The organism is Sphingobium sp. JS3065 (assembly GCF_026427355.1).
GTDB lineage: Bacteria > Pseudomonadota > Alphaproteobacteria > Sphingomonadales > Sphingomonadaceae > Sphingobium.
The window spans coordinates 1-114370 of sequence record NZ_CP102664.1 but is presented as its reverse complement, the minus strand read 5'-3'; the positions used below and the strand labels follow the sequence as shown (position 1 = coordinate 114370).

105 protein-coding genes (1 of these 105 cut by a window edge) are annotated in these 114370 nt (G+C 65.7%); 62 read left to right on the top strand and 43 right to left on the bottom strand.

Annotated elements, in window-relative coordinates; genetic code table 11:
- The 5 genes from erpA to NUH86_RS00505 all read right to left on the bottom strand — a co-directional run.
- On the bottom strand, positions 1-92 hold the beginning of the coding sequence (gene erpA / locus NUH86_RS00525) for an iron-sulfur cluster insertion protein ErpA (RefSeq protein WP_267250766.1). It extends 235 nt beyond the left edge of the window; only the first 92 of its 327 coding nucleotides appear in the window; its start codon is at positions 90-92; its stop codon lies beyond the left edge, outside the window.
- Positions 93-171: 79 nt separating this feature from the next.
- On the bottom strand, positions 172-894 hold the full coding sequence (locus NUH86_RS00520) for a M23 family metallopeptidase (RefSeq protein ID WP_416365335.1): 723 nt from the start codon (positions 892-894) through the stop codon (positions 172-174).
- 108 nt (positions 895-1002) lie between these two features.
- On the bottom strand, positions 1003-1812 hold the full coding sequence (locus tag NUH86_RS00515; RefSeq protein WP_267250764.1) for a ferritin-like domain-containing protein: 810 nt from the start codon (positions 1810-1812) through the stop codon (positions 1003-1005).
- Complete coding sequence (bcp, locus tag NUH86_RS00510) at positions 1809-2270, bottom strand: thioredoxin-dependent thiol peroxidase (RefSeq protein ID WP_267252188.1); 462 nt, start codon at positions 2268-2270, stop codon at positions 1809-1811. The genes NUH86_RS00515 and bcp overlap by 4 nt, the downstream gene beginning before the upstream one ends.
- Before the next feature lie 2 nt (positions 2271-2272).
- A complete protein-coding gene (locus tag NUH86_RS00505; protein WP_267252187.1) occupies positions 2273-4927 on the bottom strand; it encodes a bifunctional [glutamine synthetase] adenylyltransferase/[glutamine synthetase]-adenylyl-L-tyrosine phosphorylase in 2655 nt (884 codons plus the stop codon).
- Positions 4928-5042: 115 nt separating this feature from the next.
- Here NUH86_RS00505 and NUH86_RS00500 point away from each other — a divergent pair, with 115 nt between their 5' ends.
- Positions 5043-5234: a hypothetical protein gene (locus NUH86_RS00500; RefSeq protein WP_267250763.1), complete on the top strand. Its 192-nt coding sequence runs from the start codon at positions 5043-5045 to the stop codon at positions 5232-5234.
- 188 nt (positions 5235-5422) lie between these two features.
- Here the strand turns inward: NUH86_RS00500 and NUH86_RS00495 are convergent, their stop codons facing one another.
- Entirely contained in the window at positions 5423-6298 is an 876-nt protein-coding gene (locus NUH86_RS00495) for a neutral zinc metallopeptidase (protein WP_267250762.1), read from the bottom strand.
- A 126-nt stretch (positions 6299-6424) separates the two neighbouring features.
- On the opposite strand from NUH86_RS00495, the gene NUH86_RS00490 reads away from it, so the two are divergent.
- The 4 genes from NUH86_RS00490 (at position 6425) to NUH86_RS00475 (ending at position 10590) form a co-directional block, all read left to right on the top strand.
- Positions 6425-7603, top strand: coding sequence for a patatin-like phospholipase family protein (locus NUH86_RS00490; protein WP_267250761.1), 1179 nt, complete (start codon positions 6425-6427; stop codon positions 7601-7603).
- Positions 7600-8391 carry a 3-hydroxybutyrate dehydrogenase gene (locus NUH86_RS00485; RefSeq protein ID WP_267250760.1) on the top strand — a complete coding sequence of 264 codons (792 nt, stop codon included), beginning with the start codon at positions 7600-7602 and terminating at the stop codon, positions 8389-8391. Before NUH86_RS00490 ends, NUH86_RS00485 begins: the two co-directional genes overlap by 4 nt.
- A gap of 148 nt (positions 8392-8539) precedes the next feature.
- Positions 8540-9094 (top strand): opacity protein, encoded by a 555-nt coding sequence (locus NUH86_RS00480; protein WP_267250759.1) that lies wholly within the window; start codon positions 8540-8542, stop codon positions 9092-9094.
- A 125-nt stretch (positions 9095-9219) separates the two neighbouring features.
- Entirely contained in the window at positions 9220-10590 is a 1371-nt protein-coding gene (locus NUH86_RS00475; protein ID WP_267250758.1) for an amidohydrolase, read from the top strand.
- A 138-nt stretch (positions 10591-10728) separates the two neighbouring features.
- Here NUH86_RS00475 and NUH86_RS00470 read toward each other — a convergent pair whose 3' ends face one another.
- Genes NUH86_RS00470 through NUH86_RS00455 form a run of 4 tightly spaced genes read right to left on the bottom strand, consistent with a single transcriptional unit; the run spans position 10729 to position 13348 of the window.
- Positions 10729-11718, bottom strand: a complete 990-nt coding sequence (locus NUH86_RS00470; protein ID WP_267250757.1) for a nucleotidyltransferase family protein — start codon at positions 11716-11718, stop codon at positions 10729-10731.
- A complete protein-coding gene (locus tag NUH86_RS00465) occupies positions 11715-12578 on the bottom strand; it encodes an HprK-related kinase A (protein ID WP_267250756.1) in 864 nt (287 codons plus the stop codon). The genes NUH86_RS00470 and NUH86_RS00465 overlap by 4 nt, the downstream gene beginning before the upstream one ends.
- Positions 12575-12895 (bottom strand): HPr-rel-A system PqqD family peptide chaperone, encoded by a 321-nt coding sequence (locus NUH86_RS00460; protein ID WP_267250755.1) that lies wholly within the window; start codon positions 12893-12895, stop codon positions 12575-12577. Before NUH86_RS00460 ends, NUH86_RS00465 begins: the two co-directional genes overlap by 4 nt.
- Before the next feature lie 27 nt (positions 12896-12922).
- Entirely contained in the window at positions 12923-13348 is a 426-nt protein-coding gene (locus tag NUH86_RS00455) for a hypothetical protein (RefSeq protein ID WP_267250754.1), read from the bottom strand.
- A 99-nt stretch (positions 13349-13447) separates the two neighbouring features.
- On the opposite strand from NUH86_RS00455, the gene NUH86_RS00450 reads away from it, so the two are divergent.
- From NUH86_RS00450 to phoB, 7 genes are all read left to right on the top strand, one after another.
- A complete protein-coding gene (locus NUH86_RS00450) occupies positions 13448-14704 on the top strand; it encodes an ATP-binding protein (protein WP_267252186.1) in 1257 nt (418 codons plus the stop codon).
- A gap of 153 nt (positions 14705-14857) precedes the next feature.
- Positions 14858-15913 carry a substrate-binding domain-containing protein gene (locus NUH86_RS00445; protein WP_267250753.1) on the top strand — a complete coding sequence of 352 codons (1056 nt, stop codon included), beginning with the start codon at positions 14858-14860 and terminating at the stop codon, positions 15911-15913.
- Positions 15914-15923: 10 nt separating this feature from the next.
- Positions 15924-17318 (top strand): phosphate ABC transporter permease subunit PstC, encoded by a 1395-nt coding sequence (gene pstC / locus NUH86_RS00440; protein ID WP_267250752.1) that lies wholly within the window; start codon positions 15924-15926, stop codon positions 17316-17318.
- A complete protein-coding gene (gene pstA / locus NUH86_RS00435) occupies positions 17315-18559 on the top strand; it encodes a phosphate ABC transporter permease PstA (RefSeq protein ID WP_267250751.1) in 1245 nt (414 codons plus the stop codon). The genes pstC and pstA overlap by 4 nt, the downstream gene beginning before the upstream one ends.
- Positions 18560-18564: 5 nt before the next feature.
- A complete protein-coding gene (gene pstB / locus NUH86_RS00430) occupies positions 18565-19365 on the top strand; it encodes a phosphate ABC transporter ATP-binding protein PstB (protein WP_416365334.1) in 801 nt (266 codons plus the stop codon).
- Between the two features lie 17 nt (positions 19366-19382).
- Positions 19383-20078 (top strand): phosphate signaling complex protein PhoU, encoded by a 696-nt coding sequence (phoU, locus tag NUH86_RS00425; RefSeq protein WP_267250750.1) that lies wholly within the window; start codon positions 19383-19385, stop codon positions 20076-20078.
- A gap of 2 nt (positions 20079-20080) precedes the next feature.
- A complete protein-coding gene (gene phoB / locus NUH86_RS00420) occupies positions 20081-20782 on the top strand; it encodes a phosphate regulon transcriptional regulator PhoB (RefSeq protein WP_267250749.1) in 702 nt (233 codons plus the stop codon).
- Positions 20783-20886: 104 nt separating this feature from the next.
- On the opposite strand, the gene rpsI is transcribed toward phoB, so the two are convergent.
- The 3 genes from rpsI to NUH86_RS00405 form a co-directional block, all read right to left on the bottom strand.
- Positions 20887-21426: a 30S ribosomal protein S9 gene (rpsI, locus tag NUH86_RS00415; protein ID WP_267250748.1), complete on the bottom strand. Its 540-nt coding sequence runs from the start codon at positions 21424-21426 to the stop codon at positions 20887-20889.
- Positions 21426-21905, bottom strand: coding sequence for a 50S ribosomal protein L13 (rplM, locus tag NUH86_RS00410; protein ID WP_267250747.1), 480 nt, complete (start codon positions 21903-21905; stop codon positions 21426-21428). The genes rpsI and rplM overlap by 1 nt, the downstream gene beginning before the upstream one ends.
- A 138-nt stretch (positions 21906-22043) precedes the next feature.
- A complete protein-coding gene (locus tag NUH86_RS00405; protein ID WP_267250746.1) occupies positions 22044-23090 on the bottom strand; it encodes a COX15/CtaA family protein in 1047 nt (348 codons plus the stop codon).
- 172 nt (positions 23091-23262) lie between these two features.
- Between NUH86_RS00405 and NUH86_RS00400 the strand changes: the two genes are divergently transcribed.
- The gene (locus tag NUH86_RS00400) at positions 23263-24018 is read left to right on the top strand and encodes a FadR/GntR family transcriptional regulator (RefSeq protein ID WP_267250745.1); all 756 of its coding nucleotides are present in this window, start codon (positions 23263-23265) and stop codon (positions 24016-24018) included.
- Between the two features lie 28 nt (positions 24019-24046).
- Here the strand turns inward: NUH86_RS00400 and NUH86_RS00395 are convergent, their stop codons facing one another.
- The 3 genes from NUH86_RS00395 to fsa form a co-directional block, all read right to left on the bottom strand.
- Positions 24047-26053, bottom strand: a complete 2007-nt coding sequence (locus NUH86_RS00395; protein WP_267250744.1) for an acyltransferase family protein — start codon at positions 26051-26053, stop codon at positions 24047-24049.
- A gap of 413 nt (positions 26054-26466) precedes the next feature.
- Positions 26467-26802, bottom strand: a complete 336-nt coding sequence (locus NUH86_RS00390; RefSeq protein WP_267252184.1) for an antibiotic biosynthesis monooxygenase family protein — start codon at positions 26800-26802, stop codon at positions 26467-26469.
- 90 nt (positions 26803-26892) lie between these two features.
- Positions 26893-27546: a fructose-6-phosphate aldolase gene (fsa, locus tag NUH86_RS00385; protein ID WP_267250743.1), complete on the bottom strand. Its 654-nt coding sequence runs from the start codon at positions 27544-27546 to the stop codon at positions 26893-26895.
- Positions 27547-27687: 141 nt separating this feature from the next.
- On the opposite strand from fsa, the gene NUH86_RS00380 reads away from it, so the two are divergent.
- The 3 genes from NUH86_RS00380 to NUH86_RS00370 are packed head-to-tail and all read left to right on the top strand — an operon-like array spanning position 27688 to position 30728.
- The gene (locus tag NUH86_RS00380; RefSeq protein ID WP_267250742.1) at positions 27688-28353 is read left to right on the top strand and encodes a DUF2490 domain-containing protein; all 666 of its coding nucleotides are present in this window, start codon (positions 27688-27690) and stop codon (positions 28351-28353) included.
- A gap of 48 nt (positions 28354-28401) precedes the next feature.
- Positions 28402-30573: a primosomal protein N' gene (locus NUH86_RS00375; RefSeq protein ID WP_267250741.1), complete on the top strand. Its 2172-nt coding sequence runs from the start codon at positions 28402-28404 to the stop codon at positions 30571-30573.
- Positions 30573-30728 carry a DUF1289 domain-containing protein gene (locus NUH86_RS00370; RefSeq protein ID WP_267250740.1) on the top strand — a complete coding sequence of 52 codons (156 nt, stop codon included), beginning with the start codon at positions 30573-30575 and terminating at the stop codon, positions 30726-30728. The genes NUH86_RS00375 and NUH86_RS00370 overlap by 1 nt, the downstream gene beginning before the upstream one ends.
- 62 nt (positions 30729-30790) lie before the next feature.
- Here the strand turns inward: NUH86_RS00370 and NUH86_RS00365 are convergent, their stop codons facing one another.
- Both NUH86_RS00365 and ada read right to left on the bottom strand, forming a co-directional pair.
- Complete coding sequence (locus NUH86_RS00365) at positions 30791-32299, bottom strand: hypothetical protein (protein ID WP_323748996.1); 1509 nt, start codon at positions 32297-32299, stop codon at positions 30791-30793.
- 91 nt (positions 32300-32390) lie between these two features.
- Positions 32391-33452, bottom strand: coding sequence for a bifunctional DNA-binding transcriptional regulator/O6-methylguanine-DNA methyltransferase Ada (ada, locus tag NUH86_RS00360; protein ID WP_267250739.1), 1062 nt, complete (start codon positions 33450-33452; stop codon positions 32391-32393).
- 117 nt (positions 33453-33569) lie between these two features.
- Between ada and NUH86_RS00355 the strand changes: the two genes are divergently transcribed.
- The 10 genes from NUH86_RS00355 to NUH86_RS00310 all read left to right on the top strand — a co-directional run bounded on the left by NUH86_RS00355 (position 33570) and on the right by NUH86_RS00310 (position 44675).
- Positions 33570-35126 (top strand): S1C family serine protease, encoded by a 1557-nt coding sequence (locus NUH86_RS00355; RefSeq protein ID WP_267250738.1) that lies wholly within the window; start codon positions 33570-33572, stop codon positions 35124-35126.
- 210 nt (positions 35127-35336) lie between these two features.
- Positions 35337-35891, top strand: coding sequence for a F0F1 ATP synthase subunit delta (locus NUH86_RS00350; RefSeq protein ID WP_267252182.1), 555 nt, complete (start codon positions 35337-35339; stop codon positions 35889-35891).
- Positions 35892-35893: 2 nt separating this feature from the next.
- Positions 35894-37423: a F0F1 ATP synthase subunit alpha gene (gene atpA / locus NUH86_RS00345; protein ID WP_267250737.1), complete on the top strand. Its 1530-nt coding sequence runs from the start codon at positions 35894-35896 to the stop codon at positions 37421-37423.
- 118 nt (positions 37424-37541) lie between these two features.
- Positions 37542-38168: a LysE family translocator gene (locus tag NUH86_RS00340; protein WP_267250736.1), complete on the top strand. Its 627-nt coding sequence runs from the start codon at positions 37542-37544 to the stop codon at positions 38166-38168.
- 3 nt (positions 38169-38171) lie between these two features.
- Positions 38172-39056, top strand: a complete 885-nt coding sequence (locus NUH86_RS00335) for a F0F1 ATP synthase subunit gamma (protein ID WP_267250735.1) — start codon at positions 38172-38174, stop codon at positions 39054-39056.
- A gap of 24 nt (positions 39057-39080) precedes the next feature.
- Positions 39081-40541: a F0F1 ATP synthase subunit beta gene (atpD, locus tag NUH86_RS00330; RefSeq protein ID WP_267250734.1), complete on the top strand. Its 1461-nt coding sequence runs from the start codon at positions 39081-39083 to the stop codon at positions 40539-40541.
- A 155-nt stretch (positions 40542-40696) separates the two neighbouring features.
- The gene (locus NUH86_RS00325; protein WP_267250733.1) at positions 40697-40951 is read left to right on the top strand and encodes an ATP synthase F1 subunit epsilon; all 255 of its coding nucleotides are present in this window, start codon (positions 40697-40699) and stop codon (positions 40949-40951) included.
- A gap of 232 nt (positions 40952-41183) precedes the next feature.
- Positions 41184-42710, top strand: coding sequence for a CpaF family protein (locus NUH86_RS00320; protein WP_267250732.1), 1527 nt, complete (start codon positions 41184-41186; stop codon positions 42708-42710).
- 108 nt (positions 42711-42818) lie between these two features.
- Positions 42819-43625 (top strand): class I SAM-dependent methyltransferase, encoded by an 807-nt coding sequence (locus NUH86_RS00315; RefSeq protein WP_267250731.1) that lies wholly within the window; start codon positions 42819-42821, stop codon positions 43623-43625.
- 147 nt (positions 43626-43772) lie between these two features.
- Positions 43773-44675: a DMT family transporter gene (locus tag NUH86_RS00310; RefSeq protein WP_267250730.1), complete on the top strand. Its 903-nt coding sequence runs from the start codon at positions 43773-43775 to the stop codon at positions 44673-44675.
- Here NUH86_RS00310 and NUH86_RS00305 read toward each other — a convergent pair.
- Positions 44667-45098, bottom strand: coding sequence for an OsmC family protein (locus NUH86_RS00305; protein WP_267250729.1), 432 nt, complete (start codon positions 45096-45098; stop codon positions 44667-44669). The genes NUH86_RS00310 and NUH86_RS00305 overlap by 9 nt on opposite strands.
- Before the next feature lie 221 nt (positions 45099-45319).
- Here NUH86_RS00305 and NUH86_RS00300 point away from each other — a divergent pair, with 221 nt between their 5' ends.
- From NUH86_RS00300 to NUH86_RS00255, 10 genes are all read left to right on the top strand, one after another.
- Complete coding sequence (locus NUH86_RS00300) at positions 45320-45988, top strand: RBBP9/YdeN family alpha/beta hydrolase (RefSeq protein ID WP_267250728.1); 669 nt, start codon at positions 45320-45322, stop codon at positions 45986-45988.
- A 97-nt stretch (positions 45989-46085) separates the two neighbouring features.
- Positions 46086-46277 (top strand): YezD family protein, encoded by a 192-nt coding sequence (locus tag NUH86_RS00295; protein WP_267250727.1) that lies wholly within the window; start codon positions 46086-46088, stop codon positions 46275-46277.
- A 171-nt stretch (positions 46278-46448) separates the two neighbouring features.
- Complete coding sequence (locus NUH86_RS00290; RefSeq protein WP_267250726.1) at positions 46449-48941, top strand: TonB-dependent receptor; 2493 nt, start codon at positions 46449-46451, stop codon at positions 48939-48941.
- A gap of 190 nt (positions 48942-49131) precedes the next feature.
- Positions 49132-50004: a 3-methyl-2-oxobutanoate hydroxymethyltransferase gene (gene panB / locus NUH86_RS00285; protein ID WP_267250725.1), complete on the top strand. Its 873-nt coding sequence runs from the start codon at positions 49132-49134 to the stop codon at positions 50002-50004.
- A gap of 74 nt (positions 50005-50078) precedes the next feature.
- Positions 50079-50777: a tetratricopeptide repeat protein gene (locus NUH86_RS00280; RefSeq protein ID WP_267250724.1), complete on the top strand. Its 699-nt coding sequence runs from the start codon at positions 50079-50081 to the stop codon at positions 50775-50777.
- A 14-nt stretch (positions 50778-50791) separates the two neighbouring features.
- Complete coding sequence (locus tag NUH86_RS00275) at positions 50792-52135, top strand: PQQ-binding-like beta-propeller repeat protein (RefSeq protein ID WP_416365374.1); 1344 nt, start codon at positions 50792-50794, stop codon at positions 52133-52135.
- Between the two features lie 147 nt (positions 52136-52282).
- Complete coding sequence (gene der, locus NUH86_RS00270) at positions 52283-53653, top strand: ribosome biogenesis GTPase Der (RefSeq protein WP_267250723.1); 1371 nt, start codon at positions 52283-52285, stop codon at positions 53651-53653.
- Positions 53640-53864 (top strand): sulfurtransferase TusA family protein, encoded by a 225-nt coding sequence (locus tag NUH86_RS00265; protein ID WP_267250722.1) that lies wholly within the window; start codon positions 53640-53642, stop codon positions 53862-53864. Before der ends, NUH86_RS00265 begins: the two co-directional genes overlap by 14 nt.
- Positions 53865-53929: 65 nt before the next feature.
- Positions 53930-54373 (top strand): Hpt domain-containing protein, encoded by a 444-nt coding sequence (locus NUH86_RS00260; protein ID WP_267250721.1) that lies wholly within the window; start codon positions 53930-53932, stop codon positions 54371-54373.
- 374 nt (positions 54374-54747) lie between these two features.
- Complete coding sequence (locus NUH86_RS00255) at positions 54748-55764, top strand: LLM class flavin-dependent oxidoreductase (protein WP_267250720.1); 1017 nt, start codon at positions 54748-54750, stop codon at positions 55762-55764.
- Here NUH86_RS00255 and NUH86_RS00250 read toward each other — a convergent pair.
- Entirely contained in the window at positions 55732-56814 is a 1083-nt protein-coding gene (locus NUH86_RS00250; RefSeq protein ID WP_267250719.1) for an acyltransferase family protein, read from the bottom strand. The two genes, NUH86_RS00255 and NUH86_RS00250, sit on opposite strands and share 33 nt — an antisense overlap.
- Before the next feature lie 185 nt (positions 56815-56999).
- Here NUH86_RS00250 and NUH86_RS00245 point away from each other — a divergent pair, with 185 nt between their 5' ends.
- Positions 57000-58658, top strand: coding sequence for an ATP-binding protein (locus tag NUH86_RS00245; RefSeq protein ID WP_267250718.1), 1659 nt, complete (start codon positions 57000-57002; stop codon positions 58656-58658).
- A 3-nt stretch (positions 58659-58661) separates the two neighbouring features.
- On the opposite strand, the gene NUH86_RS00240 is transcribed toward NUH86_RS00245, so the two are convergent.
- Complete coding sequence (locus tag NUH86_RS00240) at positions 58662-60125, bottom strand: MATE family efflux transporter (RefSeq protein WP_267250717.1); 1464 nt, start codon at positions 60123-60125, stop codon at positions 58662-58664.
- Positions 60126-60165: 40 nt separating this feature from the next.
- Positions 60166-62865 (bottom strand): valine--tRNA ligase, encoded by a 2700-nt coding sequence (locus NUH86_RS00235; protein ID WP_267250716.1) that lies wholly within the window; start codon positions 62863-62865, stop codon positions 60166-60168.
- A 156-nt stretch (positions 62866-63021) separates the two neighbouring features.
- On the opposite strand from NUH86_RS00235, the gene NUH86_RS00230 reads away from it, so the two are divergent.
- Positions 63022-63756 (top strand): Crp/Fnr family transcriptional regulator, encoded by a 735-nt coding sequence (locus NUH86_RS00230; protein WP_267250715.1) that lies wholly within the window; start codon positions 63022-63024, stop codon positions 63754-63756.
- A 69-nt stretch (positions 63757-63825) separates the two neighbouring features.
- Here the strand turns inward: NUH86_RS00230 and NUH86_RS00225 are convergent, their stop codons facing one another.
- On the bottom strand, positions 63826-64392 hold the full coding sequence (locus NUH86_RS00225; RefSeq protein ID WP_267250714.1) for an HNH endonuclease: 567 nt from the start codon (positions 64390-64392) through the stop codon (positions 63826-63828).
- A gap of 97 nt (positions 64393-64489) precedes the next feature.
- Here NUH86_RS00225 and gluQRS point away from each other — a divergent pair, with 97 nt between their 5' ends.
- From gluQRS to egtD, 6 genes are all read left to right on the top strand, one after another.
- Positions 64490-65395 carry a tRNA glutamyl-Q(34) synthetase GluQRS gene (gene gluQRS, locus NUH86_RS00220; RefSeq protein ID WP_416365333.1) on the top strand — a complete coding sequence of 302 codons (906 nt, stop codon included), beginning with the start codon at positions 64490-64492 and terminating at the stop codon, positions 65393-65395.
- 9 nt (positions 65396-65404) lie between these two features.
- Positions 65405-65638: a twin transmembrane helix small protein gene (locus NUH86_RS00215; protein WP_267250713.1), complete on the top strand. Its 234-nt coding sequence runs from the start codon at positions 65405-65407 to the stop codon at positions 65636-65638.
- Positions 65639-65654: 16 nt separating this feature from the next.
- Positions 65655-66239: a cob(I)yrinic acid a,c-diamide adenosyltransferase gene (locus NUH86_RS00210; protein WP_267250712.1), complete on the top strand. Its 585-nt coding sequence runs from the start codon at positions 65655-65657 to the stop codon at positions 66237-66239.
- A gap of 104 nt (positions 66240-66343) precedes the next feature.
- The gene (locus NUH86_RS00205) at positions 66344-67216 is read left to right on the top strand and encodes a GGDEF domain-containing protein (RefSeq protein ID WP_267250711.1); all 873 of its coding nucleotides are present in this window, start codon (positions 66344-66346) and stop codon (positions 67214-67216) included.
- 88 nt (positions 67217-67304) lie between these two features.
- Positions 67305-68573, top strand: coding sequence for an ergothioneine biosynthesis protein EgtB (gene egtB, locus NUH86_RS00200; protein ID WP_267250710.1), 1269 nt, complete (start codon positions 67305-67307; stop codon positions 68571-68573).
- Positions 68574-68577: 4 nt separating this feature from the next.
- The gene (gene egtD, locus NUH86_RS00195) at positions 68578-69534 is read left to right on the top strand and encodes an L-histidine N(alpha)-methyltransferase (RefSeq protein ID WP_267250709.1); all 957 of its coding nucleotides are present in this window, start codon (positions 68578-68580) and stop codon (positions 69532-69534) included.
- Between the two features lie 6 nt (positions 69535-69540).
- Here the strand turns inward: egtD and NUH86_RS00190 are convergent, their stop codons facing one another.
- The 3 genes from NUH86_RS00190 to typA form a co-directional block, all read right to left on the bottom strand.
- A complete protein-coding gene (locus NUH86_RS00190) occupies positions 69541-70596 on the bottom strand; it encodes a DUF1176 domain-containing protein (RefSeq protein WP_267250708.1) in 1056 nt (351 codons plus the stop codon).
- 61 nt (positions 70597-70657) lie between these two features.
- Positions 70658-71980 carry a NupC/NupG family nucleoside CNT transporter gene (locus NUH86_RS00185; RefSeq protein WP_267250707.1) on the bottom strand — a complete coding sequence of 441 codons (1323 nt, stop codon included), beginning with the start codon at positions 71978-71980 and terminating at the stop codon, positions 70658-70660.
- A gap of 162 nt (positions 71981-72142) precedes the next feature.
- A complete protein-coding gene (typA, locus tag NUH86_RS00180; RefSeq protein WP_267250706.1) occupies positions 72143-73963 on the bottom strand; it encodes a translational GTPase TypA in 1821 nt (606 codons plus the stop codon).
- Between the two features lie 220 nt (positions 73964-74183).
- On the opposite strand from typA, the gene NUH86_RS00175 reads away from it, so the two are divergent.
- Genes NUH86_RS00175 through NUH86_RS00165 form a run of 3 tightly spaced genes read left to right on the top strand, consistent with a single transcriptional unit; the run spans position 74184 to position 76283 of the window.
- The gene (locus NUH86_RS00175; RefSeq protein WP_267250705.1) at positions 74184-75395 is read left to right on the top strand and encodes a toxic anion resistance protein; all 1212 of its coding nucleotides are present in this window, start codon (positions 74184-74186) and stop codon (positions 75393-75395) included.
- A gap of 4 nt (positions 75396-75399) precedes the next feature.
- Complete coding sequence (locus NUH86_RS00170; protein WP_267250704.1) at positions 75400-76113, top strand: hypothetical protein; 714 nt, start codon at positions 75400-75402, stop codon at positions 76111-76113.
- A gap of 14 nt (positions 76114-76127) precedes the next feature.
- Positions 76128-76283: a hypothetical protein gene (locus NUH86_RS00165; protein WP_267250703.1), complete on the top strand. Its 156-nt coding sequence runs from the start codon at positions 76128-76130 to the stop codon at positions 76281-76283.
- 12 nt (positions 76284-76295) lie between these two features.
- On the opposite strand, the gene NUH86_RS00160 is transcribed toward NUH86_RS00165, so the two are convergent.
- The 5 genes from NUH86_RS00160 to NUH86_RS00140 form a co-directional block, all read right to left on the bottom strand.
- The gene (locus NUH86_RS00160) at positions 76296-76595 is read right to left on the bottom strand and encodes a PilZ domain-containing protein (RefSeq protein ID WP_267250702.1); all 300 of its coding nucleotides are present in this window, start codon (positions 76593-76595) and stop codon (positions 76296-76298) included.
- Between the two features lie 90 nt (positions 76596-76685).
- Positions 76686-77411: a class I SAM-dependent methyltransferase gene (locus NUH86_RS00155; RefSeq protein WP_267250701.1), complete on the bottom strand. Its 726-nt coding sequence runs from the start codon at positions 77409-77411 to the stop codon at positions 76686-76688.
- Positions 77411-78538 carry a peptide chain release factor 2 gene (gene prfB / locus NUH86_RS00150; RefSeq protein WP_267250700.1) on the bottom strand — a complete coding sequence of 376 codons (1128 nt, stop codon included), beginning with the start codon at positions 78536-78538 and terminating at the stop codon, positions 77411-77413. Before prfB ends, NUH86_RS00155 begins: the two co-directional genes overlap by 1 nt.
- A 413-nt stretch (positions 78539-78951) precedes the next feature.
- Positions 78952-81489 (bottom strand): penicillin-binding protein 1A, encoded by a 2538-nt coding sequence (locus tag NUH86_RS00145; RefSeq protein ID WP_267250699.1) that lies wholly within the window; start codon positions 81487-81489, stop codon positions 78952-78954.
- Between the two features lie 93 nt (positions 81490-81582).
- A complete protein-coding gene (locus tag NUH86_RS00140; RefSeq protein WP_416365373.1) occupies positions 81583-82581 on the bottom strand; it encodes an N-acetylmuramoyl-L-alanine amidase family protein in 999 nt (332 codons plus the stop codon).
- A gap of 475 nt (positions 82582-83056) precedes the next feature.
- Between NUH86_RS00140 and NUH86_RS00135 the strand changes: the two genes are divergently transcribed.
- Positions 83057-85705, top strand: coding sequence for an Rne/Rng family ribonuclease (locus tag NUH86_RS00135; protein ID WP_267250697.1), 2649 nt, complete (start codon positions 83057-83059; stop codon positions 85703-85705).
- Between the two features lie 123 nt (positions 85706-85828).
- Here the strand turns inward: NUH86_RS00135 and NUH86_RS00130 are convergent, their stop codons facing one another.
- Both NUH86_RS00130 and NUH86_RS00125 read right to left on the bottom strand, forming a co-directional pair.
- Positions 85829-86506 (bottom strand): prolyl hydroxylase family protein, encoded by a 678-nt coding sequence (locus tag NUH86_RS00130; RefSeq protein WP_267250696.1) that lies wholly within the window; start codon positions 86504-86506, stop codon positions 85829-85831.
- A 142-nt stretch (positions 86507-86648) separates the two neighbouring features.
- Positions 86649-87476, bottom strand: a complete 828-nt coding sequence (locus tag NUH86_RS00125; protein WP_267250695.1) for an RcnB family protein — start codon at positions 87474-87476, stop codon at positions 86649-86651.
- 393 nt (positions 87477-87869) lie between these two features.
- Between NUH86_RS00125 and NUH86_RS00120 the strand changes: the two genes are divergently transcribed.
- The 3 genes from NUH86_RS00120 to NUH86_RS00110 are packed head-to-tail and all read left to right on the top strand — an operon-like array spanning position 87870 to position 93650.
- Positions 87870-88712, top strand: coding sequence for an ImuA family protein (locus NUH86_RS00120; protein WP_267250694.1), 843 nt, complete (start codon positions 87870-87872; stop codon positions 88710-88712).
- Positions 88597-90201 (top strand): Y-family DNA polymerase, encoded by a 1605-nt coding sequence (locus tag NUH86_RS00115; protein WP_267252179.1) that lies wholly within the window; start codon positions 88597-88599, stop codon positions 90199-90201. Before NUH86_RS00120 ends, NUH86_RS00115 begins: the two co-directional genes overlap by 116 nt.
- The gene (locus NUH86_RS00110) at positions 90198-93650 is read left to right on the top strand and encodes an error-prone DNA polymerase (RefSeq protein ID WP_267250693.1); all 3453 of its coding nucleotides are present in this window, start codon (positions 90198-90200) and stop codon (positions 93648-93650) included. Before NUH86_RS00115 ends, NUH86_RS00110 begins: the two co-directional genes overlap by 4 nt.
- Before the next feature lie 140 nt (positions 93651-93790).
- Here the strand turns inward: NUH86_RS00110 and NUH86_RS00105 are convergent, their stop codons facing one another.
- Positions 93791-95371 (bottom strand): lysine--tRNA ligase, encoded by a 1581-nt coding sequence (locus NUH86_RS00105; protein WP_267250692.1) that lies wholly within the window; start codon positions 95369-95371, stop codon positions 93791-93793.
- Between the two features lie 242 nt (positions 95372-95613).
- Between NUH86_RS00105 and NUH86_RS00100 the strand changes: the two genes are divergently transcribed.
- Genes NUH86_RS00100 through NUH86_RS00085 form a run of 4 tightly spaced genes read left to right on the top strand, consistent with a single transcriptional unit; the run spans position 95614 to position 99887 of the window.
- Positions 95614-95961: a PilZ domain-containing protein gene (locus NUH86_RS00100; protein ID WP_267250691.1), complete on the top strand. Its 348-nt coding sequence runs from the start codon at positions 95614-95616 to the stop codon at positions 95959-95961.
- Positions 95962-96013: 52 nt separating this feature from the next.
- Complete coding sequence (locus NUH86_RS00095; protein ID WP_267250690.1) at positions 96014-98758, top strand: ATP-dependent DNA helicase; 2745 nt, start codon at positions 96014-96016, stop codon at positions 98756-98758.
- Between the two features lie 57 nt (positions 98759-98815).
- Positions 98816-99358, top strand: a complete 543-nt coding sequence (locus NUH86_RS00090; protein ID WP_267250689.1) for a SixA phosphatase family protein — start codon at positions 98816-98818, stop codon at positions 99356-99358.
- A gap of 7 nt (positions 99359-99365) precedes the next feature.
- On the top strand, positions 99366-99887 hold the full coding sequence (locus NUH86_RS00085) for a GNAT family N-acetyltransferase (RefSeq protein ID WP_267250688.1): 522 nt from the start codon (positions 99366-99368) through the stop codon (positions 99885-99887).
- Positions 99888-99900: 13 nt separating this feature from the next.
- On the opposite strand, the gene NUH86_RS00080 is transcribed toward NUH86_RS00085, so the two are convergent.
- Positions 99901-100257, bottom strand: a complete 357-nt coding sequence (locus NUH86_RS00080) for a MerR family transcriptional regulator (RefSeq protein ID WP_267252178.1) — start codon at positions 100255-100257, stop codon at positions 99901-99903.
- A gap of 74 nt (positions 100258-100331) precedes the next feature.
- Positions 100332-100628, bottom strand: a complete 297-nt coding sequence (ihfA, locus tag NUH86_RS00075; protein WP_013845991.1) for an integration host factor subunit alpha — start codon at positions 100626-100628, stop codon at positions 100332-100334.
- A gap of 280 nt (positions 100629-100908) precedes the next feature.
- Between ihfA and NUH86_RS00070 the strand changes: the two genes are divergently transcribed.
- Complete coding sequence (locus NUH86_RS00070) at positions 100909-101253, top strand: hypothetical protein (protein WP_267250687.1); 345 nt, start codon at positions 100909-100911, stop codon at positions 101251-101253.
- Between the two features lie 15 nt (positions 101254-101268).
- Here the strand turns inward: NUH86_RS00070 and NUH86_RS00065 are convergent, their stop codons facing one another.
- Positions 101269-102276, bottom strand: coding sequence for a S66 peptidase family protein (locus NUH86_RS00065; RefSeq protein ID WP_267252177.1), 1008 nt, complete (start codon positions 102274-102276; stop codon positions 101269-101271).
- Positions 102277-102424: 148 nt separating this feature from the next.
- On the opposite strand from NUH86_RS00065, the gene dapE reads away from it, so the two are divergent.
- Positions 102425-103567 carry a succinyl-diaminopimelate desuccinylase gene (gene dapE / locus NUH86_RS00060; protein WP_267250686.1) on the top strand — a complete coding sequence of 381 codons (1143 nt, stop codon included), beginning with the start codon at positions 102425-102427 and terminating at the stop codon, positions 103565-103567.
- Positions 103568-103588: 21 nt separating this feature from the next.
- Here dapE and NUH86_RS00055 read toward each other — a convergent pair whose 3' ends face one another.
- The 4 genes from NUH86_RS00055 to NUH86_RS00040 form a co-directional block, all read right to left on the bottom strand.
- Positions 103589-105268 carry a putative bifunctional diguanylate cyclase/phosphodiesterase gene (locus NUH86_RS00055; protein WP_267250685.1) on the bottom strand — a complete coding sequence of 560 codons (1680 nt, stop codon included), beginning with the start codon at positions 105266-105268 and terminating at the stop codon, positions 103589-103591.
- 93 nt (positions 105269-105361) lie between these two features.
- Positions 105362-105892 (bottom strand): Smr/MutS family protein, encoded by a 531-nt coding sequence (locus NUH86_RS00050; protein WP_267250684.1) that lies wholly within the window; start codon positions 105890-105892, stop codon positions 105362-105364.
- A 12-nt stretch (positions 105893-105904) separates the two neighbouring features.
- Positions 105905-107161 carry a murein transglycosylase A gene (locus tag NUH86_RS00045; RefSeq protein WP_267250683.1) on the bottom strand — a complete coding sequence of 419 codons (1257 nt, stop codon included), beginning with the start codon at positions 107159-107161 and terminating at the stop codon, positions 105905-105907.
- Positions 107158-107814, bottom strand: coding sequence for a Tim44/TimA family putative adaptor protein (locus tag NUH86_RS00040; RefSeq protein ID WP_267252176.1), 657 nt, complete (start codon positions 107812-107814; stop codon positions 107158-107160). The genes NUH86_RS00045 and NUH86_RS00040 overlap by 4 nt, the downstream gene beginning before the upstream one ends.
- 190 nt (positions 107815-108004) lie before the next feature.
- Here NUH86_RS00040 and secB point away from each other — a divergent pair, with 190 nt between their 5' ends.
- The 5 genes from secB to NUH86_RS00015 all read left to right on the top strand — a co-directional run bounded on the left by secB (position 108005) and on the right by NUH86_RS00015 (position 112084).
- Complete coding sequence (gene secB, locus NUH86_RS00035) at positions 108005-108502, top strand: protein-export chaperone SecB (protein ID WP_267250682.1); 498 nt, start codon at positions 108005-108007, stop codon at positions 108500-108502.
- Between the two features lie 8 nt (positions 108503-108510).
- Positions 108511-108633 carry a hypothetical protein gene (locus NUH86_RS00030; RefSeq protein WP_267250681.1) on the top strand — a complete coding sequence of 41 codons (123 nt, stop codon included), beginning with the start codon at positions 108511-108513 and terminating at the stop codon, positions 108631-108633.
- Positions 108630-110234, top strand: coding sequence for a murein biosynthesis integral membrane protein MurJ (murJ, locus tag NUH86_RS00025; protein WP_267250680.1), 1605 nt, complete (start codon positions 108630-108632; stop codon positions 110232-110234). Before NUH86_RS00030 ends, murJ begins: the two co-directional genes overlap by 4 nt.
- 4 nt (positions 110235-110238) lie before the next feature.
- Entirely contained in the window at positions 110239-111243 is a 1005-nt protein-coding gene (gene trpS / locus NUH86_RS00020) for a tryptophan--tRNA ligase (RefSeq protein ID WP_267250679.1), read from the top strand.
- A gap of 190 nt (positions 111244-111433) precedes the next feature.
- Positions 111434-112084: a DUF4136 domain-containing protein gene (locus NUH86_RS00015; protein ID WP_267250678.1), complete on the top strand. Its 651-nt coding sequence runs from the start codon at positions 111434-111436 to the stop codon at positions 112082-112084.
- A 232-nt stretch (positions 112085-112316) separates the two neighbouring features.
- Here NUH86_RS00015 and NUH86_RS00010 read toward each other — a convergent pair whose 3' ends face one another.
- Together NUH86_RS00010 and dnaA are read right to left on the bottom strand one after the other, a co-directional pair.
- On the bottom strand, positions 112317-112922 hold the full coding sequence (locus NUH86_RS00010) for a peptidylprolyl isomerase (protein WP_267250677.1): 606 nt from the start codon (positions 112920-112922) through the stop codon (positions 112317-112319).
- Between the two features lie 32 nt (positions 112923-112954).
- Entirely contained in the window at positions 112955-114370 is a 1416-nt protein-coding gene (dnaA, locus tag NUH86_RS00005; protein ID WP_267250676.1) for a chromosomal replication initiator protein DnaA, read from the bottom strand.

The window sequence follows — 114370 nt, the reverse complement described above, 5'->3', positions numbered from 1 at the left end:
ACCGCGAGGCGCAGGATGGCGGGCTTGCCCTGCTTGGCGGCGATGGCCGCGACGCGGGCGGCGGCAGAAGAGGTCAGATCGATATCGGTCATGATGCTTAAATAGGGTCGAGCAAAAGGCCCGGCAAGCTTTCGCGCGCCGGGCCTTTGAAAAGGGGTGTGAAAGGCGGGCTTATTCGGCCGCCTTTTCCTGGGCCTTGGTCGGGCCGCCCATGGCGATCGGCGGCCTGGTGTTCATCGCCACCAGATAATCCGGTCCAGCGACGAAGGGGACGGGGTTGATCGCCTGTCCGTCAAGACGCACTTCATAATGAAGGTGGCTGCCGGTCGAGCGGCCGGTCGAGCCCATCAGGCCGATCAACTGCCCGCGGCGCACATAGCTGTTGGAGGCGACCAGCAGCTTCGACATATGGCCGTAGCGCGTTTCCATGCCGCCGCCATGCGAAATCTGGACCAGATTGCCATAGCCGTTGGCCCAGCCCGCGCGATTGACGATGCCATCGGCGGTGGCGTAGATTTTGGTGCCCATCGGGCCGGGAATGTCGATGCCCTTGTGCATCCGGGCGCCGCCGTTGAAGGGGGCGGAGCGGACGCCGAAATTGGAGGTCAGGGAGAGTTTTTCGACCGGACGGCCGGAGGGGATGTAGTTGGCCGACTTGGCCTGACCGTCCAGCCGCTGCAGGCTGGAAAAGAGGTTGGAGAAACCGACATCGGCCGGGCCGAGCGCGCTGGTGTTGATTTCCGACGCATCGCCATAGGGATCGTCATCGTCGCTCCTGGCCTGGGCCGGTACGGCGGCGCAGAGCGCTCCTGCCATGCCCATCGCTCCAGCAATTTTAAGCGCGGAACGGAACCATCGCGCAGCGCGCGCATTCTCAAAATGAAAAACCAACATGCCGACCCCGACTATTGACCGGAGGCTTTGCGCCCCTCGGCCATCCCCACGTTAACCAAAATGCGGCTCATGCCGCCACCCGCTGTCGGCAAGAGGACATGTCCCGTCCTATTGTGCAAGCGAAGTGTAAAATTCCCGCGTTAAACCGGCTTGTCGGCGCGCCGAGTCGTTGAATGGAGGCTTCAACGCCCCTCGAAAGTGCCGTTTCACAAGGATTTGGTAATGATTGGCCGGGTCCAGGCCCAATCGCTTCGTCGCGTGGCCGAACCATGTCGTCCCGGCCGCGACATGCCGAATCTCATCCGTCATGATGCGGCGCAACATACGGGCCGACGCTTCGTCCCCTGCCCATTCGAACCGCTTTATGGTGGCGGGCGTGATATCCAGCGCCCGCGCCTCCAGCACCATCGGCACGATGGCGAGGCGGGCGAGCGCGTCATGCGCCGTCTCGCCCGCCGCCTGCCACAGGCCGTCATGGGCGGGCAGCGCGCCGTAGAAGCTGCCGAGTTGGCGCAGCCTGCGGTCGAGCAGCGCGAAATGCATGGCTTCGTCGGCGCCGACGCGCATCCATTCGTCGGTGAATGCCGGCGGAAATTCCGCGCCGAAACGGCCGATCAGGTCGAAGGCAAGGTCGATCGCGACGAATTCGATATGGGCAAGCGCGTGCAGCATCGCGATCCGCGCCCGGTCGGAGCCGATCTTACCCCGTTTCGGCATCTGGTTGGGCGGCAGGAGTTCGGGCTTTTCTGGGCGGGCCGGGCGATCCGGCATGGCGGCGTCGAACCGATGCGCCAGCCGCCCCAACCGCCAGTTCCGCGCCACCGCCCGCGCCGCCATCAGCTTGGGCACGGGATCGGGCGTCAGCAACACATGGGCGCAGGCCGCGCCCACGCCTTCCAGGGAATCGGGCAGGGTCAAAGCGCCTTCGCGGCCTCCAGCACCTCGGCGGCGTGGCCCTTGACCTTCACCTTGGGCCAGACGCGCAGGATTTTGCCGTCGGCGCCGACCAGGAAGGTCGCCCGCTCTATGCCCATATATTTGCGGCCGTAGAGCGATTTTTCGACCCATGTGCCGAAAGCTTCGCACATGGCGCCCGGTTCGTCGGAGGCGAGCGTGACGGTCAGGCCATATTTGTCGGCGAATTTTTTGAGCTTGGCGGGCTTGTCCTTCGATATGCCGACCACCGGTACGCCCAATGCCGCGAAATCGGCGGCGAGCGCGGTGAAATCCCTGGCTTCGTTGGTGCAGCCGGGCGTGTCCGCCTTGGGATAGAAATAGACGGCCAGCGGCTTGCCCCGGTAGCGCGCCAGGGTGAAATCGGCCCCGTCCGCATCCTTCAGGCCCACATCCGGCACGGCATCGCCCACGTCCAGCATCGTCATTCCTCCTTGAAGGGCGCGGCCAGCGCCGCCCATGCGTCACCGACGCTTTGCCGGGCCTGCGCGTAGCTTTCAAGCAGGGCGTCCCAGCTTTCGACGCCGCAGGCGCGCGCGACCAGAGGCCGGGTGGCTTCGGGCGGCTCGGTCGATTTGGGCGAAACCAGGCGGGAAACGACGAGAAAGCGGGTGATGAGGTCGTGCGCGGCGATCAGTTCGCCCGGCAGATGGCCCGCCGCGACCAATTGTTCCAGCGCGGCGCGCAGGTCCGGGTCGAAGGCCATATTGTGGCGGAACTGGGTGATGTGGATCAGAAACTCCAGGTCGACCAGACCGCCGGGCACCAGCTTCACGTCGAGATCGCTCGCAGGCGGCTTATGTTTGGCGATGTCGCCGCGCATCTTCACCGCATGGCGCGCCAGATCGTCGAAATCGCGGGGACGCTCCAGCGTTTCGGTCAGGATCGCGTTGAGGGCGGCGCGTGCCGCGTCGGAGCCGAAGACCGGGCGGGCGCGGGTCAGCGCCAGATGCTCCCAGGTCCAGGCCTCCTCCCGCTGATAGCGGGCGAAGCTGTCCAGGCTGACGGCCAGCAGGCCCTGCGCGCCCGATGGGCGAAGGCGCGTGTCGACTTCATAGAGCGGCCCCGCCGCCGTGTGCACCGACAGGGCGTTGGTGATGCGCTGGCCCAGCCGGTTGAAATATTGCGTCGCACCCAGCGGCCTGGCGCCGTCGGACTCGGTTTCGAAACTGCCGGTGAAAAGATAGACCAGATCGAGGTCGGACGCATGGGTCAGCACCCCGCCGCCCAGCCTGCCCAGCGCCAGGATCACCATTTCCCCGCCGGGCACTTTCCCGTGGGCGCGCTCGAACTCCGCGACGGTGGCGGCGCCCAGCGCCTCTATGGCGGCTTCGGCCACGCGGGAATAGCCCCGGCCCGCCTCCAGCGGATCGCCGCCCCGGATGATCTGCGCGCCCAGCGCGAAGCGGCGGTCGTTCACCCGCTGGCGCACCCGGTCGAGCAGGGCCTGATAATCCTCACCCTCCTCCAGCCGGGCGAATTGTTCCGCCAATAGCGCGACAGGGGGCGGCGGATCGAAGGCGGAGGTGTCGATCAGGCCGTCCAGCAGTTCCGCCCGCCGTCCCAGCGCATCGGCCAGTGTCGGCGCATGGCTCAGGAATTCCGACAGCATTTCCACAAGGCCGGGACGGGCGGTAAGCAGCTTGAAAAAGTTGATCGCGCTGGGCAACCGCCCGATCAGGTCGTCCAGCCGGTTGAGCGCCCGAGCCGGATCGGGCGCGGCGGCCAGCGTGCGCATCAGGCCCGGCAGCAATTGCTCCAGCGCCTCCCGCGAAGGGCCGCTGCGCAGCGCCCGGATCGTGCCGGAACGCCAGCGGGCGATGCGCGCCAGCGGCGTTTCCGGATCGGCAAAGCCCAGGCCGGAAAGCTGCGCCTTCAACCGGTCCTCATCATGCGCCAGCGATTCATCGGCCCTCGCCGGGGTCAGCCGGTCATAATTGCCGCCGACCCACTGCACCTGCGGGCGCAGCAGGTCCAGCAGCGCTTCGCCGTCCGCCAACCCGTGCAGCCGGGCGACATTGTCCATCGCCTCCGCCGTCTTTGGCAATTCATGGGTCTGGCGGTCCTCGACCATCTGCAGGCGATGTTCGACCGTGCGGAACAGGACATAGGCCTCGTCCAGCTTCGCCGCGACGTCCGGTTCGAACACCCCCGCCGCCGCGAGCGCTTGCAGCGCCTCCCGCGTATTGCCGGATCGCAGCGAAGGATCGCGCCCGCCATGGATGAGCTGATGCACCTGCGCGAAAAATTCGACCTCTCTTATGCCGCCGCGCCCGCGCTTCAGGTCATAGCCCGGCCCGAAGGCCTGTCCCTGCGAATAATGATCGCGGATGCGGCGCGAAATGTCGGTGATCGCGTCGATCGCGCCGAAATCCAGGCTCCGCCGCCAGACGAACGGCCGGATCGCGTGCATGAAATAATCGCCCAGCGCGATGTCGCCCGCCGCCGGACGCGCCCGGATGAACGCTGCCTGCTCCCAGCCGAGGGCCATCGATTCATAATAGCCGATCGCCGCTTCCACCGGCAGGGCGATGGGGGTCGCCTCCGGGGAAGGCCGCAGGCGCAGGTCCACGCGGAACACATAGCCGTCGCCGTCCCGCGCATTCAGCAATTCGCTGACCCGCCGCCCGATCCTGACCGCCGCGTCGGCCGGATCTTCCCGTTCGCCATGGGGCAGCGTTTTGGGATCGTAGAGCAGGATCGGGTCGATATCGGAGGAATAATTCAGTTCCCGGCTGCCATGCTTGCCAAGCGCGAGGACGACGAAACCCCGGTTTTCCGCGTCGGGATAGCGCTCCGCCATGGCGGCGGCCAACGCCTCCTCCAGCGCCTGGTCGGCAAAGTCCGACAGGGTGCGCGTCACCCGGTCCAATCCCCATGCGCCCGCCAGGTCCGCCGCCGCCGTCACCAGCGCGACCGCGCCGCGCCTGCGCCTCAAGGAGCGGGCGATGCCGTCGTCAGGCCCGGCGACTTGCTGCGCGGCGACCCAGGCGGCTTCGAAATCCCCCTTTTCCAGCAGGGCGGCGACATCGGGGAAACGATCCATCTGCCGTGCCAGAAATGGCGAATGCGCCCGCATCCTTGCCGCAGCCGCAGAACCGTCCGTCACCTCAATTCTCCCATAATGGAGCCGATATCGTGCGGGTTTGCGATGAATGCCAGAAACTTTTCCGCGTCCCGACAGTTAATTGGACATGGAAATGCAACGCAAACCCTTTGGCCGATCGGCCCGGATCCAGGATGGCGCGATCCGCCGCGTCCTGGATATCGGCGTGCCGCAGCCCCATGAGGGCATCGGCAATGCGCTGCGTTCCACCTTCCGCGCCGGACGGGATTCGGTGCCGGAGGATATGCTGGATTTGCTGGCGAAGCTGGATCGGCATTAGGTTTTTGAGGTAATTTGATCCTCCTTGCGCGAGGCGTGGGGAGGGGAACCATGCGAAGGCTGGTTGAGGGGAAGGGGCACGACCTGCGTATTTTCCCGTCCACCACCGCTTTCAGCGGCGGTCCCCCTCCCCATCTTTGATGGGGAGGATTTTTAGGGAGGTAGAATTGCGCTTCACAGCGGATTAATTCACGCCCCCTTGAACGTGTCGCATTGGGCGGGATCGCCGCTGTCCAGCCCCTTGCGCAGCCAGATCATCCGCTGTTCGCTGGAGCCGTGGGTGAAGCTTTCCGGCACGGGCCGCCGCCCGGCCGCCTTTTGCAGCGTGTCGTCGCCGATCGCCTGCGCGGCCTTCATTCCTTCTTCCAGATCGCCCGGCTCCATCAGGCCCGTGCGCTTGGCCCACACGCCCGCATAGCAATCCGCCTGCAATTCGACGCGGACTTGCAGGGCATTGCCCTGTTCCTCGCTGACGGTGCGCTGGCGCTGGTTCACCTGACCCAAAGTGCCTTCCAGATCCTGCACATGATGGCCCACCTCATGCGCGATCACATAGGCATTGGCAAAGTCGCCCGGCGCGCCGAAGCGCTGCTGCAGTTCGGTGAAGAAATCCGTGTCGAGATAGACCTTCCGGTCATTGGGGCAGTAGAACGGCCCCATCGCGCTCTGCGCCGCGCCGCAGCCCGACGAGCCGCTCTGCGAATAGAAGGACAGGACCGTCGGCTGATATTGCCGGCCCGCCTCCTGAAAGGCCTGCCCCCAGACGCGCTCGGTCGACCCCAGCACCTTCAGCGACCAGTGCTGGATGTCGGTCAGCTTCGCCGCGTCGCGACTCACCTCCCCGCCCTGGGGCATCTGGCCGCCGCCGCCGCTCATCAGGCTCAGGGGATTGACGCCCATCACCGCCAGGACGATCAGCACCACGACGATCCCGCCGCAACCGAAACGACTGCCGATCAGCGGCAGCAACAGGCCCAGACCACCGCCGAGTCCGCCGCCCAGGCCACCGCCCCGGCCGTCCTGAACCTCGAAATTCGTGCTTTCCCGTTCGTCGTCGAGCCGCATTTCGTTCCTCTCTTTCCCTGCCTTGCCTAATCCATTCGGCTGCCTGTGGGAACGGTTCCCGATGAACAGATTGTAACGCCACATTCAGTTGGAATGCCGCGGGAGAACTCTATATTGCACTGCGACATGGCCGATACCGAACCCCAGCCGCGCCACCGCGCCAACATGCCGCTGCCCCTCCCCCGCGAAGTCGCGCTGTTGCTGCAGGGCGGCGGCGCGCTGGGTTCCTTCCAGGCGGGGGTCTATCAGCGACTCGATGAGTTGGGGGTCGACATAAGCTGGGTCGCGGGGATTTCGATCGGTGCGGTCAATGCCGCCATCATCGCGGGCAATCCCCCGCACAAGCGCCTTGCCCGGCTGAAGAAATTCTGGCTGACCGTGTCGGGCGGCATGCCCAATGTCGTGCTGCCCGAAATCGACCATATCCGCGAAGCCGCCCATCTGATGGCGGCGGGCACGGTCGCGACCTTCGGCGTGCCGGGCATGTTCCGCCCGCGCTTGTGGCCCGCGCCGCTGATGCCCGAAGGGACGCCGGGCGCGATCAGCTTCTACGACAGCGCACCGTTGAAGGAGACGCTGGACGCCTGCATCGACTGGAATCTGCTGAACGACGGGCCGGTGCGGCTGTCGGTGGGCGCGGTGGACGTGGAAAGCGGCAATTTCGCCTATTGGGACACGCGCGGCCCCGGCGGCAACACCCGGATCGACGCGCGGCATATCATGGCGTCGGGCGCCCTGCCCCCCGGCCTGCCGCCTGTGGAGATTGACGGGCGCTGGTATTGGGACGGGGGCATCGTGTCCAACACCCCGCTCGCCCATGTGCTGGACCATCAAAGCGAGGATATGCTGGTGTTCCAGGTCGACCTCTTCCCCGCCGAAGGGCCGATGCCCCGGCAGATGACCGACGTCTATTCCCGCACCAAGGACATTCAATATTCCAGCCGCACCCGCCAGGTGACGGACCAGTATCTGCGGCTGCGCAAGGAGCATAAGGCGATCCGCGCCCTGTTGGACAAGCTGCCCCCCGAATTGCAGGACGATGCCGATGCGCAAAGGCTGCGCCAGTTTCTGGACATGGGGTCTGTCAATATCGTTCACCTGATCTACCGCAGCCGCGCCTGGGAAAGCGGGGCGCGCGACTTCGAATTTTCCCGCTCCACCATGCTGGACCATTGGTCGCAGGGCCGCGATGCGGTGGAGGAAGTGATGCACAAGGGCGACCTGATCGCCCGCAACATCGTCAACGGCAAAAGCTCCACCTTCGACCTCGACGCACCCGACCATCTCAAGGAGAAGCAGGCATGAGCAAGACCCTCTCTGGCAAGACCGCGCTCATCACCGGGTCGACCTCCGGCATCGGCCTTGCCTATGCCAAGGCGCTGGCCGGGGAAGGCGCGAATGTCGTGATCAACGGCTTTGGCGACGCGGACGCGATCGAGAAGGAGCGGGCCGGGCTGGAGGCGCTGAGCGGGGCGAAGGCGCTTTATAGCGGGCATGACCTGACCAAGACCGACCAGATCGAGGCGATGATGCGGGAAGCCGCCGATGCGTTCGCCGGCGTCGACATCCTCATCAACAATGCCGGGATGCAGCATGTCGCCCCGGTCGAGGAATTTCCGGTCGACAAATGGAACCTCATCATCGCGCTGAACCTCAATAGCGCCTTCCACACATCCCGCCTCGCCATTCCTTATATGAAGGAGAAGAAGTGGGGGCGGATCATCCAGACGGCTTCGGCGCATTCGCTGACCGCCTCCCCGTTCAAGAGCGCCTATGTGACGGCGAAGCACGGGCTGGCGGGCCTTACCAAGACGCTGGCGCTGGAGCTGGCGACCTTCGGTGTGACGGCGAACTGCATTTCGCCGGGCTATGTCTGGACGCCGCTGGTGGAGAACCAGATTCCCGACACGATGAAGGCGCGCGGCATGACGCGGGAGCAGGTGATGAACGACGTGCTGCTCGCGGGGCAGCCGACCAAGCAGTTCGTGACGGTGGAGCAGGTAGCGTCGATGGCGCTTTATCTATGCAGCGATGCCGCCGCCAACATCACTGGCGCGAACATGAGCATCGACGGGGGCTGGACGGCGCAATAGCCGCTTCGCGACCGGGCCGGTCCTTAACATGGGTTGTGGCATATAAGGAACAGTAGAAGGATTTGTTTTTATTGAGGAAACCTGACGCAAGCCGCGCAGGTTATGCCCTTCGACAAGCCAATAGGCAAAACTGGAAAGGGACTCCCTCATGAAGAAATATCTTTTCGCGGCCGCACTTGTTGCGGCCCTGCCTTCCGTCGCATCGGCGCAGGACGATACGGCGCCTGACGGCACCAAAGCGTTCGGGGTCGAACCTTATGTCGGCATTCTGGGCGGCTATCATACGTTCGACCGCGGCACCGAATTCGGCAGCGTGCCCGGCGAAACCATCATGAACGGCGCCATCATCAGCGGCGTCGCGGGTGTCAACGTGCCGCTCGGCCCTGTCTTCGTCGGTGTCGAGGGCAACGCGACCAAGGGCTTTAGCGACATCGACTGGGAATATGGCGTCAAGGGCCGCTTCGGCGCGCGTGCCGGGGAAAGCGGCATGCTCTTCGCCTCCGCCGGTTATCAGTGGGTCAACGGCAAGGGCGCCTGGCCCGACCGCAAGGACTGGATGTACGGCCTGGGCGTCGAGGTAGGCCCGAAGGACATCGGCCTGGGCGGCATCACCGGCAATAGCGGCATCCGCCTGCGCTTCCAGACCGAAACCTATGATTTCGACAGCTTCCGGCCGACGGCTGGCGTGATCTTCCACTTCTGATCCCCACCCATGGCATCGGCAGGGCGCCCGTCAGCGATGGCGGGCGCTTTGCTTTTCCCCAAAGCCTCTTAAAAGTGGGGAGAAATCCGCCTATGATCCCTGCTTCCATCAGGGAGATCCATCGAATGCGTCATGCGTTGACGGCCATCATGGCTGCCGCCAGCCTTACGTCCATCGCCGATGCGCAGACCAATCATGCGCAGACCGATGCGGCAACGCCCGTCGCCGCCGCCCCGCCGGCCAACGTCATCGCGACGACCATCGCCAATGACATGGAGGGGTTGATGGCGCTCTACCGCGACCTGCATGCCAATCCCGAACTGTCGGAGCAGGAAAGCTCCACCGCCGCGAAACTCGCCCGCCGCCTGAAAGCCATGAAGTTCGACGTCACTGAGAAGGTCGGCGGCACAGGGGTCGTCGCGGTGTTGAAGAACGGGTCCGGCCCGGTGCTGCTGATCCGCGCCGACATGGACGGCCTGCCCGTCACAGAACAGACCGGACTGGAATTCGCCTCCAGGGTCAGGGCGAAGACCCCCGACGGCGCCGAGACCGGCGTCATGCACGCCTGCGGCCATGACACCCATATGACCGCCTTCATCGAAACGGCGCGGCTGCTTTCGTCGATGAAGGACAGATGGAAGGGCACGCTGGTCATGATCCTGCAGCCCGCCGAGGAAGTGGGGCGCGGCGCGCGGCTGATGCTGGAGGACGGGCTTTATACCCGCTTCCCGCGCCCGACCCACGCCATCGCTTTCCACGACGCGGCCAATCTGGAGGCGGGGAAGATCGGCTATACGCCCGGCTTCGCGCTCGCCAATGTGGACAGCGTCGACCTGCTGGTGCGGGGCACGGGCGGCCATGGCGCCTATCCGCAGACGACCCGCGACCCGATCGTGCTGGGGGCGCGGATCGTGACGGCGCTGCAGACGCTGGTCAGCCGGGAACAGGATCCGTTCGATCCCGCCGTGGTGACGGTGGGCAGCTTCATGGGCGGGACCAAGCATAATGTGATCCCCGACGATGCGAAGCTGCTGCTGACCGTGCGCAGCTATTCGGACGAAACGCGGGAAAGGCTGATCCGGGGCATAGAGCGCATCGCCAGGGGCGAAGCCATGGCCGCCGGGATTGCCGAAGACAGAATGCCGGTGGTTTCGGTGAAGGACGAATTCACGCCCTCCACCTACAATCCGCCCGCCTTCGCCAACCGGATGGCGGATGTGCTGAAGGCGCATTTCCCCGTCGGCACGGTCGGCGAAACCAAGCCATCCATGGCGGGCGAGGATTTTGGCCGCTATTATCGGGCGGACAAGAATATCGAGAGCTTCATCTTCTGGGTGGGCGGCGTGCCTGCGGAGCAGATGGCGAAGGCGGCGAAGGGCGAGATCAGCCTGCCGTCGCTGCATAGTCCCTTTTGGGCGCCTGAGGCCGACAAGGTCATCGCCACGGCGAGCGAAGCCATGACGGTGCTGGCGATGAACATATTGAAGCGGGATTGAGGGGAGGCAGGGATTCGGAACGGGGGAAAGGGGTGGAAGGCGGACGTTCAATTTCCGTTCGCCCTTCGACTTCGCTCAGGGCGAACGGAAATCTAACGTCAGCAACTGGCCAATAACCGACACGGCGATCCGAACCGATCAAGCGGGCCGGTGCCCCTTGCGCCATTTGGCGAACAAATGCCGCGCCAGCATGGCGGGCGGCATTCGCAGCCAGTGCGAGCGTAGGTAAAAGGCGAAGCGGAGCAGCTTGCGCCGTTCCCTGCCCCATCCGTCCCGCGCCAGCAGCCGGGCGGCGACGACCCGGTCCCATGCCGTCAAGCGCGCACCCGCGCCGTAAAGCGCCGCCGCCAGCCGCCTTGCCTGCCGCACATGGGGACCAAGGCCATGCCGCGCAGCCCGATCATCCAGCGCGGCGGCATCCACCCCGTCGAGCAGGCAATATATGTCCCACAGATTGCGCAGCCCGCCCGCCAGGTCGCCGTCCGCCAGCAAATGCGCCGCCGCATGACAAATTCTGTCCTCCGGGGAGAGCATATATAACTCATTGGTGATGGGAACCGCGTCCGCGATCATCGCCGCCGCGTCGGGCCTCTGCCGCGCCGTCAGGGGCAGGACGGTATGATGCACGTCGATCATCCGGTCCCGCCCGGCATGGATCATCGGCGGCAGTTCATGCATCCATTGCCGGTAATAGGCATCGTCATAGGGGTCTTCCTTCACCCACTCCCAACCTGCGCGAAGCAGGGCATGTTCGACCTGCTCCATCGCCTCGCGGGGCACCAATATGTCGAGATCCCCGATGAAGCGCCCCTGCCCGGCCCGCAATCCCGCCGCCGCATAGGCCGTGCCCTTGAGCAATATGACCGGCACAGCCAGGCCCGCCAGCGCTTCGGCGGCGCGATCCGCTTCCCACAGCGCCTGCCGCGCTTCCCGTTCCGCGTCCAGCCGCGCATCGTTCAGGATCGGGCGCACCGCGCGGGGCATTGGCCTTTCCCTGATCCGCAGGGCGAGCGTGCCGATCAACCGCTCCGCCCGCGCCATGGCGATCAGGCTGTTCCAGCCGCGCTTGTCCAGCGCCGCCACGCTATAAGGATCGCGAAGGGCCTGCACGAGCAGCCGGGCGTTCATGCCAGTTCCTTCCATAACCGCTCGACCAGGGCGATGGCTGCGTCCCCCGATGGGAAATCGATGGCCCGCGCCGGTATATTCCGGACGAAGCGGGTCAGGGCGGCAAAGCCCGGTTCCCCCAGGGCGACATAGTTGGTCGACGCCTGGGTCAGCCGCATGAAGACCTCTCCCTGCCCCACGGGCCGGACATCCGCCTCATGGCCAAAACGCGGGAATAGCAGCAGCGCGGGCATGGCCCCCTCCCCCATGCGCCCGATCGCGTCGCCGTTCGGAACGAGGTGGCGGATGTCCCCCTTGGCCGTCCCGGCGAGCAGCGGTCCCATGCGCGACGGCGGCGCCTCCGCCGCCAGCACGTCGATGGCGCCATTCTTCAGCGAAACCAGGCGCGGAAAGGGGAAGACCGCACCCGTCTCCAGGTCCAGCAGCGCGAATTCGTCGCCCATCAGCCGCCATCCCCGCTCACCCAGTTGCGCGGCCAGGGTCGACTTGCCGGAACCGGACTCGCCCGTCATCACCAGCGCCCGCCCGTCCTTCTCCACGCTGGAGGCATGCAGCAGCAGATGCCGACGCCAGCCGAGCGCCATTTGCAGGTTCATGCCCATTTCCGCCGCCAGCAGGCCGTGGGAGAGGCTCATCGGCGCGGCGTCGGCCAGCCCATGGTCGCCTGTGATGAAGATGGAGGGGCGCAGCCAGCGCCGCAAAAGCCCCGCCGGCTCCAGCCGCACGGTGAAATCCGCAACCTCGCCCGAAGGCCTGGGATAATCGGCATAAAGCACGTTCAGCGCCTCGACCGGCCGGCGCCAGGCCGATCCGATGCGGAAGGTCGCCGGACCGATCTTCAAGGACAGGACATGGTTCACGTCAGGCGGACCAGTCCCAAAGCCGTCAACTCGGCAAGATGCGCCTCGACCAGCGGCACCGCATCCTCTGCCGCGCCCAGATCGTAGAGCCGGGCCAGTTCGCCATGAACCTCCTCCGCCGTCAGCGCCGCGCCGTCGTCCAGCGCCGCCAATATCTCCGGCACCGGGCTGATCACCATATGGGTCTGCCCCGAAGGACGGTGATAGAGCAGCACCATATCGTCCAACTCGCAGGATGCGACGGCGTCCGGGCTGTCCTGGCAATAGCGGCGTGGCATGATCGCGAAACGGGCCTTCGGATGGGAATGTCGCACCATCCTTAGGGCCAAGGAGTAGCCAAGTGCCTAACGCGGCATTTGCAGCGATGCGTAGCAGGTGAAGCCGCTGGTGCCCGACTGGAGGCGGCGGATATAGTTCAGATAGGCCTGATTCTGTTCATAACCGGTGCCCGGCAACCGGCCGCCGCGCATGGCCTGGCGCACCTGATCGCCGGTAAAGCCTTGACCCGCGCCGGGAAAGGCGCCCTTCGTGCCCGCCTGCACCACCTGGCCGTTCGCGGCGATATAATTGCCCGAACGGCCCTGATCGGGAACCGGGATCGTGCAGTTGAGGACCGAAGCCGCCGTGTTCGCCAGCGCCGGGCGAATCGAAACGATGGCCGATGCCGCCATCGCCCCGCCCATCAGCAACTGACGGCGCGAGGGCACGGCAAGGTCCGGGCCATCGTCCCGCGACTCGGCGCTGTTCCCAGGGGGCAGTGGCTCGCTCATGTCATCCTGATCCGCTATCGCGCTTGCCAAATTGTAAAAATTGCAGGCTATTGCGACGGTCCTTGCCGCAAAATGCATCAAATTTCCAGCATGGTAACCATGAATCGCCTGACCGCTTCCCAGATCACCGCCTCCCTCGCCGTCCTGCTGCTGGCCGCCGGGGGTGCGCTGATGATCGGTGCGGAGCCGATCGCCATCATCCTGCCGGTACTGGCGGGTCTGGCGGTGCTGGTGATCGCGGCGGGAGGCGGCCAGGAACGGGCGGACGAATCGCCCGCGGCGCCCACGGAAATCGCCGACATCATGGCCCATCCCGGCGCCCGCAACCTGCTGGAGGGCATTTCCGATCCGCTGATGCTGATCGAGCGGGGCCGGATCATCTCCGCCAACCGGGCCGCGCAGCGCCTGCTGGGCGCGCATATAGAGGGGGAGGACGCCCGCATCGCCATCCGCCATCCCGCCGCGGCCGAGCGGCTCGCCAGCCTGGCGCCGATGGCCGAACCGATGATGATCGAACTGGTGGGCCTGGGCACCCGCGACCAGCGCTGGCAGATGCGGATCGCGCCGGTGGGTGAGGATGGCCAGGTGCGGCGGCTGGTCCATCTGGCCGACCATAGCGGCGCCCATGCGGCGGAAAAGATGCGGGTCGATTTCGTCGCCAACGCCAGCCATGAGCTGCGCACGCCGCTGGCCGGGATATTGGGCTTCATCGAGACGTTGGCCGATCCCGATCTGGGCAAGGACGACGAAACGCGGCAGCGCTTCCTGAAGATCATGGATGGCGAGGCGCGGCGGATGCAGCGGCTGATCGACGATCTCATCTCCCTTTCCCGCATAGAGGCGGAGAAATATCGCGCGCCCGACAGCGCGGTCGACCTGTCGGGGCTGGTGGCCGAGGTGGTCGGCGTGTTCCGTACCAGCCATGGCGAGCGGGGCCGGGATGTGGAGATGGACATCGCGCCGGACCTGCCCGATGTGCAGGGCGACCGGGCGCAATTGTCGCAGTTGCTGCACAATCTGATCGGCAATTCGATCAAATATGGCCGGGCGGGCACGCCGATCCGCGTGATCTTGAACGAGGGGCCGAGCGGCATGACGCGGCTCAGCGTCGCGGATGAAGGGGAAGGCATCGGCCCCGACCATCTGCCGCGCCTGACGGAGCGCTTCTACCGCGTCGATTCGGGGCGCAGCCGCGCCGTGGGCGGCACGGGACTGGGCCTGGCCATCGTCAAGCATATCGTCGAACGGCATCGCGGCCGGCTGGACATCGCCAGCGTGCCGGGCAAGGGCACCACAATCTCCATCCTGCTGCCCCGCGTCGCCGGCGAGGAAAAAGCGGCGATGACAAGCGCTTGAACAAAAAAAGACGGCGACAGGCCGGGGTTCCGGCGGCACTGTCATAAAAGTGCAATCAGACTGTCACAAAGGCGCGATGTAGCGAGGTTACGGCGCAGACCCAGAGGGGGACAGCGACGGCGAATCGCGGCCCTTTGTCCAAGGAGATTTCCCGTGAAGCATATCGCCCTGTTTGCCGCGACCGCCGCGGCCGCACTTTCTCTCGCTGGCTGCGGCCAGCAGTCCGGCGGCGCGGCCGGCGGCACCCGCGATCAGATACGCGCGGTCGGCTCCTCGACCGTCTATCCCTTCGCCACGGCGATTGCCGAGATGTTCATTCAGGGCAATCCCGGCATGAAGTCCCCGATCGTCGAATCGACCGGCACCGGCGGCGGCATGAAATTGTTCTGCGCGGGCGTCGGCGCCCAGCATCCGGACATCGAAAACGCCTCCCGCCGGATGAAGAAGTCGGAATTTGAGGATTGCCAGAAGAATGGCGTCAAGGACATCATCGAAATCCAGATCGGCGTCGACGGCCTGGCCTTTGCCGAGGCGAAGAACGGCCCCGGCCTGAAGCTGACGCCGAAGATCGTCTATGAGGCGCTGGCCGCCAACCCCTATGGCAAGGGTCCGAACAAGGCGCAGACGTGGAAGGATGTCGACCCCAGCCTGCCCGCCACCGCCATCTCGGTCTTTGGCCCGCCGTCGACCAGCGGCACCCGCGATTCGCTGGCCGAACTGATCCTGACCAAGGGTTGCGAAACCGATCCGGCGATGAAGGCGCTGAAGGAAAAGGACGAAAAGGAATTCAAGACCACCTGCACCCGCATCCGCGAGGACGGCAAATATGTGGACTCCGGCGAAAACGACAATCTGATCGTCCAGAAGCTGGGCGCCAACCCCAATGCGCTCGGCGTGTTCGGCTACAGCTTCCTGGAGGAAAACAAGGATAGTCTGAAGGATGTCACGATCAACGGCGTCGAGGCGACCTATGAAACCGTGTCGACCGGCACCTATCCGGGCGCCCGCCCCCTCTATATCTACGTCAAGAAGGCGCATATGACCGCCATCCCCGGTCTTCAGGCCTATCTCAACAGCTTCGCCGCCAATTGGGATCCCAACGGCGCGCTGACCAAGCGGGGCATGGTCGCGGCGCCGGAAGATGTCCGCAAGGCGAATGCCGAAACGGTGAAATCGCTGGCGGTCCTCGACGGCTCCAAGCTGCAATAAGACGGGGCATATGACAGGTTTTGCAATCCTCCTGCTGCTGGCCGGCCTGGGCGCTATCGCCTGGGTCAGCGCCCGCGCCCGCGCGCTGCGCCTGCAAAGCGTGGCCCGGGCGTCGGGCCGCCGCGATGCCGTGCACAGCCTGCCGGGCTATCATGGCTGGTATGTCGCGCTCTGGACGCTGGTGCCCGCAGGCATCTTCCTGGCGGTCTGGGCGAATGTCGCGCCCGGCCTGATCACGGAATCGGTGCTGAGCAGCCCGGCGGCGCAAAGCCTGCCCGCCGACGATTTCTCCCGCTCCTCCATTCTGGGCGAGGCGCGGGCGATTGCCACGGGCGCGCAGGCAGGGGCGTTCAACCCGCTCTCGCAGAGCCTGGTCGAACCCTATAAGGACGCCATCGGCAAATATGGCATGGCTGGGGCGGCGCTCGCGATCGTGTTGGCCTTTGCCGGGGGGGCATACGCCTTCACCCGCGTACGCCCCGATTTCCGGGCGCGCACGCGGGTCGAGCGGCTTGTCATGGCGAGCTTGCTGATCGCATCGCTGCTGGCGATCGTCACGACGCTGGGCATCGTCGCATCGCTGCTGTGGGAAAGCTTCCGTTTCTTCTCCATGGTCAACCCCGTCGATTTCCTGTTCGGCGCCAAGTGGAGCCCGCAATCGGCGGCGCTGGGCTACGGCAATGACGATGCCTTTGGAGCCGTGCCGCTGTTCTGGGGCACGATCTTCATCGGCGCGATCATCGCCATGGCGGTGGCGATCCCGCTCGGCCTGATGAGCGCCATCTACCTCACCCAATATGCCAGCCTGACCGTCCGCAAATGGATGAAGCCGACGCTGGAGATGCTCGCGGGCGTTCCGACGGTGGTCTATGGCTATTTCGCGGCACTCACCATCGCCCCGGCGCTCCGCGATTTCGCGGTGATGATCGGCATTCACGGCGCCTCTTCGGAAAGCGCGCTGGCCGCAGGGCTGGTGATGGGCGTGATGATCATTCCCTTCGTCTCCTCCATGGCCGACGACAGCATCGCCGCCGTACCGCAGTCGATGCGCGACGGCAGCCTGGCCATGGGCGCCACCACCAGCGAGACGATCCGCCGCGTGCTGATCCCCGCCGCGCTGCCCGGCGTGGTCGGCGGCGTGCTGCTGGCCGTCAGCCGCGCCATCGGCGAGACGATGATCGTGGTGATGGCGGCGGGTCTGGCCGCCAACCTCACCCTGAACCCCTTTGCCAGCGTGACGACGGTGACGACGCAGATCGTCCAGTTGCTGACCGGCGACCAGGAATTCGACAGCGCCAAGACGCTGGCGGCCTTCGCTTTGGGCCTGGTGCTGTTCATCGTGACGCTGTTGCTCAACATCGTGGCCCTGCGGGTCGTGAAGAAATATCGCGAGGCTTACGAATGAGTGCCACTCGCAACCCCACCGACTGGAAGTCGGACGCGATGCGCAAGCGGATCGCCCGGCGCTATGCCGCCGAGCGCCGCTTCAAGGCCGCAGGGCTGTTCGCCGTGCTGCTGTCCGCCGCTTTCCTCGCCTTCCTGCTGTTCACCATGATGGGCAACGGCCTGCGCGGCTTCACCCGGACCGAAATCGCGGTGACGGTGGATTTTCCCGCCTCCCCGCTGCTGCTGGACCCCAATGCGATCACCGATCAGGCGCTCGCCAACGCCAACCTGCCGATGGTGACGGGCGAGGTCGTGAAGAAGGCGCTGGGCGCGGATGCGGAGGAATGGGTGTCGCCCACCGCCTGGGCCGCGCTGCGCGATGCGATCAAGGCCGACCCCAGGATCCTCTCGCAGACGGTGACGATCCAGCTACCGGCCGCGACCGCCGTCGACCTCGCCGCCAAGAGCGAGGGGTCGCCGGAAGCCGAAGCGGCGGTGGATCGGCTCAACAAGGCGAAGCTGCTGACGACCGGCATCAATTGGGCCTTTCTGAGCGCCAGCGACGGCACCGATCCGACGCAGGTCGGCATCTGGGGCGCGTTCAAGGGATCGCTGCTGACCATGCTGGTGACTCTGGCGCTGAGCTTTCCGGTGGGCGTGGCGACGGCGGTTTACCTGGAGGAATATGCGCGCAAGAACTGGATGACCGACATCATCGAAGTGTCGATCAACAATCTGGCCGCCGTTCCCTCCATCATCTTCGGCCTGCTGGGGCTGTCGATCTTCCTCAATTTCCTGGCGCTGCCGCGCTCGGCCGCTCTGGTCGGCGGCATGACGCTGGCGCTGATGACCATGCCGGTCATCGTCATCGCGGGGCGCAACGCCATCAAGTCGGTGCCGCCCAGCATCCGCGACGCCGCGCTGGGCATCGGGGCAAGCCCTGTGCAGGTGGTGTTCCACCATGTGCTGCCGCTCGCCCTGCCCGGCATATTGACCGGCACCATCATCGGCATGGCCCGCGCCCTGGGCGAGACCGCGCCGCTGCTGATGATCGGCATGCGCGCCTTCATCGCCACGCCGCCGGGCGGGGTCACCGATCCGGCGACCGTGCTGCCGGTGCAGATCTTCCTCTGGTCCGACGAAGTCTCCAAGGGCTTCGTCGAAAAGACCTCCGCCGCCATCATCGTGCTGCTGGTGTTCCTGCTCGCGATGAACGGCCTCGCCATCTACCTGCGCAACAAGTTCGAAAGGCGGTGGTGACCGCGATGACAGCCATGATCCATGAACAGCAAAGCATGACGCCCGCCGTCGAAACCAAGATGACGGCGCGTGACGTCAAGGTCTTCTACGGCGAGAAACAGGCGATCAAGGGCGTGTCGATCGATGTCGACATGGACAATGTCACCGCCTTCATCGGCCCGTCGGGCTGCGGCAAGTCGACCTTCCTGCGGACGCTGAACCGCATGAACGACACTGTCGCCAGCGCCCGCGTCGAAGGCACGATCACGCTGGACGGCGAGGATATCTACGCCGCCAGCATGGACGTGGTGCAACTGCGCGCCCGTGTCGGCATGGTGTTCCAGAAGCCCAATCCCTTCCCCAAGTCGATCTACGAGAATATCGCCTATGGCCCACGCATCCATGGCCTGGCCCATGCGAAGGCGGACCTGGACGTGATCGTCGAAAAATCGCTGCGCCGGGCGGGGCTGTGGGACGAGGTGAAGGACAGGCTGCACGACAGCGGCACCGCATTGTCGGGCGGTCAGCAGCAGCGCCTCTGCATCGGCCGCGCCATAGCGGTGGAACCGGAAGTGATCCTGATGGACGAGCCGTGCTCCGCGCTGGACCCCATCGCCACCGCCAAGATCGAGGAACTGATCCACGAACTGCGCGGCCGCTACGCCATCGTGATCGTGACGCACAACATGCAGCAGGCAGCCCGCGTGTCGCAGCGGACCGCCTTTTTCCATCTGGGCGAGCTGGTCGAATATGGCGTGACGTCGGACATCTTCACCAATCCGAAGCAGGAACGGACCAAGGATTACATCACCGGGCGCTACGGCTGATCGGGAGGAGAGAGCATATGGCAGAACATACGATCAAGGCCTTCGATCAGGAAATGGACAAGCTGCGCGGCCTGATCGCGGAAATGGGCGGTCGCGCGGAATCGGCCATCGAGAAGGCGATGCTGGCGCTGCAACGCCATGACGAGGTGATGGCAGCCGATGTCGTGGCCGAGGACAAGCGCATCGACGCGATCGAGGCGGAAGTCGAAAAGCTGGCGATCGAGATCATCGCCCTCCGCGCGCCCATGGCGAACGACCTGCGCGACGTGATCGCCGCGCTCAAGATCGTCGGCGTGGTCGAGCGCATCGGGGATTATGCGAAGAATATCGCCAAGCGCGTTCCCCTGATCGCCGCCAACCAGCGCACGCAGGAACCCATCGCGCTTCTTCCTTCCATGGGCCAGGTCGCCGCCGAGATGGTGCAGGACGCCCTCAACGCCTTTGCCGCGCGTGACGCGGACCTGGCCGTGGCGGTGGTCGAGCGCGATACGGTGGTGGACGATTTCTACAACAGCGTGTTCCGCACGCTCGTCACCTTCATGGTCGAAAATCCCAAGACGATCAGCGAATGCGCGCATCTGCTGTTCATCGCCAAGAATATCGAGCGGATCGGCGACCATGCCACCAATGTCGCGGAGATGGTCTATTACGCCGCGACCGGCCAGACCCTGCCCGACCGCGAACGCGGCGGCGCGCAAAGCCAGGAGGACTGAGCATGGCACGGGCCAAGATGCTGCTGGTGGAGGATGACGCGGCGCTGGCCGAATTGCTCATCTGGCACTTCAAGCGCGAGGATTTCGAGGTCGCGCACACCGTCGACGGCGAGGAAGCGCTGTTGCTGGCGCAGGAGAATGTGCCCGATATCGTGCTGCTCGACTGGATGGTCGAAAGCCTGTCGGGGATAGAGGTGTGCCGCCGCCTGCGGCGCATGAACGGCACGGCGAACGTGCCGATCATCATGCTGACGGCGCGGGGCGAGGAAGAAGACCGGGTGCGCGGGCTGGAGACGGGCGCGGACGATTATGTGACCAAGCCCTTCTCGCCCCGCGAACTGGTGGCGCGGGTCGGGGCGGTGCTGCGGCGGGTGCGTCCGGCGCTGGCCGGGGAAACGCTGACCTTCTCCGACGTGGAGATGGACACGGTGGGGCACAAGGTCCGCCGCGGCGGACAGGTGATCCCGCTGGGGCCGACCGAATTCCGCCTGCTCAAGCATTTCCTGGAGCATCCCGGCTGGGTCTTCTCCCGCGAGCGGCTGCTCGACAGCGTGTGGGGGCAGGACAGCGATATCGAACTGCGCACGGTGGACGTGCATATCCGCCGCCTGCGCAAGGCGATCAACGGGGATGGCCGCTATCACGACATCATCCGTACCGTGCGTTCGGCGGGCTATGCGCTGGATACGGACGGAGTGGCGTAGGGCGACGAATCTGGCAGGTCCGCTTCGGGCCGATACTGAACCGCTTGCACAAAAAAGGGCCGGAAAATCCGGCCCTTTTCCCCATTTCGTATCGGTCGAACCGATCAGCGCTTCGAGAACTGGAAGCTGCGGCGGGCCTTGGCCTTGCCGTACTTCTTACGCTCGACCGTACGGCTGTCGCGGGTCAGGAAGCCTTCGGCCTTGACCGCGCCGCGCAGCGCGGGTTCGTACTTCGACAGGGCCTGGGCGATGCCGTGCTTGACCGCGCCGGCCTGGCCCGACAGGCCGCCGCCCTTGACGGTGGCGATCACGTCATACTGGCCTTCGCGGTCAGTGACGCCGAAGGGCTGGTTGATCACCAGACGCAGGGTCGGGCGAGCGAAGTAGATTTCCTGATCGCGGCCGTTGACCGTGATCTTGCCGGTGCCGGGCTTCACCCAGACGCGGGCGACGGCGTCCTTGCGGCGGCCGGTCGCATAGGCGCGGCCGAGGCTGTCGATTTCCTGGGCGCGCAGCGGAGTCGAAGGCTGGACCGGAACGATCGGCGCGTCGGCGGCGACGGTTTCAGCGGCAGCGACGACCGGAGCCGGAGCGTTGGAGGTCAGCGAGGCGAGGTCGGACAGAGACTGGCGGTTATCGGTCATTATGCACCCACCTTGTTCTTGCGGTTGCGCGACGCGAAGTCGAGCACTTCGGGGTTCTGCGCTTCGTGGGGATGCTCGGCGCCACCGAAGATGCGCAGGTTGCGCATCTGCTGGCGGCCCAGCGGGCCACGGGGAATCATGCGTTCGACGGCCTTTTCCAGGACGCGCTCGGGGAAACGGCCTTCCAGTATCTTGGCGGGCGTGGTTTCCTTGATGCCGCCGGCATAGCCGGTGTGCTTGTAGTAGACCTTGTCGGTCAGCTTGCGGCCAGTGAACTTCACCTTGCCGGCGTTGATGATGATGACATTGTCACCGCAATCGACGTGGGGGGTGAAGCTGGTCTTGTGCTTGCCGCGAAGGATGTTCGCGACGGTCGAGGCGAGGCGGCCGACGACGAGGCCTTCCGCGTCGATCAGAATCCACTTCTTTTCGACCGTGGCCGGGGTTGCCGGCTTGGTGGTCTTCATCAGCGCCTTCATGGTGCCAATACTCCAAGAATGAAACAGTGAACTGAAAGCCGTTCTGGCATTCAGAGGATGCGCGCTAATGACGGGTGGGGAGCGCGAAGTCAAGAGATTCGGCGGCTTTGCTGACGGGTAAAATAATACCCGTCTCTTTTACCCCCGCCGTTCGCCCAGGCTGTGCGCCGCCCAGGCCGCCGATGCGACCACCAGCGCGCCGACCGCCTGGTGCAGCACGGCCAGCCACAGCGCGATGCCGCTGACGACGGTGGCGATGCCGAGCGCGATCTGCGCGCCGACCGCCGCGTTGAGCGCGATGGAGGGGCCGCGCTGCCCCGCCTGTTTCGCCATGCGCGCGAGCATGATGAGCAGGATCGCGGCGACCCAGGCCCACCAGCGATGGATGAAATGGACCAGATAGGGATCGCTGGAGAGGGTCGCCCAGAGCGAGCCGAGCCACTCTATCCCCTGCGGCACCAGATGGTCGTTCATCAGCGGCCATGTGCTGGAGACATAGCCCGCGTCCAGCCCGGCGGTGAAGGCGCCGAACATCAACTGCACCAGCAGCGCCAGCAGCGCGACCACGGCGAAGGGGTGCAGCATGGCCGGTTTGGCGAAGGGCGTCCTGGACCGGGTCAGCAGGTCCAGCGCGGTCCAGATCAGCCCGCCCATGATGAACAGCGCCGTCAGCAGGTGCACCGCCAGCCGGTAATGGCTGACGTCGGTGCGCACCGACAGGCCCGATTCCACCATCCACCAGCCGATGGCGCCCTGCAATCCGCCGAGCGCCAGCAGCGCGACGAGGCGGAAACCATAGCCCCGCGGGATCGCCCGTTTCCACGCGAACCAGAGCAGCGGCAGCGCGAAGGCCAGGCCGATCAGCCGCCCCAGCAGCCGGTGCACCCATTCCCAGAAGAAGATGAACTGGAAATCGCCCAGCGTCATGCCCTGCCGCAACTGCTGATATTCGGGTATCCGCTGATAGTCGCGAAACGCCTCCATCCACTGGCCGTGGGTCAGCGGCGGGATGGCGCCGGCGATCGGTTTCCATTGGGTGATGGACAGGCCGGATTCGGTCAGGCGGGTGATGCCGCCGACGACCACCATGCAGAAGACGAGGACGGCGACCGTCAGAAGCCAGCGCGCAATCGGCGCCGGGCGGGGGACGGCGTTGGCGGGGCGGCTAAGGGTCAGCGCGGTCATGGGGCCGGTTCATGCGCGCTTGTCGGGCCGGTTGCAAGAATAACCCTGTGGGACAAAAGGTCATACGGGTTGGGCGCAAGGGGAGGATCCGGGTGCGTGGCGGACGCCTTTTCTTGTGGACGGCATTGCCCTACGGCGGTGTTCGGGGAACGATAGAGGGGGAGCCGGAACGTTGGGGAGGGAGCGCAAGGAGGTGACGGGGTGCAGATTTGCGGCGGAAGACGGCGCGCTGCGTATTCACCAGGCCATCGCCCGGCGGTTGGGCACGGCGATCCTGACCGGCGTCCACAAGCCCGGCGACCTGTTCGAGGGGGAGATAGAGGCGTCGGAACGGCTGCGCGTATCACGCACCGCCTATCGCGAGGCGGTGCGCATCCTGGTCGCCAAGGGGATGCTGGAAAGCCGGCCCAAGGCCGGAACCCGCGTACTGCCGCGCGCCCGGTGGAACGTGCTGGACCCGGAGATGCTGGCCTGGATGTTCGCGGGGGAACCTGAGCGGGATTTCATCCGCGACCTGTTCGAACTGCGCGGCGTGATCGAGCCGGCGGCGGCGGAATTCGCGGCGCGGCGGCGGACCGACGAACAATTGGCCGTCATGACGCAGGCGCTGGAGGAGATGGAGGAAAAGGGCCTGTCCACCCCCGAAGGCCGGGCGGCGGACCAGCGTTTCCACCACGCGATCCTCGTCGCGACCCATAATGACGCATTGGTCGCGCTGGCCAGTTCGGTCGGGGCGGCGGTGGGTTGGACCACGACCTTCAAGCACCGCCAGAATCTGTGCCCGCGTGACCCCCTGCCCGATCACAAGGCGGTGCATCAGGCCATCGCCAGCCGCGACACCGCCGCCGCGCGCAACGGCATGATGGAATTGCTGCGGCTGGCCATGGCCGACATGGACATCGCCCCGCCGGAACCGTGCAGGAACTGACGACGGCCCTTCGCGCCGGAAAGGGACTTCAGCCGGGCGAAGCGCCGACGGGCCGCATCGCCCGATAGACCATGCCGCTCAGCAACAGGCTGCCCTGGCGGGACAGATGGTCGTCGTCGGAATAAAGCGGCACGCCATGCGCTATCGTCGCGCACTGGCCGGTACGGCAGAGAAAATGATCGGGATAGAGGATGTCGGCCGCGAAACGCCGCCGCATCTCGTCGAAAGCGGTCAGCACGTCCCGCTGCCTGCGCAGATAGTCCGCCCGCGACAGCGCCAGCCCCGCCGGTTCGCTGTACAGTTCCGCCCGCGCCAGGCTTTCGGGCACGTTGCGGCGGAATTCCGGAACGGGCGCGACCAATATGACCCGCTTGCCCATGCCGGTCAGCGTGCCCACCGTTTCCTTGAGGCCCAGACGGAACAGCCAGGCGTCCCGGCGGATGCTCCTGTCGTCATTCTCGTCCCGGCCGAGATAGCAGGGCATCCCCCCTTCGGGACGGCGGCCATTCGCGCACAGGCCCCATCGGGACACGAGGAAGACGGTGTGGATGGTCGGGCTGTCGCGCAGCATCGCCAGCACCTGGGCGTTGAAGGCGCTGCAATCATGGCTGGGCGGCTGGTCCAGCCGGTCGAGGCCGAGCAGCGTCGGGCAGGCGGGGTAGGAAGCGATCCGGCCCGAAAGCCCCAGCGCATCGCCCGCCTGGTCGAAGGCGGGTTTCAGCGCATGGGCATGGGAATCGCCCCATAGCAGGAAGCTGGGCGCCGTGCCGTTATGCGCGCCGACCGCGCACAGCGCCCGATGCCGTACCGCCGCCATGCCCGAACAACGCTCCGGCAGATAGGCCATGCTGCGGCTGGCCGCGTCGAGCGCGGCGACCGCGGGCGTCACGCGCATCGGCAGGCCGCCGGAGAAATAGAGCAAGGCCCCTGCCCCGCATCCGGCGACTGCCATCGCCCCGGCGAAGGCGAAGGCGCGGGTGGTCGTGAAGTGGCGCGCCCTGCGAAACGGTTCTTCGATGAAGCGCCAGGAGAAGGCGGCTGCGAGGAGCGAGAGGAATATGACCAGCAATTGTTCCCGCAAGCGCCATTGGCCGTCGGTGCGATAGGCCCAGAAAACGACGATGGGCCAATGCCAGAGATAAAGCGAATAGGAGATGCGGCCGATGGCCACCGGAACCGCGCCGCCCAGCATCCGGCCGACCGCCGAACCGCCCTGCCCCGCATGCAGGATCAGCAGCGCGCCCAGCACGGGGAAGAGCGCGTTCAGGCCGGGAAAGACGGTCGCGCTGGAAAAGCCGAACACCGCCCAGCCGATCGAGGCGATGCCGCCCAGCGCGCAAAGCTGCGTCGCCCATCCGCTCCGCAACGGGGGCAGCCGACCGGTCGCCAGCAACGCCCCGGCCAGGAACTCCCAGGCGCGGGGGAAGGGCATGTAGAAGGCCAGGACCGGGGCGCGGCCGGCCAGCAGCAACGCGGCGCAGAAGGACAGGAGCGCCATCGCCCCCAGCAGGAGGCGGGTCCGTCCGCCCAGCCGGAACGCGCAGAGCATCAGGATGGGGAAGAGGATGTAGAATTGCTCCTCCACCGCCAGCGACCATGTATGGAGCAGCGGCGCTTCCTCCGCCGCGCCGCCGAAATAGCCGCTCTGCCCCGCAAAATAGAGGTTGCTGGCGAACAGGACCGTCGCGGCGGCGCTGAGGCCCAGGGCGCGATAGTCGAGCGGCAGGAGGATCTGGCTGCCCACCGCGATGGTGACGGCGATGGTCGCGAACAGGGCCGGGAATATCCGGCGGATGCGCCGCGCATAGAAGGCGGTCAGGCTGAACCGGCCCTCCGCCAGTTCGCGGGCGACGATGGAGGCGATCAGATAGCCGGAGATGACGAAGAAGATGTCGACGCCGACGAAACCCCCGGAAAAGGGCCAGAGATGGACATGATAGAAGAGCACCGGCAGGACCGCCAATGCGCGCAGGCCGTCAATGTCGCGCCGATAGGCGGCGGACGGGCGGGCTTCGACGACCGGCGGAGCGGGCAAGGCGGCACAGGATGCGCTGGCGGCGATGCTCTTTCCCTCCTTTTTTCCAGAGACTTGGGTGAGCTTTACATGGTGATAGAGCCTGTGGCGCCGGGCGCATCGGCGCATCGGGACAGGTGCGAGGGTCAAAGGTGTTAGGGGATGGCCGGAAGGCGCAAGGGAGGGAAGGAAGGCGGGCTTAGGCCATGTGGGCATTTGGGAGGTGGGAGGTGAAACCAGGCGGAGTTGGATGAGGGGGAGCGGGCCTGCGGCCCGCGCGATCCTGTGGATCGAGCGAACAGGTAAGGGCTGCCCCGCAGCCCTTACCTGTTCGCTCCCTCACCCAGCTACGACTAAGGCAGCAAGCTGCCAAGTCTGCGCAACCTCGGCCAGAGTCACGTGCCTCTGGCCGACCCTCCAGGGAGAGGGTTTAGCTAGGTCCGCCCTCCCGCCGACCGCAGGAGCAGGTCGTCGGTCACGGTCATGGTGAAGATGGGATCGGCGTCGGGCGGAACCTCCGCTATGGCGTCGACGAAGGCGGCGCGGGTTTCCGGATCGTCATAGACCATCTTGCGGTCGAAGGCCGCGCGCCAGGTCGCCTCGTCCGGCCATTCGGCATAGCCGACGAAACGCCCGTCCGCGTCCCGGTGCAGGCGGGAGCCGTAGCTGCCATATCTCTCGCGGATGAGGTCGGTGCCCCGGCGCCAGGCCTTGCGAAACTGTTCTTCCTTGCCGGGGTGGACGCGCCACCAATAGACCGCGACGAACATCATCTCTCTCCTTTTCAGGAGAGAATGATGCGCCGGGCGAGAGGTTGCAATCGCCCTATCCCCTGCCCTTGCAGGGGATAGGTCAGTCGATCAGAGAACCGACTGGCCGGTCTTTTCCCAATCGGCCAGGAAACCGGCAATGCCCTTTTCGGTCAGCACATGGTTGAACAGCGCCTTGATGACCGAGGGCGGCGCGGTCATCACGTCCGCGCCGATCTTCGCAGCTTCCAGCACATGGATCGGGTGGCGCACGCTGGCGACCAGGATTTCGGTGGCGAAGGCATAATTATCGTAGATCAGGCGGATATCCTCGATCAGCTTCATGCCGTCGAAGCCATTGTCGTCATGCCGCCCGACGAAGGGCGAGATGAAGCTCGCGCCCGCCTTGGCCGCCAGCAGCGCCTGGTTGGCCGAGAAGCAGAGGGTGACGTTCACCATCACGCCATCGCCGGTCAGCGCCTTGCAGGTTTTCAGGCCGTCGATGGTCAGCGGCACCTTGATGCAGACATTGTCGGCGATCTTCCGCAGGACGGCGGCTTCCTTCATCATCGTCTCATGGTCGAGGGCGACGACCTCCGCCGAGACGGGGCCTTCCACGATGCCGCAGATTTCCTCGACCACTTCCAGGAATTTGCGGCCCGACTTGTGGATCAGCGAAGGATTGGTGGTGACGCCGTCCAGCAGGCCGGTGGCGGCAAGTTCGCGGATTTCATGGGTGTCGGCGGTGTCGACGAAGAATTTCATGGGTCTGCTCCGAAGGCGGGTGAGCGAATCGCGCTTGCTTTAGCGGCTGATGGCGGAATTAGCCATTATTGCCAACGGCCAAAGCTTTACCGCGGCGTCCGGCTGATATTATGACGGCGGCACTTTTCCAAAGGACCGATCATGCCCCGCCTTCAGCGTCCGCGCCATATATGGGACGCGCCCCTCCTCATCGCAATGAGCGCCGCTGCTCCCGCGGCAGCCGCGACCGGCGAAAGCCAGGCATGGACCACCGAATCGCTGATCGTCCGGGCGAGCGACGCCGATACGATCCACCTTGACACCAGCCAGCGCTTCCGCCGCGATTCGTCCGGCGGCGGGCAGCAGACGTTGCGCATCCTGATCGACCATCGCGTGGCCAGGGGCGTGCAGATCGGCGGCGGCATTGGCTATTTCCGTTCCAGCCCGGAACAGGAAATGCGGCTGTTCCAGCAGGTGACCTTGTCCAGCGGAGCCTGGGCGGCCCGCAGCCGGATCGAACAGCGTTTCTTCGATACGGCGGACAAGGCAAGCTGGCGGCTGCGGCAGCGGGTGCAGGGATCGCTGCCGCTGGGCGCGGCCACGCAATGGACCCTGGTCGCCGCGACCGAACTGATGTTCCACCTGAACCGGGCGCGGCCCGGCGACAAGCTGGGCCTGGCCGTCATGCGCAACCAGATCGGCCTGCGCCGCCCGGTCGGCAAGGCGCTGAATGTGCAAATTCTCTATATGCGGCAACAGAGCTTCCGCGATGGCCGCCCCGATGCGGTGGCGCATATCCCCTGGCTGACATTGAGCTGGGAAATCTGACGCTTCTTGGCCTTGCCTCCCCCGCCCCTGCCATTAGGGAGGAAGACCATGAGTTCGCGCGCCCGTGTCATCCTGCTGAACGCCGCCCTGGGGCCGCTGGACTATCGCGTGCCGCACGGGATGAGCGCCCGGCCCGGCAGCATCGTTGTCGCGCCGCTGGGACCGCGCCAGATCGTGGGCGTGGTGTGGGAGGAGGACAGCTTCCCCGATGTCGAGACGGTGGGCGACAATCGGCTGCGCAATATCGTGGGGCCGGTCGACGCGCCGCCGGTGCCCGAAACGCTGCGGCGGCTGATCGAATGGACGGCGGACTATTATCTGGCGCCCATCGCCGCCGTGCTGCGCATGACGCTGGCGTCGATGGCCGCGCTGGAAGGGGCGCGGACGGTCATCGAATATCGGGCGACCGGCGACCTGCCGGAGCGGATGACGGAGCAGCGGGCGCAGGCGATGGAGCGCATCGGCGAGCGGCAGGGGCTGATCCGCGAGCTGGCGCTGATCGGCGGGGTCAGCGACGCGGTGATCCGCGGGCTGGTGAAGGCGGGCGCGTTCGAAGCGGTGGAGGTGAGCGTCGACACGCCCTTCCCCATGCCCGATGCCGATCATGCGCCGCCCCTGCTGTCGGACAAGCAGGGCGCGGCGGCCGACCAGTTCATCGAAGCGGTCAGGGAGCGGGCCTTCGCGCCCTTCCTGCTCGACGGGGTGACAGGGTCCGGCAAGACGGAGGTCTATTTCGAGGCCATCGCCGCCGCCATCAGGGAGGGGCGGCAGGTGCTGGTGCTGCTGCCCGAAATCGCGCTGACCGAGCCGTTTCTGGAGCGGTTCGAGAAGCGCTTCGGCACGGCGCCGGTCAACTGGCATAGCGGCCTGCGCCAGAGCGAGCGGCGGCGGGCATGGCGGGCGATTGCGGCGGGCGAGGCGGCGGTGGTGGTCGGGGCGCGGTCCGCGCTGTTCCTGCCCTATCCCAATCTGGGGCTGATCGTCGTCGATGAAGCGCATGAGGCCAGTTTCAAGCAGGAGGACGGGGTTCATTATCATGCCCGCGACGTGGCGGTGATGCGCGGGTTGATCGAGAAATTTCCGGTCATCCTCGCCTCCGCCACGCCCGCCATCGAGACGCGGCATCAGGTGGAACTGGGGCGTTATCGGGAGATCAAGCTGCCTTCCCGTTTCGGCGGGGCGGCGATGCCTGCCGTCGAGCAGGTCAATCTGCTGACCGATCCGCCGGAGCGGGGGCGCTGGATCGCGCCGCCGCTGGTCGCGGCCATGGACGAGACCATGGCGAAGGGGGAGCAGAGCCTGCTGTTCCTCAATCGCCGGGGCTATGCGCCGCTGACGCTTTGCCGTCATTGCGGATATCGTTTCCAGTGCCCCAATTGCACCGCCTGGATGGTCGAGCATCGGCTGACCCATCGGCTCGCCTGCCATCATTGCGGCCATGTCATTCCCGCGCCGCGTTTCTGCCCGGAGTGCAAGGAGGAGGATTCGCTGGTCGCCTGCGGCCCCGGCGTGGAGCGGATCGCGGATGAGGTGAAGGCATTGTGGCCGCAGGCGCGGACCGCCATCGTCACGTCGGACACGCTCTGGTCGCCCGCCAAGGTCGCGGAGTTCGTGAAATCGGTGGAGGCGGGCGCGGTCGACATCATCGTCGGCACGCAGCTCGTCACCAAGGGCTATCATTTCCCCAATCTGACGCTGGTGGGGGTGATCGACGCCGATCTGGGGCTGGAGGGCGGCGACCTGCGCGCCTCCGAACGCACATTCCAGCAGATCGTGCAGGTCGCGGGCCGCGCCGGACGGGGGCAGAAGCCGGGCCGGGTCTTCGTCCAGACCCGCATGCCGGAAGCGGAGGTGATCAAGGCGCTGATCGCGGGCGATTCGGAGCGTTTCTACGCGGTGGAGACGGCCAATCGCCGCCACGCCAACGCCCCGCCCTTCGGCCGCTTCGCCGCGATCATCGTGTCCAGCGAGGATGCCGACGAAGCCGCCGGGGTCGCCCGGCTGATCGGCAAATCCGCCCCGCAGATCGATGGGATGCGCGTCTATGGCCCGGCCCCGGCCCCGCTTTCGGTGCTGCGCGGGCGGCATCGCCACCGCCTGCTGATCCACGCCACGCGGCAGGTCGACGTGCAGGGCGCGATCCGCGAGTGGCTGGGCAATCTCACCTGGAAATCGGGCACGCGGGTCGCGGTGGATGTCGACCCCTACAGCTTCATGTGATGGAAAGCCCGTGCGTCAACATCTGCAGGCTGGACAAGGCCGGGCGCATCTGCACCGGCTGCGGGCGGACGACCGATGAAATCAGGCGCTGGACCGGCATGAGCAAGGCCCAGCGGCGGGCGGTCATGGAGCGGTTGAAGGGCTTTTCTTTCTAGAGCGGTTTTCGATCTGATTGAATCAGATCGACCGCTCTATTACTTTGTTTTAACGCGATTTCTTAAATGCCAGATGATCCCATCTGACTGGAAATCGCTCTAGCCGCCTCCGCATCGAAACGCCTCTTCATGTCCAGCGCGGCGTCGCGCATTTCGGACGGGTGCGGCGAATAGGCCAGCGGATCGAGCAGGCGGGAGGCGGCGGCATATTCGCCCCGGAATGCAAGGGCCTGCACATAGGCCATGCGATATTCCGGACGCTGCGGCAGCAGCATATAGGCCTTGGCCAGGCCGTCATAGCCGATCTCCGGCACCGGCCCGCCCTTCATCGCATGATAGCGGTAGAAAAGCGCCAGCGGCACCGGGTCTTCGGTATCGGCCCGATTCGCCTTGACGATGGCGGTCCGCGCCGCCTTCCAATCCTCCTCCCGGTCATCGTCATGCGCCCGTTCCAGCAGCACGCGCGCCCGCACGCTATGGGCGCGCGACAATCCGGGATCGAGCGCGATGGCCCGGTCGGCGTCGGCCAGCGCCGCGGGTTTTTCCTCCGCCTCCCATTCCGCCTCCGCCAGCAGCGTCGCCGCATAGGCGCTGGACGGGAATTTGGCGGCGGTAGCGCGGATATCGCTGACGATCCGAGGCAAATCCTCCGTGCGGGGATGGTGCATCAGCCGCAATTCATCCTCGACCAGCGCGCCGCGCGCCGCATCGACCGGGCCGATCGCGATCTCGCCGACCGTCACCGCCTGGGGGATGAGTTTCGATGCCGCCAGCGGACGGCGCATATAGGCCTTCAGATCCTTTTCCAGCCCGTCGATGCCGCCGGCGAAATAGCCGTCCAGCTTCATGTCCGGCACGCCGTCCGTCAAATCCTTCAGATAATGGCTGATTTCGGCCCGGCGGTCGGCCTTATACTGGTAATAATGGGTGAGCAGCCAGGCCGTGCCATAATAGCGGTCCCCATCCCGCAGCCCCAGCCCGTCCGTGTCGCGGGCGAACAGATCCTTCAACGGATAGGGCGAATCCAGAACCAGCGTGGGCGCCCGCGCCATCGGTATCAGGCCGAACTGGACCGATCCGTCCCTGGGGAATTTCACGACGGAGAAGAATTCGGCGAAACCCTCGACATACCAGGACGGATAGGCCGCCGGGAAATGATGCAGCATGAAATGATGGGTATATTCGTGGAACAATATGTCCTGCGCGCCTATGTCATATTCGCTGGTCTTCATGCCCCGCGCCAGCACGGCGTAGGCGAAGCGATCCGACGTCGTGTAGAAGCCGCCGATATTGGAATTGCGCGTCAGCGCCTTCACCTTGGCGTCGTTGGACAGCAGATAGACATGGACAGGACTGCCCGCCTCCGGATCGGTGATGCCGGTCACGTGGCGGAGCAGGCCGTCGAATTTTTCCAGCTTCTCGGCAAATTCGCGCAGCCTGGCTTCGCTGCCGTCGCTCATGATGGTGAAATGCCGGGTCTTCGCCTGCAACCATGCCGCCTGCGCCGTCTCCGGAAGCAGCGCCAGCGCGCCCGCCAGCATCAGCAGCCCGCCATACCCCCAAATCTTCACGCTAACCCCCTGCAACGGTCCCTGCAACGCCCCCGAACCAGGGCGCATTCATGGCGGATAGCCTGCTGTAAGAAAAGCGAAAAGCGTGGGTTCAGCCCCGTCTTTCCCGCTCCAGCAGGGCCTGTTTGCGCTCTGCGCCATAGGCATAGCCGCCCAGGCTCCCGTCGCTGCGCAAGACCCGGTGGCAGGGAATCAGCACGGCCAGATTGTTGCCGCCGCACGCCGTCCCCGCCGCCCGCACCGCCCCCGGCCTGCCGATCGCCGCCGCGATTTCGCCATAGGTCCGCGTCTCCCCCGGCGGTATGGCCCGCAGCGCGGCCCAGACCGCCTGCTGGAAGGCCGTTCCGCGCACATCCATCGGCAAGTCCAGCGGTTTGGCCGGATCGTCGATCAACCGGGCAACCTGCGCCGCCAGGGCCGCGAGCGCCGTGTCGGCGGGCAGGATTTCCGCCTTGGGGAAGCGCCGGCGCAGTTCCGCTTCATCCTCGTCGAAGCTGATCCGGCACAGGCCCCGCTCCGTGCCCGCGACCAGCACCGGACCCAGGCCGGTCGGCACCACCGCATGGCGAATCGCCACGCCCCGCCCGCCATCCTTCCAGGCGCTGGGCGTCATGCCCAGATGCCGTTCCGCATCGGCATAGGCGCGGCTGGGCGCATTATAGCCCGCTTCATAGATGGCGCCGGTGACGCTGCCCCCTTCCTCCAGCGCGTTTTTCAGCCGCTCCGTGCGCAGCGACCGGGCATAGGCGGCGGGCGTCATGCCCGTTTCCCGCTTGAACAGCCGGTGGAAATGATGCGGCGCATAGCCCGCATGACCGGCGACCTGTTCCAGCGAAGGCGGCGTCTCGGCGGCGGCGATGAAGGCGATGGCCGCCTCCACCGCCAGCCGGTCCCGCCCCACCTCATCGGGGCGGCAGCGCAGGCAGGCGCGGAAACCCGCCGCCCGCGCCGCATCCGGATCGGGCAGGAAGATCATATTCTCCCGCCGGGGGTGGCGCGCCGCGCAGCTTGGCTTGCAATAGATGCCGGTGGTCAGCACCGCGCCCACGAACCGCCCGTCGAAGCTGCGGTCCCGGCGCAGAAAGGCGTCCCAGCAGGCATCGGCGTCCGGCATGGGATGTGGGGGGGCTTGGGTTCGCGTCATCTCGTTCATGCATAGGGGATAGCCGCGTGGAAGGCAGCAGACTTCCCGCCGCTTGCGGTCAAAAAGCGGCGTCGCGCTTTTTGCGCATTGCCTCTGTCCCGCCATCGCATATGAATGCCGCCAACCATGGTCGTTCACCTCCTTCGCCTCGCCCGCGTTCTGGCCGCGCTCCTTACCCTCGCCGTGCCGATGAGCGCGCATGGGGAGCAGCAGGACATCGCCGCCGCCGCCCGCGGCGTGGTGCGCGTCGTGCTGGTCGCGACCAACGGTTCCGACGCCTATTTCGTGGGGCATGGCAGCGGCTTCGCCGTCGCGCCGGACAAGATCGTCACCAACGCCCATGTGGTCGAACTGGCGCGGGAGGAGAAGAATCTCGTCATCGGCGTCATCCCTTCGGAGGGGACGAAGACCTATGGCGGCAGGATCATCGCCTTTTCGCCCGGCAACGACCTGGCGCTGATCCAGTTGGAGGAAGGCCTTCTGCCGGTCAGCACCTTTTACGCCGGGGCGGTGAGCGACGGTCAGCATGTCACCGCCATCGGCTATCCCGGCACGGTCGACCGTGCGCAGGGGCTGGGCCTGAAGCAACTGGTCGAGCCGCTGGGCACGGTGAAGACCAGCGGCAACGTGTCGTCCGGACGGTCCAGCCAGAGCTTCGACACGGTGCTGCACACCGCGCCGCTGGCGGCGGGAAACAGCGGCGGGCCGCTGGTGGACGATTGCGGCCGGGTGCTGGGGGTCAACAGTTTCGGGTCGGTGTCTGACGGCAATGACGCGGAGTTCGGATTCGCCGTTTCCTGGCGCGAGGTCGCCTCTTTCCTGCGGCAGGCGGGGGTTTCGTCGCTGCATACCGTCGTCCCCTGCCGGTCCATGGCCGAAGCCGACGCCGCCGAGGCCGCGCTGACCCAGCGGGAGGAAGCGCGGAGCGAACAGTCCGAGCGCGCCCGCGCCGACGCCCGCGAAGCCGCGATGGACAAGGCCCGCGACACGGCGGAGCGCGACGTCATCTCCGCCCGCGAAAATGCCATGGCGGGCGCCGCCGTGCTGCTGGCGCTGGCGGTGCTGGGGCTGGGCGCGGGCGGGATGTTCTACAGCCAGGGGCGGGAAAGGCGCGCGACCTGGTGGCTGGCGGGCGGCGGGCTGTTGCTGTTCGGGGCCATCGGGCTGTTCTTCCTGAAACCCAGCTTTTCCAGCATCGATGAGCGCATCGCCCTGCCCGATGACCAGAGCGTCACCGGCAACGGCGCCTATGCCTGGGCGGGCGACAATATCTGTCGGGTCGACGTGAATCGCAGCCGGCTCACCGTGTCGGAACCCAATGACATCGGGTTCCATTGGGCCGAGGGGGGCTGTGTCAACGGCAATGTCCAATATGTCTCATCCGGCACCGGATGGCAGCGCGCCAGCGTGCCGGGCGACCATAATTTCGTGACCGTCAGCCGCTTCGACCCCGCGACGGGCACGCTGCGGGTCCAGCGCTGGCTGCCCGATATCGACACCATGGCCAAGGCCCGCGCCCTTGGAAACGGGCCGATCAAGGGGTGCAGCGGCGATTCCGCGCTGCGGGGGAAAATCGCGGCCCTGCACAACGATCTGGCCGCCATGTTGCCCGCCCAGCCCAATGAGCGGATCGTCTATCATTGCCAGAAGGGTCGGCTGGCCCCGCCGGACGCCGGAAAATAACCGTTGGCATATCCGATTTCGGCGTCATAAAAACTCAGGCAAATCGCGATGATTTCATCCTGACGATGGAATCGCGTTCCATGGCTTGCATAGTCACAATCCCACTGCTAACCGGCCCCCCAACAGGGGACCGGGACGGACAGACCGCGCCCCCTTTTTTGCATGACCGGCAAATCAAGTGCCGGGAATCGAGTGGAGGACGGTAAGCGCGTGGAGACGACCGGCGGTATTCAGGCCAGCCTCAGCGGCCGCTATGCGGTGGCGCTGTTCGATCTGGCCCGTGACGGCAAGACGCTCGACACCGTCGCGGCGAGCCTTGCGGCGCTGAAGGCGGCTATTGCCGAATCGGCTGATTTCAAGGGGCTGATCAACAGCCCCGTGCTCAGCCGGGACGCAGCGGGCAAGACGATCGCGGCGGTCGCATCCGCCATGGGGATCGACGCGCTGACGACGAATTTCCTGGGCGTGCTCGCCCAGAACCGTCGCCTGCCGCAGCTTCCCGCGGTCATCCGCGCTTATGAGACGCTGCTGTCGAATCACAAGGGCGAGGCCCGCGCCGAAGTGACGAGCGCGCATCCGCTCAGCAAAACCCAGATCACCGCTCTGCAAAAGAGCCTGAAGGCCCGTGTCGGCCGCGATGTCGCGGTCAATGCCAAGGTCGATCCCGCGATCCTGGGCGGGCTGGTCGTCAAGATCGGCAGCCAGATGATCGATTCCTCCATCCGCACCCGTTTGAATAGTCTCGCTTTGGCGATGAAAGGCTGAACATGGATATCAACGCCGCAGAAATTTCGAAGGTCATCAAGGACCAGATCGCCAATTTCGGCACCGAAGCGCAGGTGAGCGAAGTCGGTTCCGTGCTGACCGTGGGTGACGGCATCGCCCGCGTCCATGGCCTCGACAACGTCCAGGCGGGCGAAATGGTCGAGTTCGCCAATGGCGTGCAGGGCATGGCTCTGAACCTGGAAGCCGACAATGTCGGCGTCGTGATCTTCGGTTCCGACGCCGAGATCAAGGAAGGCGACACCGTCAAGCGCACCGGCACCATCGTCGACGTTCCGGTCGGCAAGGGCCTGCTGGGCCGCGTGGTCGACGGTCTGGGCAACCCCATCGACGGCAAGGGTCCGATCCAATATGCGGAGCGCAAGCGCGTCGAAGTGAAGGCGCCGGGCATCATCCCCCGCAAGTCGGTGCACGAGCCCGTGCAGACCGGCCTGAAGGCCATCGACGCCCTGGTTCCCGTCGGCCGCGGCCAGCGCGAGCTGATCATCGGCGACCGCCAGACCGGCAAGACCGCCGTCGCCATCGACACCTTCATTAACCAGAAGGGCATCAACGCGGGCGATGACGAGAGCAAGAAGCTCTACTGCATCTACGTCGCCGTCGGCCAGAAGCGCTCGACCGTCGCGCAGATCGTCAAGCAGCTCGAGGAAAATGGCGCGATGGAATATTCCATCGTCGTCGCCGCGACCGCTTCGGAGCCCGCTCCGCTCCAGTATCTGGCGCCCTATACCGGCGTCACCATGGGCGAATTCTTCCGCGACAACGGCATGCATGCCGTGATCGTTTATGACGACCTTTCCAAGCAGGCCGTCGCCTATCGCCAGATGTCGCTGCTGCTGCGCCGTCCTCCGGGCCGCGAAGCCTATCCGGGCGACGTTTTCTACCTGCACAGCCGTCTGCTGGAGCGCGCCGCCAAGATGAACGACGCCAATGGCGCCGGTTCGCTGACCGCGCTGCCGATCATCGAAACGCAGGCGGGCGACGTGTCGGCCTATATCCCGACCAACGTGATCTCGATCACCGACGGCCAGATCTTCCTGGAAACCAACCTCTTCTACCAGGGCATCCGTCCGGCCATCAACGTCGGCCTGTCGGTGTCGCGCGTCGGTTCCGCCGCTCAGACCAAGGCGATGAAGAAGGTGTCCGGCTCGATCAAGCTGGAGCTGGCCCAGTATCGCGAAATGGCGGCCTTCGCCCAGTTCGGTTCGGACCTGGACGCGTCGACCCAGAAGCTGCTGAACCGCGGTGCGCGCCTGACGGAACTGCTGAAGCAGGCCCAGTTCTCGCCCCTGCCCTTCGAGGAGCAGACGGCATCGATCTTCGCGGGCACCAACGGCTATCTCGACTCGATCCCGGTCAAGGACGTGACCCGCTATGAGGAGCTGATGCTCGCCTATCTGCGTCACGACCATGCCGACGTGCTGACCGCGATCCGCGACAGCAAGGATCTGGGCGATGACGCCAAGGCGAAGCTGAAGGCCGCGCTGGACTCGTTCGGCAAGACCTTCGCCTGATCTGGCCCGTCACCCCGGCGCAAGCTGGGGTCTCAGGCGATAAGGCATGGCCTGGCCGCACGAGATCCCAGCTTTCGCCGGGATGACGAATGAGGAAGTAGAGAGTCGTTTGATTTAGATGCTGACCGCCCATTCCCTTCTTGCCTGGACCGTGATGTCGATCGGTCTGGTGCTGCTGCCGGGACCGGACACCATGCTGGTGGCCGGGCACGCGGCGCGCCGTGGGCTGAAGGCGGGGATGGCGGCGATCGGCGGCATCCAGCTTGGCGGGCTGTTCTACATGGCGCTGTGCGGCTTCGGTTTCCTGAGCGTGCTGAACGCGGTGCCGGGGCTGTTCATGACGGTGAAGATCGCGGGCGCGATCTACCTTGCATGGCTGGGTCTTTCGATGCTGCGCGGCGCGATCAGGCCGTCGCCCGCTTCGGAAGCGCCCAGGATGCGGATCGGCGGATCGCCCTTCGCCCAGGGGTTCATCAGCACCGTGCTGAACCCGAAGGTCGCGATCTTCTTCCTCGCCGCGCTGCCGCAGTTCGTCGGCACCGGCCCAGACGCGCCGTGGCAGGGCATGCTGCTGATCGCGATCGTCTATGTGCTGGGCTTCCTCTGGTGCGCCCTTCTGGCGGCCCTCGCCACCAGGGCGGGGCGCAGGGTCGGGCAGAGCAGCGCGATGCGCTGGTTCGAAGGCGCCATGGGCGTCGGTTTCTTTGGTCTCGCGGGCCGTCTGGCCCTTGCTCGGAATGTTTGAACTATGGCTAGCCTCAAGGAACTGAAGCTGCGCATCGGGTCGGTGAAGTCGACCCAGAAGATCACCAAGGCCAAGCAGATGGTGGCCGCCGCGAAGCTGCGCAAGGCGCAGGCCGCCGCCGAAGCCGCCCGCCCCTATAGCAGCCGTCTGGAAGCGGTCGTCGCCAGCCTCGCTTCGAAGATCGCGGGCGGTTCGGGCGAAGGCGCTTCCCCGCTGCTGGCCGGCACCGGCAAGGACGACGTCCATCTGCTGGTCGTCGCCAATTCCGACCGTGGCCTGGCAGGCGCGTTCAACGCCAACATCGTCAAGGCCGCCCGCGCCAAGGCCGACGAGCTGATCCAGCAGGGCAAGACCGTCCGCTTCTACCTCATCGGCCGCAAGGGCCGTCCGGTCATCAACCGCACCTTTCCCGGCATGATCGTCGCCCAGTTCGACACTACCGGCGTCAAGGAACCGGGTTACGATCAGGCCGAGCGGGTCGCGCATGAACTGACGGACATGTATCTGAACGGCAAGTTCGACGTCGCACACCTCTTCTTCTCGCGCTTCAAGTCGGCGCTCGCCCAGATTCCGACCGAACAGCAGATCATCCCGGTCAAGATTCCGGAGGACGCCGACAGCAACGCCATCGGCGCGACGGTGGAATATGAGCCGAGCGAGGAAGCGATCCTGGACGACCTGCTGCCGCGCAACATCACGGTGCAGATTTTCAAGGCGCTGCTGGAAAACAACGCATCCGAACAGGGCGCGTCGATGACCGCCATGGACAATGCGACCCGCAATGCCGGCGACCTCATCAACAAGCTGACCATTCAGTATAACCGCAGCCGCCAGGCCGCGATCACCACCGAACTGGTCGAAATCATCTCGGGCGCCGAAGCCCTCTAAGATCACGCACGCAAGGAAGCAGTCATGGCAACAATTTCAGGTGCTGGCACCAACAACGTAGGCCGCATTTCGCAGGTCATCGGCGCTGTCGTCGACGTGACCTTCCCCGATGCTGTGCCGTTCATTCTCTCGGCGCTGGAAACCAGCAACAACGGCCAGCGCCTGGTGCTGGAAGTCGCCCAGCATCTGGGCGAGAACACCGTCCGCACCATCGCGATGGACTCGACCGACGGTCTGACCCGCGGTCAGGAAGTGACCGACACCGGCGCGCAGATCCGCGTGCCCGTCGGCCCGGCCACGCTTGGCCGCATCCTGAACGTCGTCGGTGAGCCGATCGACGAGCGCGGTCCGGTGGAAACCACCCTCTCCGCCCCGATCCACGCCAAGGCGCCGGAGTTCGTCGACCAGTCGACCGACGCCAGCGTCCTGGTCACCGGCATCAAGGTCATCGACCTTCTCGCCCCCTATGCGAAGGGCGGCAAGATCGGCCTGTTCGGCGGCGCGGGCGTGGGCAAGACCGTGCTGATCCAGGAACTGATCAACAACATCGCCAAGGGCCATGGCGGCACCTCCGTCTTCGCGGGCGTCGGTGAACGCACCCGCGAGGGCAACGACCTTTATCACGAATTCCTCGACGCCGGCGTCATCGCCAAGGACGCCGACGGCAACGCGATTTCCGAAGGCTCCAAGGTGGCGCTGGTCTACGGCCAGATGAACGAGCCGCCGGGCGCCCGCGCGCGCGTCGCCCTGTCGGGCCTGACCATCGCGGAATATTTCCGCGACCAGGAAGGCCAGGACGTGCTGTTCTTCGTCGACAACATCTTCCGCTTCACCCAGGCGGGCGCGGAAGTGTCGGCTCTGCTGGGCCGTATTCCTTCGGCGGTGGGCTATCAGCCGACGCTGGCCACCGACATGGGCGCCCTTCAGGAGCGCATCACATCGACCAACAAGGGTTCGATCACCTCGGTGCAGGCCGTCTACGTCCCCGCGGACGACTTGACCGACCCGGCGCCCGCGACCAGCTTCGCGCACTTGGACGCCACCACTGTTCTCAACCGCGCCATTTCGGAACTGGGCATCTATCCGGCGGTCGACCCGCTGGATTCGACCAGCCGCGTTCTGGAACCCCGCGTCGTGGGTCAGGAACATTATGAAACCGCCCGCGCTGTCCAGGCGATCCTGCAGAAGTACAAGTCGCTGCAGGACATCATCGCGATCCTGGGCATGGACGAGCTGTCCGAAGAGGACAAGGTGACCGTTGCCCGCGCGCGCAAGATCCAGAAGTTCCTGTCGCAGCCGTTCCACGTCGCGGAGGTCTTCACCGGCATTTCGGGCAAGTTCGTCCAGATCGAGGACACGGTGAAGTCGTTCAAGGCCGTGGTCGAAGGCGAATATGACCATCTGCCCGAAAACGCCTTCTACATGGTCGGCGGCATCGACGAAGCCATCGAAAAGGCGAAGAAGCTGGCTGCGGAAGCGGCGTAAGCAACCAAAGTCTCCCCTCTCTTCCAGGGAGGGGATCAAGGGGTGGGTAGCGAGCGGAAGCGAGCTTCCTGCCTTTCGGCTAGGGCGCAGGCCATCGCTCTGCGATGGCACCCACCCCCGGCCCCTCCCTGGAAGGGAGGGGGGAGAAGAATAGAATGGCACTGCATTTCGAACTCGTGACCCCGGAAAAGCTCGTCCGCTCGGAAGAGGTCTATCAGGTGGTCGTCCCCGGCACCGATGGCGACTTCGGCGTGCTGGAGGGCCACGCGCCCTTCATGTCCACCGTCCGCGACGGCGCGTTGCAGATCTTCGCCAGCGCGGGCGCGGCGCCGGAAGTCATCCCGGTCCGCGGCGGCTTTGCCGAGGTCAATGAAAAGGGCCTGACCGTCCTTGCGGAGCATGCTGGCTGATAGGCCGCACGGCCTGACCGTCCAATAACCAAAAAGGCCGCGCTCCGATGAGGAGCGCGGCCTTTTTTGTTGTCGGCCAGTCTGGGCCAACGCTCTGACACAAGATTACGCCTGGCATCAAAGACATGGCCGGGCGTGGCCGCCGTTCCCGGCGCATTAGCCATTTATCAAAGTTTCCATTCTATTCACCTTTAACGATCAGATCAGACCCAGAGCATTTCGGCGGAGAATCATGAGCGCGTTTGGACGGAAAAATGGACCTGCCGGCATCAAGCCCGGCTTCGGCCTGGCCCGCCCCATGCAGGGCGGCGCGCCCAGGGAAGAGATCAAGGGCGGCGAGCAATTCCCCCCGCTGGACATGACGGCGATCTCCCCGGAAGCGCCGCTCGATCCGCTTTCCGCACCGACCGGCCAGATGCTGCGCAACGCCGACGCGATGCAGCGCCTGTCGGACCGCGCCAATGCCGAACATTCAGCCGATACCGGGCCGCAGGGTTTTGAAGCGTCGGTCCACACGATCAAGGAGCAGGTTCTCCCCCGCCTGCTGGAGCGCGTCGATCCCGAAGCCGCCGCCACGCTGACCAAGGATGAACTGGCCGAGGAATTCCGGCCGATCATCATGGAGGTGCTGGCCGAACTCAAGCTCAACCTCAACCGGCGCGAGCAGTTCGCGCTGGAAAAGGTGCTGGTCGACGAGTTGCTGGGCCTGGGCCCGTTGGAGGAATTGCTGTCCGACCCGGACGTCACCGACATCATGGTCAACGGCCCGGACCAGACCTATATCGAAAAAAAGGGCAAGCTGCAGATCGCGCCGATCAAGTTCCGCGACGAGGAGCATCTGTTCCAGATCGCTCAGCGCATCGTCAACAAGGTCGGCCGCCGCGTGGACCAAACCACGCCCCTGGCCGACGCCCGCCTGCCCGACGGCAGCCGCGTCAACGTGATCGTGCCGCCGCTCAGCCTGCGCGGCACGGCCATCTCCATCCGTAAATTTTCCGCCAAGCCGATCACGCTGGACATGCTGGCCCAATGGGGCGCGATGAGCCAGAAAATGTGCACCGCGCTGAAGATCGCGGGCGCGTGCCGTTTCAACATCGTGATTTCGGGCGGCACGGGGTCGGGCAAGACCACCATGCTGAACGCCCTGTCGAAGATGATCGATCCGGGCGAGCGCGTGCTGACCATCGAGGACGCGGCGGAACTGCGGTTGCAGCAGCCGCATTGGCTGCCGCTGGAAACCCGTCCGCCGAACCTGGAGGGCCAGGGCGCGATCAGCATCGGCGACCTTGTGAAGAACGCCCTGCGTATGCGTCCCGACCGCATCATCCTGGGCGAAATTCGTGGCGCGGAATGTTTCGACCTGCTGGCCGCGATGAACACGGGCCATGACGGCTCCATGTGTACGCTCCACTCCAACTCCCCACGCGAATGCCTGGGCCGTATGGAGAATATGATCCTGATGGGCGACATCAAGATCCCCAAGGAAGCCATTTCCAAGCAGATCGCCGACTCGGTCGATCTGATCGTGCAGGTGAAGCGCCTGCGCGACGGGTCGCGCCGCGTGACCAACGTGACCGAGGTGATCGGCATGGAAGGCGACGTCATCGTCACCCAGGAACTGTTCAAGTTCGAATATCATGACGAGGATGACAGCGGGAAGATCATCGGCGAATATCGCTCCATGGGCCTGCGTCCCTATACGCTGGACAAGGCGCGGCAGTTCGGGTTCGACCAGCCCTTTCTGGAAGCCTGCCTGTAGGCTGCATCGTAACGATCTGTTGCGGGCAGGAAATTTCCCGACGATCCGCTTGCGCTGGCCTTGCATCACCGGCACATCATCGGCTTCCCCATGAAGAGAGGATTGCCGATGACCCGTCTCGCCCGCGCCGCCCTGCTGCTGGCTGGCCTCTCCCTGCCACTGCTTCCGCTCGCCGCCCAGCATGCGGGGCATCATCAGGCGGCCGATCCGATCGCCGCCGCGGTCGCCGCGCCCAGCCGCACGCCCGCCAACATCGCCCGCGACACATATCGCCACCCGGCTGAAACGCTTGCCTTTTTCGGGGTGAAGCCGGACCAGACCGTGGTTGAATATGCGCCCAGCGGCGGTTGGTACACGGAAATCCTGGCGCCCCTGCTGCATCATAAGGGCAGCTTCTACGCGCTCCAGCCGACCGGGCGCGGTCTGGACGGTTACAAGGCGTTCCTGGCCGCGAAGCCGGAGGTTTACGGCAAGGTGAAGCTGGTTGCCTTTCCCGACCAGAGCGGCCTGATCCCGGCAGGCAGCGTCGACACGCTGCTTACCTTTCGCAATGTCCACAATATGGTGATGGGCGGCACCGAAGCTGCGACCTTCAAGAGCTTTTACGATCTGCTGAAGCCGGGCGGGACATTGGGCATCGTCGATCATCGCCTGCCCGAAGGGCGCGACGCGGCGCTGGAAAAGAGCAGCGGTTATTTGAAGGTTTCGACCATCCGCCGGATCGCGGAGGCAGCAGGCTTCGAATATGCGGGGTCGTCGGAGATCAACGCCAATCCCAGGGACACCGCCGATTGGGAAAAGGGCGTGTGGACGCTTCCCCCCACGCTGCGCAATGGAGAGGTCGACAAGGCGAAATATCTGGCCGTCGGGGAAAGCGACCGGATGACGCTGCGCTTTCGCAAGCCGGTGAAATAGCGGGGATTGGGCACTCCGGGACATTCCCCTCCCGCAGGCGGGAGGGGGGCGACGGAAATCCACCCTTCCCTGCCGTTCGGCCTAAGGGGCCAGGCGAAACCGCGCTTAAGCTGTTGCGTCCTCCGACGGCGGGGCTAAGGCGGTCGCGTGCCGTCTGTTTCCTCCAGCCGTCCGCATCGTCCGCTCACCGCCATCGGCCTGCGGCTGGTTGCGGTGATCTGTCTGTCGATCATGTTCGTGACGGTCAGGCTGGCCGACGCGCGCGGCGTGCATGTGGTCGAATCCTTGTTCTACCGGCAGGCGCTAGCCCTGCCGGTGGTCATCGCCTGGATCGCCTCCACCACCGGCATCGCATCAGTCCGGACCCGGCGCATCGGCGTCCACGCCACGCGCATGGTCATCGGCATGACCGGCATGGTGCTCAATTTCCTGTCCTATATCCTGCTGCTCCCGGCGGAGGCGGTGACCATCGGTTTCACCATGCCGATCTTCGGCACCATATTGTCCGCGCTGATCCTGCGCGAGGCGACCGGCATCCACCGGTGGAGCGCGGTGCTGGTCGGTTTTCTGGGCGTGATCGTGATGGTCCGGCCCGATGCGGGGCATTTCCCCGCGGTCGGCGTGGCGGTCGCCCTGTCCGCCGCGTTCGTCACCGCCAGCGTCAGCCTGATCCTGCGTGAACTGGGGCGGACGGAAAATGCCGGGGTCATCGTCTTCTGGTTCACCATGCTGTCCCTGCCGCCGCTGGGCGCGGCCATGGTCTTCTATGGGCAGACCCATGACGCCGCGACATGGGCGCTGCTGCTGCTGATCGGCGTGACGGGCGGCATCGCGCAAATCTGCATGACCGCCGCCCTGCGCTGGGCGCCCGTGTCGGTGGTGCTGCCCATGGACTATAGTTCGATCATCTGGACGACGCTGCTCGGCTGGGCGATCTGGGGCAATTGGCCGATGGCGACGACCTGGATCGGCGCCGCGCTGATCATCGCGAGCGGCCTGTACATCGCCTGGCGGGAGCATATCCGCGCCAGGCGATTCCGGTCAGCCTAGCAGTTCGGCGTCCAGGCTGATCTCCGCATTCAGCAGCTTCGAAACCGGGCAATTGGCCTTCGCCTTGGCCGCCAGTTCCTGGAACCGGGCATCGTCCGCGCCGGGGATGGCCGCCTTCAGACTGAGCTTGCTGGCGGTGATGACGAAGCCGCCCTCCTGCTGCTCCAGCGTGACGACGGCGTTCGTCTCCATCTTCTCCGCCGTCAGCCCCGCTTCGCCCAATATCAGCGACAGCGCCATGGTGAAGCAGGAGGCGTGGGCAGCGGCGATCAATTCTTCGGGATTGGTACCCGGCACCCCTTCGAAACGCATCGCAAAACCATAGGGATGCGCGTCGAGCGCGCCGCTCTGGGTCGAAATCGCACCCTTGCCGTCCTTCAGGCCGCCGCTCCATACCGCCGATCCGCTGCGATTGATCTTCATGGCGATCCTCCCTGTACGCCCATGGAAAACCCCTTCGGCCCCCCTTGGTTTCATCCCCATGACCCGATTATTTCCCAGGAGACGGGAAAATCGGAGCGCGGTTTCAACATGAACGCCAGATGAATCGGGCTGCCCATTTTTCGACACATTTTGTCGCTTGACCATTGTCTACCAGAAAAATAGAATTATCTCTCCCTCGACAATAGGACGAGGATCTGACCATGGAGCGATTCGGACATTCGGGTGACGCCCGCCAACCGGTCGTGCTGACCATACCGGGTCTCAACAATAGCGGACCCGGCCATTGGCAGACGCTGTGGGAAAAAACCCGCGGGGATTGCGAACGGGTCGACCTGGGTAGCTGGGCCAGCCCCAGCCGCAATAGCTGGGTCACGCGGCTGGACGCGGCGATCCGGGCGGCGGACGGGCCGATCATCCTGGCCGCGCACAGCCTGGGCTGTCTGGCGGTCGCCTGGTGGGGCGCGTTGCAGAGCCAGGCCTATGGCTGGCCGGTGACGGGCGCGCTGCTGGTGGCGCCGCCCGATTGCGACCGGATGGAAACGCCGGAGACGATCGGCGGCTTCGGCCCCACGCCCCGCGCGCAACTGCCCTTCCCGTCGATCGTCGTGGCGAGCCGCAACGATCCCTATATCTTCTTCGAACGCGCCCACAGCATCGGCAAGAATTGGGGCAGCAGCTTCGTCGATGCGGGTTTTTGCGGCCATATCAACGCGGAATCGGGCCTGGGCGAATGGCGGTTCGGTCAGGCGCTGCTCGAAAGGCTGATCGACAATGCGCATGAGCAGGCCTCTGCGATGCGCCAATTACGGCCCGCCATCCCGCTGGCGCATCAGGAGCGGCGATTGGCCGCGCTGCGGGTGAACGGTTAAATCATAACGGGGCGCGACAAGAGAAACTTGAGCGCCCTTTATATTTGCTTTTTTGTCTATCAAAATAGTTGAGATAAAGAGTGTTCAAGAGGTGTTTATGAGTGAAAACCGATCGATTGAATTTGCCCGCAACGGCCGCGGCGACGGGCAGCGCCACGACATCGCCGTCAGCATCGAAAAGATACGCAGCGTGCTCGAATCGCTCCGTTTCGGGTCGGTCACGCTGACCGTTCACGATGCGCGGGTGGTGCAGATCGACGTGACGGAAAAGACGCGCCTGACCGCCTGAGACAATCGCGGGGGCGCAAGATGCAGGGTTGCTGAAAAAGGCCCGGAAAAAGGGCCGAATAACAGGTGGCAAGGGGTGGGCCACATTTTCCATTCCCATATCTTCGGCTTTGAGCGGATCACCGCAGAGGCCGCGATCAATATTCACCGGACATCCGGAAGGGGAATCATCATGATTGCGCGTTTTCTGTTGCTCGCCGGCGTGGCGGGCGCATCCATCATCGCGTCCAGCGCACAAGCGCAGGATGCATCTCAAACCGCTCCGCAATCCGCGGCGGACCATAGCGAACAGGCATCCAGCGCCCGCGGCGAGGTGATCATCGTCACCGCCCGCCGCCGCGCCGAAACCGCGCAGGAAGTGCCGCTGGCAATTTCCGTCATCCGGGGCGACAGCATAGAAGCGACCGGCAATTTCAACGTCGTGAAGCTGCAACAGCTTGCGCCGACGCTACAGGTCTACACCACCAATCCGCGCAACACGTCGGTCAACATCCGTGGCCTGGGCGTGCCGTTCGGCCTGACCAGCGACGGCTTCGAGCAGGGCGTCGGCATCTATGTCGACGATGTGTACAACAGCCGCGTCGCCGCCGCGACCTTCGACTTCCTGGACGTCGCCCAGGTCGAGGTGCTGCGCGGGCCGCAGGGCACCCTCTATGGCAAGAACACCACGGCGGGCGCGATCAACATCACGACCAACCAGCCGACCTTCGATTTCGAGGGCCGCGCCGAACTGACCGTCGGCAACCTCAATTACAAGCAGGCCAAGGCGGCCATTTCCGGCCCGTTGTCGGACACGATCGCCGCCCGCATCGCCGTGGCCGCGACCAGCCGCCGGGGCACGCTCTACAACACGGCCACCGACCGCTGGATCAACGAGCAGGACAATCTGGGCCTTCGCGGCCAGTTGCTGTTCAAGCCCAAAGATGATTTCAGCATCACCCTGTCAGGCGATTACAGCAAGCAGGATCCGGAATGCTGCGGCACCGTGTTCGTGCGCGTCGGCCGCACCCAAAGGCCGCTCACCCGCCAGTATGATGCCCTGGTCGCCGCGATCAACACCGCCAATCCCGGCCGCAATTATGTTGTCCCCAGCCGCAATCCCTATGACCGGCTGACCGATCTCGACTCCAGCCTCAACGCAGGCAACAAGATCGGCGGCGTGTCGGCCAAGATAAAGTGGGATGTCGGCCCGGGCACGCTGACATCCGTCACCGCCTGGCGCTTCTGGGACTGGAAGCCGGAGAATGACCGCGACTTCACCGGCCTGTCGGTCGTGTCGAAATCGCAAAACCCCTCGCAGCAGGACCAGTATAGCCAGGAATTCCGCTATAATTACGAAAGCCAGAAGATCGACTTCGTGGTCGGCCTGTTCGGCTTCAAGCAGCGGATCGATACCCAGGGCACCGAGCAGCAGGGGGTCGATGCCGTAAAATGGAGCCTGGCGCCCTCAGCCAGCTTGACCAACCCCTATAACAGGCCTGAAGTTCTGGCCGGGTTGACCGCCAGCAATACGCAATGGCTCAAGTCCACCAGCGCGGCGCTGTTCGGCCAGTTGAGCTGGAAGGTGACCGACGCCCTGACCATCCAGCCTGGCGCGCGCCTGAACTACGACAGGAAGTCGGGCTTTTACCAGAGGGTCGTAACCAACGGCCAGGGCCAGGTTATTTCGTGCCTGACGACGCCGGGCAATCCGCTTCCCACGGACCTGGCGGCCCAGTGCGGCGTGTATCAGCCGCAGGTCAGCGCCCCTTCGGACAGCGCCTGGAACTTCACCTACGACTTCAACGTCAATTACAGGATCGCGCAGGACGTTCTGGCCTATGTGACCTATGCCAAGAGCTTCAAGACGCTGGGCATCAACCAGAACGGCTTGCCGCTCAATTCCGACAATACGGTGAACTACGACGCGGGCACGGTGAAGCCGGAACGGGTCAATCATTATGAAATCGGCCTGAAGACCCAGTTCTGGGATCGCCGGGCGACCTTCAACATCACCGCCTTCCGCACGGAGATCAAGAATTTCCAGGCGACCGTGAACGGCGGCCAGTTCGGCACCGTGCGCGGCTATCTGGCCAATGCAGACAAGGTCCGGTCGCAGGGCATAGAGGCGGATTTCAAGGTCGTCGCCAGCGATCGCTTCACCGCCTATGCGAACGGCGCCTTTACCGACGCCAAGTACAAGAAGTTCACCAACGCGCCCTGCCCGCCCGAACTGTCCGGCGGCACGTCGCAGCCCGCCAATCAGCCCGCAGACTATTCGAATGCAGGCGTTCCCAACACCCTCAGCCCGCGGGCATGCGACATTTCCGGCTTCGATCTGCCGGGCGTGTCGAAATGGGCCTTCTCCTACGGCGCGGAATATAACATTCCGGTCACGCTGCTGGCGAAGGAAGGCCAGGTCTATCTGGGCGTCGACGGCAATTACCGGTCGCACTGGAATTCCAACGCCTCGCCGTCAATCTATACGGAGGTGAAGGGCTATGCGCTGACCAACTTCCGCGCCGGTTTCCGCGGCGATGGGTTCGACATCTTCGGTTGGGTCCGCAACGCCTTCGACGTGAACTATATCGAAAATCTCCAGGTCGCGCCGGGCAATACCGGCCTGATCGCCGGTCAGCCGGGCGATCCGCGGACCTGGGGCGGGACGATCAAATTCTCCTTCTGACCCTTTAACAAGGTTCATCCCCCGCGGGGAGCGGCACAGCCCTGCCGCTCCCCGTATTTTTTCATCCCAGCGAAGGCTGGGATCTCGTGAGCCTACTCCGTGCCCTATCGCGCGGAATCCCTGCCTCCGCCAGGATGACGAACTTAACCCCGATTTGCGCCCTGCGCCGCGCTGGGGTAGAGCGCATCCCATGTCCACGACCTTCACGCTCGATACGTCGACCAGCCGCGCCAATCCCACGCCCGCGCCGATTAAGCGCCTGACCGTGCCCGCCATCCAGAGCCGCAAGGCCGGGGGCAGGACGGAACAGCCGCTGGTGATGCTGACCGCCTATACGGCGCGGCAGGCGCAGTTGCTCGACCCGCATTGCGACATGCTGCTGGTGGGCGATTCGCTGGGGCAGGTGATCTACGGCCTGCCCTCCACCCTGGCCGTCACGCTGGACATGATGATCGCCCATGGCGCCGCCGTGGTGCGGGGCAGCTATCACAGCGTCGTGCTGGTCGACATGCCCTTCGGCAGTTACGAAGCATCGCCACAACAGGCCTTCGCCAGCGCCAGCCGGGTCATGGCGGAGACCGGCTGCGCGGGCGTGAAGCTGGAGGGCGGGGCCGCCATGGCCGAGACCATCGCCTTCCTCAGCCAACGGGGCATTCCGGTGATGGCGCATATCGGGCTGACGCCGCAGGCGGTGAACGCGCTGGGCGGCTATGGCGCGCGGGGCAAGAGCCGGGAGGAGCATGAGAAGATCGTCTCCGACGCCCGCGCCGTGGCGCAGGCGGGCGCCTTCGCCATGGTGCTGGAAGGGGTGATGGAGGAGATCGCCGTCACCGTCACCGACAGCGTGGACGTGCCGGTGATCGGCATCGGCGCGTCGGCCCATTGCGACGGGCAGGTTTTGGTGGCGGAAGATATGCTGGGCATGTTCGAGCGCGTGCCCCGCTTCGTGAAACGCTATGAAAATATCGCGGAAACGATCGGCCATGCCGCCGCCCAATATGCGGCGGATGTCCGAAACCGGCACTTTCCGACCGAAGATCAGGTCTATCGGCCCAAAAAGTGATTTGCGCGAGCGCGGTGCGCCGCTAATGATCGCGCCTTCCGCATGCCTTTTCTGACGAATTTCTGGAGACCCAAGTGGCCCTGACGCCGCAAAACAGCGAAGCCTTCATGCGCGAGGTGGACGAGGCCGTACGGCAGGACCAGTTGCTGACCTTCTGGCAGCGCTTCGGCCGATGGATCGTCGCGCTGGTGGTCGTCGGCCTCGCGGTCTTCGGCGGCTGGCTCTACTGGCAGCATCATACGAAAACCCAGTCGCAGGCCGTGTCGGAGGAAATGGACAAGGTGATCGCCACGGCGGTCGGCGGCGGCGCGCCCGATGCGAAGGAACTGGACAAGCTGACCCAGGCGAGCCAGCCGGGCTTCCGCGCATCCGCCCTGCTGGTGAAGGCCGGCGCGGCGGCGCGCAAGGGCGACAGCAAGGCCGCGATCGCCGCCTATCGGGCGATGGCGGGCGACAGCTCGCTCGACCAGCCCTATCGCGACCTGGCGCTGATCCGCCAGACCACGCTGGAATATGAGAGCCTGGCCCCGCAGCAGGTGGTCGACCGGTTGAAGCCGCTCGCCGTCGAGGGTGCGCCCTGGTTCGGCAGCGCCGGGGAACTGGTCGCCATCGCCTATATGAAGATGCGCAAGCCCGACCTGGCCGGGCCGCTGTTCGCCGCCATGGCGAAGGACAAGGGCGTGCCCCAGTCGATCCGTTCACGCGCGCGACAGATGGCGGGCTTATTGGGTGTGGATGCAGTCGAAACGCCGACAGGGGCGGGACAGGAATGATTGGGCGCATGGGAATGCACAGCATGACGAAATTTTCGGGCGCCGGCCGCGCCGTGACCGTTGCCGTGATGATCGCGATGCTGGCGGGCTGCGGCATCGTGGGCGGCAAGAAGGGCGGCCCCAAGACCCCGGTGGTCGGCAAGCGCACCTCTATCCTGAGCAACGAGCAGGGCGTGGAGGTCGATCCGACGCTGGCCGACGTGCCGGTGGCGCTGCCCGAACCCTATGCCAACGACCAATGGTCGCAGCCGGGCGGCAGCCCCGCCAAGACGATGGGCAATCTGGCGCTGGGCGCTTCGCCATCGCGGGCGTGGACCGTATCCATCGCGGGCAGCACGCCGCAGGCGCGGCTTGGCTCCGCTCCGGTCGTCGTGGGCGGCAAGCTCTATGTCATCGACGCCGATGCGCGGGTGATCGCGTTCGACGCGACGAGCGGCGCGAAGCTATGGCAGACCCCCCTGCCCGCCCAGGGCAGCGGCCGCGCCCTGTTCGGCGGCGGCGTCAGCGTGATCGACGGCAAGCTCTATGCCAGCACCGGCGTCGGCGACGTCGCGGCGATGGACGCGAATACGGGCGCGATCCTGTGGAAGAAGCGCCCCGGCGGCCCGCTGCGCGGCGCGCCGACGCTGGCCAACGGCCATGTCTATGTGATGGGGCAGGACAATCAGATCTTCGCCCTGAACCAGAGCGACGGCGAAGTGCAATGGACCGACAGCGGCACGTTGCAGGTCACCGGCATTTTCGGCGTGGCCGCTCCCGCCGCCGCGCAGGGCACGGTGATCGCGGGCTATAGTTCGGGCGAACTGACCGCCTATCGTTATGAGAATGGCCGGACATTGTGGGGCGACGCGCTGTCGCGGACCAGCATCTCGACCGCCGTGGCATCGCTAACCGATATCGACGCCGATCCGGTGATCGATCGCGGGCGCGTCTTCGCTATCGGACAGGGCGGTCGCATGGCGAGCTATGAACTGGTGAGCGGCCAGCGGCTGTGGGAAATCAACATTGCGGGCATCTCCACCCCCTCGGTGGTGGGCGAATGGGTGTTCGCGGTGACCAGCGACGCGAAGCTGCTCTGCGTTGCCCGCGCCACCGGCAAGATACGCTGGATCAGCCAGTTGCGTCGTTGGGAGAAGGAAAAGAAGAAGGACAAGGCGATCCGCTGGACCGGACCGGTTCTGGCGGGCGGACGGCTGGTCCTGGTGTCGACCCATGGCGACCTTAATTATGTCGATCCGACGACCGGCAAGATACAGGCGCAAATCGATCTGGACCGGTCGATGTCGCTGTCGCCGATCGTGGCGAACAATACGCTCTATATCCTGGCGGACGACGGCAAGCTGACGGCGTTTCGCTGACGCCAGGGACGAGACAAGATAAGCGTGCTCCTGCGAAGGCGGGAGTCCAGTCCAAGCGTTGGAACTGGGCTCCTGCCTTCGCAGGAGCACTCATGTTTTTACGCCTGATGTGCTAACAGGCGACGCAAGAAAGGATACGGGCCTCTTATGCTGCCCACCGTTGCCATTGTCGGGCGGCCCAACGTGGGCAAGTCCACCCTTTTCAACCGGCTGGTCGGCAAGAAGCTGGCGCTGGTCGACGACCAGCCCGGCGTGACCCGCGACCGGCGGGAGGGGCAGGCCAATCTGCTCGGCGTCGAATTCACCATCATCGACACCGCCGGTTACGAGGATGAAGACCCGCAGACCCTGCCCGGTCGCATGCGCATGCAGACGCAGGCGGCGGTGGAGAATGCCGACGTCGCGCTGTTCGTCGTCGATGCGCGCGCCGGGATCACCCCGCTGGACGAGGAAATCGCCCGCTGGCTGCGGGAGGGCGACGCGCCGGTCGTGCTGATGGCCAACAAGGCCGAGGGCAGGGCGGGCGACGACGGCGTGATGGAGGCGTTCAGCCTGGGCCTGGGCGAACCCGTCCCCTTTTCCGCCGAACATGGCCAGGGGATGGCCGATCTGTTCCAGGCGCTGCTCCCCTATATCGACCGTGAGGAGGAGGAAGAGGAGGAAGGCGAGCCGGACGAGGCCGATTTCGAATCCGCGCCGCTGAAGCTGGCCATCGTGGGCCGTCCCAATGCGGGCAAGTCGACGCTCATCAACCGCCTGCTGGGCGAAAACCGGCTGCTGACCGGGCCGGAAGCGGGCATCACCCGCGACAGCATCGCGGTGGATTGGCAATGGACCAGCCCGGATGGGGAAGAGCGCCCCGTCCGCCTGATCGACACGGCGGGCATGCGCAAGCGGGCCAAGGTGCAGGACAAGCTGGAAAAGCTGGCGGTGTCCGACGGCCTGAACGCGGTCAATTTCGCGGAGGTCGTGGTGCTGCTGCTCGATTCCACCCGCGGGCTGGAGGCGCAGGACCTGCGCATCGCGGACAAGGTGCTGGAGGAAGGCCGCGCCCTAGTCGTCGCGCTCAACAAATGGGACACGGTGGAGCACGGATCGGCGCTGTATCAGGGCATCAAGCAGGCGCTGTCCGACGGCCTTGCGCAGATACGCGGCGTGCCGATCATGACCGTTTCCGGCGCGACGGGCAAAGGGCTGGACGACCTGATCCGCGTCGCCTTCGAAACCCGCACCGCCTGGTCTCAGCGCGTGTCGACCGGCATCCTCAACCGCTGGTTCGAACGCGCGCTGGAGGCCAATCCGCCGCCCGCGCCCGGCGGCAAGCGGATCAAGCTGCGCTACATCACCCAGAACAAGACCCGCCCGCCGACCTTCGTGCTGTTCGGCACGCGGCTGGACGAGTTGCCGGAAAGCTATCGCCGCTATCTGGTGAACGGCATCCGCAAGGAACTGGGTTTTGGCGCGGTGCCGGTGCGGCTGACGCTGCGCAGCGCCAAAAACCCCTATGCCAACAAGTGACGGGGCGCATATCGACGCCAGGGGCCTGAAATGCCCTTGGCCCGCGCTGCGCGTGGCGCGCGCGATGCGATCCGCCGATGCGGTGACGATCGAGGCGGACGATCCTGTCGCGCCTACGGAACTGGAAGCGCTGGCGCGGCAGCAAAGCTGGACCTTCGTGGCGAAGGGCGCGCATCTCTTCGCCATTTTCCGGGCGCCTGAGGACGTCTGAGCCGCTTAACCCCATGTTTACGCCCCTCTTCTATACTCCCACGGCAGAACAGGGAGTGTCGACAGGTGCCATATCAAGAGGCCGAACTGGTCAACCGGACCGATTTCGCCAAGTCCCGTTCGGAGCTTGGCACCGCCTTCCTGCGCATATTGGGCTATTTCCGCGAGGATGGCGAAAAGGCGATCGGCGCCATCGAGGAGGCCTTTCGCGCCCGCAACGCCGCCGCGCTCGTCGCCCCGGCCCATAAGCTGAAGGGGGAGTCCGTGCAGTTCGGCGCCTATCGCCTGAGCGCCATGGCCGAAAAGATCGAGATGGTCGCGCGCCGCTGCGTCGAAAGCCGCGAAGGCCCGGACGAGCTGATCGAGGATGTGGTCGCGCTGAGGCCGTGCTTCACCGAGACGATGGCCCTGCTGGATCGCGACGCCAATCCGCTGGTCGCCCGCCGGCCCCAGGGTTTCGGCCGCCGCGTCGACGGCCCCGTGCAGGGATTCGGCCGCGCCGCCGGTTGATTTGGCGGTTTTTGGCCAACCCATACGGAGCCTTGCTGAGCGAAGCGAGGCTAGGCGCAGTTGGATGAGGGGGCGGGCCTGCGGCCCGCGCGATCCGTTGGATCGAGCGAACAGGTAAGGGCTGCCCCGCAGCCCTTAGATCATGCCGGGGGCATGATCGACCTGTTCGCTCCCCTCACCCAGCTACGACTAGGCAGCAAGCTGCCAAGTCTGCGCAGCCTCGGCCAGAGTCACGTGCCTCTGGCCGACCCTCAAGGGAGAGGGGTAAAAAGAACGTCCGCCCTCCACCCCTTCCGGCCACCCAGGCGCCGGGCAAAGCATGGCTTCGAAATCCCGTATTGAAATAAAACGGGCCATCCCCCCATATGCAGAGCATGACCCGTTTTTCCGTCCTGGACCTTGTCCCCGTCAACGAAGGCATCACCCCCGGTGAAGCGCTCCGCCGCGCCGCCGCCTTTGCCGCGCATGCCGAAAGCCTTGGCTTCCACCGCTATTGGGTGGCGGAACATCATGGCATGCCGGGGATCGCGTCCGCCGCGACCGCCGTGGTGCTGGCCCATATCGGACAGGCGACCAGCCGCATCCGCATCGGCGCGGGCGGCATCATGCTGCCCAATCATGCGCCGCTGCTGATCGCGGAGCAGTTCGGCACGCTGGCGGCGCTGTTTCCCGGCCGTGTCGACCTGGGGCTGGGCCGCGCGCCCGGTTCGGACCAGCGCGTGGCGCAGGCGATGCGCCGCACCCTGACCGGCGGGCCGGATGAATTCCCCCGCGACGTGATGGAGTTGCAGGCCTATTTCGCGGGCGATATGCGGCTCGGTTTCCAGGCGACGCCCGGCGCGGGAGAGGATGTGCCGCTGTGGATCCTCGGCTCCAGCCTCTATGGCGCGCAACTGGCCGCCGCGCTTGGCCTGCCCTATGCCTTCGCGTCCCATTTCGCGCCGGGGGCGCTGGACGAGGCGATCGCCATCTACCGCCGCGATTTCCGGCCATCGGCGCAACTCAAATATCCCTATGTAATGGCGGGCTTCAATGTCTTCGCCGCCGACACGATGGAGGAAGCGCGGCTGGTCGCCACTTCCATGCAGCAGGCCTTCGTCCGGCTGCGCACCGGCCAGCCGGGCAAGCTGCAACCCCCTGTCCCCGGCTATTATGAAGACCTGCCGCCCCAGGCGCAGGCCATGCTGGCCGATGTGCTGAGCGTGTCGAGCATCGGCACCCAGGCCGATGTCGAGCGCGACCTGGCGGCCTTCATTCGCCGCACCCAGGTCGATGAGATCATCCTGGTCGGCCAGATCCACGATTTCGAGGCGCGCAAGCGCAGCCTGGAAATCGCCATGGCGGCGGGGCGGGCCGTGTCAGCCGGCCATGAGGCGGCCGCCGCTCAATAGCTTCGCCAGTCCGGGCGCGGCGCGGCTGAGCAGCGATCCGAGCAGCAGGACCGTGAGCAGCACCAGCAAGGGCTGCACCAGCAGATAGGCGGGGTAGAAAGGCGAGCCGAGCTTTCCGAACAATATGCCCAGCGCGGGGCCGCCCAGCCAGATCAGGATGAGGTGAGAGCAGAAGAGGAAGAAGGCGAAGGGTTCGATCCGCAGCAGCATCCCCCGCGCCGCGCCGCCCGCCAGGGTCCAGGCCAGCCGCCAGAAGAAGACCGCCGCCGCGACCCGCACCGCCATGTCCAGCACCGCGATCCCGCCGCCCGGCTGGACGAACCCGGGATGCAGCGAAGCATAGAGTTGAACGGTCATCAGCAGCGCGAAGGGCGGCGCGGCGACCGTCCAGGGCAGCACGGCCACCCTGTCGGCCAGCCCTTCGCGCCGCGCGATGATGCCCATGATGAAAAAGAACAGGATCGACGCCCGCATCAATATGGGCGGACCCCAGCCCATGATCTGGCAAAGCGCAGCCAGCGCCGCGACCCCCGCCAGCGCCCATCCGGGCAGGCGGACGAACAGCGGCGCGGCGATCATGCACAGGAACAGGTCGCGCAGGAACGGCATCTGCACGTTGATGTCGGGATTGCGGCTGACGATGAACAGTTCCTGGAACATCCAGTCGGTGGACGAGGGCACCGGCGCGGACAGGCCCAGCGCCCAGGCGGCGCCCGACACGAACAGGATCGCCAGCGCGTTCCACAGGATCATCGGCAGCAGGATCGTCCGCACCTTCCGCCCGACATGGCGCAGCCAGTGGTGCGTCCGCGAAGACCCCTCCACCAGCCAGCCGGAAATCAGGCCCAGCAGCGGCACGGCGCTGCGCCCGAAAATCTCCATCAATCCCCAGCGCAGGCTGTCCTGCGGCGTGCCCCGCAGGCTTTCCAGATCATGGCCGCTCAGGCCCGTCCAGGCGTGGACATAGACCACCCCCAAGATGCAGATGACGCGGGCGATGGAGATCGCGTCGGAACGGCGCGCCGCGTTGGTCGTCAACGTTCGCGCCACAGGATTTTCCCCATTTCCGGCAAATGTTTCAACTGTCCGGCCCGACACGCATTTCCTCTGACGATCGCGGCGCAGCCATGGCCGCGCCGTTGAGATGGGTGAGGCGATAAGCAGATTCTTTACCAGTGGCGCGTTAAATCGATCCGACGTGCCGGAATCCCGTCCGGTCGAGGGGGAAGAGGTTCATGAACCAGATGCACGGCGCAGACCATTTCGAGGGCGCGCAGGCGCATGTCTTCCCGGCGCCCGCCGACGCCATGGGCATGGTTTTCCAGATTGCCGGGTCCAGTTCGCAATTGATCATCGACGCCACGCGGATCGCCGCGCTGGCCCATCATCCCGACCCCTGCATCGCCATGGCGGGGCAGGTCGGCGCGCAGGTGAAGATGCGGGTCGGCCAGGTCTGGCTGATCGCCAGCGTCCGCGCCATGGCCATGGACCGGGGCGACAGCAACATCATCGTCGCCGATATCGACTTTCTGGGCGAAGGCGATGAGGAAAAGCTGACCGGGCGCATCCATCGCTTCCGCCGGGGCGTCACCCGCTATCCGACGCCGGGGACGGAGGTTTATCCCGTGTCCAGCCAGGACATGCAGCAGATTTATTCCGCCGAAGACCGCCCGCATGTGCAGATCGGCACCGTCTATCCCACCGCCGACACCCGCGCCGCGCTCTATGTCGATTCGATGTTGGGCAAGCATTTCGCCCTGCTGGGTTCGACCGGCACCGGCAAGTCGACCAGCGCCGCGCTGATCCTGCACCGCATCTGCGACCTGTCGCCGCAGGGGCATATCGTGATGATCGACCCCCATGGCGAATATGGCGCCGCCTTCCAGACCAATGGCGCGGTCTATGACATCAACAACCTCGCCCTGCCCTATTGGCTGATGAATTTCGAGGAGCATTGCGAGGTGTTCGTCACCTCCGAAGGTTCCGAGCGGACGGTCGATTGCGACATCCTGGCCAAATGCCTGCTCGCCGCGCGGTCGAAGAACCGGCTGGCGGAGAGCATCGGGCGGCTGACGGTGGATTCGCCGGTTCCCTATCTGCTGTCGGACCTGACCAACATCCTCCAGAATGAGATGGGCAAGCTGGACAAGGGCACCGGATCGCTGCCCTATATGCGGCTGAAGACCAAGATCGACGAGATCAAGAGCGATCCGCGCTACAGCTTCATGTTTTCCGGCATGCTGGTCGCGGATTCGATGCAGGAATTCATCGCGAAAATCTTTCGCCTGCCTTCGGGCGGCAAGCCGATCTCCATCATCGACGTGTCTTCCATGCCGTCCGACATCACGTCCGTCGTGGTTTCAGTGCTGTCGCGGCTGGTGTTCGACTATGCGCTGTGGGCACGGGACGAGCCGCAACGGCCGATCCTGCTCGTCTGCGAGGAGGCGCATCGCTACATCCCGTCCACCACCACGGGATCGGGCCAGGCGGTGCGCCGCATCCTGGAGCGCATCGCCAAGGAAGGGCGTAAATATGGCGTGTCGCTGGGCCTGATCACCCAGCGTCCGTCGGATCTGGCGGAAGGCGTGCTGTCGCAGTGCGGCACCATCATATCGATGCGCCTCAACAACGATCGCGACCAGGCCTTTGTCAAAGCCGCCATGCCGGAAGGGGCGCGCGGCTTCCTGGATTCCATTCCCGCGCTGCGCAACCGGGAGGCGATCATCTGCGGCGAAGGCGTCGCCGTGCCGATCCGCGTGGCGCTCGACAATCTGGAGGAGGAACGGCGGCCCGCTTCCAGCGATCCGAGCTTCACCGACCTGTGGCGCCAATCGGGGGGAGAGGCCGAAATCCTCGACCGGACCATCACCCGCTGGCGCAGCCAGGGGCGTTGAGGTTCATCCCGTCGGCGCGATGCGCCCGGCAGGCTCCCCCTCCGCATTGATGGCTTCGCGGCATTCCTCCTCATTGGGCTGCGCCAGAAGCTTCGCCTTCTTCCAGCCGCCCTGCATATAATAAGCGACGGCCAGCAGCAGCGTCGCGCCTGAACCGACCGGGAAACTCAGCCACAGCGCGTCCGCCCCCAGCGGCCCATAGCCGATCTTGTAGAAGCCCAGCCGCACCACGAACAAGGCGAAGATCAGGATGAGAAGCGGCCCCACCACCACGCCGTTCGCCCGCATGACGCCGAAGAAGATCATCGCGCAGCCGAACAGGACGAAGCTCCAGCTCGCCAGCAATTGCATGTGCCAGGCAACCGGGACGGCGGGACTGCCGGAACCCAGGAACAACGCCAGCAAGGCTTCATGGAACAGCAGCATCACCGCGATCATCGCCCCGGTGACGAGCAGCAGGTAGGCAAGGCCATAGGAGGTTATCCGCCCCACCCGGTCCCATTGGCCCGCGCCGATATTCTGCGCCGCCATGGCGCTGACCGCCCCGCCCAGCGCCATGGCGGGCATCTGGAGATAGGTCCAGAGCTGCTGCGCCGCGCCGTACGCTGCCGTCACCACCAGTCCTTCCCGGTTGACGAGGCCGATCATCACCAGGCCGGATGCCGACATGACGATCATCTGCAATCCCATGGGCAGCCCCTTGCCCAGCAGCAGCCGGACCTGCGCGGCGGTGGGGCGCAGATAGGCCAGTTCCTCCCCCCGCAGGCGCAGCGGCAGGTCTTTGCGGTAGATATAGGCGATGACGCCGATCAGGCTGACGAAGCCCGCCACGGCGGTCGCGGTGGCCGATCCCGCTATGCCCATTTCCGGGAAGGGGCCGATGCCGCGGATCAGCACGGGGTTCAGCACCATGTCGACGCCCACGCTGACGAACATGAAGATCAGCGGCGTGCGCGCATCCCCCGTGCCGCGCAGCCCCATCATGATCATGACGCCCAGCAGGGTCGCGGGCATGGCGACGAAGATCACGCGCAGATAGACGAGCGCCGGATCGAAGGCTTCGGCGGGCGTCGCCAGCAATCGCAGCAGGGCGGGCGCGCCCAGCCATCCGGCCAGCGCGACGGCCAGCGCCAGCATGGTGCAGAAGCCGACCGCCGACCCGAAGGCCCGCCGCGCCGAAACCATGTCGCGCGCGCCGTAGGATTGCGCGATCACCACCGTCGCCGCCATGCCGAAGCCGAAGACGATGGAGAACATCAGGAACATGATGATGTTGGCGTTGGCCGTGGCCGCCAGCGCCCGCTCCCCCAGGAAGCGTCCGACCCAGATCGCGTTGATCGATCCGTTGAGCGACTGAAGTATGTTGGAACCCAGCGTCGGCAGCGCGAACAGCAGCAACGCCGGGCCGATCGGTCCCTGGGTCAAATCCCTTCGCGCCCGATCCTTTCCTTGCGCCCCTCTGTTCATCGTCCCTCTTCTTTTCGTGATGCCGACGAACCGAGGCGGTTCAGGCCAGCCGTTCCAGCGCCGCTTTCAACCGTTCCGCTTCGGCTGCCTTTTCGGCATGATCCTCCCGCGCCTTGGCGACGGCTTCGGGCTTGGCCTTCTCCACGAAGCTGGGATTGGAAAGGCGGCCGGACAGGGAATCCCGTTCCTTCTCCGCCGCCGCCAGAGCCTTGGCGAGGCGCGCCTTTTCCGCTTCGATGTCGATCACGCCTTCCAGCGGCAGGATGAAGGTCGCCTCGTCCACGACGATCTGCGCCGCGCCGCCCTCTACATCGTCGCCGAAGGACAGGCTCTCCACCCGGCCCAGCCGTGCCAGCGCGGCGCCCTGACGGTCCAGGCGACGGCGGGTTTCCTCCACCTCGTCGCGGACGACCAGCTTGAGCTTCGCGCCCGGCGGCACGTTGAGTTCGGTGCGTGCCGTGCGCATCGCGCCGATCAGGCGGATAAGCCAGTCGATTTCCGCCTGCGCGTCGCTGTCGACGGCGTAGAGCGCCTGCGGCCAGCGGGCGACGATCAGTTCATTCGCGCGTGTGCCGGTCAGGTTCCACAATTCTTCGGTGATGAAGGGCATGAAGGGGTGGAGCATCACCAATATCTGGTCGAACGCCCAGCCCGCGACCGCCTTCGTCTCTTCGTCCATCGCCCCCTTGGTGAGTTCGATATACCAGTCGCAAAACTGGTCCCAGACGAAATGGTAGATGGCGTTGGCCGCCGCGTCGAAGCGCAGTTCGGTCATGGCCGTGTCGATCGCCTGCACGGTCGCGACCGTCTCCGCGATGATCCAGCGGTTGACGGGAGCCTCCGCATGGGGGGCTTCATGACCGGTCGAAGCGGTGACGCCGTTGGATTGCAGGAAACGCGCCGCGTTCCACAGCTTGGTCGCGAAGTTGCGATAGCCCTCGACGCGCTTTTCGTCCATCTTCACGTCGCGGCCCTGGCTTTCCATGGCGGCCATGAAGAAACGCAGCGCGTCCGCGCCGAACCGGTCGATCAGGCCCAGCGGGTCGACGACATTGCCCTTGGACTTGGACATTTTCTGCCCGTCGGCGGCGCGCACCAGGCCGTGCAGGTAGAGCTTGCGCCAGGGAACGTCGCCCATGAACTCCATGCCCTGCATCGCCATGCGCGCATCCCAGAAGAACAGGATGTCGAAGCCGGAGATCAGCAGGTCATTGGGATAATGGCGGCTGAGCGTCTCGGTCTGCTCCGGCCAGCCCAGCGTGCCGAAGGGCCAGAGGGCGGAGGAGAACCAGGTGTCGAGCACGTCGGGATCGCGGGCCAGCCGCTTGTTGCCCGCAAGAGCCTGCGCTTCCTCTTCGCTCTCCGCGACATAGGGATTGCCATCCTCGTCATACCAGGCGGGGATTTGATGCCCCCACCAAAGCTGGCGGGAGACGCACCAGGGCTGGATATTTTCCATCCAGTTGAAGAAGGTCTTTTCCCACGTCTTGGGGACGATTTCGATCCGCCCGTCGCGCACCGCCTGCATCGGGGCGACGGCCAGCTTTTCGGCGTCGACATACCATTGGTCGGTCAGCCAGGGTTCGATCACCACGCCCGACCGGTCGCCAAAGGGCGTCTGGATGGTGCGCGGTTCGGCGTCGGCTTCGACTTCCTCGCCTTCCTTGGTCTTGGTCACGTGCGGGACCAGCAGGCCCAGCGCCTTCATCTCCGCCACGACCAACTCGCGCGCGCCGTCCACGCCGTCGCGGCGGAAGCGGTGCAGGCCCAGGAAGCGTTCGGGGATCAGGCCGTCGGCGGTCTGGACCACATTGGCGTCGGCGTCGAACATGTTGAGCATGTCGGCGGCCTTGAAACCCGCCCGCTTGCCGACCTCGAAATCGTTGAAATCATGGCCCGGCGTGATCTTCACCGCGCCGGACCCCAGTTCCGGATCGGCATGGTCGTCGCCCACCACCTTGAACCGGCGGCCGGTGATCGGCTGGAGGATATCCTTGCCGATCACGTCCTTGTAGCGCGGGTCTTCCGGGTGCACGGCGACCGCCATGTCCGCAAGCATGGTTTCGGGCCGGGTGGTGGCGACGACGATATGGTCCGCGCCATTGGCCAGCTTCACCCCGTCCGCCAGCGGATAGCGGAAGTGCCAGAAACCGCCCTTCACTTCCTGCGTCTCCACCTCCAGGTCGGAGATGGCCGAGCGGAAATGCGGATCCCAGTTCACCAGGCGCTTGTCGCGATAGAGCAGGCCGCGCTTGTGCAGTTCCACGAACGTCTTGACGACGGCCTTCGAAAAACCCTCGTCCATGGTGAAGCGTTCATTGGCCCAGTCCATGGAGCAGCCCAGGCGGCGAAGCTGGCGCGTGATCGCGCCGCCGCTTTCCGCCTTCCATTCCCAGACCTTTTCGATGAACTGGTCGCGGGTGTAGTTGGTGCGCTTGTCCTGCCGCGCCTCCATCTGCCGCTCCACCACCATCTGGGTCGCGATGCCCGCATGGTCGGTGCCCACCACCCATAGCGCATCCTTGCCGCGCAGCCGTTCGTACCGGATCACGATGTCCTGCAACGTATTGTCCAGAGCATGGCCGATATGCAGGCTGCCCGTGACGTTCGGCGGCGGGTTGACGATGGTGAAGGGTACCGCGTCGGGGCGTTCCGGGCGGAACAGGCCATTCCGCTCCCAATGGGCGTACCAGCGGGACTCGATTTCGGCGGGGTCGAAGGTCTTGGGCAATTCGGTCATAGGCTGGCCTTTACGCAAGGCGGCGGCGGCGTCAACTTTCCGCCGCCTGGGAGACGAAAAAGCCGCGCCTGCGCGCAGCGGAACCCGCAATGCAGCCAAACGACGCATCAGGCGTTCTACCACCGTAACGACAAGAGAAGCGAAAAGGTGTGTTTAGTGGCGACAAGTTGTTTCGCGGACAGGCTGGCGAAGCATATTCCCCTGTCCGATACGGAGAAGATGGCGCTTGCAAGGCTGGAGGAAAATCCCCGCAAGGTCAGGCGCGGCGCGACGATCCAGCGGGTCAACGACCTGGTGACCGAACTGTTCGTGCTGCGCGAAGGACGGGTGATGAGTTTCGTCATCCTGCCCGACGGCAGCCGGCAGATATTGCGCGTCTATTTCCCCGGTGACTTCATCGGATCGGCCAGCACGATCTACAACCGGGCGCCGGAATCGCTGGTGGCGCTGTCGGACGCGGTCGTCTGTCCGTTCGACAAGCATGCTTTGCGGCGGCTGCTGGAGGAATATCCGCGGGTCGCGGCGCTGCTGTTCCTGCTGTCCAATGAGGAGCGGGTCGCGCTGACCGACCGGCTCGCCTCTTTGGGGCGGACGTCGGCCAGGGCGCGGGTCGCGTCCTTCCTGCTGGATATTTTCGATCGGCTGCGGGTGACGGACGACAGGATCACCGACAGTTTCGACCTGAAGCTGACGCAGGAGGAGATTGGCGACGCGCTGGGCCTGACATCCGTCCATGTGAACCGCATGATCCGGCAGATGGAGCAGGAAGGGCTGATCAGCCGGACCAACGGGCGGATCACGCTGCTGGACATGGCGCGGCTGGAGGAAATCGGCCATTATACCAACCGGCACAAGGATCTGGATCTGGAATGGCTACCGGGGATGGCGTGACCCATCCTGAACGACATGCGCCTGCAAAGGGTGGGGGCATGTCGTTTTCCAGGCGATGCCGCGCCCCTGTCAGGCCAGCAGCTCCACATCCCAATAGAGCCAGTCGTGCCAGCTTTCGTGCAGATAGTTGGGCGGGAAGGCGCGGCCATGTTCCTGCAACTGCCAGCTTGTCGGGCGGATCGGCGTCAGGTGAAGCTGCATATGCGCTTCCTTGGGCGTGCGGCCGCCTTTCTTGAGGTTGCAGGGCGAGCAGGCGGTGGCGACATTTTCCCAGGTGGTGCGGCCGCCGGCGCGGCGCGGAACGACATGATCGAAGGTCAGGTCGCTCTGCGAACCGCAATATTGGCAGGCGAACTTGTCGCGCAGGAACAGGTTGAACCGGGTGAAGGCGGGATGTTCGGACGGCTTCACATATTGCTTCAGCGCGATCACCGATGGAATCTGCATCTGGATGCTGGGGCTGTGCACCTGCCGCTCATAGCTGGCGACGATGTCCACCCGTTCCAAAAAAACCGCCTTTATGGCGGTTTGCCAGGGCCAAAGGCTGAGCGGATAATAGCTTAACGGCGTATAGTCTGCATTCAGAACCAGTGCCGGACAGTTTTCCGGATGTCGTATCAGGTCGGGATGGTACATATATTACCCTTCAACCCCCTTTCGCCGCCGCCCTGATCCACCAGGAACGTGACGCCGGCATGACAGCATTAACGACCCCATCCCGTCAAGGGCCAGTATGATTCAATCGACCGGACCACTGCATATGGTGACGCGCTTCGCGCCAAGCCCCACAGGTAGGTTGCATGTCGGACACGCATGGTCGGCATTGCTGGCCATGGACATGGCCCGCGCGCGGGGCGGCGCGTTTCGCCTGCGGATCGAGGATATAGACGGCACGCGCAGCCGGGCGGAACATGTCGCGGGAATCGTGGAGGATCTGCGCTGGCTGGGCGTCGGATGGGATGGCGACATCGTCTTCCAGTCGGCGCGGCTGGACCGTTATGAAGCGGCGCTGAGGCGGCTGGAGGGGATGGGGCTGCTCTATCCCTGTTTCTGCACCCGCGCCGACATCATGGCGAGCGCCACCGCGCCGCATGGGGCGGAAGGGCCGGTCTATCCCGGAACATGCCGGGGATTGGCCGGGGAGGAACGGACGCGGCGGATCGCGGCGGGAGAGGCCCATGCATGGCGGATCGACATGGCGCGGGCGGCGGAGCGCGCGGGGCCGCTGACCTGGGACGCCCTGCCCTTTCCGGTCGCGGATGGGGCGCGGGCGCAGGCGGTGGAGGCGAGGCCTGTTGCGGCGGGCGATGTCGTGCTGGCGCGCAAGGATGCCCCCACCAGCTATCACCTGTCCTGCACGCTGGACGATGCGGCGATGGGCGTGACCCATGTGCTGCGCGGCGACGATCTGCGGAGCGCGACGGATATCCACCGGCTGATCCAGGCGCTGCTCGACCTGCCCTCCCCCGCCTATATCCACCATCCTTTGCTGGTGGGGGCGGACGGCAGGCGGCTGGCGAAGCGCGACGGGTCGATCGCGCTGGCCGATCTGCGGGCGCAGGGCGTCGACCCGCGGCAATTGGCCGACGATCTGCGGCAGGCGCGCTTTCCGATTGGCATTTCCCTGGGCAGGGCCTAAATTCACGGCATGAACATGCTTCTCGTCATCGCCCTGATCCTGGCCATGGGCGCCACCCTGTTCGCACTGATTCGGGGGATCGTCGCCTTTCTGCAGGCAAGCAAGGAACAGTTGAACTCGCCCGAAGGCGGGCCGAGCCAGTCCAGCCTGAAGCAGAACAAGATGATGATGAACCGCATCCTGTTCCAGGCGGTGGCGGTCATCATCGTCGCCATATTGCTGTTGATGAAGGGCAGCGGTTGAAGGCGTCCGGCCCGTCATGGTGAAGCTCAACAAGATTTACACCCGCACCGGGGACGCGGGCACCACCGGCCTTGTCGACGGATCGCGCCTGCCCAAGCACGCGCCGCGCATGCAGGCCGTGGGCGATGTCGATGAGGCGAACAGCGCCATCGGCCTTGCCATCGTGGCGATCGGCGACGCGCCGGAAGCGGAATGGCTGACCACCATCCAGAACGACCTGTTCGACCTGGGCGCCGACCTGGCCACGCCGGTTCCGGAGGGGGAGGATGAACCCTGGGCGCTGCGCATCGTCGCTTCCCAAGTCGCGCGGCTGGAAGGGCAGATCGATGCGATGAACGCCGAACTTTCGGCGCTGGACAGCTTCATCCTGCCGGGCGGATCGCCCGCAGCCGCCGCCGTGCATCTGGCCCGCGCCGTCACCCGCCGCGCCGAACGCAGCGCGACCGCCGCCGCGGCCGAGGTGGCGATCAATCCGCAGGCGCTGGCTTATCTCAACCGGTTGTCCGACCTGCTGTTCGTGATGGCCCGGCGGCTCAACGGCAATGGCGCGGGCGATGTGAAGTGGGTTCCGGGGGCGTCCCGCCAACCGTTCGACTCATAGGAAGCACGGCTCGTCCTCGAAGCGGGCGTTAACCCTGCTCCTTCACCTTAACTTCACATGCCGCGCCAATTTTGAGGCCCGATTTCAATCGTCAGGGGCCAGGGATGCAGTTCTACCTCGCAACCTCCTTCATTTTTCCCCGCTCCCTGCGGTTCCGGCTCTTCGCGCTCTGCTTGGTCACCACCCATTTGCCGCTGCTGGGCTATATCGGCTGGGGCGCGGCGACGGGGCGGTTCGCATGGGCGGAATTCATCGTCCTGACGCTGGCCAGCATGGCGGGCGCCGCCGGAGCGCTGCTGGGCATCGGCGCCTTGCTGGACCCGATCCACAGACCGGTGGATGCGCTGCGTCCGGTGGAGGAGGCGGAACGGAAGGCGGGCGTGCCGATCCTGTCCGAAATCGGCGGCATCATCGCCAGGCTCCTTTCCGGGGCGCGCCGGGCTGCGGCGACGCAGGAACAGATCGACGAACGGAACGTGGCCGCGCATGAGGATGCGCTGACCGGCATCGCCAATCGGCGCGGTTTCCTGGCGCAACTCGATGTGCTGCCTGTCGCCCGGCGGCGGGGGTGCGTCGCGATCATCGACCTGGACTATTTCCAGCAGGTCAACGACCAACTGGGCCATGATGGGGGCGACCGGCTGTTGGCGGACTTCGCAGCGCGGCTTTCTTCGCAGACCCGCCGCGTCGACATCGTCGCCCGCTGGGGCGGCGAGGAATTCGCCATCTTCTATCAGGACGCGATAGAGGATGAGGCGAGCTGGTCGCTGGCGCGCATTGCGGATCGGATGCGGCGGGAGCCGGTCGGCGCGGTGAATGGTCAGCCGGTCACCTTTTCCGCCGGGCTTTGCGCCTGGCGCGGCGGCCCGGTGACGGCGGCGATCGACATGGCCGAAGAGGCGCTCCACCGCGCCAAGCGATCCGGGCGGGGCCAGATACAGCGGGCCGAACGCCCCTGTGCTTCCGTTTATGGTTAGGGATTGGGGTTACAACCCATTGGGAACCTAACCGCGCCTTCATGCGATTGTCCCGCGAGAGCGGCGCAACCGTATCGGAGGGGCATGCATGGCCAAAAGCCGAACCGCACCAAGCCAGATCGACCTGATTACCCGCTATCGCGAAGTGCGCGCCTTGAGCGAAGCGCTGGCCGCGCCGCTGTCCGACGCCGATGCGACCGTCCAGTCCATGCCCGACGCATCGCCCGCCAAATGGCATCTGGCGCATGCAAGCTGGTTCTTCGAAACCTTCGTCCTGCGCGATCATGTGGCGGGATACAGGATGTTCGATCCGCATTACGCCTATCTGTTCAACAGCTATTATGAGGCAGAGGGGGCGCGCCATGCCCGGCCCATGCGGGGCATGCTGACGCGGCCTTCGCTCAAGGAAATCCGCGCCTATCGCGCCCATGTCGACAAGGCGCTGACCACCGCCCTGCCGATGATGATGCCCGATGCGCAGGCGCTGGTGCTGCTGGGCCTGAACCATGAGCAGCAGCATCAGGAACTGCTGCTGGCCGACATGCAGCATCTGCTGTCGCTCAATCCGCTGGAACCGGCGATGTTCGACGCGCCCAACGCGCTGCCCGCGCCCGTTCCCGGCCCGATTCACTGGATAGAGGGGCGGCAGGGGCTGGTCGAGATCGGCGAGGACGGCAAGAGCGAATTCGCCTTCGACTGCGAGACGCCGCGCCACAAGACGGTGCTGCATCCCCATGCGCTGGCACACCGGCCGATAACCAATGGCGAATGGATCGGCTTCATCGAGGATGGCGGCTATGGCGACGCCGCGCACTGGCTGTCGGACGGCTGGGCCTGGGTGCAGGCGGAGGGGATAGAGGCGCCGCTATATTGGAAGCGCGCAGAGCAGGGCTGGACCCGCTTCGGCCTGGATGGCCGCAAGCCGGTCAATCCCGCCGCTCCGGTCAGCCATATCAGCCTGTATGAGGCGGACGCCTATGCCAGATGGGCAGGCGCCCGGCTGCCGACCGAAGCCGAATGGGAAAGCGGGGCGCTGAATATCGCGCCGACCAGCGGCAACCAGTTGGACGGCGCCGCCTGCCCCCGGCCCCGCCCGCCGGAGGGCGGCTCCGCGCTGACCCAGATGTATGGCGATGTGTGGGAATGGACCGGCAGCGCCTATCGCCCGCATCCCGGCTTTCGGGCGGCGGAAGGCGCGGTGGGCGAATATAATGGCAAGTTCATGGCGGGCCAGTTCGTGCTGAAGGGCGGCAGTTGCGCCACGCCGCGGGGCCATATGCGGGCGAGTTACCGCAATTTCTTCTACCCCCATCAACGCTGGCAGTTCACCGGGCTGCGGCTGGCGAAGGATTTGTGACGCGATGCTGCTGACGGAGGACGCTACGCTGCCGCTGCGCGCGCCGGATCCGGCTTTTCGCAGGGATATCATGGAGGGGCTGTCGCGCATGCCCAAGGCGACGCCGCCCATCTGGTTCTACGACCGGCGGGGATCGGAACTTTTCGAGGCGATCACCGGCCTGCCGGAATATTATCCGACGCGCACCGAAACCGCGCTGCTGGAACGTCATGGCCCGGATTTCGCCGCAGCCGTCGGCGCTGGCCGGGCGGTGGTGGAATTCGGCGCGGGCAGTTCGCGCAAGACGCCGCATCTGCTGCGCGCCGTCGATCCCGCCGCCTATGTGCCTATCGACATCAGCGGCGATTTTCTTCGGGCTGCGAGCGTCGAATTGGCTTCGGCCTTTCCCGGCCTGCCCGTCCTGCCGGTGGTGGGCGATTTCAATGGCGAACTGGACTTGCCCGTCGGCATTGACGGCCTGCCGCGTCTGGGCTTTTTCCCCGGATCGACCATCGGCAATATGGAGCCGGATGCGGCGGTCGACCTGCTGCGGGCGATGCATCGGCTGTTGGGGGAAGGCGCCATGCTGCTGATCGGCATGGACCGGATCAAGGACCGCGACCGGCTGATCGCCGCCTATGACGATGCGGCGGGGGTGACGGCGGCGTTCAACCTGAACCTCATCAGCCGCATCAATCGCGAACTGGAGGGCGATTTGCCGCTGGACGGCTTCGTTCACCGCGCCATCTGGAACGATGACAAGGCGCGGATCGAAATGCATCTGGAGGCGGTGCGGCCTCTCCACTTCCACGTCGCCGGGCAATGTTTCCGCATGGAGCCGGGCGAGACGATCCATACCGAGAGCAGCCACAAATATGGCGCGCGGGACGAAAGGCTGCTGCTGCGCGCCGGGGGGTGGGAGCCGCTGCGCGAATGGAGCGACGAGGATGGGCTGTTTTCGCTGATATTGGCAGAAACGTGAAGCGGTCTATTCGGTGACCTTCGCGGACCAGGTGGTGATCCAATGCCAGGCGCCCCGGCATTCTCCCATGGCGCTGGCCTCGACAAGGCGGAAGCGCGTGCCGTCCCAGACATAGGATTCGCTGCCCCCGCAATCGCCCAGACCCCGGCCCTTGGCATAGCTTTGCAGGGTGGACGTCTCCGCCGCCCAGCCTGCATTGACCAGCATGGGATGGGTGGCGTCCTCGCTCCAGCCCGGCTGATAGTCGAAGCTGGCGAAGCGGAAGGTGCGGCGTCCCGCTATGCCGGTGGCGATCAGCGGGACGGAGGTGAAATTATAGGCGCCCGCGCCGCAGGGGACCAGCACGAGCGTCTCGGTCTTCGTCAGGCGGTGCAGGTCGGGGGGCGAGGAAGCGTCCTTCATCTCGTCGGCGCAGCCGGTCAACGTGCCGAGCGCCGTCAGTTCCTCGCGCCAGAGCGCGGGCGGCTGCGCGCCGCCGGGAATGGTCGCCCGCTTGATCACGGGCACGGCGGGCGCCGGGCGCACCGCGCTGCGGGCGAGCGGGCCGGTCGCGACCAGCGCCGCCATCGTGCCTGCACGCCCCTGCTTCGCGTCCATATAGCGCAGCGCGGCGGCGGATCCCGCCAGCGACGGCCGGTCGATGCGCTTGCCGCCGGCGCGTATTTCCATGCCACCGCCCTTCGCCATGGCGATGGCCAGCGCGGACGCCTGCGGCCCCCGGACGCTGGCTTCGCCATCCACGCTTGCCGCGCTGGCGACCTTGCGCCCGTCGATCAGGAAATCCAGCGTCTCCTGCCCCTTGGCGTCGCGGCTGACCCAGATTTCGGGATCGGCGGTCGCGCCCGCATCCCGGCGGATGCCCAGCATGACAGGCTGGTCGGGCCAGTCGCCGCCATCCGGCAGCAAGGACACGGCCTCACACCGGTTGCGGTTGTCGCAGCCGATGGTCCAGTCCTTATAGCTTTCCAGCGAGCCGGGTTTCGGGGCCTGCGCGATGGCCGGGGCCATTGTCATGACCGCCCACAGCACAGCCGTCAGCCCGGATAAGCGTTTGACTTCCATGCGTTAACCATAGCCGATCTTGTCAGCCACGGGTAGAAGTTTCGTTATAGGGTCGGAACGATCAGTGCAGGCTGAGCATCAGTCCGGCCAGCGCCGCGCTCATGAGATTGGCGAGGCTGCCTGCCACCAGCGCCTTCAGGCCCAGCCGCGCGATGACGGGCCGCTGGTTGGGCGCCAGATTGCCGGTGACGGCCATCTGGATCGCGATCGAGCTGAAATTGGCGAAGCCGCACAGCGCGAAGGTGACGATGGCGACGGTCGCGGGCGACAGCGCGCCCTGCACCTGGCCCAGATTGATATAGGCGACGAATTCGTTCAGCACGACCTTGGTGCCGAACAGGCCGCCCGCGATCTGCGCCTCCGTCCAGGGGATGTTGAGCAGAACCATGACCGGCGAGAAGAGCGTGCCGAACAATTGCTGGAAGCTGAGGTCCGGATAGCCGAACCAGCCGCCGATCCCTCCCAATATGCCGTTGGCCAGCGCCACCAGCGCGACGAAGGCCAGCACCATGGCGCCGACCGCGACGGCCAGCTTCACGCCTGTCTGCGCGCCCTGGGCGGCGGCCATGATGAGGTTGGCGGGCTTTTCCTCGTCATGGGTGGCGGGGGGCATCGGTTCGCCGGGCGTGGACTCAGGCAGCAGCGCGGCGGGGCCTGCGCCGCTGATCCGGCTTTCGGGCAGGGCGATGTCGGGATGATCGCCCAGGGGGAGTTCGGGTTCGCGTTCCGGATCGTCGGGCATCATGATCTTCGCCATCAGCAGGCCGCCGGGCGCGGACATGAAGCTGGCGGCAAGCAGATAGTCGATCTTGATGCCCATGGAGGCGTAGGCGGCCAGGATCGTGCCCGCCACCCCCGCCATGCCGCTGGTCATCACGGCGAAGAGTTGCGGCGGGGTGAGGCCCGCCAGATAGGGGCGGATGACGAGCGGGCTTTCGCTCTGGCCGACGAAGATATTGGCGGCGGCGCACAGGCTTTCGACCTTGGATACACCGGTCACCTTCTCGATCGCGCCGCCGACCCATCGGACGATCTGCTGCATGATGCCCAGATAATAGAGGATCGACACCAGGCTGGCGAAGAAGATGATCACCGGCAGCGCGGCGATGGCGAAGCTGGCCCCGCCAATGTCCGGCCTGGCGAGCGGGCCGAAGATGAAGTCCGTCCCCGCCTGCGCATAGCCGAGCAGGTTCGACACGCCCCGCGACATGCCCGCGATCACGGAACGCCCGGCGGGGACGTAGAGCACCAGAAGCGCGATTCCCGCCTGCAACAGGAAAGCCGCGCCCACCACGCGCGGCCTGATGGCGCGGCGGTTGGAGGACAGGGCGAAGGCAATGGCAAGGATCAGCGCGATGCCGGCTAGGCCAATGAGAAGATGCATGAAAAGCTTTCAGGGCGGAGCAGCAAATGGCGAGACCATAAAGAGGGCGCAGCGGGGAGGCCAGCAGCTTTACAGTGGTGAAAATGGCTTTTCCGGACCTTTCCAAAGAAGAGGGGCCGGCGTCTCGCGACACCGGCCCCTTGTTCATCACTCAAAATCCAATCAGGCGGCAGCCTTGGCCCGCGACATGCGCTTGCGCTCATTCGGGTCGAGATAGCGCTTGCGCAGGCGGATGTTCTTGGGCGTCACCTCCACCATTTCATCGTCGTCGATATAGGCGATGGCCTGTTCCAGCGTCATCTTCTTGGGCGGGGTCAGGCGGATGCTGTCATCCTTGCCGCTGGCGCGGAAGTTGGTCAGCGCCTTCGACTTCATCGGGTTGACTTCCAGATCCTCCGGCTTCGCATTCTCGCCGATGACCATGCCTTCGTAGAGCGCCTCGCCCACGCCCACGAACAGGATGCCCCGTTCTTCGAGCGGGCCGAGGGCGTAGGCGTTCGCCTCACCCGCGCCGTTGGAGATCAGCACGCCGTTCTTGCGGCCTTCGATCTTGCCCTTGTGGGGACCATATTTCTCGAACAGGCGGTTCATGATGCCGGTGCCGCGCGTGTCGGACAGGAATTCGCCATGATAGCCGATCAGGCCACGCGACGGCGCCGAGAAGGTGATGCGGGTCTTGCCGCCGCCGGAAGGGCGCATGTCCGTCATCTCGGCCTTGCGGATGTTCATCTTGTCGACGACCGTGCCGGAAAATTCATCGTCCACGTCGATGACGACGGTTTCATAAGGCTCGGTCTTGTTGCCCGCCTCATCCTCGCCGAACAGCACGCGGGGGCGCGAGATGCCCAGTTCGAAACCTTCGCGGCGCATCGTCTCGATCAGGACGCCAAGTTGGAGTTCGCCGCGACCGGCGACTTCGAAACTGTCCTTGTCGTCGCTCTCCGTCACCTTGATGGCGACGTTCGATTCGGCTTCGCGCGCCAGACGGTCGCGGATCATGCGGCTCGTCACCTTGCTGCCTTCGCGGCCCGCCATGGGCGAATCGTTGACGGCGAAGCGCATCGACAGGGTCGGCGGATCGATCGGCTGCGCCTTGATCGGCACGCTGACCGATGTATCGCAGATGGTGTTGGCGACGGTCGCGACGGTCAGACCGGCGAGCGAGATGATGTCGCCCGCCTTCGCCTCATCCACCGGAACGCGATCCAGGCCGCGGAAGGACATGATCTTCGACGCGCGGCCGGTTTCGATCACATTGCCGTCCATGTCGAGCGCATGGATCGGCTGGTTGACCTTGACCGTGCCCGACTGGACCCGGCCGGTCAGGATGCGACCGAGGAAATTGTCGCGGTCGAGCAGCGTCACAAGGAAGCTGAACGGCGCGTCCTGATCCAGCGACGGCGGCGGCACATGATCGACGATCTTCTGGAACATCGGCTCCAGCGTGCCCTCACGCCGGCTGGGGTTGTCGCTGGCATAGCCGTTGCGGCCCGAGGCATAGAGGACCGGAAAATCGAGCTGCTCGTCCGTGGCGTCCAGCGTCACGAACAGGTCGAACACCTCGTCCAGCACTTCCTGGATGCGTTCGTCGGGACGGTCGACCTTGTTGACGACGACGATGGGGCGCAGGCCCAGCGCCAGCGCCTTGCCGGTCACGAACTTGGTCTGCGGCATCGCGCCTTCCGACGAATCGACCAGCAGGATCACGCCGTCGACCATGGAGAGGATGCGCTCCACCTCTCCGCCGAAGTCGGCGTGGCCGGGCGTGTCGACGATGTTGATGCGGGTGCCGTTCCATTCCACCGACGTCGGCTTCGCCAGGATGGTGATGCCCCGTTCCTTTTCCAGGTCGTTCGAGTCCATCGCCCGTTCCTCGACCCGCTGATTGTCGCGGAAGGTGCCGGACTGGCGGAAAAGCTGGTCGACAAGGGTGGTCTTGCCATGGTCGACGTGCGCGATGATCGCGATATTACGCAGGGACATGAATAGCCTTTGGGATTGACGGGTTTCCCGGCGGGCACCGCGCCTGTCCAGGATGTTTGCGCGCGCCCCTACAGGAAATGACGCGCTGCGGCAAGCTTTGCGGGCGGGCGGCGCGATTGCAATGGCGGGGACAGGCCTCTAGCTTGCGGCACAGGCTTGCAGCCGGACTGTTCTATATACATATAACAGTGCGAACCCCTGATGGCCCCTGGGAGATGACATGGCTTCGACCGCGCCGACCGCCACCGCCGACACGCTGAACCTGACCCCGCCCGATCCGGTGCCGCCGGTCGCCCCCGAAAAGGCGGCGGGGCTGGTGCCGCTGGATGACGAGAAAAAGTCGAAACTCGACGAGAAGGTCGATGCCTTCGTCGACGACCTGGTCGCGCAGGATCCCAATTCGCCCGAATTCGGCCAGCGGGTAGACCAGCTCACCAATATGGGGCGGAAGGAAATCGCGGAGGCGGCAGGGCACAGCAACCGCTTCCTCGACCGGCCGGTGCGCGCCATGGACAGCGACAACAAGGTCGGTGTCGACCTGGCCGAACTGCGCCGGACCATCGAGGATCTCGATCCGGGCAAGCGCGGCAGCCTGACCGCGCCCAAGAAGCTGTTCGGGCTGATCCCCTTCGGCAACAAGATGCGCGATTATTTCGACAGCTATAAAAGCGCGCAGAGCCATATCAATTCGATCCTGGGTTCCCTGGCCAGCGGCAAGGACGTGCTGATCAAGGACAATGCCGCCGTCGACGTCGAGCGGCAGAATATGTGGCAGACGATGGGCCGTCTGGAACAGATGATCCACATTTCCAAAACGCTGGACGCCCGGCTGGAGGCGAAGGCGCTGGAGCTGGATTCGGCGGACCCGGCCAAGGCCAAGGCGATCCGCGAAAGCGCCCTTTTCTACATCCGCCAGCGCACGCAGGATTTGCTGACGCAGATGGCGGTGACGGTGCAGGGCTATCTGGCGCTGGACCTGGTCAAGAAGAACAATGTCGAACTGGTGAAGGGCGTGGACCGCGCCAGCACCACCACCGTCGCCGCCCTGCGCACCGCCGTCACCGTGGCGCAGGCGCTGGTCGGGCAGAAACTGGTGCTGGAGCAGATCACCGCGCTCAACACGACGACCGCGAACATGATCGATTCGACCGGCGAGATGCTGAAGAGCCAGACCGCGCAGATTCACGAGCAGGCCGCGTCCAGCACCATTCCCATCGAGACGCTGCAACGCGCCTTCCAGAATATCTACGACACGATGGACAGTATCGACAGCTTCAAGCTGAAGGCGCTGGAGAATATGAAGACGACGGTGAACACGCTGACGAACGAGGTCGAGAAGTCCAAGGGCTATATCGCACGCGCCGAAGGTCAGGCGCAGGCCGCCAGCCAGGCCCGTATCGACAATCCGCTGCTGAGTTCGATCGAGGCGTGATGCGATGAGCCGGTCCGACCGCGTGCTGGCCGATGCGGAGGCCGTGCTGCGCCGCCATAGCGAGCGCGGGCGGAGCCTGTCGGCCCGCGCCCGGCAGCGGCGCAACGCCGCGCTGATGCGGAAGGTGAAATATGCCTTCTGGGCGGTGATCGCGGTGCTGGTCGGCAGCGCCGTGGCGGGTTTCGTCGCGCCGATCGGGACGACCGGAGTGATGATCGCGCTGGGCGTCATGCTGGCGGCGGTGCTGCTGATCGCGGCGCTGCCCGGCGAGCGGCGCGTGCGGACGGAAGCGCTGGCGGAAACCCCGCTGACCGCCCTGCCGATCCAGACCGAAATCTGGCTGGAAAACCAGCGCAAGGCCCTGCCCGCCCCCGCCGTCACCTTGGTCGACAGCATCGGCGTCAAGCTGGAGACGCTGTCGCCGCAACTGGAACGGCTGGGCGATCAGGAACCCGCGGCGCAGGAAATCCGCAAATTGCTGGCCGATCATCTGCCCGAACTCGTCACCGGCTATCGATCCATCCCCGAACCGCTGCGGCGGGAAGAGCGCAATGGCCGCGTGCCGGAAAAGCAGTTGATCGAGGGGCTTGGCGTCATCGACGCGGAAATCGCGCGGATGAGCGAAAATCTGGCCAGCGGCGATCTCGACAAGCTGGCCGTGCAGAACCGCTTCCTGGAACTGAAATATCAGGAAGCGAAGGAACTTGGGCAGGAATAGCGCCTTCCTACGTCATGATCCATCTGACGCTGATCATCGTCGATTTCCTGACCGGCCTGCTGGCGGCCGGCGCCTGGGCGCTGGCAAGCGCCGGCGGGGCCATCGCGGCGTGTGTCGGCGGCGGATTGCTGGGCGCGTCCTTCTTCCGGAGATGGCGGCGGAAGGGCTGAAGGAACGGACGTTCAGCCGCCTTCGATCCAGACGTCCATGGCATGGCGGGTCAGGGGCTGGTTGAACTGGATGCCGAAACGCTTGCCATTGACCCAGATGACGCGCCCGCTGGCCTGCATGCCTTCCGCCTCTATGATGAGATAGGCGCCCGCTCCCGGCGGCGTTTCGCAATGGGCCAGCGCGCCCAGGCAGGACAGGTCCAGAAAATGGGCCCTGGCCACCATGCCGCCGAAGCGCAACGCGACCGGCCCGAACATCTTGCGGCGCGGATCGTGCCGCCTTTCCCCGGCGGCGCCCGTCAGGTCAGTCATTCCTGCCCTTCCCCCAAGGCATGAGAATCATGATGGGCCGCCCATTAACCATATTATGGACAAAGGGAAGCCTTACCGGAAGCCGATGGATCAGGACCGCAAGGCGCAGGGGACGATGGAGGATGGCCTGGGCCGCGCCGCGATGCGCTTGAATCGGGCGAAATAGCCGCCCGCCGTCGCTTTCGGGACCAGTTCCTCAAGCCGGAATCCCATGGCCGACAATTCGCAGGCGAGCAGGCGGGGCGGCGTGCCATGCTGGTCGGTAGGCCGGGCGGCGTCGACCACGATCAGTTCGCCATCGGGCTTGAGCGCGGGGCTGAGGTTCCAGAGGAAGGCATAGGGTTCCGCAATCTCATGATACATATGGACCATCAGGATGCGGTCGAAGCTGTTTGCGGGCAGCTTCGGATCCTCCGGCTTGCCGAGGCGGACGCTGACATTGCGCCAATCCTCGCGCGTGATGCGGCGGGAAAGCGCCTCGATCACCTCCGGCATGATGTCTTCGGCCAGGACGCGGCCCCCGGCCCCCACCCGTTTGGCGAGGCGCACGGTGTAATAGCCCTCGCCCGCGCCGATGTCCGCCACCGTCATGCCGGCCCGGATGCCGGCGCGGTCCATGATGTCTTCCGCCTCGTTCACCCGGTCGCGGGCTTCCTCGCTGGACCAGCGGGTGGAGATGATCGGCGCCACCGGCCGGTCGGCACGCGGAAAGGCGCGGGCGGCGGCCGGGCGGTCGCTATTCTTGTCCGACGCGAATGGGCCGCAGCCCGCCAGCAAAGCCAGGCAGCCCGCCCACGCCGCCGGCCAGGGCTTCATCAGTCGACATCCTCCACATCGACCTTCTCGCCCGTCACCTTCTGGCTGAGCGCGGCGGCCATGAAGGGATCCAGCGCGCCGTCCAGCACGTCGTCGGGCGAGGTGGAGGTGACGCCGGTGCGCAGATCCTTCACCAACTGATAGGGCTGGAGCACATAGGAGCGGATCTGGTGGCCCCAGCCGATTTCGGTCTTCGCCTGATATTCGCCCGACGCGGCTTCCTCCCGGCGGCGCAGTTCCGCTTCGTAGAGGCGCGCCTTCAGCATGTTCATCGCGGTGGCGCGGTTCTTGTGCTGTGACCGGTCGTTCTGCGACGCGACGATGATGCCCGACGGAACGTGGGTGATGCGGACGGCGGAGTCGGTGGTGTTGACGTGCTGGCCGCCCGCGCCGGAAGCGCGGTAGGTGTCGATCTTGAGGTCGCTTTCCTTCACCTCGATATCGATGTCGTCGTCGATCACCGGATAGACCCAGACCGAAGAGAAGCTGGTGTGCCGCCGCGCCGAACTGTCATAGGGGCTGATGCGCACCAGGCGATGCACGCCGCTTTCGGTCTTGGCATAGCCATAGGCGTTCTCGCCCTTGAACAGGAAGGTGGCGGACTTGATGCCCGCCTGGTCGCCCGCCTGATAGTCGACCAGTTCCACCTTGTAGCCGCGCCGTTCCGCCCAGCGGCGGTACATGCGGCTGAGCATCTCCGCCCAGTCCTGGCTTTCGGTGCCGCCCGCGCCCGCATGGATTTCCAGATAGGTGTCGCTGGCGTCGGCCTCGCCCGCCAGCAGCGCCTTGATCTTGTCCTCATCGGCGCGGTCGGCCAGCGCCTTCAGCGAGGCGATGGCTTCGGTGACCATATCCTCGTCACCCTCCGCATCGGCCATTTCGATGAGTTCGGCGGTGTCGGTCTTCTCGCTGTCGATGGCGCGGGTCGCGCCGATCGCGGACTCAAGCCGGGTGCGCTCCCGCATCACCTCCTGCGCTTGGCGTTGATTGTCCCACAGCGTCGGATCCTCGACGCGGGCGTTCAGCTCGTCCAGGCGGCGCAGGGCGCGGTCCCAGTCGAGGAAGCGGCGCAGCAGGTCCAGCGCGGCGTCGATGCGGTCGATATATTGCTGCGCTTCGGCGCGCATGGGAGGTCTCCAGAATGTCGGGGCGCTTGGCCCTCAGGACAGGCAAACGCATCAAGTGCCTGCCCCTATCCGAGGGCGGGGGTTTTGGGAAGATTCAATCCTTGTCGGCGTGCGCGGAAGGATTGGCGGGAAAGGGCGGTTTTGCGTCGAAGTTCACAGTGTATGCGCGCGCGTGCCCGCGCGCGCGTGTGCGAAGCGGGCTTTGATCGGACGTTTCGAAGAGGGACGCGGGCTAGAGCGGCGGGCAGGAATAGGACAGGCTGAAATGGAGGCTGTTGGAGGAAGAGGATGGTTTTGGTGGGAAGCTGTTGCCGTTGGGTTACCTATCCGAAGGGGTCGGTGGCTGCCATTAAATCCTCCCCATCTATCGATGGGGAGGAATAGGAGAGGTCGGGTTTCCCCTCAACCGCTGGTTAGTAAATGCCGCCCTGGTCTTGCAGGAAATCGCTGTCGGTGCGCTGGCGGCGTTGGACCGTCGCTTCGATGTTGGCGGCAGCCTTGTCTTGCGCGGCCACCTCTTCCTTGCGGATCGAGCGGCGGGGTTCGGATTCGGGCTTGAACGCTTCCCAGATCACGGCGGGCTTCGGATCGTCGGTCGGCCAGACGCCGTAGACGCGCTTGCCCGACCGGCGGTCGATGGTGACCATGCGGATGCCTGCGGGGGCGATGAAGGGCGTCTTGGGCATCGCCTCCAGCACCGGTGTCATCGCCGCCTTCCAGATCGGCGCGGCGATGCGGCCGCCCTGCGCCCAGCCGCCCAGGCTGCGCGGCTGGTCATAGCCGATATAGACGCCCGCCACGATGTCCGGCGATCCGCCGACGAACCAGACATTGGTCGGACCGTTGGTCGTGCCGGTCTTGCCGAACAGGGGACGTTTCAGGTCCGCCAGCACCGTCGCCGTGCCGCGCTGGATCACGCCTTCGGCGATGTGCACCACCTGATAGGCCGTCATCGGGTTCATCACCTGCCGCCCCTCGAAGCCGAAGCGGGGCATGGGCTTTCCGTCCCAGTTCGCCATGTTGCAGCCGTCGCAGGCGCGCCAGCGCAGCGGCCAGATCACCTTGCCGCGCCGGTCCTGCACATAATCCATCAGCTTGGGCGTCAACTGCCGCCCCTGATTGGCGAGCATGGCATAGGCGTTCACCATCCGCTCGACCGTGGTTTCGCCGGCACCCAGGGCAAAGGAGAGATAGGGCTGGTAATCGCCGATCCCCATCGCCTTGATGGTGCGCACGACACGGTCCATGCCGGTCTGGCTGGCGGCGCGCACGGTCATCAGGTTGCGCGACTGCTCGACGCCCCAGCGCATGGTCTGCGGCCCGGCGCTGCCGCCGGTGAAGTTGCGGAAGCATTTCTGCCCCAGGCCCGCGCCCTGATAGACGCATAAGGGGCCGTCGACGATGATCGAGGCCGGGGTCATGCCATTGTCCAGCGCGGCGGCATAGACGAAGGGCTTGATGGTCGATCCCGGCTGGCGCATCGCCTGGGTGGCGCGGTTGTAGGAGGACAGCCGGTTGTCGAAGCCGCCCTGCATGGCCAGGACGCGGCCCGAATGGGTTTCCTCCACCACCATGCCGCCGGAGACTTCGGGGACGTTGCGCAATGCCCATGTGGAGCCGTTGCGGGCGACCACGATCAGGTCGCCGGGCTTCATCGCGGCGAAGGCCGGGCCGCCGCTCTTGCGATAGGGCAGTTGCGCCGCTTCGGCGGGCAGCGTGCCGGTCGATCCGTCGGAAAAGCCGATCTGCGCCGCGGAGGAATCGCGGCTGACGATCACGGCGACGCGCCATCCGGCATAGTCGACGTCGATATAGCTGGCCGCCAGTTCGCGATGCCAGCCGCGATCCATGTCGATCTTGCCGAGCGGCCCGGACCAGCCCTTGCCCGCGTCGAAGCGCAGCAGGCCGTTGCGCAGCGCGGTGGTCGTCAGATCCTGAATCTTCGGGTCATAGGGGCTGCGCACCCAGAGGCCGCCGGCATAGACGCTGTTGGGGCCGTCCGACGCCTTTTCCCCGAATTGCTGGATCAGGCGGCGGCGCACCTCCTCCATATAATAGCCGCCCGCGCGGGCGTCGAAGCTGGAGCCATGGGCCGCCACGGTGCCGAGCGGCTGGGCCTGCGCCTCGTCGCGCTGGGCCCGGGTGATCCAGCCATTCTTGTACATCTCGCCCAGCGCCCAGTTGCGGCGTTCCAGCGCGCGTTCATGGCCGGTGGGGCTTTCCGGGCGGTAATTGGCCGGACCCTTGGGCAGGATCGCCAGATAGGCCATTTCGTGCAGCGTGAGGTCGCCCACATCCTTGTCGAAATAGGCGCGGGACGCCGCCTGCACGCCATAGGCGTTGCGGCCGAGGAATATCTGGTTGAGGTAGAGTTCCAGTATCTGCTGCTTGGTCAGCACCCCTTCCATGCGGTAGGCGAGGATCATTTCCTTCACCTTGCGGGTCGGGGAATATTCGTCGCCGATCAGCAGGTTCTTCGCCACCTGCTGCGTGATGGTGGAACCGCCGCGGGCGCGCTGGCCCGATCCGATCTTGGTCGCATAATCGAACACCGCGCCGAAGAAGCCGGGAATGTCGACGCCATGATGTTCGAAGAAAGTCTTGTCCTCCGCCGCCAGATAGGCGCGGATCAGCAGCGGCGGATAATCGCTGTACTGGAGCTGCACGCGGCGTTCGCGGGCATAGCTGTGGACCGGCTGGCCATTGGTGTCGCGCACGATGGTCGGCAGCGGCGGCTCATATTCCAGCAGCGTGGCGGCGTCGGGCAGGCCGCGCGCGAAGATCAGCCAGAAGAGCGCGTAAGCGAGGATGAGGCCGCCAAGGCCCGTCGCGATCCAGCGGAACCAGCGCTTGTCCCAATGGGGGTGGAGACGTTCCCGAAAGCCGCTCGCGCCCTGGCGCAGGCGCTGAACGAAGGACGATGCGGCGTTTTTGGGGCGAGCCTCTTCCATGATGGTCGAGGCTGTACGGTCAAAATGCGGGAAGCGCCAGAGTGGAATCCCCATGGTCCGTTCGGCGCCGGGGCGGCCCGGTGGGGAATAGGGCTAGCCGCCCGTCCCGCCATCATCCAACGCCCGTTTGCGGGCGAAATGCACTTCGATGGCGCGGGCGACGCCCCTGGCGATGTTCGCCTGCCCCTCCTTCGACGCCAGGAACGCCGCGTCGGCGCTGTTGGAGATATAGCCGGTTTCGAACAGCACGGACGGCGTGTCCGGCGCCTTCAGCACCATCAACGAGGCGAAGCGGTGCGCCGCGCCGCGGAACGGGACATAGGGCGCGGCCTCACGCTGGAGCAGCCGGGCGAAACCGACCGAAATATTCATCGATTCCCGCTGCGTCAGGTCGATCAGGATCGAGGAGACGTCGCTCGATTGCCCGCCGAGATTGACGCCGTTCAGCACGTCGGCCTTGTTCTCGCGGGCGGCGAGGCGGGCGGCTTCGCGGTCGGAGGCGGTTTCGGACAGGGTATAGACGGTCGCGCCCCGCGCCATGTCATTGTCCGCCGAATCGGCGTGGATGGAAATGAACAGGTCCGCGTTCAGCTTGCGGGCGACGCTATAGCGTTCCTGGAGCACCAGGAAGCGGTCGGCATCGCGGGTCAGCGCGACCCGGACGCGGCCCGACTTCACCAGCCGGTCGCGGACCGCCCGCGCTATGGCGAGCGTCACGTCCTTCTCCCGCTCTCCATTTTCACGGTTGACCGCCCCCGGATCGTGGCCGCCATGACCGGCGTCGATCACCACCAGCGGGCGGGAGGCGTCGCGCGGCCCTTCCACCAGCGGCAGCGACAGGCCGCGCGCCACCGGCGGGATCGGCACGGTGATGCTGTGGAGGCGTTTGGCGGGGCGCGGCGCCATATGCGCGGGCGCGTCGAAACGCATGCCGGACCGGTCGCCGTCCAGCATGGCGGCGGAAGGCGGCGCGCCGGAAAAGAGCATGCTTGCGAGCGCAAGGCCGTGGAACATGCGCCGCTTGTGCAACGCGCCGCCCATGGCCGTCCAGCCCAATTTCATGCCGCCTGCCGCCGCCCCTGCCCACGGCATGAAAGCATAGCGGCCCTTCGTCGGTCGAAACGGCAAGGTTAACCTTATCTTCACCATGATTGCGGTAGACCGCCGAGTGAAGTTCCGCCGGAAGCATAGGCCGCGAAACAATATTTCGAGGGGCCGTTGCTCCCTGGCATTTTGACTGCTAACCATTCACATTCCTGAAAGGCGCGCCATATTGGGCGGCAGTCCTTTCGGGGATAATCACGATGGCATCGGCGGGCGGCAACGCCCGGCACGGATGTACGAACAGGTTGACGCTGCATGAGGCATGATTTCCAATCCACGCTGACCCCGGTTCCGGGCGAAGCGGCGTGGTTGGTGGTGTCCGGCACATGGTCCGGCCCTGCCCCGGCAGCAGACACGCAATTTTTCCTTCAAAACCGGACGATGCAGCAACTCGCGCCGTCCCTTTACTATCGCGTGGCAGCCCGGCCCAGCGCCGCTGGCCGCCACCGCCGGAGAACAATAAATGACAATGCGTATGCTGATCGATGCGCGCCACCGGGAAGAGACCCGGGTCGCGGTCGTCAAAGGTAACCGGATCGAGGAATTCGACTTCGAATCGGCCGAGCACAAGCAGCTCAAGGGCAATATCTATCTCGCCAAGGTCACGCGCGTAGAGCCTTCGCTCCAGGCGGCCTTCGTCGATTATGGCGGCAACCGCCACGGCTTCCTCGCTTTCAGCGAAATCCACCCGGACTATTATCAGATTCCCCGCGAGGACCGCGAGGCACTGCTGCGCGAAGAACGCGAGCATGCCGAGGAAGAGGCCGCGCTGCGCGCCGATTATGACGATGACGATCATGCCGATGCGGGCGATGGCGGCCTGGAAGTCGTCGAGGCCACCCATCATCATGACGATGAGGAGCATGGCGAAGAGGCTGCCGAAAACGGCAATGGCGGCGATAACGGCAGGGGCCGTGGCCGTCGCGGCAAGGGCGACGAGGCCGCCGACGAGTTGCGCCGCAAGCGCATGGCACTGCGCCGCCGCTACAAGATCCAGGACGTCATCAAGCGCCGCCAGGTGCTGCTGGTGCAGGTCGTCAAGGAAGAGCGCGGCAACAAGGGCGCGGCGCTGACCACCTATCTGTCGCTGGCGGGCCGTTACTGCGTGCTGATGCCGAACACGTCGCATGGCGGCGGGATTTCGCGCAAGATCAGCAACGCCGCCGACCGCAAGCGGTTGAAGTCGATCATCGCGGAAATGGCGCTGCCCTCCACCATGGGCTGCATCGTCCGCACCGCCGGGCTGCAGCGCACCAAGCCGGAGATCAAGCGCGACTTCGACTATCTGGCGCGCCTGTGGGACGAAATTCGCGAAAAGACGCTGAAATCGGACGCCCCCGCGCTGATCCACAACGACAGCGACCTCATCAAGCGGGCGATCCGCGATATCTACAACAAGGATATCGAGGAAGTCATCGTCGAGGGCGAATATGGCTATAAGGCGGCCAAGGACTTCATGAAGCTGCTGATGCCCAGCCATGCGCGCCGGGTGAAGCAATATGCCGACGCGGTGTCGCTGTTCCAGCGCGCCAGCGTGGAGGATCAGCTCGCGGCGATGTACAATCCCGTCGTGCAGTTGAAGTCCGGCGGCTATCTGGTGATCAACCCGACCGAAGCCTTGGTGTCGATCGACATCAACTCCGGCCGCTCGACCCGTGAACATGGCATCGAGCAGACCGCCGTGGCCACCAATCTGGAAGCGGCGCGGGAGATTGCGCGCCAGTTGCGCCTGCGCGACATGGCGGGCCTGGTCGTCATAGACTTCATCGACATGGAGATGAACTCCAACATCCGCAAGGTCGAGAAGGCGATGAAGGAGGCGTTGAAGGACGATCGCGCCCGCATCCAGGTCGGCCGGATTTCGGGCTTCGGCCTGATGGAGATGAGCCGTCAGCGGCTGCGTACCGGCGTTCTGGAAGCGTCGACCCGCCAGTGCCCGCATTGCGAGGGCACCGGGTTGGTGCGTACCGCTTCGTCGGCGGGCCTGGGCGCGCTGCGCATGCTGGAAGAGGAAGCGGCGCGTGGGCGCGGCAGCCTGATCACGCTGCGGGCGAGCCAGGAAGCGGCCTTCTACGTGCTCAACAACAAGCGCCACGAACTGGACGAGATCGAGCAGCGCTATGGCGTGCGGATCGCGATCCTGCCCGACGGCGAGATAGAGGGTGCGCGCATGTCGGTCGAGGCCAGCGGGCCGCGTCCGGAGCGTGTGGTCGACTATACGCCGATCGTCGAGGAAGAAGACGATCTCGATATCGTCGAGGAACTGGACGAGGAAGAAGTCGAAGAGGTCGAAACCGCGCATGAAGAGCGTGGCGAGCGTGGCGAGGACCGTGAAGGCGGCCGCCGTCGCCGCCGTCGCCGTCGCCGTCGGGGCGGCCAGCGCGACGAGCATCAGGCTGCGGCCGAGGGCGAAGCCGTCGAAGATCCGGATGCTTCCGGAGAGGAGGCCGAAGGTGAAGCCGAGGCTGCGCCGGTCGAGGCCGCCGACGAGGGTGAAGGCGAAGGCCGTCGCCGGGGCCGTCGCGGCCGCCGGGGTGGCCGCCGCCGCCGCGAGGCTGGTGAAGAGGCCGTGAGCGAAGGCTCCGCCGCGAACGAGGAAGCGATCGAAGCCGAGGCGGGTGCGCCTGAGCCGGTGGTGGAAGCGGCCCCCGAAGCGCCCGCCGAGGAGGAAGCGCCCAAGACCCGCCGCCGCCCGCGAGCGCGCAAGGCCAAGGAAGCCGCCGCTCCCGCCGTCGAAGCGGTGGAGGCTGTGACGGAAGTGGTGGCCGAAGCCGCGCCGGAAGCGCCGTCGGCGGAAGAAGCCCCTGCCAAGCCCAAGCGGACCCGCCGCAAGAAGGCCGTTACGAGCGAAGTCGAAGCGGTGGAGCCGGTCGCTGAGGAAGCCGCGCCTGCCGCTGAGGAGGCTCCCGCCAAGCCCAAGCGGACCCGCCGCAAAAAGGCCGATGCGGTGGTGGTCGAGGAAGCCGTCGCCGTCGAGGCCGTTCCGGCTGTCGAAGCGTCCGCGTCCGAAAGCGTCGAAGCGGTCACGCTGGATGATGGCGCCGAAGCGGCCGATGAAGGTGAAGACGGCTCCCCGCGCCGTGGCTGGTGGCAGCGCACCTTCGGTCAGTAACAAGGCCAGGATCAGGAAAAGCGCCGCCGTCTTGCCGGTTCACCGGTCAGACGGCGGCTTTTTCGTTTCAGGCGGCAATCGGGAATTGGCGGAAACCGATGTCGACGGCACGAGGGCTGTCATTCAGGGCTGCCAGGGCCGTTCACGAAACCATTTGGTGACGACATATTTGACGCCCTGCTCGACGGGGCGCGCGGCGTGCAGGCTGGAGCGATTGGGCGATCCGTCCCGCTCCATATTATTCCACATCAGCAGCATGCCCTCGACCGGGGGCACCATGAATTCGCAATGCGGAAAATGCGTTTCCCCGCCCGCCTCGACCGGCGAGAGATAGATCATCGCCGTCCAGCTTCGCTGGCCCCCTGTCTTCAGCATCGCCGGCCAGTAATTGGCCGTCACCGGGAAAAAATCCCAATGCGGCTTATATTCCTGTCCCGGTTGGTAGCGCTGCCCCTGCAGGGTTTCGCCCTGTTCGGCGGCGATGCCCGTCAGCGCGCAGATCCGGTCGCTGATCGCGCTCACCAGCGGATCCCAGGGGCTGAGGTTGCAGCTTGCGCTGGTGCGGTAATCGGCATTGGCGCTGCCGGAGAACAAGGTGGATGGCTTCGCCCCCGCGTCGATCAGGTCGCGCAGCCCCGCGCATTCCTCCGCGCTCAGAAACTCCTGCCGCCCATAGATTTCCAGTTGCGGCGTATCGATCCGGCTGACCATCGGATTGCGGTCCAGCCGCGCCCGCACCGCATCGCCGATCCGCGCCCTGGCAACCGAGGCGACGCCGCCATCGTCAACAAACTCGTTCATGCCGCCCCAATGCCACCGCGCGGGCTTTTGACGCAAATGAAAAGGGCCCGGAGCGTGACGCTCCGGGTCCAGTCTTTGGCGGCCGCATCGCGAACGATGCTTCCGGTTCCTGAAGGCCATTCAGGAGATCTGCCTTCCGGCATTACCAGAAGAAATTGTGGATCACGTCGACCACATAGCCGTCGCGGATGTCGACCAGCAGCGCGTCGTCATAATAGCGGACCCAGCGCAGCGTGCCGTAAGCGGGCGGCAGGCGGTAGGAATAGGGATCGGCGATCCAGTAGCTGTTCGAATAGAGCAGGCTGTTCAGGAATATCCCGATGCTGAACCGCGAATAGCCGTAGCTCCATCCCCGCGGCGCATAATAGCGCCCCATCCGGTAGCGGTCGCCATAGCGCGAACGATAGCTTCGCCAGTCATAGCGCCGGTCGTTGCGCCAGCTATTGTCCCACCGCCGCTGTGCTTCCCAACGGGTTCGATCGTCGAAGCGCCGTCCGTTGTTCCAATTGTTGCCGCTCCAGCCGCCGCGCCGGTTATCATTGTCCCAACGCCGGTCATTGTCGCGCCTGTCATTGTCGCGCCTGTCCCGATCCTGCCGGTCATTGTCGCGCCGGTCGCCCTGCCATCCCGGACGATTGTCGCCACGCCGGTCGTTCCGGTCATCGCCGCGCTGGGTGGTCTGGAAACGCTGTTCTTCCCGGTTCCAGCGAGTCACCGTCGCCGGGCCGCGCTGTGCGGGGCGTGCATCGTTGCCGCGCCATCCTGGTTGGTTCTGGGGCTGGGGCTGGGTGGGTTGGGCAATGGGCGCGGGTGGTTGCGCCTGGCCGCCGCGACCGCCATCGGGCCGCCCCGACCGTTCGCCGCCGCGACCGCGCCAGCCATTGTCGTCGCCCCGCTGGGCATAGGCCGGGGCGATCCCGCCCAGAACCGTCGCGGTCATCAACCCCGCCAGCATCATTTTCCTCAACATGACGTTCGCCTTCATTTTCACGGGACCGGTAGCCCCTCATATTTCCCTTCTAAGACTCGGGCGATGTCATGATGCTGAACTTGTCTGTCAGCGATTTGAAAGAATCGAGGCCGGCTTGTACATACAGGATCGCCTGAATGGCAGGGTAACTGCGTGACCATATCTTTGGATATAGGAAGGCGCGGGAAGAAAAGGCCCCTCCCCCATCCTGTCCGGCAAGCGCTGCGTCAGTCGGCGATGGACAACCATCAGCAGCCTGACGATCCGTTATTTCCTTTTCCTTTCGGCGATTACGGCGGTGAAGGCGCAATCCATTCGGATCATACGCCTGACCAGTGCCTGATTGACAGCCACTCTTGAAAGAAGGAAAAGAACAAATCAGGAACAAATATCATGACTGAGTCGGTAGGGACCCTCGTTGCCCTGAAAAGGCATATCGCATCGCTGGAGGGCGCTCCAGCCCCCCAACCCCATGCGCGGGTGAGGACGGGTCATGCCGCCCTGGATACGGCCCTGGACGGCGGCCTGGGGCGGGGCCGGGTCCATGAATTTTTCGCCGCGGCGGAGGAGGAAGGAGCGGGCGTGGGCCTGGGGCTGATCCTTGCGCGGCTGGCGGCGGGGGAAGCGCCCCTGCTCTGGCTGCGGACGGCGGCGGCGGGACGGGCGGGCGGCCTGCCCTATGGTCCCGGCCTTGCGGCCCTGGGCGTCGATCCCGAACGGCTGGTGGTCGGCGTCATGGCGGATGACGCCATGCTGCTGCGCGCGGCGGTGGATGCGTTGCGCTGTCCAGCCCTGGGTGCGCTGGCGGTGGAGTTGCGGGGCCGGGCGCCCTTGCTGGACCTGACGGCCAGCCGGCGTCTGGCGCTGGCGGCCGAAGCGTCGGGGGTGACGGCTTTCATGCTGCGGGTGGGCGGCGACCCTGCGCCCAGCGCGGCGGACACGCGCTGGCGGGTGGCGGCGGCGCCCTCCCCGCCCTTGCCGGGCAATGGACCGGGCATGAGCGCCTTCGACCTCCATTTGCTGCGGCGGCGGGCGGGACGGGACGGGCTGAACTGGCGGCTGGTGTGGGACAATGGCCGGGGCATGTTTGAAGAAAGTGGAGATGGTCGGGATGAACGCCATGACCTTGGGCAAAGGGACAGGAGGGGCGGCGGAGGAAGGGATCGCCAATCGCCGTTATCTGGCGCTGTGGTTTCCCTTTCTGCCGATCGACCGGCTGCGGATCGCGCGGCCTGACCTCTGGGCGGCGCGGGGCGAAGGACCGGCGGTCGTCGTGGAACAGGTGCGCGGGGCGATGCGGCTGGCGACGCTGGATGCCGACGCGCTGGCGCTGGGCCTGACGCCCGGCATGACGCTGGCCGACGCCCGCGCGCGGGAACCGGACCTGCGGCTGTTCGATGCCGACCCCCATGGCGACCAGGACTGGCTGGAGCGGCTGTGCGACGGCTGCGCGCGCTATACGCCGATCGCCGCGCTCGACCCGCCCTTCGGCCTGATGCTCGACATCAGCGGCTGCGCGCATCTCTGGAATGGGGAGGAGATGCTGGCGCGGGAGGCGACGGACCGGCTGGAGCGGCATGGCATGCGGGTGCGCCATGCCCTGGCCGGGACGGCGGAGGGCGCGCATGCGCTTTGCCGCTTTCCCGTGGGCGCGGCGGCGGACGAGGATGCGGCGCTGCGCCGCCTGCCGGTCGAGGCGCTGCGGCTGGAGGAGGAAAGCGCGGTGGCGCTGCGCCGGGCGGGCCTGCGCACGGTGGGCGATCTGGCGGCGCGGCCCGCGTCGGCGCTGGCGGCGCGCTTCGGCGAGGATGCGGTGGATGCGCTGCACGGCCTGCTGGGGCTGGGGCGGCGGCCGCTCGCGCCGCGACGGCCGCGCCCGGCCATCCGGATCGAGCGGCGTTTCGCCGAACCGATGGGCAGCACCGCCTTTGCCCTGAAGGTGCTGGAGGAGATGGCGGCCGAAGCGGGCGAGCGGCTGAGCGAACGGGGCCAGGGCGGACGCCGGTTCGAGGCGCTGTTCTTCCGCAGCGACGGCCTCGCCTTTCCGCTGCGCGTCGAAACCAGCCTGCCGGTGCGGGATGCGCCCGCCATCATGCGGCTGGTGCGGGAACGGATCGATGCGCTGTCCGACCCGCTCGACCCCGGTTTCGGCTTCGACATGCTGCGCCTCGCCGTGCCGCAGACCGAACCGATGGCCCCCACTCAATTGGCGCTGGAGGGGGGCGAGGCGCGCAGCCGGGAAAGCGTCGCCGCGCTGGTCGACCGGCTGTCAGTCCGGGCGGGGCGGGCGCGCATCCAGCGGCTGGAACCGCGCGACAGCCATATTCCCGAACAGGCCCAGCTTGCCCTGCCCGCCGTGGAAAGCCGCGTTCCGGCAAGCTGGCCGCAACGGCAGGAGGCGGGCGATCCGCCCCTGCGTCCGCTCCACCTGTTCGACCCGCCCCAGCCGATCGATGTGGTGGCGCAGGTGCCCGACGGCCCGCCGCACCGCTTCCGCTGGCGGCGCGCCTTGCATGAGGTGACGCGCTATGAAGGCCCCGAACGCATCGCGCCCGAATGGTGGACGGCCAGGGACGGCGCGCTGGCGGGCGAAAGCGTGGGCCTGACGCGGGACTATTACCGGGTCGAGGATGCGCGGGGACGGCGCTACTGGATTTTCCGTCACGGCCTGTACGGGACCGAGGCGGTGCATCCGGGCTGGTATATCCACGGCCTGTTCGCATGAAACGGCCCGATGCGCCCCCCTTCGCCGAACTGGTGGCGGCGACCAATTTCTCCTTCCTGCGCGGCGCATCCCATGCGCAGGACATGGTGGCGCGGGCCATCATGCTGGGTCTGGAGGGGCTGGGCATTGCGGACCGCAACACGGTCGCCGGGGTGGTCCGCGCCCATGTGGCGTGCAAGCGCTGGCCAGAGAAGATGCGCGCCGCCCTGCTGGAAGCGCGCAAGGAAGCGGGCCAGCCGCTGGAACTCAGCGAGGAGGAGGAACGCGCCTGCCGCACCGACCTGCGCCTGATCGTGGGGGCGCGTCTGGTCTTCGCCGACGGCACGCCGGACATCGTGGCCTATCCGGCGACGCGGCGGGGATGGGGGGAGCTGACCAAATTGCTGACCCTCGGCAATCTCCGGTCGGTGAAGGGCGACTGTATCCTGCATTATGAGGATCTGACCGCCTATCTGGACGATTTGCTGCTGATCGTGATGCCTTGTTCCACCGCGACCGAGCAGACCGCGCATCGCAAGCCGGTGGATTATGACTATGACGACCGGCCATCGCAGGAGGCGATCCGGCAGGGGCATCTCAGTCTCGTTCCTGCGCCGCCTCCGGGCGATCTGGAAGGGGTGCTGCTTCGTCTGTCACGCCTTGCGCTGGGGCGGATCTGGCTGGGCGCCGCCTTGAACCGGGATGGGCGGGATGCGCGGCGGCTGGCGGCGTTCCAGGCGCTTTCCGCAAGGACGGGTGTTCCCATGCTCGCGACCATGGATTCGCTTTATGCGACGCCGGATCAGCGGCCCTTGCAGGATGTGCTGGGCTGCATCCGGGAAGGCACGACCATCGCCCGGGCGGGCCGGGCGCTGGAAGCCAATGCGGAGCGGCATGTTCATGGAGCCGCCGAGATGGCCCGGCTGTTCCGCGACTGTCCGCAGGCAGTGGCGGAAAGCCTGCATTTCCTCCGCCGGGTGCATTTCACGCTGGACCAACTGGCCTATGAATATCCGCATGAGCCGGTGCCGGAGGGCTGGACCGCCCAGCAATGGCTGGAGGAACTGACCTGGTCCGCCGCCCATGCCCGTCATGGCCCGCGCATACCCCGGCGCGTGCGGGAAATGCTGGACCAGGAATTCCAACTGGTCGGCAAACGCAACTATGCCTATTATTTCCTGACCGTGCACGACATCGTCGCCTTTGCCCGGACGAAGGGCATATTGTGCCAGGGACGCGGTTCGGCGGCCAACAGCATGATCTGTTTCCTGCTGGGCGTGACCTCGGTCGATCCGTGCAAGCACGACCTGCTCTTTTCCCGTTTCGTGTCCGAAGAGCGCGACGAACCGCCAGACATCGACGTGGATTTCGAGCATGAGCGCCGCGAGGAGGTCATGCAATATATCTATGAGCGCTACGGCCGCCATCGCGCCGGGATCGCCGCCACCGTCATCCATTACCGCTCGCGCAGCGCCGTGCGGGAAGTGGCGAAGGTGCTGGGTCTCAGCGAAGATGTGGTGACGCGCCTCTCCGGCACGATCTGGGGCAGCTATGCCGGCGACATGGGCGATGCGCGGATCGTGGAGGCGGGCTTCGCGCTCGACAATCCGCAGATCGCGCAATTGAAGGCGATCATCGGTCAGCTTTTGGTCCAACCCTTTCCGCGCCATCTGTCCCAGCATGTCGGCGGCTTCGTGCTCACGCAGAACCGGCTGGATGAGACGGTGCCGCTGCATCACGCCGCGATGGAGGATCGCAGCTTCATCGAATGGGACAAGGATGACATCGACGCCCTGGGCCTGATGAAGGTCGACGTACTGGCGCTGGGGATGCTGAGCTGCATCCGCAAGGCGTTCGACCTGATGCGCGAACAGGGGCTGGGCGACCATCAGTTGACGGTCGATCTGGAGGCGGATGACGCAGCCGTCTACGACATGTTGTGCAGGGGCGACAGCATCGGCGTGTTCCAGGTGGAAAGCCGGGCGCAGATCAACATGTTGCCGCGCCTGAAACCGCGCACCCTGTACGATCTGACGGTGCAGGTGGCGATCGTGCGGCCGGGGCCGATCGAAGGCGACATGGTGCATCCCTATCTGCGGCGGCGAAGCGGGGTGGAGAAGGTGGACTATCCTTCGCCCTCCCCGGAACATGGCCCGGCGGATGAACTGAAATCCCTGCTGGGCAAGACCTTTGGCGTGCCGCTGTTCCAGGAACAGGCGATGCGGCTGGCGATCGTGGCGGCTAATTTCAGCGACGCGGAGGCCAATCAACTCCGTCGCGCCATGGCGACTTTTCGCAACGTCGGCACCATCCATCATTTCCGCGAAAAACTGATCAGGGGCATGGTGGAGCGCGGTTATGAGGCGGAATTCGCCCAGCGCTGCTTCAAGCAGATCGAGGGTTTCGGCAGCTACGGTTTTCCGGAAAGCCACGCGCTGTCCTTTGCGCGGCTGGTCTATGTGTCGGCGTGGATCAAATGCCATCAGCCCGCGCTGTTCGCCTGCGCGCTGCTCAATTCCCAGCCCATGGGCTTCTACGCCCCGGCGCAGATCGTGCGGGATGCGCGGGAGCATGGCGTGACCGTGCATGATGCCGATGTGAACATGAGCGGGTGGGACAATGGGCTGGAACCGCTGCTGCGCTCCCGCAACGGCAAGCAGGGCGAGGGGCAGGGACGGGCATTGGCGCTGCGGCTGGGGCTGCGGCAGATCGACGGTTTTCGCGAGGATTGGGCGAAGCGGCTGGTCGCGGCGCGCATGGACGGCATGTTCGCCACCATGGAGGATATGGCGCGGCGGGCGGGGTTGCCGTCGCGGGCCTTGCGCTTGCTGGCGGACGCCGACGCCTGCCGGTCGCTGGGGCAGGACCGGCGGGCGGCCCTATGGGAAGCGCGGCGGACGCCTTCGGACGAACTGCCCCTGTTCGCCGCCGCCAAGGCGCGGGAATTGGGGGAGGAACCCGATGCGATGCTGCCCGTCATGCCGCTGTCGGAGCATGTCGAGGCCGATTATCTGGTGACGCGCCTGTCGCTGAAGGGGCATCCGATGCAGTTCCTGCGGCCGGTCTTCGCCGCCGAGGGGGTGCTGAGTTGCGCCGAAACCGCCGCCGCGAAAAACGGCGCGCGGGTGAAGACGGCGGGCGTCGTGCTGGTGCGGCAGCGGCCGGGCAAGGGCAATGCCGTCTTCATCACTATCGAGGATGAGACGGGCATCGCCAACATCCTGCTCTGGGCGCGGCTGTTCGAAATGCAGCGGCGGCCGGTCATGGCGTCGCGGCTGATGCTGGTGGAGGGTGAAGTGCAGCGCAGCAAGGAGGGGGTCGTGCATCTGATGGCGAGCCGGATTCATGACCGGACGGCGGAATTGGCGCGGCTGTCCCAAGGATCGGAGCCTGCCCGCCTGCATCATGCGCAGCCTTCGGGCCATCCGCGCAATGTCCGGATATTGCCGCAATCGCGGGATTTTCATTAGGACGGATCTAAGCCCCTTGGCCGCGCCGCTCGTTTCCGGGCGGGCGCGGCCGATGGCGCGTGAAACCCACCATCAGTCCGAAAGGGGGTGGACCATATACCGAAACGCCCGACGCACCGGAATGTTCCGGCGAATGCCCCTCACGCAGCCAGCGCCTCCGCGATCAGGCGGCGGCTGTTACCGATGCCGTAGAGCGCGATGAAGCTGCCCATGCGCGGCCCCTGATCGGCGCCCAGCAGCGTCTGGTAGAGCGATTTGAACCAGTCGCGCAGTTCGGCAAAACCATAGGCCTCATCCTTGCCGATGGCGTAGACGATGTTCTGGATATCCTCTGCCGAGGCATTGTCCGGCAGCGCCGCCAGTTCATCGTCCAGCTTGCGCAACGCGGCGGCTTCGCTTTCGGTAGGAGCGCGGCGCTTGAGCGTGGGGGCGACGAAATCGCGGTGATAGGCCAGCGCATGACCGATCAGCGCGTCCAGTTCCGGATAAGTCTCCGCATTGGCGTCCGCGACATAATTTTGCAGATAGCCCCAGACCTGTTCGCGGCTGGCGTCGCCCATCACGCCGACCAGGTTCAGCAGCAGGCCGAACGTCACCGGCAACCTGCCCTCCGGCAGCCTGCCGTCATGGATATGGTGGACCGGATTGCCGAGTTGCTGCTCGACCGCCTGGTTCGGATAATTGCCGCGGAACTGCCAATATTCGTCCACGGCGCGGGGGATGACGCCCATGTGAAGCTGCTTCGCCTTTTTCGGTTCGCGATAGGCGTAGAAGGCCAGGCTCTCCTGCGGGCCATAGGTCAGCCATTGCTCCAGGCTGAGGCCGTTGCCCTTGGACTTGGAGATTTTCTCGCCCTTTTCGTCGAGGAACATCTCGTAATTGAAACCTTCGGGGGGCCGAGCGCCCAGGGCGCGGCAGATTTTGGAGGATTGGGTGACGGAATCGATCAGATCCTTGCCCGCCATCTCATAATCCACGCCCAGCGCGACCCAGCGCATCGCCCAGTCGACCTTCCATTGCAGCTTCGCGCCGCCCGACAGGATCGATTGCTCGATGATCTCGCCCTCATCCTCGAAGCGGACCAGGCCCTTGTCGGCGTCGATCACCTCTACCGGCACTTGCAGCACGATGCCGCTTTTCGGACTGATCGGCAGGACCGGGGAATAGGTCGCCTGCCGTTCCTTTCGCAAGGTCGGCAGCATGATGTCCATGATGTCCTGATAATGGCGCAGGACATTCTTCAGCGCCTCATCGAAACCGCCCGCCCTGTAACGGTCGGTGGCGGAGACGAATTCATAGTCGAAGCCGAAGCGGTCGAGAAATTCCCGCAACATGGTGTTGTTGTGATGCGCGAAGCTTTCGAATTTTTCGAACGGATCGGGCACCTGGGTCAACGGCTTGCCCAGATGCTGCGTCAGCATCGCCTGGTTGGGGACATTGTCCGGCACCTTGCGCAGGCCGTCCATATCGTCGCTGAACGCGATCAGGCGCGTCGGAATGTCCGACAGCGCATGATAGGCGTTGCGGACCATGGTGGTGCGCAGCACTTCGTTGAACGTGCCGATATGCGGCAGGCCAGACGGACCATAGCCGGTTTCGAACAGGATATGGCCCTTTTCGGGCGCACCGTTCTGATAGCGTTTCAGGAGCTTGCGGGCTTCCTCATAGGGCCAGGCCTTGGACGCCTGAGCGGCGGTGCGGATGAGTTCGGACACGGTCATGATGCGCTCCCCCCTAAGCATTTTCATGGCCGTTGAAAACATCGGACGACTCGGAAAATTTCATGGCGTCGGATGGAAAGGCAAAAACTTCATTAATATAGATCAAACCCCATATTGGACCCGAAGGTGCGTCTTCAGGTGCCAAAATGGAGACGAATCCCGTCTTTTCGTGCAACCCATTTAACTTTGATTAACCCTGATGATGCATATTTATCGGGAGCTTAGGGGGCTCAGGAGGGACTATGCAGCCGCGCAGCCGTCATAGAATAACGGTCGATATACCAGTCGTCGTGACGACGGTGCTCGACAGCGTGGAAGGAATGATCGTCGATTTGAGCGAAGGCGGCGCCCAGATAATGGGTTGCGGCCTGCCGGTGCGCAGCCAGTGCCAGATCGATTATGAAGGCCATGTCGTGTTCGGCACGGTGCAATGGTCGGAGGAGGACCGGATGGGCATCCGCTTCCCCTATGAACTGACGGAAGGGCCGCTGTTCGACCGGCTGGAGATGTCGCGCGCGGCACGGCTGGCGGCGACGGCCTATCAACCGGGCGCGCGACCAGCGGGCGGATTCGGGCGTCGCTTCGGCTGAAACGGGCCGATTTCAGGTTTCCCTTTTGTTCCCTTTCGCCTAAGCGGGTCGGGTGATCGATCCCGCCGTCCTGCCCGCCCTTCACGCCAGCCATGGCGGCATATGGCTTAGGGAAGGGGATCGGACCGCCGCCGTCGCCAAGGGCACGGCCATAGCGCGCACGGCCGAGACGCCGACGCTGTTGCTGAACGCGCCGCTGACCGGGCAGCGACTGGGCTATCCCGATCTCAATGGCCTGGACCTGCTGGAATTATGGGCCTTCATCCATCCGGCGCGCTTTCTGGTTCCGACGCCCAAGGGGCTGGCCGAGGCGCTGAACCTGCCGCGTCCGGCGGATGAGGCGGATATTCCCGCATTGTTGCAGGCGGCGACGGGCGCCTTGCTGGCGACGCTCGCAACTCCCGCATGGACGGAGCGCGAGGGCGGCTGGACGGCGGCGCAATCGCTGCACCGGCTGCGCTGGCCCTGGGCGCCGCTGGTGGCCGGGCGCATCGCTCAGCCGAAGGAGGCGGAGCGCTGGCTCTTTTCCAAACTGCCGGAATGGGAGGAAAACCCGCCCCGCCCTGCCCCGCGTTCGGTTTCGCTGCAATCCGACGCCGTGGTGGCGCGGCTGGAACAATTGACCGGCGCGGGGGCCGAGGCGCGGCCGGGGCAGCGCGCCTATGCTGCTGCGGCGGCGGAGATATTCCGGCCCAGGGCGCATCGCGACCAGCCGAACATGCTGCTGGCGGAGGCCGGGACGGGGATCGGCAAGACGCTGGGCTATCTGGCGCCCGCATCGCTCTGGGCCGGGGAGGCGCAGGGGACGGTGTGGATTTCCACCTATACCAAGGCGTTGCAGCGGCAGTTGGACCGGGAATCCTTGCGCCTTTTCCCCGATCCCGCCGTGGCGGCGAAGCGGGTGGTGGTGCGCAAGGGGCGGGAAAATTATCTCTGCCTGCTGAACCTGGAGGATGCGTTGCAAGGCGGCTTTGCCGGGCGCGCGGCGATATTGGCGCAACTGGTGGCGCGCTGGGCGGCCTTCACCAAGGATGGCGACATGATCGGCGGCGACCTGCCGGGATGGCTGCCGACTTTGTTCCGGCGCAATGGGTCGACGGCGCTGACCGACCGGCGCGGCGAGTGCATCTATGCGGGCTGTCCCCATTATCGCAAATGCTTCATCGAGCGGTCGGCGCGGGCCTCGGCGGATGCCGACATCGTTATCGCCAATCATGCGCTGGTGATGATCAATGCGGCGCGGGGGCGGGAGACGGGCCAGGCGCCGCAGCGCATCGTCTTCGACGAGGGCCATCATCTGTTCGATGCGGCGGATTCGACCTTTTCCGTCGCCTTGTCGGGGCAGGAGGCGATAGAGCTGCGCCGCTGGGTGATGGGGCCGGAGGGCAATGCGCGGGGGCGGAGGCGGGGGCTGGCGGCGCGCCTGTCGGACCTTGCCAGCTATGACGAGCAGGGTGGCGAGGCGATAAGGGCCGCGGCGGAGGCGGCGCGGGCGCTGCCCGCCGACGAATGGCTGAAGCGGATCGTGGCGGGCGAACCCTTCGGGCCGGTGGAAGAACTGCTCGCGGCGGTGCGGGGGACTGTCTATGCGCGGGCCGCCGATACGGGCGAGGCCGATGCAGGCTATGGGCTGGAGACCGAACTGGCCGAACCGGACGGCGCGCTGGTCGAGGCGGCGCAGGAGGCGGCGCGGGCTTTGGACAATCTGCTGCGTCCCCTCACCCATCTGGGCAAGCGGATGGAGGCCGTGATCGAGGATGCGCCCGACTGGCTGGACGGCGCGGCGCGGGCGCGGGTCGAGGGGGCGATCGCCTCGCTCGGCTGGCGGCGCGATCTGGTGACGGCCTGGCTGGCGCTGCTGGCGCGGATCGGCGGACCGGCGGATGCGGATTTCGTCGACTGGCTGGCGGTCGAGCGGATCGAGGGGCGGGAATTCGACATCGGCATCCACCGCCACTGGCTGGACCCGACACGGCCCCTGGCGCAGACGGTGCTGAAACCGGCGCAGGGGGTGCTGATCACATCCGCCACGCTGAAGGGGGGCGGCGATTGGGACAATGCGGCCAGCCGCAGCGGCGCGAACCATTTGCCGCGTGGGGCGGAACAGTTCGAGGCGAGCAGCCCCTTCGACTATCCGGAACGATCCGAAGTGCTGATCATCACCGACATCAAGCGCGGCGACATTGCCGCGCTGTCGGGGGCCTATGCGCGGCTGATCGAGGCGGCGGGTGGCGGCACTTTGGGCCTGTTCACCGCGATCCGGCGGTTGCGCGCCGTCCATGCGCGCATCGCCGACCGGCTGGCGCGGGCGGGACTGCCGCTTTACGCCCAGCATGTCGACCCGATCGATACGGGCACGCTGATCGATATTTTCCGCGACGATCCGCGCGCGTCGCTGCTGGGCACCGATGCGTTGCGCGACGGGGTGGACGTGCCGGGCCATTCGCTGCGGCTGGTGGTGATGGAGGGCGTGCCATGGTCGAAACCGACCGTGCTGCATGCCGCGCGCAAGCTGGCCGGGGGCGGATCGGCCTATGACGACCGGCTGATCCGGGCGCGGATGGCGCAGGCGTTCGGGCGGCTGATCCGGCGGGCGGAGGACCGGGGCTGCTTCGTCATCCTCTCCGCCGCCATGCCCAGCCGGTTGCTGAGCGCCTTTCCGCCCGGCACGCCGATCCGCCGCCTGACGCTGGACGAAGCCATCATATCCGTCAGCGGCCATTCCCGCGCTGGCCTTGGCGGCGATGCGGCGCTAGGGCATCAGGGATTCGAGTCACCAGGGTTTTCTTTTCCGTGATTTCCGAGTCAGCAGGTGGGCCGCCTGCTTCGAAACCACTTTGGGCCTGGAGCAAAAATGAAGCGGTTGATCCTGTTCCGTCACGCCAAGTCCGATTGGGACGATCCGGTTGCGCGGGATTTCGACCGGCCACTGAACCGTCGCGGCGAAAAGGCGGCGATGGTCATGGGCGAATTCGCCAGGGCCAAGGACATACGCTTCGACATGGTGGTCGCTTCCCCTGCGGTACGGGTGGTGGAGACGCTCAACGTCTTTTTCACCGGCTATGGCGAGGTGGTCGATCCGCATTGGGACCGGCGCATCTATCTGGCCTCCACGCCGACCCTGTTCGACGTGATCCGCGATTTGCCCGACAGCGCCGACAGCGTGCTGATGTCGGGGCATAATCCGGGGCTGGAGGAACTGGTCCTCGACCTGGTCCCCGACGACGGCGCCAGTCCGTTGCGCGAGGATGTGGAGGTGAAATTCCCGACCGCGTCGGTCGCCGTCCTGGACCTGCCGATCGATCATTGGAGCGAGGTGAAGCCCAATATCGCCACCCTTGCCAACTTCACGCGCCCCCGCGATCTGGACCCCGCCCTGGGGCCGGGCTCGCACTGAACCGGCGATGACGCCCATCCTCTGGCGGCATGCGGAGGGCCGGGATGCGGCGGCGCTTTCGCTGCTGGGCGGCGCGACCTTTTTGGCCAGCTTTGCCCATGATCATCCCGGCGACGCGCTGATCGCGCATGTCCGCAATGCGCATGGGGAGGATTTTTACGCCGCGGTGCTGGCCGATCCGGACCAGACGGTGCTGATCGGGGAAACGCCGCTGGGCGCGCCGGTGGGCTATGCGCTGCTGACGCCGCCTGCCCTACCGGTCGAGCGGCGGGACGGCGATCTGGAACTCAAGCGCATCTATCTGCTTTCCGGCTGGCAGGGCGGCGGCAACGGCGCGGCCTTGCTGACCCTGGTGATGGAGGAAGCCCGGCGGCGTGGGGCGAAGCGCCTGCTGCTCGCGGTCTATGAGGCCAATGAGGGCGCGCGGCGATTCTATGCACGGCACGGTTTCGCCGAAATGGGCGAGACGGTCTTCATGGTGGGGGACGCGCCGTTTCGGGACTTGATCTACGCTGCGTCGGTCGGGTGATCCGAACCGACGCTCATTCCCCGATCGCCTTGGCCAGCGCGGCGCGAATGGCCTCCAGCCGGGGGAGCAGATCGGCGCTGGAGCCAGCTTCGCCATTCTTCGCCGGTGCTGGCGCGGACAGGACCGGCGGACCGCCATCGGCCAGAGCCTTTTGCGCGCCCCGCACCGTGAACCCCTCGACATTCAGCAGATGGTTGATCCGCCGCACCAGCGCCACGTCGGCGGGCCGGTAATAGCGGCGATTGCCCGACCGCTGGAGCGGGCGCAACTGGGTGAAGCGTGTCTCCCAATAGCGCAATATGTGCTGCGGTAGATCGAGTTCGCTCGCCAGCTCACTGATCGTCAGAAATGCGCCTTCTGCCTTTTCCATGGTCATGATGTTGCACCCTTAGCGGCGCCAAGGTCAACCTTAGGGAAAATGGCTGTTTTGGCGATTCCCGCGCTTCACGCCGAGGCGACGCGATCCCGCATCGTCTGGCTGGCGCGGAAGGTCAGCACCCGGCGCGGTTCGATCGGCACTTCGACGCCCGTCTTCGGGTTACGGCCCATGCGCTGCGTCTTGTCCCGCAGGACGAAAGTGCCGAAGCTGGAGATCTTCACATTTTCCCCGCGTTCGAGCGCGGCGGACATATGCTCCAATATGGATTCGATCAATGTTGCCGCTTCCGCCCGCGACAGGCCAATATGGCGGTTCACGCTCTCCGCTAGATCCGCACGCGTCAGAGTCCCCGTACCGCTCATCGCATTTCCCCACCTTGACACCCGTCGAGTCTAAATGCGGGCGATCCTTCGATAATGTGCGCGATTTCGCATGATTCGGCAAGATGACACCGGACCGAAATCCTTAAAAAAGCGTGAAAAATAGGCGGGATAGCGATCCCGGAACGGGATCTGGGACATTCAGCGGGAAGCGAGACCCTATTTTCGCGCGAAAAGTACGGGTGCGGCCTGCCATCGCGTCGGTCACGGCCCGCGCCCGGCAAGCCTGTTCACCCGCGCCATCCCGCGATATGACGGCCGGATGCGCGCCCTCCTTCCCCTCGCGGCCTTCCTCATCCAGCCTGCATGGGCGCAGGCTCCTGAACGCACGGGTCATTATTATCTGCGCGGCGTGATGGAAACCGGCTCCGAACTGATGCTCCACCCGGACGGCCGGTTTCAATGGTATCTGGTCTATGGCGCGCTGGACCTGTTCGCGGAGGGCAAATGGACGGAGCAGGACGGCGCCGTCCTGCTCACCGCGGAAGCGACGAAGGACGTGCCCCAACCCGGTTTCAAGACGCTGACCCTGACGATCAGGGACAAGTCGCTGGTCCCGCCCGACGGCCGCGGCGCCTATGTCCGTCCCGCCGATGACAAGGATTGAGCCGCTGGCGGTCGGCTAAAGCACTGCGGCCTCCAGCAGCCGGATCGTCCCTGCATCGGCGTCGATCTCCGCCCGGCAGCCGACCGGCAGGCTGAACTGGCTGCCCACATGCCCGATCAGCGCGCCCTGGAAAGCGGGCACGCCCAGCTTGCCAAGATGCTGCTGCAACACCTCCGGCAGCGTGAACCCGCCATAGGAAGCCCCGCTCGGCCCGCAATCGCTGCACTGGCCGAACACCACGCCCGCCACCTTGCCGAGCACCCCGGCCAGCGAAAGCTGCGTCAGCATCCGGTCGATCCGATAGGGCTGCTCGCTCACATCCTCGATGAACAGGATCGCCCCGTCGAAATCCGGTACCCAGGGCGTGCCCATCAGCGTCGAGAGCACGGTCAGGTTCCCGCCCAGCAGCCGCCCGCTCGCCTTGCCGCCCTTAAAGGTGCGAATGCTTCCGATCCGCTGGACCAACCGGTCCTCCTGCCCCTGCGGATTGGCGAGCATCGGCGTCGCCCCGTCGAAGGCCACGGCGCGAAAGGCGTCCCAGGAAAAGCGCGGCCAACTGCTGGCGGCGTTCGGCCCATGGATGGTGACGAACCCGGCCCGCGCCGCGAAGGCCAGATGCAGCGCGGTGATGTCGGAAAAGCCGATCAGCAGCTTGGGATTGGCCCTGATCTTCGCGAAATCCAGAAAGGGCAGCACCCGCGCGCAGCCCCACCCGCCCCGAACGGCGAACACGGCCCGCACCTGCGGATCGGCGAACATCGCATTGATGTCCGCCGCCCGGTCGGCATCCGTCCCGGCCAGATAGCCGTAGCGCTCCGCCAGATGCCTGCCGGGCCGGGGCACCAGCCCCATGGCGACGATCGTTTCCTTCACCAGATCGAGGTCGAAGGCATCGTCGGTAAAGCCCGCCGGTTCGATCAGCCCCACAATGTCTCCTGGCCGCAACCGGGGCGGCTTCACCACCCCGGCGGGAGAAGCCGCCCAAGCCCCCGGAGCGGCCATCGCCGCGCCCAGCACACCCATCAACGCCCGGCGATCAAGCTTCAAAAGCTGCTCCCATCCTTGCGGCGATAGCCAGTGCGGTTGGTTTGCTGGATGGCCGCAAGGTCGATCTTGGGCAAGACATGTCCTCCTGCTGGCAAAGGAGCCTTCCATTCGCTAACGCAAAGCGATGACCATAGCCAGCACCGATGCCGACCCGATCGGCATAGCCGAAAAACTGATCGCCTGCCCGTCCGTGACCCCCGCCACGGGGGAGGTCTTCGCGGTGCTTGAGGCCATGTTGAAGCCGCTGGGCTTCACGGTCGACCGCTTCGTGACCGGTGACGCGCCCGACGGCCCGGTGGAAAATCTGCTGGCCTGGCGGACGACCGGTCCCGGCCCGCATTTCGCCTTCGCCGGCCATCTGGACGTGGTGCCGCCAGGCAATGGCTGGGCCAGCGACCCCTTCACGCCGGAGGTGCGCGGCGAACTGCTCTACGGACGGGGCGCCGTCGACATGAAGGGCGCCATCGCCGCCTATGTCGCCGCGCTGCACGGCCTGCCCGACGACCTGCCCGGCACGATCAGCCTGATCGTCACGGGGGATGAGGAAGGCGCGGCGGTTCACGGCACGCTGGCCCTGATGGACCGCATGGCCGCCCATGGCCTGCGCCCGGACCTCTGCCTGGTGGGCGAGCCTACCTCTTCGCAGCGGCTGGGCGACGTCATCAAGATCGGCCGGCGGGGGTCGGTCAACATGTGGATCAGCGTCGATGGGGTGCAGGGCCATGTCGCCTATCCGCATCTGGCCGACAATCCGATACCGCGCCTGATCCGCATCCTGTCCGCCATCGACGCCATCCTGCTGGATGAAGGCAATGACTGGTTCCAGGCCAGCAATATAGAGATCACCAATCTGGACGTCGGCAACCCCACCACCAACGTCATCCCCGCCGCCGCGCAGGCCCGCATCTCTATCCGCTTCAACAATCAGCATAGCGGCGCGGAACTGGTCGACCGCATCACCGCCATCGCCGCGGCCGAGGGCGGCGCGGTGGAAGCGAAGATCAGCGGCGAACCTTTCCTGACGGAGCCGGGCATGCTGTCGGGCCTGGTCGCGGGCGCGATCCGCGAGGTGACGGGGTTGGAGGCGGAACTGTCGACCACCGGCGGCACGTCCGACGCGCGTTTCCTTTCGCGCCTCTGTCCGGTGGTGGAATTCGGCCTGAACAACGCGACCATGCACAAGCTGGACGAAGCGGTCGCGCTGGACGACCTCAAGGATCTGACGGAGATTTACCGGCTGGTGACGGTGCGGGCCTTGGCGGGTTAGGGGCCGGTTAGGACACCCGCTTCAGACGGAGCGATGCCTGATCAACGGTGCGGGCACGGCGAAGCGGGCGAGATAATCCGCCTCCCCCGTCGGCCGCGCCAGATGATAGCCCTGGAACAGGGTGCAGCCGATCACGCGCAGCATGTCCATCTGCGCCTCGGTCTCCACACCCTCGACCACGACTTCCATGCCCAGACCCTGGATCAGCCCGACGACCGCGCTGCAAATGGTGCGCGCTTCGGCGGAAACGGCGATGTCGCGGACCAGCGAACGGTCAATCTTCACCCGGTCGACGGGCAATTCCCGCAAGCGCGACAGGTTGGAATAGCCCGTGCCGAAATCGTCTATGGCGACGCGCACGCCATCGCGCCGGAGGGCGCTCAACTGGTCCAGCGTCGGCGGCTTCATATCCATCGCCAGCGATTCGGTGATTTCCAGTTCCAGCATGAACGCAGGCGTCTGGTGCGCATCCATGGCATGGCGGAGCCGCAGGAAGAAATCCGATTGCGCCAGTTCGCGCGAGGAGATGTTGACCGCGATCCGCTGGATCACCCCGGCCCGCGCCCAGCGCGCCGCCGTTTCGCACACCCGGCCCATCACCCAGTCGCCCAGCGCCACGATCGCGCCGCTTTCCTCCGCCACGGGCACGAAGGAGGCGGGCATGACCAGATCCCGTTCCGGATGCGCCCAGCGGACCAGCGCCTCTACGCCGATCGCCCGGCCGCTGACGATCTCTATCTGCGGCTGGAATTCCAGCAGGAATTCGTCCCTTTGCAGGCCTAGCAGCAGGTCGCGTTCCAGCTCTGCGCGGTCGGCGGCTTCCAGCGCCAGTTCGGCGGTGAACATCTCCGCCCGGTTCCGGCCCTTATGCTTGGCATGGTACATGGCGATGTCGGCGGAGCGCAGCAGGGCGGACAGCGTGTCGCCATGTTCGGGATAGCAGGCGATGCCGATCGACGCGCCCAGGTCGACATGCTGGCTGCCGAGATCAAAGCGTTCGCCCAACGCGAACTGAATGGCGCGGGCGATCCGGCAGGCGGTGTCCAGATCGGGCATGGCGGGCACGAACAGGGTGAATTCATCGCCCGCCAGACGGCCGATCAGGCAATCGCCCACGCCCGCGCTGGCCTGGGCCATGGCCACTTCGCGCAGGCGCCCGGCGACCCGCGCCAGCAACTGGTCGCCCGCCGCATGGCCCAGCGTGTCGTTGACGCTCTTGAACCCGTCCAGGTCGATGAAGAACAGGGCGGCCAGCCCCTCCTCGCTGCGCTCCGCCAGCATCCGTTCGACCTGGCGGCAAAAATTGGCTCGGTTGGCAAGGCCCGTCACCGGGTCGAACAGGGCCAGTTCCTGGACATGATCCAGATTGGTCCGCACCTGGCTGAACAGGCTTTCCATCGCCACGGACAGGTCGGGCAATTCCTGGCCGACATCGGCAGGCACGGCGGAATGCAGATCGCCATGCGCCGCCGCCAGCAACCGTTCGGTCGCCCCGTCTATGGCGCTGGCGGTGGTCGTCACGGCCTGGCGGGCGCAGGCCCAACTCAGCGTCCCGCACAGGATGGCGATGATCAGGGATCGGCCGATGCCGTCGACATCCGTCGCCTGCCCCTGGTTCAGCACCAGCGACAGGATGAACACCAGCGCCCCGGCGGCACAGGCGAAGGCAGTGGCGCGGCTCGTCAATGTCACGCCCTGCATCTGCCTCCTGCCCTGTGGCCCGACCCTGGACCAGATCAGCCGGATATGAAGCACAGTGGTTAAGAAATAGTCAGTATGTCGGTCGAAAAATGTCTATTTCTTGCGTCGCAATATGACATAAATCGCGCCGTCGCCGCCATGGCGCGGATGCGCGATCCGCACGCTGGCGATGCGGTCGGCATAGCTGCCGGTTTCCAGCCAATGCCCGATCTCGGCGCGGATGGCGCCGCGGCGCGATGCGCCGACAGACGCTGTTTTCGGCGGCTTTCCGGTGACCACCAGCATGACGCGCGCGTCCCTGGCCCAGGCCGCGGCCAGCGCCTGGTTAAGGCGGGCATGAGCCGCCGCCAGGCTATGGCCATGCAGGTCTATGGTCATGTCGGGCATCAGATTTCCGCTACGGATTCGGCGTTCCCAGCCGGAATCGAGAATGGCCGCCGGGGTGCGCGGCGGCGGTGCGGCAACGGTCTGAACCGGAGGAAGCGTTAACCTTGTTACGTCCGTCGCCTTGACCGGCGCCACCGGCAGGGCAGGCGTCCGCGCACCGGGGCGCAGCGGCCTTACCGACCGGGTCAGCGCCGTCCAGAGCGCCTGTTCGTCAGAGGAGAGATTGCGCCGGCCCATCGCAGCATGGCGTCAATTCTGGCCGAGCCGCGCCGCCGACCCCAGCGGCAGCAGGATGAGGGCGCTGCCCCGCGCCGCCATGCCGCCCGCTATGCCGCGCGCATCGCTGCCCGCGCCCCAGAAACTGTCGAAGCGGTTGGCGCCCTTGATCGCGCCGCCGGTATCCTGCGCGATCCAGATGCCGTCGGGTTCGGCCCGGTCGAGCGACAGGAGGACCGGCGCGCCCAGCGGCACATATTTGGGATCGGCCGCCACCGTCGCCTCCGGCGTGACGGGCACGCCCATCGCGCCCAGGGGACCGGCGCCGGTCAGTTCCCGGAAGAAGACGAAGCTTTTATTCTCATCCATGATCGCCGCGCCCTCGGCAGGGTTGGCGCGCAGCCAGGCCATGATGTCCTGCATCGATCCGGCCTGGATCAGGCCGCGATCCTTCATCAGCTTGCCGATGCCGGTATAGTCGCGGCCATTCTGCCCGTCATAGCCGATGCGCATCACGCCGCCGTCGGGCAGCAGCAGCCGTCCGCTGCCCTGCACCTGGAGGAAGAAGAATTCGACCGGATCGGCGGCCCAGGCCAGTTCCAGCCCCCTGCCCGCCAGCGATCCGCCCACGATCTGCGACCGTTCGTCGAAGGGGACGAAATTGCTGCCGTCGACCTTGCCCCGGATGGTCTTGCCCTTCAGGCTGTCGCTGAACAGGCCGAGATTGACGTCGATCAGATGGGGCGGGCGGCGGTAGATCGGCACCTGATAGCCGGGCTGGCGGATGCGTGACCCGGCAATCTCCGGCTCATAATAGCCAGTGACGAAGGCCTTGCCCTCACCCACCTGCACCGCTTCGAAAAAGCGGGAGAAAAATTCATTGGCCGATGCTTCGGGCCAGCTGGAGGCGGCGGCGCAGGCGCTGTTCCAGTCCGTTCCCCGCGTCAGCCCGCTCTGGTCGTTCCGCTTCATCAGCGAGGGGCAGGACAGGCGGAAGGCCTGGAGCGCCTTGCGCGAGCGCTCACCCGGCGGGATGAGATCGGCGATATCGGGTCCGCGCGTGATGCCTGCATTGGCCGCATTGGCCGTATCGGCGGGCGTCGCCGCCGGGGGCGTCACCGGCAAGGTGGGCCGGGGCGTGGAAGCGACGGGACGGGTCGCCGTCTCCCCTCCCCCACGGGGCGGACGCGCTGGCGCGGGGCCACTGGCGCCGGGCGGAATCACGCCCCCGGCACAGGCGGACAGCAGCAACGCCGCGGCCAGCGCCCACCCCGACTGACGAAGGCTCATGCCGCCTCGTCGGTCTCGCTGAGCTTCCAGTTGGGGTCGGTGCTGCGCAGATCGCGCGTGAAGGTCCAGATGTCGTTGGTGCCGACCGCATCGGTCAGCGAACCGGCGACGACATGGCCGTCCTTGTCACGGGTGACGGCGGCGATATCCGCCTCGAACCGCAGCGAAATCTCCGCCATGCGGCCAGTGACGCCGGCATCGACGATCTGCACCTTTTCGATGCGGACCAGACGGTTGTCGAGAATATGACCCTCTGCCTCGCGGGCGGCGATCGCTTCCTCGAAGGAGGCCAGAACGTCCGTGTCGCACAGCCATTCCAGTTCCTGCCGGTCGCCCCGCCAAAAGGCTTCCAGCACCATCTTGTAGGCCGACTTGGCGCCTTCCACGAACTGCGGCACGTCGAAATTGCGGTCCGCCGCGATCAAGGCGCGCACGCCCGCCTCGCCGCCGGGCGCGATCAGGCCATCGGCCAGGCGCACCGAATCACCCGCCATGCCCGTAACCGGGCGGGGCTGCACGATCGTCACCTTGGCACGCTCCTCCGCCGGGCGCAGGGCAGGCTCCTGCTCATGCCCGGTCCGCTTGCCGAGCACGGAATAGAGCCGCAGCGCCAGAAAACCGGCGATCATGGCGAGGATGACAATCACATACACGGGGTCAGGCACCCTTTGGACTGAATCTGAATAACTGTAACGCAACCAACATAAGCATGTTTCCCCGCATATTCAAATGGCCGCTTTTCATGTGGCGCATTGCTCCGCCCTGCCGCCCCTGCTAAGCGCCCGGATCAACAAGCGCGGGCATTATGCCCACCGGACGAACCTTAAAAACCAGGGAAATGAGATGGCCGAGGAAGCCGACAGCATTCAGACCACCGGCAATGGCGCCGACACCGGCCCGCAGATCGCGCTGATCAGCCAATATGTGAAGGATCTGTCGTTCGAAAACCCGAACGCGCCCGCCGTCTACCAATGGCAGGACCAGCCGCAGATCGACGTGCAGTTCAACATCGGCGCCGACAAGGTGGGCGAGGAAGTGGTAGAGGTTTCGCTGAAGGTCGAGGTCAAGGCGACCGCGCCGCAGGGCACCGCCTTTGCCGTCGAGCTGGTCTATGCGGCCATCTTCGGCATGCGCAACGTGCCGGAAGACCAGATGCAGCCCTTCATGCTGGCCGAAGCGCCGCGCCTGATCTTCCCCTTCGCCCGCCGCGTGCTGGCGGATGCGATCCGCGACGGCGGCTTCCCGCCGCTGCTGCTCGATCCGATCGATTTCGGCGGCCTCTATGTCCAGCAGGCCGAGGCGATGGCGCAGACCGCTGGCGAACCGGCCGGTCACGCCTGAGGGCAACCATGGCTCTCACCCCGTCCGCCCTGAGCTTGTCGAAGGGCATGGCTGAGCTGGTCGAAGCCGCTTCGCTCCACCCAGCGCAGGGCTTCGACTTCGCTCAGCCCGAACGGCGGCGGAGCGCATGAAACTCGCCAAAGCGCTCGGTTCCGTCGGCGGGCTGACGCTCGCCAGTCGGGTGCTGGCGCTGGTGCGCGATTCGCTGGCGGCGCGCTATGTCGGCGCGGGCTTCGCGTCGGACGCCTTCAACGGCGTCGCCTTCCGCCTGCCCAACATGTTCCGCGCCCTCTTTGCCGAGGGCGCCTTTTCCGCCGCCTTCATCCCGATGTTCAACCGCAAGGCGGCGGGACCGGGCGGGATGGCGGAGGGTTATCATTTCGCGGAACGCGCGCTCGCCGTGTTGCTGCCGGTGCTGCTGGTCTTTACCGCGCTGCTGATCGCGGCGGCCTGGCCGATCACATGGGCGCTGTCCGGCGGCTTTTCGCGGCAGAACCCGACGGCTGAGCAGTTCGCCTTCGCGGTCATGCTCTCGCGCATCACCCTGCCCTATCTGGCGTTGATCAGCCTGGCTTCCCTGTTGGGCGGGATATTGAATTCGCTCGACAAATTCTGGGTGAATGCCGCCGCGCCGATATTGCTGAACGTCGCCATGATCGCAGGGCTGTGGCTGTTCCACGGCGCCAATGAATATGAAACGGCGCGGGTGCAGGCGATTTCCGTCACCGTGGGCGGCGCGCTGCAACTGCTGTGGCTGATCTGGGCCTGCCGCCGGGCGGGCGTGTCGATGAAGCTCAAGCGGCCGCGTTTCGACGCGGATGTGAAGGAGCTGCTCCGCCTGATCGTTCCGGCGGCGGCGGGGGCCGGCGCGGCGCAGATCAACCTGCTGATCTCGACAGCGCTGTCGGGCTGGCTGCTCGCTTCGGGGTCGATCACCTATATCTATTATGCCGACCGGCTGAACCAGTTGCCGCTGGGGCTGATCGGCATCGGCCTTGGCACCATATTGCTGCCCACCATTTCGCGCCTGCTGTCGACGGGGCAGGAGCAGGTCGCCATGGAGACGCAGAACCGGGGCATCGAACTGGCCCTGTTCCTGACGCTGCCAGCGACCGTCGCCTTCATCACCGTGGCCGAACCGATCGTGCGCGGGCTGTTCCAATATGGCCGCTTCACTGTCGAGGATGCGCAGCGTTGCGGCTGGGCCTTGTCCGCCTTTTCCATCGGCCTGCCTTCCTACGTCCTCGTGAAGGTGCTGACGCCCGGCTATTATGCGCGGGGCGATACGAAGACGCCGGTGCGCTATGCGATGCTGTCGATCCTGATCAACATCATCGGCAATTTCCTGCTGATCCCGCTGCTCGGCCGGGTGGGCATGGGTCATGTCGGGCCGCCGCTGGCGACGGCGCTGTCGTCGACCGTGAACGTGGCGATGCTCTATTCGACGCTGGTGAAGCGCGGGCATTTCGCCGCCGACGCGCAATTGAGGCGCCGCCTGCCCCGGCTCGCGGTGGCGGCGGTCGCCATGGGCGCGGCGCTTTATGCGGGCGAAGGGTTGCTCGATCCCTGGCTCGGCGGGGTTATGGTGCAGCGCTATGTCGCGCTCGCCCTGCTTGTCGGCGTGGGGATCGCGCTGTACGGGGTGGCCTGCTTCGTCACGGGCGCCTATCGGCTGTCCGACCTCAAGGCGCTGATGCGCCGCAAAAGTGCAACCAAAGAAAAGAACGGATAGAAGAATGCGCGTCCTTTCCGGCATCCAGCCGACCGGCAATCTGCACCTGGGCAATTATCTGGGCGCGATCCGCAACTGGGTGCGGATGCAGGATGAGATGGATGCGGACAGCCAGTGCTTCTTCTTCCTGGCCGACATGCACTCCATCACCGTGCATGAGGGGCGCGAGCAACGCATCCGCAACGTGCGCGACATGGCCGCCGCTCTGGTCGCCGCCGGGATCGATCCGGATCGATCCGTCCTCTTCAACCAGGCGCGGGTGCCCGCCCATGCCGAGCTTTGCTGGCTGTTGAACGGCACGGCGCGGATCGGCTGGCTCAATCGCATGACGCAGTTCAAGGACAAGGTCGGCAAGGACCGCGAGGGCGCGTCCATCGGCCTGTTCGTCTATCCGGTGCTCCAGGCCGCCGACATCCTCGTCTACAACGCCACCCATGTGCCGGTGGGCGAGGACCAGAAGCAGCATCTGGAACTGGCCCGCGACATCGCAACCAAGTTCAACACCGATTTCGGCGTGGAACTGTTCACCCTGCCCGATCCGATCATCCCCAGGGAATCGGCGCGCATCATGTCTTTCCGCGACGGCACGGCGAAAATGTCCAAGTCCGACCCATCCGACATGAGCCGCATCAACCTGACCGACGATGACGATGCGATCATGCAGAAGGTGAAGAAGGCCAAGACCGATCCCGAACCGCTGCCCGAAACCGCCGAGGGGCTGGCCGGGCGTCCGGAGGCGAATAATCTGGTCGGCATCTACGCGACGCTGGCGGGCGCCAGCGCCGATTCGGTTTGCGCCGCGTTCGCGGGCAAGGGCTTCGGCGCGTTCAAGCCAGCGCTGGGCGAATTGCTGGTGGAGACGCTGCGCCCGATCCGGTCGCGGTTCATGGAATTGCGGACGGACGATGCGGCGCTCGACGCGATCCTGGAAAAGGGCGCGGCCAAGGCGTCCGCCGCCGCCGCGCCGACGTTGCGCGCAGCCTATGACGCCATGGGGCTGATGCGCTGAGAGGTCGCCAAAGCGGCCCCCTCTTCTTCCCGTGACGGAATAATGCTGCCCGCGCCGTCGTAAGGGATGGCAGGACATGGTTTGCGCCCGTTCGCCCGTTACGCGCGTTCAAATGATGTTCAGTTGCGTTTTGCTATGGCAGGACGCAAGATGTTTGGCAGGCGTAGTGCCTGGTACAGGACGCAGAAAAATGACCCGTTTCAAAAAGATCGGCCTGATCGCGGCGCCCGCTCTGGCGCTGGTGGCGCTGTCGGGCTGTGCGACCAGCTTCAAGGCGGATGTCGCCCGCTTTCAGCAACTCCCCGCGCCCGCCGGGCAAAGCTTCACCATCGTCGCGGACGATCCGCGTCTCGCCGGTGGTCTTGAATTTTCGCATTATGCCGATCTGGTCGGCCAGCGGCTGAGCCAGACCGGCTATGTCGCGGCCAGCGATCCGGCGCGGGCCGACCTGATCGTGCGCGTGTCCTACGGCGTCGACAATGGGCGGGAGAAGGTGCGCTCGACCGGCATCGGCGCGCCCGACCCCTTCTTCTACGGCGGATGGGGCTGGCGCGGGCGGTGGGGCCGCCCCTGGGGCTATGGCTTCTATGATCCGTGGCTGTTCGGCCCCAGCGGCTATAACGACGTCAGCAGCTATACGGTCTATACCAGCGACCTCAGCATGAAGATCGACCGCGCCGCCGACAACCGCCGCCTGTTCGAGGGCAAGGCGCAGGCGCAGTCGCTGTCGAACAAGCTGACCTATCTGGTGCCGAACCTGATCGATGCGATGTTCACCGGCTTCCCCGGCCAAAATGGGGAGAATGTGAAGATCACCCTGCCGCCTGAAAAGAAGGGCTGAACGGTTTTCCATACGGGCGGCTCCCGGCCATTGCCCCAATGACCCGGCGGTCGACGATCGCCGGGTTTTCTTTTTTTGGAATGGGCGGGCTTTGGCCAATGGCTGACGATGATAATATTGTCATCCCAGCGAAAGCTGGGATCTCGTGAAGCTAGGCCGTGTGCTATCGCCTGAGATCCCAGCTTTCGCTGGGATGACGGAATGATGTCCGCTCTCCACCCCATCGCACCGATCAGGGGGTGCGGCGGGCCGTCAGGATCTTCACCGGCTGCTCCAGCATCTGGCCCCTCATCACGCCCTCGCCAGCCGTGGGCGACTTGGGCGCGGCGAGGATCGCCTTCACCACATCCAGGCCTTCGACCACATGGGCGAACACCGCGAAGCCCTGATTGTCGCCCGCCGCCTCCGGATGCGCGTCCATGCCCGGCATCTTGCCCAGCACGATGAAGAAGTCCCCGGTGGCGCTGCCCGGCGCATAGCGCGCCATGGAAAGTGCGCCATCGTCATGGGTGAGGCCGGTCTGGCTCGTCGGCTCATGCTTGATCGGCGGCAGGACGCGCTTGGGGTCGTTCTGCGCGCCGCCCTGCACGAAACCGTAATCGCCCGTGCCGACGCCGCGATAGAATAGCGTGCCGTCCAGCCGCTTCTGGTCGACATAGCGCAGGAAATTGGCGGCGGTGACAGGCGCCTTGTCGAGATGCACGGCCACCAATATGCGCCCGGCGTCTGTTTCCAGCGCGACCCGCACATCGGCGGACGTAGGAGCGGCGGCGGTCTGCGCGAAGGCTGAACCGAGGCAGAAAAAAGCGGCGAGGAAAAGAGCAAGCTGGCGGATCATGGCGCGAAGCCTAATCCAAAGCCGCTGCCCTGTCAGCCTTCCAACTGCCGCTGCAGGGCACGGATGTCGGCGTCGATATCCGGATTGCTCTGCCGCAATCCCTCGATCGTGCGGACGGCGTGGATGACGGTGCTGTGGTCCCGCCCGCCGAAGATGCGGCCGATTTCCGGAAGGGAGCGCGGCGTCATCTTCTTGGCAAGATACATCGCCACCTGACGGGGACGCGCCACCGCGCGCGCGCGGCGCTTGGACCGCATCTCCGCCGCGTCGATCTTGTAATGCGCGGCGCAGGCCTTCTGGATTTCGTCGACGGTGATCCGGCGGGCATTGGCGCGCACCGCGTCGGCCAGCATCGTCTGCGCGAACTCCAGGTCGATCGACCGGCCGGTAAGCTGGCCATATGCGATCAGCTTGTTGAAGGCGCCCTCCAGTTCGCGGACATTGGAACGGATCGAGCGGGCCAGGAAATCCACCACCGCGTCGGGCACCGGCGGATCGCCTGCAATGGCGCGCTTCGCTTCCAGGATGGCGAGGCGCAGGTCCAGCCCCGCCGGACGGATATCCGCGACCAGCCCGCCCGCTAGGCGCGAGAGGATGCGCGGGTCGATCGCGTCCAGCATCTGCGGCGCGCGGTCTGCGGTAACGGCGATGCGCGCGCCCGAATCGATCAGGTCGTTGATCGTGTGCAGAAATTCCTCCTGCGTCGATCCCTTGCCGGCGATGAACTGGATGTCGTCGATCAGCAATAGCCGCGCCGCGCGCAGCCGCGCCTTGAACATCATGGTTTCGTTGGCGCGCATCGCGTTGACGAATTCCATCATGAACCGCTCGGCCGACATATAGAGGACCGGCGCCGAGGGCGAATGGCTCGAAAACAGGCGGGCGATGGCGTGAAGGAGGTGCGTCTTGCCCTGCCCGGTGCCGCCATGGATGAAGAGAGGGCTGAAACGCGGCTGGCCTTCGCCCGCCATGGCCTGCGCCGCCGAAAAGGCGAGGTGATTGGTCTCGCCCGTCACGAACCCGTCGAAGCCGTGACGCGGCTGAAAATTGGAAACGGGGCCCTGGGCGTCCGCAATGGCGATGTCAGAAGCCAGAGGCTCGTCGGCCTGGTGCAATTCCAGAACACGCGGCCCAACCGCATTGGGCGCACGCAGCAGGCGCAGTTCGCGCACCCCGGCTCCCGCACAGCGCCACGCCATCCGCAGGCGGTCACCGAACTGGCCCGACACGAAGTTCGCCGTGAAGTCGGAGGCGAACAGCAGGTCGAGCGTCTGCGATTCCGGGCAATAGTCGCCCAGTTGCGCGGCCTTCAGCCACTGGTCGAACATGCGCGCGCCGATGTCCCGGCGCAGGCCGGCGCGAATGGTCGCCCAAGCAGTCTCCAGGCGCGCGCTTTGCTGCGTGTCGAGACCGCTCAAACTTCCAATCACTGCCGCAATATCCTTCAT

Excerpts from the sequence above, each read along its gene's own strand:
- NUH86_RS00520 (WP_416365335.1), bottom strand. The coding sequence starts at position 894 with ATGTTGGTTTTTCATTTTGAGAATGCGCGCGCTGCGCGATGGTTCCGT.
- bcp (WP_267252188.1), bottom strand. The coding sequence starts at position 2,270 with ATGCTGGACGTGGGCGATGCCGTGCCGGATGTGGGCCTGAAGGATGCG.
- NUH86_RS00505 (WP_267252187.1), bottom strand. The coding sequence starts at position 4,927 with ATGCGGGCGCATTCGCCATTTCTGGCACGGCAGATGGATCGTTTCCCC.
- NUH86_RS00500 (WP_267250763.1), top strand. The coding sequence starts at position 5,043 with ATGGAAATGCAACGCAAACCCTTTGGCCGATCGGCCCGGATCCAGGAT.
- NUH86_RS00495 (WP_267250762.1), bottom strand. The coding sequence starts at position 6,298 with ATGCGGCTCGACGACGAACGGGAAAGCACGAATTTCGAGGTTCAGGAC.
- NUH86_RS00490 (WP_267250761.1), top strand. The coding sequence starts at position 6,425 with ATGGCCGATACCGAACCCCAGCCGCGCCACCGCGCCAACATGCCGCTG.
- NUH86_RS00485 (WP_267250760.1), top strand. The coding sequence starts at position 7,600 with ATGAGCAAGACCCTCTCTGGCAAGACCGCGCTCATCACCGGGTCGACC.
- NUH86_RS00480 (WP_267250759.1), top strand. The coding sequence starts at position 8,540 with ATGAAGAAATATCTTTTCGCGGCCGCACTTGTTGCGGCCCTGCCTTCC.
- NUH86_RS00475 (WP_267250758.1), top strand. The coding sequence starts at position 9,220 with ATGCGTCATGCGTTGACGGCCATCATGGCTGCCGCCAGCCTTACGTCC.
- NUH86_RS00470 (WP_267250757.1), bottom strand. The coding sequence starts at position 11,718 with ATGAACGCCCGGCTGCTCGTGCAGGCCCTTCGCGATCCTTATAGCGTG.
- NUH86_RS00460 (WP_267250755.1), bottom strand. The coding sequence starts at position 12,895 with ATGGTGCGACATTCCCATCCGAAGGCCCGTTTCGCGATCATGCCACGC.
- NUH86_RS00455 (WP_267250754.1), bottom strand. The coding sequence starts at position 13,348 with ATGAGCGAGCCACTGCCCCCTGGGAACAGCGCCGAGTCGCGGGACGAT.
- NUH86_RS00450 (WP_267252186.1), top strand. The coding sequence starts at position 13,448 with ATGAATCGCCTGACCGCTTCCCAGATCACCGCCTCCCTCGCCGTCCTG.
- pstC (WP_267250752.1), top strand. The coding sequence starts at position 15,924 with ATGACAGGTTTTGCAATCCTCCTGCTGCTGGCCGGCCTGGGCGCTATC.
- pstA (WP_267250751.1), top strand. The coding sequence starts at position 17,315 with ATGAGTGCCACTCGCAACCCCACCGACTGGAAGTCGGACGCGATGCGC.
- pstB (WP_416365334.1), top strand. The coding sequence starts at position 18,565 with ATGACAGCCATGATCCATGAACAGCAAAGCATGACGCCCGCCGTCGAA.
- phoU (WP_267250750.1), top strand. The coding sequence starts at position 19,383 with ATGGCAGAACATACGATCAAGGCCTTCGATCAGGAAATGGACAAGCTG.
- phoB (WP_267250749.1), top strand. The coding sequence starts at position 20,081 with ATGGCACGGGCCAAGATGCTGCTGGTGGAGGATGACGCGGCGCTGGCC.
- rpsI (WP_267250748.1), bottom strand. The coding sequence starts at position 21,426 with ATGACCGATAACCGCCAGTCTCTGTCCGACCTCGCCTCGCTGACCTCC.
- rplM (WP_267250747.1), bottom strand. The coding sequence starts at position 21,905 with ATGAAGGCGCTGATGAAGACCACCAAGCCGGCAACCCCGGCCACGGTC.
- NUH86_RS00405 (WP_267250746.1), bottom strand. The coding sequence starts at position 23,090 with ATGACCGCGCTGACCCTTAGCCGCCCCGCCAACGCCGTCCCCCGCCCG.
- NUH86_RS00390 (WP_267252184.1), bottom strand. The coding sequence starts at position 26,802 with ATGTTCGTCGCGGTCTATTGGTGGCGCGTCCACCCCGGCAAGGAAGAA.
- fsa (WP_267250743.1), bottom strand. The coding sequence starts at position 27,546 with ATGAAATTCTTCGTCGACACCGCCGACACCCATGAAATCCGCGAACTT.
- NUH86_RS00380 (WP_267250742.1), top strand. The coding sequence starts at position 27,688 with ATGCCCCGCCTTCAGCGTCCGCGCCATATATGGGACGCGCCCCTCCTC.
- NUH86_RS00375 (WP_267250741.1), top strand. The coding sequence starts at position 28,402 with ATGAGTTCGCGCGCCCGTGTCATCCTGCTGAACGCCGCCCTGGGGCCG.
- NUH86_RS00370 (WP_267250740.1), top strand. The coding sequence starts at position 30,573 with ATGGAAAGCCCGTGCGTCAACATCTGCAGGCTGGACAAGGCCGGGCGC.
- ada (WP_267250739.1), bottom strand. The coding sequence starts at position 33,452 with ATGAACGAGATGACGCGAACCCAAGCCCCCCCACATCCCATGCCGGAC.
- NUH86_RS00355 (WP_267250738.1), top strand. The coding sequence starts at position 33,570 with ATGGTCGTTCACCTCCTTCGCCTCGCCCGCGTTCTGGCCGCGCTCCTT.
- atpA (WP_267250737.1), top strand. The coding sequence starts at position 35,894 with ATGGATATCAACGCCGCAGAAATTTCGAAGGTCATCAAGGACCAGATC.
- NUH86_RS00340 (WP_267250736.1), top strand. The coding sequence starts at position 37,542 with ATGCTGACCGCCCATTCCCTTCTTGCCTGGACCGTGATGTCGATCGGT.
- NUH86_RS00335 (WP_267250735.1), top strand. The coding sequence starts at position 38,172 with ATGGCTAGCCTCAAGGAACTGAAGCTGCGCATCGGGTCGGTGAAGTCG.
- atpD (WP_267250734.1), top strand. The coding sequence starts at position 39,081 with ATGGCAACAATTTCAGGTGCTGGCACCAACAACGTAGGCCGCATTTCG.
- NUH86_RS00325 (WP_267250733.1), top strand. The coding sequence starts at position 40,697 with ATGGCACTGCATTTCGAACTCGTGACCCCGGAAAAGCTCGTCCGCTCG.
- NUH86_RS00320 (WP_267250732.1), top strand. The coding sequence starts at position 41,184 with ATGAGCGCGTTTGGACGGAAAAATGGACCTGCCGGCATCAAGCCCGGC.
- NUH86_RS00315 (WP_267250731.1), top strand. The coding sequence starts at position 42,819 with ATGACCCGTCTCGCCCGCGCCGCCCTGCTGCTGGCTGGCCTCTCCCTG.
- NUH86_RS00305 (WP_267250729.1), bottom strand. The coding sequence starts at position 45,098 with ATGAAGATCAATCGCAGCGGATCGGCGGTATGGAGCGGCGGCCTGAAG.
- NUH86_RS00300 (WP_267250728.1), top strand. The coding sequence starts at position 45,320 with ATGGAGCGATTCGGACATTCGGGTGACGCCCGCCAACCGGTCGTGCTG.
- NUH86_RS00295 (WP_267250727.1), top strand. The coding sequence starts at position 46,086 with ATGAGTGAAAACCGATCGATTGAATTTGCCCGCAACGGCCGCGGCGAC.
- NUH86_RS00290 (WP_267250726.1), top strand. The coding sequence starts at position 46,449 with ATGATTGCGCGTTTTCTGTTGCTCGCCGGCGTGGCGGGCGCATCCATC.
- panB (WP_267250725.1), top strand. The coding sequence starts at position 49,132 with ATGTCCACGACCTTCACGCTCGATACGTCGACCAGCCGCGCCAATCCC.
- NUH86_RS00275 (WP_416365374.1), top strand. The coding sequence starts at position 50,792 with ATGCACAGCATGACGAAATTTTCGGGCGCCGGCCGCGCCGTGACCGTT.
- der (WP_267250723.1), top strand. The coding sequence starts at position 52,283 with ATGCTGCCCACCGTTGCCATTGTCGGGCGGCCCAACGTGGGCAAGTCC.
- NUH86_RS00265 (WP_267250722.1), top strand. The coding sequence starts at position 53,640 with ATGCCAACAAGTGACGGGGCGCATATCGACGCCAGGGGCCTGAAATGC.
- NUH86_RS00255 (WP_267250720.1), top strand. The coding sequence starts at position 54,748 with ATGACCCGTTTTTCCGTCCTGGACCTTGTCCCCGTCAACGAAGGCATC.
- NUH86_RS00245 (WP_267250718.1), top strand. The coding sequence starts at position 57,000 with ATGAACCAGATGCACGGCGCAGACCATTTCGAGGGCGCGCAGGCGCAT.
- NUH86_RS00240 (WP_267250717.1), bottom strand. The coding sequence starts at position 60,125 with ATGAACAGAGGGGCGCAAGGAAAGGATCGGGCGCGAAGGGATTTGACC.
- NUH86_RS00235 (WP_267250716.1), bottom strand. The coding sequence starts at position 62,865 with ATGACCGAATTGCCCAAGACCTTCGACCCCGCCGAAATCGAGTCCCGC.
- NUH86_RS00225 (WP_267250714.1), bottom strand. The coding sequence starts at position 64,392 with ATGTACCATCCCGACCTGATACGACATCCGGAAAACTGTCCGGCACTG.
- gluQRS (WP_416365333.1), top strand. The coding sequence starts at position 64,490 with ATGATTCAATCGACCGGACCACTGCATATGGTGACGCGCTTCGCGCCA.
- NUH86_RS00215 (WP_267250713.1), top strand. The coding sequence starts at position 65,405 with ATGAACATGCTTCTCGTCATCGCCCTGATCCTGGCCATGGGCGCCACC.
- NUH86_RS00210 (WP_267250712.1), top strand. The coding sequence starts at position 65,655 with ATGGTGAAGCTCAACAAGATTTACACCCGCACCGGGGACGCGGGCACC.
- NUH86_RS00205 (WP_267250711.1), top strand. The coding sequence starts at position 66,344 with ATGCAGTTCTACCTCGCAACCTCCTTCATTTTTCCCCGCTCCCTGCGG.
- egtB (WP_267250710.1), top strand. The coding sequence starts at position 67,305 with ATGGCCAAAAGCCGAACCGCACCAAGCCAGATCGACCTGATTACCCGC.
- egtD (WP_267250709.1), top strand. The coding sequence starts at position 68,578 with ATGCTGCTGACGGAGGACGCTACGCTGCCGCTGCGCGCGCCGGATCCG.
- NUH86_RS00190 (WP_267250708.1), bottom strand. The coding sequence starts at position 70,596 with ATGGAAGTCAAACGCTTATCCGGGCTGACGGCTGTGCTGTGGGCGGTC.
- NUH86_RS00185 (WP_267250707.1), bottom strand. The coding sequence starts at position 71,980 with ATGCATCTTCTCATTGGCCTAGCCGGCATCGCGCTGATCCTTGCCATT.
- typA (WP_267250706.1), bottom strand. The coding sequence starts at position 73,963 with ATGTCCCTGCGTAATATCGCGATCATCGCGCACGTCGACCATGGCAAG.
- NUH86_RS00175 (WP_267250705.1), top strand. The coding sequence starts at position 74,184 with ATGGCTTCGACCGCGCCGACCGCCACCGCCGACACGCTGAACCTGACC.
- NUH86_RS00170 (WP_267250704.1), top strand. The coding sequence starts at position 75,400 with ATGAGCCGGTCCGACCGCGTGCTGGCCGATGCGGAGGCCGTGCTGCGC.
- NUH86_RS00165 (WP_267250703.1), top strand. The coding sequence starts at position 76,128 with ATGATCCATCTGACGCTGATCATCGTCGATTTCCTGACCGGCCTGCTG.
- NUH86_RS00160 (WP_267250702.1), bottom strand. The coding sequence starts at position 76,595 with ATGACTGACCTGACGGGCGCCGCCGGGGAAAGGCGGCACGATCCGCGC.
- NUH86_RS00155 (WP_267250701.1), bottom strand. The coding sequence starts at position 77,411 with ATGAAGCCCTGGCCGGCGGCGTGGGCGGGCTGCCTGGCTTTGCTGGCG.
- prfB (WP_267250700.1), bottom strand. The coding sequence starts at position 78,538 with ATGCGCGCCGAAGCGCAGCAATATATCGACCGCATCGACGCCGCGCTG.
- NUH86_RS00145 (WP_267250699.1), bottom strand. The coding sequence starts at position 81,489 with ATGGAAGAGGCTCGCCCCAAAAACGCCGCATCGTCCTTCGTTCAGCGC.
- NUH86_RS00140 (WP_416365373.1), bottom strand. The coding sequence starts at position 82,581 with ATGCCGTGGGCAGGGGCGGCGGCAGGCGGCATGAAATTGGGCTGGACG.
- NUH86_RS00135 (WP_267250697.1), top strand. The coding sequence starts at position 83,057 with ATGACAATGCGTATGCTGATCGATGCGCGCCACCGGGAAGAGACCCGG.
- NUH86_RS00130 (WP_267250696.1), bottom strand. The coding sequence starts at position 86,506 with ATGAACGAGTTTGTTGACGATGGCGGCGTCGCCTCGGTTGCCAGGGCG.
- NUH86_RS00125 (WP_267250695.1), bottom strand. The coding sequence starts at position 87,476 with ATGTTGAGGAAAATGATGCTGGCGGGGTTGATGACCGCGACGGTTCTG.
- NUH86_RS00120 (WP_267250694.1), top strand. The coding sequence starts at position 87,870 with ATGACTGAGTCGGTAGGGACCCTCGTTGCCCTGAAAAGGCATATCGCA.
- NUH86_RS00115 (WP_267252179.1), top strand. The coding sequence starts at position 88,597 with ATGACCTTGGGCAAAGGGACAGGAGGGGCGGCGGAGGAAGGGATCGCC.
- NUH86_RS00110 (WP_267250693.1), top strand. The coding sequence starts at position 90,198 with ATGAAACGGCCCGATGCGCCCCCCTTCGCCGAACTGGTGGCGGCGACC.
- NUH86_RS00105 (WP_267250692.1), bottom strand. The coding sequence starts at position 95,371 with ATGACCGTGTCCGAACTCATCCGCACCGCCGCTCAGGCGTCCAAGGCC.
- NUH86_RS00100 (WP_267250691.1), top strand. The coding sequence starts at position 95,614 with ATGCAGCCGCGCAGCCGTCATAGAATAACGGTCGATATACCAGTCGTC.
- NUH86_RS00090 (WP_267250689.1), top strand. The coding sequence starts at position 98,816 with ATGAAGCGGTTGATCCTGTTCCGTCACGCCAAGTCCGATTGGGACGAT.
- NUH86_RS00085 (WP_267250688.1), top strand. The coding sequence starts at position 99,366 with ATGACGCCCATCCTCTGGCGGCATGCGGAGGGCCGGGATGCGGCGGCG.
- NUH86_RS00080 (WP_267252178.1), bottom strand. The coding sequence starts at position 100,257 with ATGGAAAAGGCAGAAGGCGCATTTCTGACGATCAGTGAGCTGGCGAGC.
- ihfA (WP_013845991.1), bottom strand. The coding sequence starts at position 100,628 with ATGAGCGGTACGGGGACTCTGACGCGTGCGGATCTAGCGGAGAGCGTG.
- NUH86_RS00070 (WP_267250687.1), top strand. The coding sequence starts at position 100,909 with ATGCGCGCCCTCCTTCCCCTCGCGGCCTTCCTCATCCAGCCTGCATGG.
- NUH86_RS00065 (WP_267252177.1), bottom strand. The coding sequence starts at position 102,276 with ATGGGTGTGCTGGGCGCGGCGATGGCCGCTCCGGGGGCTTGGGCGGCT.
- dapE (WP_267250686.1), top strand. The coding sequence starts at position 102,425 with ATGACCATAGCCAGCACCGATGCCGACCCGATCGGCATAGCCGAAAAA.
- NUH86_RS00055 (WP_267250685.1), bottom strand. The coding sequence starts at position 105,268 with ATGCAGGGCGTGACATTGACGAGCCGCGCCACTGCCTTCGCCTGTGCC.
- NUH86_RS00050 (WP_267250684.1), bottom strand. The coding sequence starts at position 105,892 with ATGGGCCGGCGCAATCTCTCCTCTGACGAACAGGCGCTCTGGACGGCG.
- NUH86_RS00045 (WP_267250683.1), bottom strand. The coding sequence starts at position 107,161 with ATGAGCCTTCGTCAGTCGGGGTGGGCGCTGGCCGCGGCGTTGCTGCTG.
- secB (WP_267250682.1), top strand. The coding sequence starts at position 108,005 with ATGGCCGAGGAAGCCGACAGCATTCAGACCACCGGCAATGGCGCCGAC.
- NUH86_RS00030 (WP_267250681.1), top strand. The coding sequence starts at position 108,511 with ATGGCTCTCACCCCGTCCGCCCTGAGCTTGTCGAAGGGCATGGCTGAG.
- murJ (WP_267250680.1), top strand. The coding sequence starts at position 108,630 with ATGAAACTCGCCAAAGCGCTCGGTTCCGTCGGCGGGCTGACGCTCGCC.
- trpS (WP_267250679.1), top strand. The coding sequence starts at position 110,239 with ATGCGCGTCCTTTCCGGCATCCAGCCGACCGGCAATCTGCACCTGGGC.
- NUH86_RS00015 (WP_267250678.1), top strand. The coding sequence starts at position 111,434 with ATGACCCGTTTCAAAAAGATCGGCCTGATCGCGGCGCCCGCTCTGGCG.
- NUH86_RS00010 (WP_267250677.1), bottom strand. The coding sequence starts at position 112,922 with ATGATCCGCCAGCTTGCTCTTTTCCTCGCCGCTTTTTTCTGCCTCGGT.
- dnaA (WP_267250676.1), bottom strand. The coding sequence starts at position 114,370 with ATGAAGGATATTGCGGCAGTGATTGGAAGTTTGAGCGGTCTCGACACG.